This is a genomic window from Photobacterium arenosum, assembly GCF_014841115.1.
GTDB classification, from domain to species: domain Bacteria; phylum Pseudomonadota; class Gammaproteobacteria; order Enterobacterales; family Vibrionaceae; genus Photobacterium; species Photobacterium arenosum.
In genome coordinates, this window is sequence record NZ_JACYTP010000010.1 from 57672 (window position 1) to 173014 (window position 115343).

The following is a 115343-nucleotide window of genomic DNA, read 5'->3' on the forward strand; positions in this document are numbered from 1 at the left end:
TACTGGATGAATATTTCCGGTTTGCGCCAGTGCGCAGTGAAGAAGAAGAAACCCGCATCACCTTACCAGAAGGCTTTAATGCCTCTGAAGTCCGCCTGACAGGCAATGTGGTGGGTAATGCACCTTTCACTGGCACCCTCATTCACCGCGGCTGGAAAGTTACAGAAATTCATTTACCTAAAATGTCAGACGGACACGACCCTCGTATCCTGTCGGCTGCTGAGGTTGAGCTATAATGCAAGCACATCAAGAACATAAATACAGTGTGGGTATTGACCTTGGCACCACCCACTGCGTTCTGTCTTATGTTGATTTACAACAGGACGATGCACCGGTCACTGTGATGCCAATCGCCCAGCTGACCACTCCGGGCAATGTAGAAGACAAGTCGCAATTGCCTTCTTTCATGTATCAGGCACACGAATCTGAGCTGGCACCAGGGGATACTACCCTGCCGTGGGATGCTCAGCCGAATGCGATTGTGGGTGCGATGGCCCGCCATTTAGGCAGTAAAACCCCTATCCGTTTAATCGCCAGTGCCAAAAGCTGGTTGTGCCATGGCGGCATTAACCGTCGTGATGCCTTTCTGCCGCTGAATGCGCCAGAAGAAGTGACTAAAGTTTCTCCACTGGCTGCGACCCGCGCTTATTTGTCTCACCTGGCCAGAGCCTGGGATCACAAACACCCTGATGCATCACTGTTCGATCAGGATGTTACCATTACCGTACCGGCCTCCTTCGACCCCGCGGCTCGCGATTTAACGGCAGAAGCGGCGCGCGAAGTGGGCTTCAAACACCTGACGCTGTTAGAAGAGCCACAGGCAGCGGTATACAGCTGGATCAAGAATAACGATGACACCTGGCGTGATCAGGTCAGCGTGGGCGATGTCGTCCTGGTTGTTGATATCGGTGGTGGTACTACCGACCTCTCACTGGTCGCCGTGACGGAAGAAGACGGTAACCTGACGCTGAATCGTGTTGCTGTCGGTGATCATATTTTGCTGGGTGGCGATAACATGGATCTGGCGCTGGCTTACCGTCTGAAGGCCAAACTGGCGCAGGAAGGCAAGGCGCTGCAACCCTGGCAGATTCAAGCCATTACCCACGCTTGCCGTGATGCTAAAGAAGCCCTGCTGACAGACGATACTCTGCAGGCTGTTCCCATTGTGGTGCCAAGCCGGGGTTCCAAGCTGCTGGGTGGTACACTGCAGACTGAACTGACCCAAGAGGAAGTACAGCAAACACTGGTAGAAGGCTTCTTCCCACAAACAGGCATTGAAGAGCATCCGGTTGAAATGCAGCGCGGTGCTCTGACACAAATGGGACTGCCTTACGCACAAGATGCCGCTATTACCCGTCATATTGCCGGTTTTCTGAGTCGTCAATCCTCCGCCGTGGATGAACTTTTTGACAGCTTTGAGCAAATTCATGACGGCTTTATTCGTCCGACTGCAATTTTGTTCAACGGTGGTGTGCTGAAATCCGATCTGCTTTCTCAACGCCTGACGTCCACCATCAATCAATGGCTGACCCAGGCCGGCAGCCCGGAAGCCAAACGCCTTCAGGGACTGGACTTGGATCTGGCTGTTGCCCACGGGGCTTCCTATTACGGCTCAGTGCGCCAGGGCAAAGGCGTTCGCATTCGCGGTGGTATTGCCAGCAGCTACTATGTGGGCATTGAAAGTGCCATGCCGGCCATTCCGGGTATGGAGCCACCTGTAGAAGCACTTTGCGTAGCGCCTTTTGGTATGGAAGAAGGCAGTCATGCAGACGTATCAGGCAGAGAATTCGGCTTGATCATTGGTCAGCCCGTGACTTTCCGATTCTTCGGTTCAACAGTTCGCCGGGAAGATGCACCGGGTGTCCTGCTTGACTGGTGGCAACCAGAAGAGCTGGAAGAACTGCCAGCGATTCAAGTGACCCTACCGGTATCCGATGGTCGTTCTGCGGGCCAGATCGTTCCGGTTTCACTGGCGGCACGGGTGACAGAATTGGGCACCCTATGCCTGGAAGCCATTCCAACTGATGGCGGTCAGAAATGGCAAGTAGAGTTTGACGTTCGGGAAAGTTAATGCTTTCTCAGATGATATTTCGACGGCGCATTCATTGCGCCGTTATTTTACCCAGCTTACCCAGTTTCAGCCACATGCTGGTTACACGGTAACATCCGAGTAAAAACAGGCACGGAGTCTTACATGTCTTCTCCCCGATATTTAGTGGGTATAGATTTAGGTACAACACATACCGTTGTCGCCTACTGCCCTGTTACTTCTGATCTTCAACATGAAGCTGTAAAGATTTTCGACATCGACCAGCTCATCGCCCCCGGTGAAGTGGCACGCAAACCCCTTTTACCCTCGTTCAGATACCATCCTACAAGCGGTGAAATAGCACCTGATCTGTGTGTTCTGCCCTGGGATAACAACCCCGTTAATGGCGACTTTCCAGAGGCGATCATAGGTGATTATGCCCGCGAATTAGGGGCCAAAGTTGAAGGCCGGCAAGTCACTAGTGCAAAAAGCTGGTTATCTCATACGGGCGTTGATCGCAATCAACCGATTCTGCCATGGGCAGCCAGCAGCGGTGTGCAAAAAGTATCGCCGGTTATTGCCAGTGCGAGTTACCTGAACCATGTCCGTCAGTGCTGGGACTACCACCATCCACAAGATAAACTTGCCCACCAGGATGTTGTTATCACCATACCCGCTTCTTTCGATGAAGGCGCCAGAGCGCTAACGATAGAAGCGGCCAAACTGGCCGGGCTAAGCCATATGGTATTGCTCGAAGAACCACAGGCCGTATGCTACGACTGGTATTCCCGTCACCACAATGAAGCGGAAACCCTGTTGAAAGATATACCGCTTTTAATGGTGTGCGACATTGGCGGCGGTACCACAGACCTCAGCCTGATTAAAGTCAGCTACCATAATGAAAGGCTTAAGCTTGATCGCATCGGCGTAGGTGACCACCTGATGCTGGGTGGGGATAACCTGGATTTGGCACTGGCCCATCAGGCCGAGAATATCCTGCACACCGGCGGCAAACGGCTAAGCGCTGCTGGCCTGTCGAAGCTCATTCAGCAAACACGTCGTGCAAAGGAGCAACTGCTGGCAGAGAATGCGCCCGATCAGGTGAGTGTGACGCTGCTTGGCAGTGGCTCGAAACTGATCGGCGGCAGCCGCTCGGCGGAACTCACTCAGGCGCAAGTCAACCACATAGCGCTCGACGGATTTTTCCCTGTCAGTGCGTTTGATGAACATCCTGGCCAACGTCAAAGTGCCGTTGTGGAATTCGGTTTACCCTACGCTTCAGATCCGGCTATATCCAGACATCTGGCACACTTCATCAGTGAACATAGTGCCGCCTGCCATGAGGCTATGGGCTTAGCCGAAGACAACAGCGACACATCGATTAAGGCTATTCCCCCTGCAATTTTGCTCAATGGCGGCGTATTCAACAGCCCTGTTTTGTCCGAACGTATTCAGGATATTTTTGCCCATTGGAAAGGAGCAAGCGTCACCTGTCTGGACAATCCGCATCCCGACCTTGCTGTCGCATACGGCGCCGTCGCATATGCAAAAGCCAGACACGGCGCACAGCTGAAGATTGGAGGAGGATCTGCGCGCTCATTTTTCCTCGACCTGCATACACAATCCGCTCATTCTGGTATTTGCCTGTTACCGCGAGGCACTGAAGAAGGTGTTGAAGTGGCATTGTCAGACAGAAAATTCGCACTGACATTAGGTGAACCGGTTCGTTTTAATCTGTATGCCTCTTCAGATGATGCGCCGATCTCGGCCGGGGATATCCTTACTCTGGATAAACCCCATATGACCTCGCTGCCCCCTTTTGTTATTACTCTGAACAGCGAGACCGACAGAGAATCACTGGCAGCAAACCAGAAAGACAGAGTTGATGTTACCCTGGCCTGTCAGCTCACTGAAGTAGGCACATTACAATTGGAATGCGTCAGCGCAGATATGCCAGATAAACGATGGCAGGTTGATTTTTCCGTACGAAAAGCAGCCTCTGTCGATAATAACCTTGATGCAAGTGAAGACATGCCCCATCCAACCGCCTTGCAATCAGCCCGAATCGCCATTCAGAAAGCGTATGGCGGCAGCAAAAAACACGCAGATGAAAAACCGGTAAAAACACTCAGAAACGATCTGGAAAAGTACCTCGGTAAGCGTGAAGACTGGGAAATGCCCTCATTAAGAGCCTTAGCCGACACCTTGCTTGACAGCAAAAAACGGCGGCGGCGCTCCGCTGTACATGAGCGAAACTGGCTGAAACTGACAGGTTACACGTTAAGACCCGGTTTTGGTGACCCGGTTGATGACTGGCGCATGAATCAAGTCTGGGTGCTGTATCAGCACAATCTGCAATTTCACCAGTCTGCTCAAAGCTGGAATGACTGGTGGATATTCTGGCGTCGTGTAGCAGGTGGTCTCAATCAGGCGCAGCAAGAAATCATTTACAAAGATATCGCCAAATACATTAATCCGAGCGCAACCCGCAATCCTAAATTAGCAAAAGAGATGCAAGAGCGAGGCTATGAGCAAATAGTGCGTTTAGCAGCTTCTCTTGAGCACATAGCATTTGAAAAGAAACTGCAACTGATCGAATGGTTATTCTCACGATTGCAAAAACCACAATTTGCTCAGGCGCATTGGTGGGCAATTGGCAGGATTGGCAGTCGCTTCCCGCTCTATGGAAGTCGGCATAACCTGTTAACGGCTCAGCATATCAGCTACTGCCTGCCAGAGTTATTAGATTCAGACTGGAAAGATGAACCTGATATTGCCCTTGCCGCCGTAATGATGTGCAGAAAAACAGGCGACAGAACACTGGATATTGATGATGAGTTACGACAAAAGGTAGTAGATAAACTACTGGCAAGCAAAGTGCCAGAGCGCTGGATCGAGATGGTCGCAGAGCATAAAGTGTTGACCCAGGAAGAAAACCAGCGTGTTTACGGCGATTCGCTTCCCACCGGCCTTATACTCCTGGAGTAAATATTCGCTTATTAAGCTTACGTTAGGGTATGACTGCTACTATACCGGGAATCAGAACTGCCGGTCAGTCATACCCAGCAGGCCTATAAAGGAATAACAAGCGAGTAGTTTTGGCTATGACACGTGAACAATTTAAAGTAATCTCAGAGCGAATTTTCAAATCCCAAAATCAACGTACTGCTGTTGAGGCTGTCGTCTTCGAAGGTTTATCAAGCTATGAAGCCGAGAAACGATATGGCGTACCGAAAGGGACTCTCTCACGGAATGTTCGCAAATATAAAAATGAAGTCGACTACATCACAACAGTCACTGAAGCATAATAAAAAAGGAGAGTATGACTCTCCTTTTTTATTATAAGTAGCAATCAGATAGACGTTAGGTTATTCCTCAGTCTGAGAGTCCATCAACTCTTCAGGGTGAACACCGTCTTTTTCCATCAACGCCAGAATCTCAATCATTCTTACCTGACGAGCTTCTTCTTTAAATTCGTTCAATACTGCTATCAAATCATTTATTTTCTGTAGCGGAATTCGCTTAATGACAGCACGCTGTCTGCCCGGTACTTCGTCGGCAAAGTCAATCAGTGCCTGACGATAGTCAGCTCTGGTCTCTTGCAGATGTTTCCCGTTTTCAACATTCTTTAGCATCGCACTTAGTGCTTTTTCCGCATCCGAAAAGTTAGCCATGAATTACCTCTAAACACTATTCTTATAAAGAGCACTTTCTTGCCATCGACTAACAGATTCATGACACTTGTTGTGCTATTTGAAATAGAGCAAAATTAATAAAATTAAACCAAGATCCCAAGATATCTCATAAGACCCGTATTCTGCCGAAAAACTAACGCTATGACTTCTGCTGCGCGTATGTGAGAAGAGTAGTACGCTCACTTAATTATAATAGAGAACTCTAACGAGGGTGTAAGAGTAGCAGCAGTAATTAAATAATACTCTCAGTCTTCGTTATTGTGAACATAATTTTTGTGTCCTTGACAATTCTCTGACCAAAAAATGATTTTAGCGATCTCGGACTGGGATTCTCAACTGCCGCTACAGCACGTTTATTTTAGTGAATTTGCCAGATACCTGTGCGCTGTTGCACCAACACAAATACCCTTTCACCCTCAGAATCAGCCAGCAGCTAATCAATCGATGAAATAATAGCCTGTTTCTCAGCAATTTAGCTTTGCCAAAAGCAGTCAGTATTGGTAATATGCTCGTCAGTTAGCAAGCCTTTTGGCGGACATTAGCGCAGTTTGGTAGCGCACTACTCTGGGGGAGTAGGGGTCGCTGGTTCAAATCCAGTATGTCCGACCAAAAGGCTTTTTTGTTTCATTCTTCTCATCTTCTTTATTTGTTTCCCCTCGAATTTTTTTCAAAACTTTTTTTAGCAACAGTTGCTTCAGTCTATCATTGGCTCGATTCCCCAAGGAGCATGATATGGAACAGGCACCATATTGCAAAGAATGCGGACAACACGAAGAGTTCATTGTCATCGATGAACATCTGTTCGTTTGCATATGTGGCTACCAATTCAGCTGTATCTCAATCAGCGTGAAGAAAAGCACTATGACGTCTCCCTCCCCCTCTCCACCTTTCGATTATCAAGTCCATTAAACAGACGGCACCATCAGTGAAAACGACGGCCCTCAATCAGGTAAAAGCACGATCTCAATCGCAACATCACAGTGTTATAATTTGAAGAATAGCGTTAAATTTAGTTTAAAATTCCGTTAACAACAAATTAATCCTACTTTGGTTTTTCGCTTACAGCACAGACAACAAATACTCAATAAGCAACTGTTTTTAGTATATAAAAAATTAATTTCAACGTAATAAATCTCATGTAACGTCGTATAAATCCATTAAAAACGTGATCTATATCCTGAGCCATTTGCGGGATTTTGTGCTACCTTCTCGCACGAAAATTAAGTCACTATTACACATTCGGGAACATCTCTTCATCTCGCTGCATAAGCCAGTGAGCTGAATCATTCCCTTCATTTAGGACAATGCTTGTTGTCCTGCTTCTTAGTCAATATGACATCACAGGATCATTCTATGGATGCAACGATTAACAATTGGCTCGCCATTCTCAACGAAAAATTAATGCTCATCATTGGCGACATTAACGGACTGCTATGGGGCCACCTTCTTGTATATCTGCTGGTTGCTGTAGGTATCTATTTTACTTTTCGCCTCGGGTTCATTCAGATTCGACAGTTTCGTCATGCCATCGGCGTCTTGAAAAAAGGCAAAGATGTAGAATCTGGTATTAGCTCTTATCAGGTATTTTGCACTTCAATGGCAGCACGTGTGGGTACCGGTAATATGGCTGGTGTCGCAGTCGCACTGACAGTCGGCGGACCCGGTGCCATTTTCTGGATGTGGGTGATGGCCCTGCTGGGAATGGCGACCGCTTTTGTGGAATCCACACTTGCTCAAGTCTATAAAGTAAAAGATGTAGACGGGCAATACCGCGGCGGCCCAGCCTATTACATGGAGCAGGGACTTGGTGCCCGCTGGATGGGCACACTGTTCTCAGTCTGTCTGATTATTGCTTTCGGACTAGTCTTCAATGCCGTTCAGGCAAACACCATTACCGCTGCCCTCAACCATTCTTTTGAGATCGACCGTAAGTATGTAGGGCTGGTTATTGTGGCGTGTTCTGCCTTCTTCATCATGGGCGGATTAAAATCTATCGCGCAAGCTTCTGCTCGTATCGTGCCGGTTATGGCGGTTGGATATCTGGCTATCGCCTGTCTGATTGTCATCATGAACATGTCTGAACTGCCTGCCGCAATCTCGCTGATTGTTAAAAGTGCTTTCGGCTGGCAGGAAGCCGCAGCCGGCGGCGTGGCGTATACTATTGCGCAGGCAATGCAAAGTGGTATCGCTCGTGGCCTGTTCTCAAATGAAGCGGGTATGGGCTCAGCGGCCAATGTTGCGGCCAGCGCAACACCTAACCCTAACCACCCTGCATCGCAAGGCTTTGTACAGATGCTCGGGGTGTTTGCTGACACCATTGTCATTTGTACTGCCTCAGCCGCGATGATCATGCTGTCAGGTGTGATGGATCAGCCTGATGCTGCTTCTGGTATCGGTCTGCTGCAACAAGCACTGACGAACGAGCTGGGAAGCTGGACAACCTACTTTATGGCAGCCGCTATCATTCTGTTCTGCTTTACTTCCATTATTGCTAATTACAGTTACGCAGAAACAAATATCATGTTCCTGAACGGCAATACGAAGAAAGGCTTGTTCACATTCAGAATCATTGTGCTGGCTATGGTGTTGTTTGGCTCAATTGCCTCACTGCCTGTCGTATGGAACATGGCCGATGCTTCTATGGGCATGATGGCGCTGATCAACATTGCTGCACTGGTGCTGTTGTCTAATCTGGCTATCAAGGTGATCAAAGATTACGAAGTACAAGTGAAAAACGGGCAAGTGCCAACATTTGACCGCCGTAAGTTCCCAGAACTTAGCAAGCTAGACGGTGCCTGGCATCCTAAGTCTGATACGGCTAAAGAATCACGCTAAATCAGCAAGATAAAAACAATACAAACAAGCCAGTATCCTTCTGGCTTGTTTTCTTTTAACTGGTACATATTTCCTTGTTTAGACGTTCCTGATTAATAAGAGCGTTGCAAGTCCACATGTCACACTGAAACGTTTTCCTCATAAATTTCTCATAAGCACGTAAACTCCTCAGCCACATCGCCGTTCCTTCTTTATCAAAAAATTCATATCTCATTGATTATTAATGAGTATTGTTTGTATAGCAAACCTCACTCATAACCATCTTATTGCAGTAAACTTATTTTTATACATTTATAAAGTCAGTCGAAACCAAGGGTTTTTCGTTTACAAATCATTATCACGTGCTAATTGCAGTTAAATACCCACCACAAATGCAAAAAAGATCACATTAATTAACATTTTTATCATTTATTTAACTTTCTTGCTTTGAGAAAAAAAGAAACTGTTCTATTTATTAGCTATGACCGGCATGTCATTTGCTCTTATTGATTATTTCGACTCAAGGAAGAAAGCAATGCTATTAAACAAGTTTAACTTGGTTGCACTCTCCGTTGCCGCTGCGACTATGTCCTGCAGTGTGCTCGCCGCACCGGGTACCCCTCAACTTGCATGGATGGAAACAGACTATGCCATCGTTGAAGTTGATCAGGCTGCAACCGCCTACAAAGATCTTGTCACAGTAAAAAATGCAGCAGATGTGCCAGTAGCCTGGCAACGTTATTCCGGCGAAACGGCTGACCACTGGAAAGTAAAGCTCAATGGCAACGTGGCATTTGAGGAAAATATTAACCCGGCATCCAGTGGTGCTGGCTCTACGACCTTGTCCATCACTCAGGGTGGTCAATATGCGTTAACCGTCGAATTATGCAGTGGCTCTGGCGCTGAAGAAGCGTGTAGCAGCAGCCCTGCAACCAACATAGTGGTGGCAGATACAGACGGCAGCCATCTCGATCCACTCCCCATGAATGTCGATCCGAACAACGGCACCTACTCTACCCCTGCTGATACTGTTATTGGTGCCTACTTTGTTGAGTGGGGCGTCTTTGGCCGTAAATTCACCGTCGACAAGATCCCAGCCCAAAGCCTGACACACATCCTTTACGGCTTCATCCCTGTTTGTGGTCCGAATGAATCACTGGGCGAGATTGAGAGCGGCAATAGTTTAGCGGCACTTAGTCGCGCTTGTGCCGGCACAGCTGATTTTGAAGTCGCGATTCACGATCCCTGGGCTGCTGTCCAAATGCCACAACCACAGTCTGGCCATACCTACAGCACCCCTTACAAAGGAAACTACGGCCAGTTGATGGCACTAAAACAACGCTACCCGGATTTAAAGGTCATCCCTTCGATTGGTGGCTGGACGCTGTCTGATCCTTTCTTCTCGTTTACCGATAAATCCAAACGTGATGTCTTTGTTGCCAGTGTGAAGAAGTTTCTGCAAACCTGGAAATTCTTTGATGGTGTCGACATTGACTGGGAGTTCCCAGGCGGAAAAGGTGCGAATACCACTCTGGGTGATCCGGTTAACGATGGCCCGGCATACGTAGCGCTGATGCGTGAACTGCGCACCATGCTGGATGGGCTGGAAGCCGAGACAGGTCGTCAGTTCGAACTGACTTCTGCAATTGGTGTTGGTTACGACAAGATTGATGTCGTTAACTACGCTGAGGCATCTCAGTACATGGACTACATCTTCAACATGAGTTACGACTTCTACGGCGGTTGGAGCAACGTAACAGGTCACCAGACAGCGCTGAACTGTGGCAGCCATCTGACAGCGGATCAATGTAACGGCACAGGTGTTGATGAAAACGGTGAGCCTCGCCAAGGTCCAGCTTACACCACTGCACATGGCGTCGAGCGTCTTCTTGCTCAGGGTGTACCTGCCAACAAACTGGTTGTGGGTGCAGCCATGTACGGTCGCGGCTGGACGGGTGTGACCCAAGCCAGCATGACAGATCCAAGCAACCCGATGACAGGTGTGGGTAATGGTGCTGTCGCCGGTTCCTGGGAAGCAGGTGTGATCGACTATAAAGATGTCGTTACCCGTTATGAAAATAAAGCTGGCGTCGTACTGGGTTATGACGAACAGGCGGAAGCACCATGGGCTTATGATCCGAGTAACGGCGATTTAGTCACCTACGACAGCCCACGCTCTATTATGGCCAAAGGTCAGTATGTGCGTGATCTGGGACTTGCCGGTCTGTTCGCATGGGAAATTGATGCTGACAATGGTGACATCCTGAATGCGATGCAAGAATCCCTGGCTGGCGCACCGGCAGGAAACCGTGCACCTGTTGCACGTGCAGGTTCTGATCAGCAAGTGAATACTGCAGCCACTGTGACTCTGAACGGTTCTTCATCAACAGACAGCGATGGTCAGATTGCCGGCTATCAGTGGGTACAGACCAGTGGACCGGCATTGACACTGAACGGTGCGAATACGGCTTCCGCAACCATTTCAGTGCCAGATGTCACGGTTGATACTCAATATGTCTTTACTCTGACTGTTACGGATAATGAAGGGGCGACAGCCACCGACAGCATCACAGTGACTGCGAAAGCGCCTGGTGCACAAAACACCGCGCCGGTTGCATCACTGACCGGCCCAGTTACAGCCAATGCAGATGATGTGATCACCCTGGATGCGTCACAGTCCACTGATGCCGATGGCGATACCCTGACGTACGACTGGACTGTACCTGCAGGTGTGAATGCCGTTATTAATGGTTCAAGCCTGAGCTTTACGGCCGGTAGCTACACGACTGATACAGCATTGTCTTTCAGTGTCAGTGTTTCTGACGGAACGGCTAGCGATGCGGCCTCTCTGACAGTGACCATTGCAAAAGACGAAAGCGGAACCGGTGGTGAGGGTGATTTCCCAGCCTATGTGGAAGGCACTGCGTACCAGGCCGGTGATCAAGTTTCCAACGGCGGCGTGAACTTTGAATGTAAACCATACCCTTATTCTGGTTGGTGTTCAGGTGCAGCCTGGGCCTATGAACCTGGAGTGGGCGTATACTGGCAGGATGCATGGACTCAGCTTTAATGGTTCATTACCGTGCTTAAAAAAGCATTAATCATTAAACTGCCCATCTGAAAAAGGCCACTCGTTCTCTTGCGAGTGGCCTTTTCATTTGAGTGACACACTGGGTTTCTTAGCTGACTGTAAGCTAGGAAACAGAGATCAAGCATGTCACAGCCTGCAAATAAATGGCCAGACGAAATACCATTTCATCTTTTACGAATGTTAGCGAACCCACACCTTTACTGCGCTGAGGTGAACAATCGGACAAGTGTATAGATCACCATTGCGATCACCGCCACTGAACTGACAGTCCATATCGTGGCCCGGACATCGTGTAACTGAGCCGTTGCATAGGCTATAAAATGTGCCGCTCGAGCCAGAACATACGCCCATATTAACACTTGAGCAAGCAGCAGCGGCGGATCCATTAACACGAATAGCAATCCGGCGATAAGAAACGCGGGTATACTTTCCAAATCATTCAGGTTCATACGCCGCGAGCGATCAACGTACTCATTCAGCGCCAATTGACCAGTTACCGGGGTCGGATTCAGCGGGCTTTTCTTCGCATCTTCCGGGCTACGAAAACCAGCACGCACTTTCATCATTCGGTAAACCGTCATCCACGGCTGCAGCAAGAGCTTCAGCAACATCAGTGACGCCGCAAGCACATAGGTAAAGAAAACTGGATTCTCCAAACTCAAAATGACACTTTCACTTGCCATACGCTTTTTCCTCCTGCCATAGGCAACAGCGTGATGCACAGCTGAATCATTTAGTTCTTTAGAATCGTAGCTGATGCTGCATCATACTGCCGTTCACCCGCACCGCACCTCAGGTATACCCCCATCGGGTGGGGTACCGGGAGGACAGCTTTTCCCACCGCATAGCCCTCTTTTGTCGCTGTGAGCGATTATGGCGACTTTCCATCCGGTCTACTAGAATCTTACGAAATATGCGCTTTAAGTATGCATTAACCGTATCAACGAGAAGGCTTATTTTATAGAGAATCGGCCTGTGTAGTGGCCTCATAAAATAGCCGCGGAGGCCGTTCTAATGTCTAGCAAGTTAAACATTCTTTTGGTTCATGGAGCCTGGGGGGATGCATCTCATTGGCGCCATGTTATCCCTGCTTTACACAACAAAGGGTATAATGTTCGTGCTGTGCAAAACCCACTCACTTCACTTCCTAATGATATCGAACGTACAAGTCATCTGGCTGCTTCGTTAGAAGGGCCAGTGCTGATGGTTGGCCACTCTTATGGAGGGATGGTTATTACTGGTGCGGGAAATGCGACTAATGTTGTCGGCTTAGTTTACATTGCGGCATTTGCGCCTAATGAAGGAGAAAACCCTGGTGGTTTATTTGGGCTGAGGGAGCCACCTCCCGGGGCTGCCATCATTCGCCCTGACGAGCAAGGTTTTTTGTGGTTAGATCCGAATCATTTTCATGAGAATTTCTGTCCAGACGTGGATGAAACAGAAGCGCTCGTTATGGCACTAAGTCAAAAACCAATTGCAGCTCGCTGTTTTGAAGATAAATCTGGCTCTCCTGCCTGGAAAGTTAAACCTAGCTGGTACCAGGTTTCAGCGCAGGATCGAATGATCCCACCAGAAACAGAGAAATGGTTTGCAGAACGGATTCAAGCGAAGAAAACGATCACTTTACAAGCTGGGCATGCCCCTATGGCTTCTCATCCAAATGACATAATCGAATTAATTGATGAAGCGGCACGCCAAGTTAGTTAATGTCATTATCATGCGACACCAGGCATAGTGGTCTTTTTAATTACACCGGTAAAAGTTGGTATGCACAAAAACACTGAATACTGTGATTTCAGTGTTTTTGTTTTTCAGTACCTGATTAAAACTGATCCATTACATGATCTTAAAGGGGCGATGTTGGCCATTTTTCACTTAAGACGGATCTACCCGACACAGTCGATTTTTGCAAATCTCTGGGTAACTGGAAATTCGGTTTAAACACACACTATCGTTTTGGTCACGAATTGCTGCCTGGTCAATATGGAGCAGGTTTATGATGAACGGCCTTTCATCGAAAAAAGCCTGTAAAAAACAGGCTTTTCTGGTCATTTAGCTACAAAATACAGGTCCTTAGCGTAAATATTGCCCTTCGGATTATTGTCCGGAAACCCTTTCAGATGACTTTTTACCAGCCGTGTGTGGTTGTAATGGTAAATTGGCATGACAGGCGAATATTGATCGAGAATATGTTCTGCCTCGCGGTAAATACCATATCGTTTTGGCTCATCCGTAATATCAGCGGCCTGCTTAAGCAACGCATCAAATTCCTTGTTACAGAACCCGGTTTCGTTACTGACATGCCCGCAAGTGAAGCTGCTGAGAACAGAGGAGGGTTCTGCATAATCACCAAATGCATACGAGCGCGCAACGGCATAATCACCCGCCGCTTTTGCCGCCAGGTAAGCATTCCATTCCATGTTTTCCAGCTTTACGCTCACATCCAGAGACTTCCACATAGAGGCAATCGCCAGTGCCAGCTTTTTATGATTTTCACTGGTGTTGTAGGTCAGAGTGACATTCAACGGATGGCTCTTGCTGTAACCCGCCTTCGCCAGCAGCACTTTCGCTTCACCAATGCGCTCGTCATGAGCCTGAGACTTAAATGCCGGGGTGAAATTCTGATAGTTTGGAATGATATCCGGCACGACAGAGAAAGCCTCTGGCTCGCCCTGCCCCGTCACTTTTTGCACCAACACATCGCGGTCTATCGCCATACTCAGCGCACGGCGTACGTCAGCATTATCAAATGGAGGCTGCTGGGTATTAAAGGCATACACATAAGAGCCCAATAAGCGCAGAGATTTAATCTCTTCCGGGCTGTCCTTCAGCAATTTCTGATAATACTCAAGCTGAACACGGTTCGTCATATGCACTTCACCAGCCTGGTAGCGCATCAGCTCTGCGCTTTGTGACGACAACGCCAAATAGGTCACATTGTTAATGACCGTGGATGCATCATCCCTGTAATGCTGGTTACGTGTTACTTCGACCCTTTCGTTCGGCACCCATTCTTTCAGAACATAGGCACCATTTGAGACAAAATGATCGGCACGAGTCCATAAATCACCGTGTTGACTCACCACATGAGCCGGTACAGGAAAGAAGGTTTTGATGCTCATCAGGCTAAGGAAATATGGCGTCGGGCGGCTTAATGTCACCTGAAGCTGATGCAGGTTGAGCGCTTTCACTCCCAGCTCGGATGCCGGTTTTTCACCATTCAGTATTTCCTGGGCATGGGTAATGTTGGCGGTGACCAAATTGAATCCGGTATTGTTGCCTGTCGATTTATCAACCGCCCGACGCCACGCAAACACAAAATCCATGGCGGTCAATGGCTGACCATCAGACCATTTCAGGCCCTTACGCAAATTAAAAGTGTAGGTTTTTCCGTCGTCTGACACAGCCCAGCTTTCAGCCTGCCCAGCTATGATTTCGCCCTGCAGATTTTCAATCAGCAGCCCTTCGAACAAGTCATTCACGATGACATCGCCCGGGCTGCCTGAACCAACAAACCCAGGATCTAATGTACTCGGCTCTGCGCCATTGGCTCGTACCAAGTGCTGCTCTTTGGCTAGAACAATCCCTTCAGGCACATTGGCGGCAATGGAATGTAGTGAAAATACGGAAATGGCCAGCCCGATGCTGGCAGTGATAAATTTCTGATTCAATGCGAAATCCTTTTGTGGCATTACTATCTGGAACGAAATCCATACTAACAAGGAAATCAGTAAACGCTATGAGCAGCGTCAAGAAGACAAACTCAGTAACAATTTATGGAAAGACCCGCAGCGTATGCGGGTCTTGAATTAACGATTTGGGCAAATAAAAGAAAATCCGTTACTTGGGAATGTTGAAGTTTTTATCATTCATGCAGGTGAACGTATAAAAATCTGAGCGCTCATTAAAATGGCTGAATCCTCGTCCATGGCAATATGCACCGTTAATCTCATTCATAACTGTCAGCGTCTGCTGATTATTGACAGAAAAATAGCTGTCGTTTTCACACACTACGCGGATTTTTCCGTCATCACTCTGAGAAAACGCTTTCACTTTTGCACCGCATAAGGAATAGCTGACATCGACGAAATCATTGGCACGCTCATCGATTGATGCACTGCATCCTGCTAAAGCCAGACCAGATAATCCCACTACTAATGTTGTTAAGGCTTTCACAATCACCTCCTTACTTAATATTATATTTTGATTGTAGTGCGACCAGCATAAAAACGCATTAAAATCCTGCCACTAAATAAAAAATAAATCACATAGAATCATAAATTTAGTCAATCCTAATGTAGCGCTATCGCACTGGCGTTGCAGAGGTGAACTCTGCGATTACTCCATCGACAACAAGAAAACAGTCCATCCCTGCAGCTAATGCCGCCCGCCGTCCTAAATCGGTATCTTCAAAAACCACACACTGATGAGGTGCCAGCCCAATACGGTTAGCCGCTTCAAGGAAAGTATCGGGGTGAGGTTTATGGTTTAGGACATCGTCGGCAGTGACTAAGGCATCAAGTAAAGGCAAAATGTCGGTTATGGTCAGCAAGTTTTCTGCATTAACTTTGCGGCATCCGGTACCGACGGCCACTTTCTTTTGGTCTCGATACTGCAATAAAAGATTAACAGTGGCCGGAATGGTCTCTCCCTTTTGTTCCAGCGCTTCAAAAAAGCGCCATTTGGTATCAGCCACTTCCTGGATATCATGATCCGTCTGATATTTTTCATTCATCATTTGCGCGGTTTTGATTGTGGGTGATCCACCCAGACTCATAAGCCACTGCGGATCAAAGGGAATGTTGAACTGCTCGCAGGCATAGCGCCAGGCTGTTATATGGGCTGGCATTGAGTCTATCAGCGTGCCGTCCATGTCGAAAATTAATCCCTGATACCGTGACAAATCCATATCCACCTCCAAATCAGTACGTTTCACCATAGTGACGCAAGTGGTCAGTACAAATCCAGAGTGGATAACTTATATTCCGACACGGCTCAGACTGCTTACTCAATATCCATGACGGCCAGTCCCCATTTTTCGGCTATCCGGTCAAAAAATCCCTGCGTTTTCTTTAATTCTATCCATTGGTTAATAAAATTAATCCAGACTTGATCATCTCTTGGCATCAACATCGCTAAAGGTGTCGCCCGTCGCATCCCCTGAACGTTGGGAATGGTCAACTGTGGAAATCGGCTGATTAGCATTGCAGCCTCTATATTGGACGTCACAATGACATTGGCACGGTTTGCCAGTAACTCCTGATAAGATTTTCCGCTCTCTATGACCTGCTGCCTGGCCCTGGGAAAGAATTCTTTTACCATGGTTTCCTCAACAGCTCCCCGACGGGAAGCCACCGTTACCGATGAAGAGTTAAAATCGGCCCAATAGCGAAAGCGATTCTGGTTCGTTTTCTGCGTCACCGGCACAAACGCAAGGTAATAATAAGGCTGGCTGTAGCCGACTACCTTTGCCCGACTGATATTGAGCGCCGCACTGCCGGTCAAGTCGTATTTTTCCGTAACAATTCCGCTGACCAAGGCTTTCCAGTCCGTGGCCACGTATTCAACAGTCACACCGAGATCCTTGGCCAGCTCAGTCGTTATATCAATGTCGTATCCCTTGTAGAAATTTGTCGCAGGATCCCTCATGGTCATTGGCCCCCAGTCGCCGGTAGTTCCAACCCGGAGCACTCCCCTGTCCATGACTTTCTGTAATCGGCTCGATGCCGCATGAACCTGGCTGACACACACCAGAAACAGTGCTAAAGACAGCAGCAGCAACCTAAAAGATAAGGTGAATCGCATCGGACACCTCCGGAAACAACAGAACACGCTTACTCAGCATTGAAATAAAGATAGCAGTGTCTGTGTGATCATTTTCATCTGAGGACAGAATAATTGTGTGTCAAAATTGAAAGTTTCTGTATTTTTTTGTGATTAACCAACAATGCCAATACGTTGTCTTATTTATGAGAAATTGTACGTAAAAAAACTGCATTGTTTCGCAATGCAGTAAACACAATGAAGGAATTCATACAGAAGTGTTTATATTTTTAGACACACTAATAAACACGCCAATAACAGGTTAATTGTGATTTAAGTTATGCTTCCTCATTCTGAATTCACCCGGTGAGCATCCCATGTGCTTTTTAAAAACACGGGAGAAATAAGACACATCCTTGAAGCCTGAAGAATTAGCGATCTGAGAAATTTTCTCGCGATCAGAGCTTAATAATCCACACGCCAGATCCAGCCGTTTCTTTATGATGTACTGTTTCAGCGTGACGCCCATAATGCTATGGAATAAACGAGAGAAATAGGTCGGTGAGTAATGGCAAGCACTCGCCAGTTCTTCCTCGCGCAGTGGAGAGCTCAGGTTTTCATCAATAATTTTCAGTGCTGGCCGGATTGAAAGCTCACGACTTTCGAAACCAGGCTCAGATTCATTTTCAATATTATGTGTATGCAGTCTGCTAAAACACTCCTCCAGCTCTTGCCTGCTGGCATTGGCAGCCAGCACATCTTCCCCACCGGCTCTTAATACATTAAGTGCCAGACTCCCATCCAGGTTATGGTATACGACAACAACCTTTGCGGCTGGGAAACGATTTTTCACTGCACGCAGCAGCTCAAATCCTTCCGATGTCGAATCAATCACTTCAAGAAAAATCAGCTCTTGCCCCGTCATTGATGACAATAACTCGTAAGGAGAAATCTCAATGACCTTGTGCGAAAGCTTCAAATTTTCTTTCGCTTCAACCTGCTTGTCATGATGACTGCTGCTAACCCAAATCACATATTCACCTTAAACTGCTAGTGTCATATTCCCATGCCCTTATGATCAAGTGCATGGATGGCGGTTGACACTCCTTGTCGATGAATAAAAATGTACTGATAAGAATTCGTATGAATATCAGGGCAAAAATGTATTTACTTATAATAATTAACGATCAATAAACTAAATAAATCCAGCCATCCATATTTGTTTCAAATATAAGCAACAATGAATAAAAACTCTGCTACCTATAAGACTTCAATAAGTTGAACAAGTTCCAATGGCGATTTTGTGTGGTTTATTATTACTTAGGATTATATAGGTGCATTTTTTATCACAAAGAAATCTAACTTTTTGACATTCCATCTTTGTCGCAAAAAAAGTCTCTATGACAAAAATGTCTGACATAAAGGTGTATAAACATGGCCTTTTGACATCTAAAATACTGTTATTTCAGCCGTATGTTCTTCACTTTTATAGTATGAGCGACATCAATTACTTCACGGTACCCGATAACTGTTTATAGAGCTCAAAGCTACTATCTTCCAGCCAGCACTCAACGATCAAGCCATCTTCTAGCCGGAACTGGATCATACCTGTCATTTGTATCGTCTGTTTTTTACCCGGTAAATTGAACCACCCGCCATGATATTGAGCCTGGCAGCGATATCTGACCACTGTCAGTGGCGGCTGGCTAATGACATCTGAGATCGAGAAAGCGACAGACTTAAATTTTTGCCGCCATAACAACAGATATGAAAGGTAGCTTTCATGAGACAGTGGGTGCCGGCGACCGCCCGGCAAGTGAAAAACAAAAGGATCAGAGACATACTCAGCGAGTCTGGAGCTACTCGCATTGGCCCAGATATCCAGGAACCAGGCATCAATCCAATCCTCCCTTGCCATGACAGATCTCACCTCACTACTTCAGACACAAACAACCCCTGATACAAGAAAACAAGCCCATCTTCATTGCAAAGATGCAGCAACATTAACTTAACGCCAATTTATCCCAGGCCCTCATCAAATCCTATACCGGAATGTGAAACAAACAAATAACTTCGCTCAATGTCAAATTTATCAATTGCCTTGTATCTTATGAGTAATCATGAATATCTGATATGCCATTTCTTGCGTTCTACTTGGTATTAACCAGGCTAGTGTTTGTTGTCGTGGTATCGGCCGCATCGGATACAAATGGTTCGGCCTGCTTGAGATAGAAGCGAGCTTGCTCGTTGTTCCCAACCAGATAATAGTTATGCGCGATTGCGCCCAGCAACTCAATCAGGGCTGTTTTATCATGATATTTACTGGCCTGCCGCAACATAGACTGGAAAATCACTATGCTTGTTTCTGGCGTATTCGACGCCATGATTTGGGATAAATCAGGCCTTATCGTTTGTAGGGGCGTTGCGCAGAACGTATTGCTGCTGACTGCAAGCACAGTGCCGGAACCACATATCATAGACACAATAAACGCAAACTGACGGATGAAAGACATCATAACCACTTGGCTCCCTATGCTGAGTCAAAGCCATCATTACCATGTGTTATCAGGCCATACGAAGACTTACGTCCCGGCATGGTAATAAACTCTCATCATTGCGTAATATCTTCACCTCGTTACCAGGCATTTTGTCTGCCTGGTAACATTCTTCAGTCATCAATTGATGTCGAACTTGGGAAGCACTGCCTGATAAAACGATAAGCTGGGAATATAAGTATGGTGACTTAATTTTTTGCCGACAGCGACAAATTCATAACCCAGTTCCTGAGAAGCTCTTTGATTCCACTCACCTTCCGCAAACACTATCCGTCGTTTAAATGTCATTCCCGTATCCTGCTTCGCTCTGAATGCAGCAAGCGCCATAATTTCCGTTCTGCTGGCAGCGTCTGACGACGAGGCAAAGGTCATTCTACTTGCATCTATTCCCGCCGCTTTCAATTTCAGACGGCTTACCGCCGCCCATCCGCCACTGGTGATCGCAACATGCGTATCGTCCCGGACAGCCATTTGCTCAAGAAACTCTCTGGCGCCTTTACTGAGCACAAACTCTTGAGGGACCGCATGCAGCCTGGCAGTAAGATTTTCCAGATACTTTTGCTCCACCTGACGGTGAACAATTGAGCGACTTGAAAGCACAGGATACTGATAAAGGATCTCATCTAACATTGCCGAATCCGTCACCACTCGCTCTTGATAGCGCGATTTATCCAAAGTGATGTGGAGAACGGCTTCGACGGCTTGCTGAAAACACATCATATCCATTTCCCTTGCATTCACCAAAGCACCATCCACATCCACTAACAACAGATTCATCCCTATACCTTCATTAATTTTTATCATCAGTGATAATGCCGTACAGAATGGAGATGTAAACAAAATGTTTCAATAAATGATTTGTTAAAAATGATCATTTTTTGCGTAATCTCAAACTCTTACCGCTCATTCCTATGCATCAAAATCTTTTGTTGTTCAGAAATTGATAACAAAACGCAACTTACCTCAAAAACTTAACACTGTGATTTCTTAGCGAATTTGCCGATTCTTTCCCACAATTACTCAGTTCGCTGAGTAAATCCGGTGAACAGCATGTGAGCATAAATGACTATAAAAGGAAAATGTGATGAAAACCTCAACTGACCGTCGGCGCTTTCTGCGCCTGACTATGGCAGGCATCATAGGCATCACACTGGGTGATCAGATCCTGCAGCGTAAAGCGCTGGCCAGTGAAGAACTGCCACATCTGGCAGAAGATGATGCTCAGGCAACTGCCTTGCAATACACACATAAGTCGCCTCATGAAGAGAATCATTGCGGTAACTGTATGCTGATACAAGGTAATGAAGGTGATGAATGGAGACCCTGCTCAATCTTCCCCGGTAAAGCGGTGAACGTAAATGGCTGGTGCTCTGCCTGGACGGCCAAACCTGCTTAATGGATGACATAGCCCGTAGTCACTGCGGGCTTTTTACCCTCAGAAAAACACGGAAACACTGCTTGCAGGTGATAAAGTTCGATAAGAATGGAGGCGCGTCCCGGAGTCGAACCGAGGTCCACGGATTTGCAATCCGCTGCATAGCCACTCTGCCAACGCGCCTTAATGAAGCTTGTCTCAGAAGACGAAGCGCATTATCCAAATCCTGATGAGAAGTACAAGCCTTTTCTGACTGAAATCACTTAACTGATTACTTTTCCGGCCAACTGTCATTTTCAGCTAGAAGTCAGCTAAAAAACAGCCCAATTCTTCCATTATGATTCACACGCTCAACCTGAGTGGCAAACGTCTGCTCAAGCCGTTCATTCGACATCACCTCTTCAGGTTTTCCCTTTGCAACACAACTTCCCCCTTTCAGCAGGATGACACTGTCTGCAAATTGCAGCGTCCGGTTCAGGTCATGGTTCGCCATAACGACAGCAATACCTTGTCCGGCCATAAAATGCAGCAGTCGGTATAAAGAGACTTCCTGCCCGATATCGAGCGCTGTTGCCGGTTCATCAAGCAATAGCAGACAACCATCCGGGTTCAGTCCCGGCCAGACCTGCAAACAGGCAGCCGCTAATCTGACCCGCTGCCATTCGCCTCCGGACAGTTGCTGAATATGGCGATCCAGTTTGTCATCGATTGAAAGCCACTGACTGACAGCCTGAATAGCCTGGTTAACCTTCTCGACGTTTGCTTCCGGAATCGCGGATACCGCTAACTGCAAAAAATGATAAACACCAACAGCAAAACCCGGTTTATCCTGTTGCGACAAATAACTGCGGTAACGGGCCATGTCGCGAAGATCCATCTCCGACAGGCACTGCCCTGCCAGTGTTACCTTGCCTGCACCTTGAAACAGCCCGGACAGGCATTGAATAGCTGTACTTTTCCCGCTACCGTTAGGGCCAATCAGATGCACCACTTCACCGCGCTTTACCGAGAAACTGACCGGCAGTAATCGCCGGGCTAGCGCTATATTTTCAGCCTGTAATACACAAGCCAGATCTGAACGGACCACCATCAGCTTACTCCACTTGCGAACGCAACAGCATCCAAATAAACACAGGGGCGCCCAATGTCGTGGTCACAACGCCCACAGGCAATTCTGCAGCAGGCAATAGTACCCGCGCCAATACATCCGCAACCGCCAGCAGTAACGCTCCGAAACAGGCAGAAAGCGGTAGCAGGTATCTATTCTCCGCCCCCAACGCCAAACGCAATAAGTGGGGAATCACCAGGCCGATAAAGCCAATCACACCTGCCATAGCGACTGATGTTCCCACTAACAGGGCGATAATCAATATCAATCGCCAACGCAGTGCAGCAACATCCAGCCCCAACTGTCGTGCATGGGTTTCACCCAGCATCAGGATATCCAGTTGCCGGCCACGGGAGCATAGCCAGATTAATGCGGGAAGCAGAATGATCAGCACGCTAAGCTGCGCCCAGGAAACACCGGCAACACTTCCCATCAGCCAGTACATCAGCTGTCTGAGATTCAGATCGTCACTGAAATAAAACGCCCAGGTCACAACCGCCCCGGACAAAATACCCAGTGCAACGCCTATGAGCAGCAAACGCGCGGTTGACACCCTTCGGATACGGGCAAGACCAACGAGCAGTAAAGTAAAGAGCAGTGCGCCCGCCATGGCAACCAACATCGTCAGCCAGGGACTCGGCACCGAGGGAAGAAAAAACAGTAAGAGAACAAGTGCCAGGCTAGCCCCACCCGAAATACCCAGCACACCGGGCTCCGCCAGCGGATTGCCCAATAACACCTGCAACACAGCACCAGAGGCTGCCAGCGCAGCCCCAATTGCCATGGCGGCCACTAACCTTGGCATTCTGAGCTGCCATAACAATTGCTTCTCAAGCTCGCCAAATGGCTGCCAGGGTTTCAGCCAGATTTCGCCCACCGACAATGAAAACAGACCGCAGCTGATGAGCAAAATCGCAACAAGCCAAAAGCTCACTTTCCATTTATGGCGACGCTGTTGAAGGATACGGTCTAAGTGCATGATGTCGTGTGTTTTCGTCAGTGGGAACCAAAGGGGAAACATACAGGGTCTTTGAAAAAATGAAAAGCAAGCCAGATAAATTGGCTTGCTTTCAAAAGTATTTACACTGTAGCTGCTGATTATCTGACTGTTTTCAGTCCGTCTGAGCTTTAGCGCTTAGAACTTAGCAACGACCTGATCAGTCAGATCAACGTCTGATTGCTTGACCAGCAAACAAGCCCGTTGTCCCAACGCCACATTGGGGTTAGGGAAAACGACAGACTCTCCCCCTTTGGCAGCCACGTATTCTTCACCGTTATCGCTCCCCAGCACCGCACCTTCTTCAAAGTAGGTAAAGTTAGCCTGATTTGCCGGAAAGGTGAAAGCGAACTGATCTGTATGCTTAGTAAGAGTACGGGTTACCCGATACACACACACTTGTTTGTCGCCCTGATAGTCTGGCAGTGATTGTTGTGAAACGAGTGCGAGCATCGCCTGATTAAAGGCATCTAGCCGCTCTAAGTCGTTCTCACCCAGCCGTGCTACCTTGCCCAGCTCCATCGTCAGTGCCTGCGCGCCATAGTTCTGAGCACTGTACCAGCTGAATGTTGGTGCCGCGGAACCAGAGAGCATCATTGCCTCGATCTCACCGTGATGCAGAAAATTAAACAGCGCTAAACCACGGGTTTTATGTTCACTAAAAGGGCTGACCGCAAAGGTGTAGTGCTGTGAGTCACGGATGGCACTATGCAGATCCAAATGCCAGCGTTCGGCATTCTTTAAAGGCGAGTTCTGGAAGAATGCATCAACTGAGCACTGAAGTAAGTTGGCGCGACTACAATCAACATTCTTTTCATCATTGATACCGCCAAATAGCCGATTCATATTCTCATCAATAAAGCGGGTATGTGCATTAATGGCTTCTGGGTGACCGATGATCAGCAGTAAACGATGTTCAGGCATTAGATCGCCAAGCAGGATTTTTTTCACTAACTGCTGTAGCAGTTCAATCGGGCCGGTTTCATCACCGTGTACCCCAGATGAAATGACGATGTCTTTACTGGCAGCGGATAATCCAGGCGGAATAACGGTTAAAACACCGCGCGCCGTTAACTGACACAATACACCATTTTCTAACTGCCATTCCCCCGCCTCAAACGGCAAAGATAAATCCAGAGTCGCAGAAAGAAACTCCCCGTTTTGCACTGCCTTTAACAAAGCCATTATACCTCCTCGTCCTTGTAACAGGCATGTTCTTACAGGCGAATTCATGATTACACAAATAACAACCAATAAAGAACACTAAAAGATGAAAGAAAATCAGTGAAATAAACTGCTTTTACTATACATCCTGGCTACATAGTTTCAACACTATATTGATGACTGCAGGCAAGAATGAGACCAAGGCATGCACTTTTTAATGCTGATAAAGAAAAACCCAAGTAAACAATTCGTTTACTTGGGTTTCTTGTCGGCTCAAACCACTTATTTTTCGATTTTGATATTCTCAACGCGTGCTTTAAGCTTCTGACCAGGGCGAAAGGTCACCACTCGCCGTGCCGAGATTGGAATATCTTCACCGGTTTTAGGATTTCGTCCAGGTCGCTCGTTTTTGTCGCGCAGATCAAAATTACCAAAACCGGATAATTTAACCTGTTCACCACACTCAAGTGCCTTTCTGATCTCCTCGAAGAAGACTTCCACCGTATCCTTGGCGTCCCGTTTGCTTAGTCCGACATTCTCAAACAGGTTCTCAGCCAACTCGGCTTTTGTGAGCGCCATAGATAACTCCCTCAAGACTATGTTGAACGAATAGTAAACACATCAGTTATGCTTACTGCGAATACTTCATGTGTAGCCAGGCTGCCCACCCATGCACTAAAGTGCATTAGTGCCTTCACATCAGCGGCTGACCTTAACTAGAGACAAGTTTATGCCAACTAGCTGATTTCCGCCAACTTTTTTAGGTAAACTTACCGTAAAATGATTGATTCTTATATTCCAGACAAGCATTCACACATGCACCTGGTTGTGCTTACGCTTGTCGAGCAGCAACAATAAAAACCAAAATTAAAGTCAGTTGCAGTCAATAAAACCACAAAACTGAATCGCACAGAGAATTTTTACTATTTATCAAAATCTTAGCCCTAACTGAAAAAAAATCAAAAAAAAGCAGCCCTATCGGCTGCTTTTTCATCAATTATCAAATAATAACAGTGAGTTAATCGCGAAGCGCTGCACCAAACTGATCGCCCAGAACCGCAACAATCGACTCTACAGCACCATTAATATCCGTTTCTTCCAACGTTCGGTCAGCAGATTGAAGGTATAAAGCAATCGCCAGACTCTTCTGGCCATCCTCAACACCTTTACCTCGGTAAACATCGAACAGGTTCACATCAGTGAGCAACTCGCCACCATGCGCCTGGCAAACCTGCAACACATCACCAGCAGCAACCTCTTCTGAAACCACTACCGCGATGTCACGACGGTTCGCCGGAAACTTAGACACGGCTTTAGCCTGAGGAATCGCACGACTTGCGATAGCATTCCACTCAACTTCAAACACAACGGTACGTCCGTTCAGGTCGAACTTACGTTCCAGCTCAGGATGAACCGTACCGATAAAGCCAACTTCCTTACCATCTGCGACGATAACCGCTGACTGTCCCGGATGAAGAGCCGGGTGTTTAGCTGGGGTAAATGTCAACGCAGTACCTTTGCCAGTCAGTTCCAGAACCGCTTCCAAATCACCTTTCAGATCGAAGAAATCAACGGTGTTTGTCGCGATATCCCAATGCTCTTCACTGCGTGTACCGGCAATCACACCAGCCAGCATGGTTTCCTGACGAATACCATTTTCAGCAGCTGCATCAGGAACAAAACGCATACCTGATTCGAACAGACGCACACGAGGCTGCTGACGCTTCTGGTTGAAGGCAACTGTGTTCAGCAGACCCGGCCACAGGCTCAGGCGCATTGCCGACATTTCAGCAGAAATCGGATGCGGCAGAATGATCGCGTCCGCATCCGGCACGATCAGCTTCTGCTGTTCTGGCTCAACAAAGCTATAAGTAATCGCTTCATGATAACCACGGTCAACCAGCAGATCGCGAACACGTTTCAGTGGCAGGTTCGCTTCCTGGTGCAGGTTCATGCTCAACGCAGCAACCGGCGACTGTGCAGGAATATTGTTATAACCGTAAATACGGCCAACTTCTTCTACCAGATCTTCTTCAATGGCCAGGTCAAAACGCCAGCTTGGTGCAACTGCACGCCAGCCGGTATCGGTGGGTTCGACCATGCAGCCAAGGCGGCTCAGAATCTCAACGACGTCTTCATCAGAGACGAAGTGACCCAGCAGGTTGTCTAACTTACTGCGGCGCAGTACGATGCTGTTTTGCTGAGGCAGGTGCTGTTCAGATTCAGCTTCTACGATTGGCGCAACGTCACCACCGCAAATATCAACCAGCAAGGCAGTAGCACGTTCCATTGCTTTGGTTTGCAGGCCAGCATCCACGCCACGCTCAAAGCGATGAGACGAATCGGTATGCAAACCGTAGCTCCGAGCACGACCACGAATGGCATCCGGCATGAAAAACGCACACTCCAGAAGCACATCTTTGGTGTTTTCGCTGACACCTGAGTGCTCACCACCGAAGATTCCCGCCATAGCCAGTGCTTTTGACTGATCGGCAATCACCAGTGTGTCACTGTTCAGTTCCGCTTCAGTGCCGTCCAGCAGGGTCAGTTTCTCACCCTGCTCTGCCATACGAACAATAATGCCGCCGTCGATCTGGCTCAGATCGAACGCATGCATTGGCTGCCCCAGTTCCAGCATCACATAGTTGGTAATATCAACGATTGGATCGATAGAGCGAACACCACAACGACGCAGTTTTTCCTGCAGCCACAACGGAGATTCCGCTTTCACGTTCACATTGCGGACGATACGTCCCTGATAGCGCGGACACGCTACCGGCGCTTTCACTTTGATAGAGATTTTATCGTCAATGGCCGGAGCAACAGCCTCAAAGGATGGCGGAGTCACTTCAGCACGATTTAATACGCCAACTTCGCGCGCCAGGCCCGCAATGCTCAGGCAATCAGCACGGTTTGGTGTCAGATCGACATCAATGATGACATCGTTCAGGCTCAGGAATTCGCGGAAATCTGTACCAATCACAGCACTTTCCGGCAGTTCCATAATGCCATCTGAATCCACATCAATGCCTAACTCAGTGAAAGAACACAGCATGCCATGGGAAGGCTGACCACGTAGTTTGGCTTTTTTGATTTTAAAATCGCCAGGCAAAACAGCGCCCACAGTTGCCACAGCAACTTTCAGACCCTGACGACAATTTGGCGCACCGCAGACGATGTCCAGCAGCTCTTCTTCACCCACATCAACTTTGGTCACACGCAGTTTGTCTGCATCCGGGTGCTGAGCGCATTCAACAACCTGACCGACTTTAACACCGCTAAAGCTGCCTGCGACAGGTTCAATACCGTCAACTTCCAGGCCCGCCATGGTGATCTGGTGAGCTAGTTCTTCGCTGTTGTTAGCAGGATTGACCCACTCGCGTAGCCAAGATTCAGAAAATTTCATAATTTGCTAGCCCCTAATGCTTACTTGAACTGTTTCAGGAAACGAAGATCGTTTTCGAAGAATGCACGCAGGTCATTCACGCCGTAACGCAGCATGGTCAGACGCTCGACACCCATACCAAATGCGAAACCTGAATATTTCTCAGGATCGATATTAACGGCACGCAGTACATTAGGGTGAACCATTCCGCAACCCAACACTTCCAGCCATTTCCCGCCTTTACGGCGTACATCCACTTCAGCTGAAGGCTCAGTAAACGGGAAGTATGAAGGACGGAAACGAATCTCCAGATCTTCTTCAAAGAAGTTATGCAAGAATTCGTGCAGGATGCCTTTCAGCTGTGCGAAGTTGACGTTTTCATCAACCAGCATACCTTCAACCTGATGGAACATTGGGGTATGGGTCTGATCGTAATCGTTACGGTACACACGGCCTGGCGCAATAAAACGCAGCGGCGGCTGGCTGGCTTCCATGGTACGAATCTGTACACCAGAAGTGTGCGTACGCAGCATCAGCTCAGGATTAAAGAAGAAAGTATCGTGATCGGTACGAGCCGGGTGATCTTTGGCAATGTTCAAAGCATCAAAGTTATGGAAACCGTCTTCGATCTCTGGGCCGGACTCAACGGTAAAGCCAAGTTCACCAAAGAAGCTTTCGATACGCTCAATAGTACGGGTTACCGGGTGCAGACCACCATTTTCAATACGACGGCCAGGCAAGGTCACGTCGATGGTTTCTGCGGCCAGCTTGGCTTCAAGCTCGGCACGTTGCAGTGCGTCTTTACGAGCGGCAATTGCCTGCTGAACAGCTTGCTTTGCCAGGTTAATCTGCTGCCCGGCTTCGCGACGCTCTTCAGGTGGCAACTTACCCAGGCTTTGCAGTTGAAGGGTCAGTTCACCCTTCTTACCCATATAATGGACACGGACTTCGTCCAGAGCAGCGACTGAGTCAGCCTGCTCAATTGCTGCCGTTGCGTTGGCAATAATCTCTTCTAGATGTTGCATCGTTTCCTCATCCACACACTGGTGGCGTCCTTCAGGGAGATAAATTCGCGTAACGATACATATTAAAGAAAGCTGGTGCTAAATCCAAACTCAATCGCCACTTAGCTGTGTATTTGCTAAAAAAATTGCCGGTGTGATGCAGGTCAGGCTTGAATTGACTGCTTACTGTAAAAGCAAATACAGCTCTGTCCAGAAATCTGTTGTTGAAGTAACACCCTGTCAGATACACGAAATGAAAAGTGGTCATTCTGAATGAAACAAACCTCAACAGATACTTGCCACATGTACACCAAACGCATCCGCCAGAACGATGCGTAGTCACGTTGCAAAAATCTGGACTGGGTATCCAAAACAGCGATAGTTAAGATCTCAGCCAAAGGTAAGGGATCAATATGGCGGTCTTTTACTCTTGTTAACGGCCTCGCCCGCAACAAACACCACAACGTCGAATCATTCACAGATAGCGATTTGTTACACTGTCATGAATCTTGATACAGAGAAACAAAATTTCATAACGGCGACAAAATCAGAACACAACGCAATAACTTTACAAGTACCACCATTTCCTGTAAGCACTGGACATAGCGACAACGATGATGAGATCCTAAAGACAATACCACCATCTAATAAGCAGTGTTAAAGATCTAAGTCCGTATTTAATATTTTTTCCAGTTTATACAATCAAACTTTCCGCACTAAACAAGACAATAAACTTCGTATGAGTAAGAGCATACAAAAATAATTGCAGCCAACTTTTATGAAGACTTTAAAAACAATAAAACTTGCTACAGACAACACGCGTACCTGCAGTCTTTACATCTGTTTTAATCAAAAATTGAAATCATAATGAATCACCTTCTCCATGTTCCCCCTCAGATCCCACAACACAATCTGCTTATCGAACCCAGCCCCCCCTAAAAAACAGTAATCACCAGTCAATTCACACAAGAAAATATGCAACAAATTGAACATTTAATGGGTTTACACCTCATGATAATGAAATTAATAACTTTAACTTTCAAACAATCATGGAACAAACCAAATAATTAATGACTAAATGATAAAGGTAACATTTTCATAACTACTTGAAGTGAGTCGCACATAAAATCAAATGAAAATTAAACGATTGCAAATTGAACAATATCAAATAGCATCAATTATTGTTAAGTCTGACTAACTGAAATTATAACGAAAAGGTGAATGTATGCTGGAAACAATTAGGGCTTTTATTTACTCAAAAAACCTCGACAACTCTGAATTTGACAATGAATATAATCTTTTCATTCAACAGCTGGAGAGTTTACTGCAGTCGGCATTTCAAGATGTTGATGAGAAGAGCATCTTAACCGTACATCAAGTACTTTATGAAATTAATATAGCACATCTTTCTGTAGCTTGGTTTAATAAAGCACATAACATACATCATCCAAAAATTGTTTTAATAAAATATAAAATTGATCAAGCTTGGAACAAAAGTATTCAATACAATTACAAGGATCAAATTCAAGATCTACCGAGTGTTGATGATTTTCCGGATTGGATAAGAACAACAGTCGCCAATCACAAATCAAATGAACTTCACCCGGTATTTACATTTTTACGTGATGAAGCCAATCTGGAGCAATCCAAAGAGTTCTTCTTCCAGGAAACACCGCTTGAAATGCTATTTGGTGACATCATCGCTTATCTCCTGCCTGGTATCTATGGTGGTATCAAAGTCGAGTTCGTGAAGAATTACTGGGACGAAGTTGGACGTGGAATTGATGAAAAAGTCCATCGTAAACTGCGGGCAAGAATGATGAAAGCCCTGAATATTGATGAAAGTTGCTATCTTGAAAATACAGAGCTTTTCATCTGTGAAGAGTTAGAGCTCATTAATATGTACCTAAGTTTGGCACTTGATCGTACAAAGCATACAGAGCTCGTGGGTGCATTGTTAGCCACAGAATTGATGATCCCAGGGCGTTTCCAGTATCTTATCGATGGATTTAGGCGTTTAGGCTTCAATGACTATGATCTCCACTATCACATTGAGCATACTTCAGTGGATGAAGTCCATGCAGATGATTTGCTCGATCATGTTGCCATGCCAATTTTGAAACACGATGCAAAACAAATGCAAGCCCTTGTACTAGGCGGTTTACGCAGATTAGATACCATTCATAAAGTTCTAGATCGTCTATATGAACGAGTTTTAAGTAATGAATCTTCGTATCATTTAGTAAAAGCTGCATAATCGTCATAGAAAATACCAGGTAAGAGCATGAATATCATTAACCTTTCATCAACTAACACGTGAATGAGATTGTCATATTTGTGCTCTTGCTTCAGTTCAAGGAAATTATGATGCCTATCGTAAACATACAGTATATTGATTCAATAACAGATCACCAAAAACGACAAGTTATCGAACAAGTTACAGAAATTATGGTCAAGGTTTTAAATAAAAAACCAGAAAGTACCTATATTGTACTTCAGAAAATTGAAACAGAAAACTGGGGCGTTAATGGACAAACCGTGTCTGACAGACGAAATAACAACTAATGGACAATAAGATATATCTAGAACATGAATATTATAAATTCAACTTTTGACCAAAGTGTCAGTAAAAAGATATCCTTGCGAAACGAGTTGCCATCAGATGTCAAAAGACAAATTTTAGATTTATATAAACCTAACGGCATTCGTAGTGCATTCTTGTATTTACTTATATTTTCTTTAATTGTTACTTACATCTATGTTGCAGTTCATGCTGATTCTGTCTGGATCACTTTATTCGCTATCATCCTTATTGCGTCTCAACAGCATGCACTTTACATATTGAATCATGATGCCAGCCATTTTTCATTATTTAAAGATAAGTCAAAAAACATATATACTGCGACTATTCTTTCGAATTACGTCATGTTTCATCATCCGGAAGCTTGGTCATTTACTCAATGGCGCCGTATTCATATGCTGCATCACAAGCACCTTTTCACTCAGGATGACCCCAATTATGTAGGAAGAGAAATGCGTGGAGATACAGCATCCTCCCCTAGTTTAGTTAAGATTATATTGAAAACACTGGAAGGTGTAAAAGACGGCTTCTTGGATTTATTTTTCAACAAAGTATCTTACATTAATAGTAAAGGGAAAATTTACAAGAATCATCGTAAACACTTTGGTCATTTGTTTTATTCGTTTGAAGATGATCAGGAAATGGAAAACGAAAGAAAACTAAGTCTTATGTTTTATATCCTTTCATTTTCTATAATTACATATCTCTCACTATGGGAAGTGTTTTTGGTTTACTGGATTTTACCAATGTACACTATTTATCCTCTGATCCTGAGATTCCATGACATTACAGAACATTACTGGGAAGAGAAATCTACCCAGGTTGAAATAAACACCAGAAGTCGAAAAGATGGATTATTAACTAAATTATTAATTTCCCCACTTCCACGTGGATACCATTGTGAACATCATATCTTCCCAAGCATTCCAGTAACAAAACTGCCGTTAGTGAATCGATATATGAAAGAACATACTTCGCTTCATACGGAAGAGCAAGGTATCTGGGGACTCATGAAAGAAATTAACACAAGGAAGAAAAATGATATTACCATGTAGCATTAAAACTTTCGACTATCATGCAGAAAATTTTTCAGTACACATGGTAACTTCATCTGAAAAAACTTTCTTCACGAATGCTTTCATCGTTGAAACAGAAAACTCAGTTATTCTTATTGACTCAATGATGACAATCAGCGAAGCTGAATTTGTAAAGCAGTCAATTATAAGCATAGGTAAAGAACTCTCTGCCGTTATCATCACACACCCTCATCCGGACCACTATAATGGGCTAAATACTATCATTGGTGAAGATCATCACATTTCAATTTATGGAACAGAAAAGTCATCCGAAGTTATTATCAATTCATTTGACGACAAAGAGAAGAAATGGCGCCCCTATTTTGGTGACGAGTGGCCAAAAGTGAAAATACCACCTAACCGATTCATTCAAGGAAGTGAAGTATTATATTTCGACAATATAAGATTCTCATTTGAAGAAATTGGTAAAGGTGAATCCAACAGTGACTTATTGATTAAAGTTGGGAATCACGATTCAATTATCTTTGTTGGAGATCTTGTTTTCAACAATATGCACAGTTTTATGAATGATGGACACAGTTCATTATGGATCTCTAAGCTCCAAGAAATTAAAGAAAAAGTACACAAAAGTTGTATTATATTCACTGGCCATGGTGAACCAGACCAAGCTTACTTTTTGATTGAAAAACAAATTAGTTACATAAAATTCTATCAAAATGAAATCCAATCAATTTCGCAAGGGCGAAGTCAGTTAACTGATGATGAAAAATCTATTTTTGTTGAAATCATCTCAAGAAGATATCCGCATTATAAACTCTTAGACTTCATTTCAGCAGGTGCAAACTCAGTAGCAACTGAAATGGCTTTTAGTAAGAGTATTTCAATTTAGAAATTCAATGAGGCTAACATGAACAAAAATAAGTATCATCTTGCACAATTCAGTATTTCACTGGCTCGCTATTCTTTTTCTGATGAAAAAATGCAAGGATTTGTTTCACGGCTCACAGAAATAAATGAACTTGCAGATAAAAGCCAAGGGTTCATCTGGCGATTAAAATCAGATGATGGTAACTCTACATCTTTCCGTGGCTACTCAGACCCGAATATTTACCTTAATTTATCTGTCTGGGATTCTATAGAAAATCTGAGAGAGTTTGTATTTAAAAGTAATCATGTTGAGTTATTTCGTAAAGGTAAGACTTGGTTTCATAATCTAAACGGTCCTATTACTGCGCTGTGGTGGATTAAAGAAGGTGAAATACCAACCATTGAGGATGGCATCAGCCGTCTTGAATCGATAAAAAATTTAGGTCCAACAAGCTGGGCATTTAACTTTAAAACGAATTATTCACCCGAAGCTATAGAGAGCAATAATATCCTTACTAAATGTAAGAAAGAAGTGGATGACCTGCATGACTTTCTTCAGCAATGGTTCCAAGGGGAAATTAGCAACACATCGGAAAACAGAGAATTATTATCGAGTCGTTTTGATCAGTTCGGTGAACTTTTATCACCTGATGGCCTTATTGAGCCGTTTCACTGCCTTGAAAACAGGTTTAATAGCGCACATGGGAAATTTCTTAATGCCAAAATTTGGATTACTGGTTTCACGCCAGTGTTATTGAATAATAAAGACATACTCGTTAAATATACTGAATGGCGTCAAATTGATGGCGAAACCAATGTGAGATTCACGACAGCTTTGCTTTCTGAGAAAAACAAAGCACCCAATGGAATAGTATGGAAGCATATTCATGAAACCTGGTCTGATGTGAATAATCTTAAATCTCCAGCTCCCTACGCAACACCAGAATCTCCATCACTTGAGGAGGCTTAAGAGTATTTTTTATGAAACAAGAAAATCAGCTTCACGGTTCATCTTTGAATTTGGCACCGGAGCAAATTAAGAAAATTTGCGCCGAAATTGTTGATTACCTATCTAATAAAGAAAACCCACGCTACACACAAAAGGTCCGTCCAAAATTAACCGATCGACAGTACAGTGATCTGTCCGCTTTGGAACGCATGCCCTATCATGGAAGCGAAGCTGTCAGCACCTTTGAAAAATATATTCAATTATTAACCACACAGGCTGTATCCACCTCACATCCCGGTTTCTTAGCGTATATCATGGGTGCAGCTAGTGATGTTTCTGTTTTGGCTGATTTCCTTGCTGCTGCAATCAGCGCACCGCAAACAAGTGCTTCTACGTCTCACCTGACAACCATGATTGAAGCTCAAACAATCAAGTGGATGTGCCAATTACTCGGTTATCCCGAGACAGGGAGCGGACTTTTTGTCAGTGGCGGCTCCGTAGCTAATTTAATCGCGCTGCAAGCTGCAATAAAAAAGAAAAGAACTCAAAATATTGTAGATTTAAATCAATATCGCGTCTACGTCAGCAAGTATTCACATAGCAGTATTTCTTCTGCTGTCAGTATTTCAGGGTTATTACCAGATCAATGTATTCAGTATATCGAAACAACTCAGGAACATACTCTCTCCATCAGTGATTTAAAAACAAAAATTAAACATGACCAAGAGTATGGATACATACCACTTATGGTTATTGGTATTGCTGGATGTACTTCACTTGGCGTCATTGACCCATTGCTTGTTTTATCTGATATCTGCATGAAAGAAGATATTTGGTTTCATATTGATGCAGCTTACGGTGGGTTTGCTGTACTATCTCAAGAATATAGTGAGGCACTCAAAGGTATGCAGTTTAGTGATTCACTCACGATTGATCCGCATAAATGGATGTATGCAGCCGCAGATGTTGGATGCATTTTAGTCAAAGACCCAAACATTTTGTTCAACACATTTAATCAATCAGGTGCCTATTATTCATCCGATGATTTGACCTTCTCCAACCATCTCCAGTTTCGTGATTTAGGAATACAGACAACTCGCAGTTTTAGAGCACTCAAAGTTAAATTGAGTTTGGAGATCGCTGGCCGAATTGGTTATCAACAGATGATTGAAAAAGATATCCACCTTGCGAAGTATGCCTATAAACTTGCACTTGATCATCCGAATCTAGAAGCATATAGCTGTCATTTAAGTATTGTAACACTACGATTTAACCCTAACCTTGCGACAGATGAAAACTTTATATCAGAAACTAATCTGAATAAAATCAATCAGGAAATAATCGATGACTTACATCAGCTCGGGGATTTTTTTCCCTCCCACACATGGGTGAATAATAAATATTTAATTCGTCTCTGTATTGTTAACCTCAATACAACTGAAGAAACAATTCATGGTTTGCTAGAAGCAATAGATGAAGTTGGAAAATCGAAAACTTGCAATTATTTAACCCACATGAGTACCCAATAATGACCGTTCAATTCGTTTCATTACTTAATGTTCGTTTTAATGACAAGGAAAAGTTTGAAATACATGTCGGCTGGTTAAGTCGAAAAATTGCATCTGGTTTAGGCTGGGAGCTAGCCATTTGTGGATGGCAATCCCCATCACCATTTCCAAATGACAGCCAAGTCGTGCATGTATGGAAAACAAATTCATCATCTGAACAAGAGGCACGAACATCATTAAACAACTTAATCGCAAGTCTTGACCAGGAAAAAGTCAACTTAGCACTCAGCGTAATGCATGATCCTAAATTCATATTCACTAAAGAAAAAACTTATTAAAATTCAATTGAATAAATAATTAACCAATTAACTTATAGAAACATAGAAAGGTTCATTCATGAAAAGAATTCTTATTATCGTCGGTTCTGTTTATGGCAGTACGATGCAAGTGGCGAATTATATTTCCAGAAAGTTAGACAAGTATGGTTATGTGTCAGAAGTCACTGAAAGTTCTTCTTTGGAAAATGTTAAAAAATCAAATCTATTACTCATTATGACTGCAACAACCGGTCAGGGAGATATTCCTCAAAATATAACTCCTTTTGTTGATGAGATAAAAGAAAGTCAAGAAGATCTAAATGACATCAACTATGCCATCATCTCATTTGGTGACAGTGGCTATGGACCGACATTCTGCAATTCAGGCAGAATTATCCAGAGCATATTGGAAAATCGCAATGGTAATTGTGTCATTCCACCATTTGAAATTGATACTGTTGAGTATTTAGACCCAGAAGAGCCTATCAACATCTGGTGCGAAAACTATATTGATAAATTATAAGCGCCAATTCGCCAGGCTGACTCCGTTCAGTCTGGTATTTACACAATTAAACCCCTCTTACACCCTCGGCTATCATCACAATCGTTCTCTCAACAATGGCTGATACAGCTCCCTCTGTAATTTTAACTCTGTCACTCATGCTAATGAAAAAGTAAAAATTATCATCACTAGATGCAATAAACATTCAGATTTCATAATAATTCACTCTCATATCATGATAAATACCGACTTACTCTGTCATGCTATTGATTCATATTAAATATTTACTCTTAGGAATCGCCATGAAAAAGGACGTACGCTTTCTCTTCCCTTTACCTTTTTTAATCGCAAGTTCATTCGCTTGGTCCAACATCACGTCATATCCGCCACAACAAGCCAGTCCAATTGAAGCAAAGAACACGCCTATGTTCATCTCGTTGGGCTTCGACGACAATATAGAAGCAGATGGTTTACGCTGGATTTCGAAAGCACTGAGCAGTCATACGAATCCTCAGGGTCTCGACTCATTTGCAGGTTCACCATTAATGTCGAGCTTCTTCATGCACTGCCAGCCTGCCCGACAGCAACCTGAGATCATCGATCTATGGCGGAAACTGAACACTGACGGTCATGACATCGCCAACCACACAGAAACCCATCCGGACGATAAGATAAACTACAACCCTTTTGAATCCTGGATGACGGCTGAGCAGTGGCAGCAGGAAGTCGCACTTTGTAATGAGTTTCTGACGCAACCTGTCGAACAAGGCGGTGTCGGTGCCCCGGCGGTTGCCGGATTTCGGGCGCCCTTTTTAACATTCAACGACAACACGCTGGATGCCCTGACCACAAATGCCATCCAGTATGATGTCAGCTTCCCGGCGGGTATTACCACAGAAGAAAATGGCACCAACAACTACTGGCCACATACGCTCGATCAAGGTAGTCCGTCGCAATCAGTTGCACAGCAAGGCGGTTGGAAGCCGGCCGTGAAAAATATGCCAGGGCTCTGGGAAGTTCCGTTGCAAGCGCTGATAGTTCCAACAGATGAAGAGGCCGCAGAGTACGGACTCACCTATTCGCTCAACGACAAAATTGCCAGCCGTGTCCCTTACTATGACCCGTCAGCACGCAAGGCCGACAACTTCGACTGGAACCTCTATACCACGCCGGCCTGGGGCGGTTACGGACTGAACGCTGCCGATGTACTCACCTTGTACAAATACAATCTCGACCTGCATTTATCCGGCAATCGTGCGCCACTGGTATTGGGTTTACACTCTGCTTTTTACGGCAAATTAAATGGTGAAGAACATTTCGGGATGCCTGAAACCAGCGTCGCTGACAGGCAGGCAGTGCTGAAGCAATTCATTGAATACGCGTTGTCGAAACAGCAGGTACGTTTTGTTTCGCATCGTCAGCTTGTCGAGTGGATGCAAAACCCTTTACCAGTTCTGACTTGTGAGCAGGCTATCTGGTCAGCACACACAACATACCGGTCAGGTGATATCGTTCAATTCAATGGGAAGTACTGGAAAGCAAAATGGTGGACCGTTCAAGAGATTCCCGGCAACACAGCAGACGGTCCGTGGCAAGCACAAACTGGCTGTCACGGTTAACTGACTCAAGTGATCCTGAGAAGGCTTGTTTATATTTAAATGAAAAAAGGAGAGCCTAGGCTCTCCTTATTTCATCAAACTGAACTGAAATTACAGTGCAGCTTTCGCTTTTTCAACCAGAACGGTGAAAGTCGCTTTGTCGAAAACAGCGATATCAGCCAGGATCTTACGATCGATTTCGATAGATGCTTTCTTCAGACCATTGATGAAGGTGCTGTAGGTCATGTCGTTTTGACGTGCCGCAGCATTGATACGTGCAATCCACAGTTGACGGAAAGTACGTTTCTTGTTGCGACGGTCACGGTAAGCGTATTGACCGGCTTTAGTAACTGCTTGGAAAGCTACACGATATACACGTGAACGTGCACCGTAGTAACCTTTAGCTTGTTTAAGAACTTTTTTGTGACGTGCACGCGCTTGTACACCACGTTTTACGCGAGGCATAGGAAACTCCTAACTAAATAAATACGATAACTAAAAACGATTAAGCGAACGGAAGCATACGTGCTACTGCTGCTACTTCACATGCAGGAAGCAGAGAGTTTGGACGTAGCTGACGCTTGTTCTTAGTAGTACGCTTAGTCAGAATGTGACGCTTGGTCGCACGCTTGTACTTAAAACCACCAGCAGTTTTCTTGAAACGCTTAGCAGCACCTTTGTTGGATTTCATCTTAGGCATGATGAGACTCCGCATTGTTGATAGTTAATAACATAGTAATCAGGCGAACAAAAAGCGCTGCACTGAGCAGCGCTTTTGCTACTTGAAGGCCTGAATTACTTCTTCTTAGGGGCAAGCATCATGGTCATTTGGCGACCTTCGACACGGCTAGGGAAGCTCTCGACGACAGCGATGTCGACCAGTTCATCCTTAATACGGTTCAGAAGATCGATACCCAGACCTTGGTGGGCCATTTCACGACCGCGGAAACGCAGTGTGACTTTACCCTTGTTGCCCTCTTCTAAAAAGCGAATCAGGTTGCGCAGTTTTACCTGATAGTCGCCTTCATCTGTACCAGGACGGAATTTAACTTCCTTAACCTGGATTTGTTTTTGCTTTTTCTTTTGCTCTTTAGCAGCCTTGCTCTTTTCGAACAGGTACTTGCCATAGTCCATCACTCGACAGACTGGTGGCTCGGCATTAGGGCTGATTTCAACCAGATCGACACCAGCTTCATTCGCTGCACTAATTGCTTCTTCAATAGAAACAACACCGATAGACTCACCATCGATACCAGTTAAACGAACTTCGCGTACGCCACGGATTTCGCCATTGATACGGTGTGCGTTTTGCTTAACTGGTGCTTGAGTTCTTTTTCCGCCTTTAATACCTTATTCCTCCAAAACATTGAGCTTGCGACTGCTAATCTCTTGTTGCATGTACGCAACAAAGTCATCAATCTTAAATTTACCCAAATCGTTACCCTTGCGAGTACGGACCGCAACCTCACCTGCTTCGACTTCTTTGTCACCGCAGACAAGCATATACGGAACTCGCTTTAAAGTATGTTCGCGGATTTTAAAGCCAATTTTCTCATTTCTCAAGTCCGCGTTGACTCGGATTCCACTTTTTTGCAGTTTTTCTACAACTTCGCGAACATATTCTGACTGGCTGTCAGTAATATTCATGACAACTGCTTGTTGTGGCGCCAACCAGGTCGGGAAATAACCCGCGTATTCTTCGATGAGGATACCGATGAAACGTTCGAGGGAGCCAAGAATGGCGCGGTGAATCATAACTGGCGTGTGACGCTCATTATCTTCACCGACATAAGTCGCACCCAGACGCTCAGGCAGAGCAAAGTCTAGCTGAACTGTACCGCACTGCCAAGCACGATCTAAACAATCATGCAAAGTAAATTCAATTTTAGGGCCGTAGAACGCTCCCTCACCTTCCTGAATATCATAAGGAATGTTCATTGATTCCAGTGCGATTTTCAGGTCAGACTCGGCTTTATCCCACATTTCATCGGAACCCACACGCTTCTCAGGGCGTGTCGACAACTTCACCACAATATTGTTGAAGCCGAAGGTTTCATAGGTGTCGTAAACCATCTTAATACAAGAAGTGACTTCTTCCTGCACTTGGTTTTCCGTACAGAAAATGTGCGCATCATCCTGAGTAAAACCACGAACACGCATCAGACCATGCAGTGCGCCTGACGGTTCGTTTCGATGACAACTGCCGAACTCGGCCATACGTAATGGCAAATCACGGTATGATTTCAGACCCTGATTAAAGATCTGAACATGCCCCGGACAGTTCATAGGCTTAATCGCATACTCACGCTTTTCAGATTCAGTCGTGAACATGTTTTCTGCGTACTTGTCCCAGTGACCAGAGCGTTCCCACAGAACGCGGTCCATCATCAGCGGACCTTTCACTTCCTGGTAATCATACTCAGTCAGCTTGTCACGGACGAAAACTTCCAGCTCACGGAACACAGTCCAGCCGTTGTGATGCCAGAACACCATACCCGGCGCTTCTTGCTGCATATGATACAGATCAAGCTGCTTACCCAGTTTACGGTGGTCACGCTTCGCCGCTTCTTCCAGACGCGTCAGGTGCGCTTTCAGTGCTTTCTTATCATGGAAGGCTGTGCCGTAAATACGCTGCAACATCTTGTTATCGCTGTTACCACGCCAGTAAGCGCCAGCCACATTCAGCAGTTTGAAATGCTGGCAGAAGCCCATGTTCGGCACGTGCGGGCCACGGCACATGTCGATGTATTCTTCGTGATGGTACAAACCCGGACGATCATCGCGAGAGACATTCTCATCCAGGATTTCCATTTTGTACGGTTCGCCGCGAGACTCAAAGGTATCACGTGCTTCCTGCCAGCTGACTTTCTTCTTGATAACGTCGTACTTGGTTTTCGCCAGCTCGACCATGCGCTTTTCAATCTTTTCCAGATCGTCAGCCGTCAATGGTTGCTCCAGATCGACGTCATAATAGAAACCGGAATCAATCGTCGGACCGATCGCCATTTTCACATCCGGGTACAATTGCTTGATCGCATGACCCAAAAGGTGAGCACAAGAGTGACGAACGATCTCCAGACCGTCTTCATCTTTTGCGGTGATGATTTCCAGTTTTGCGTCGTTTTCAATCACATCACAGGCATCAACGCGAACACCGTCAACACGACCGGCAATACAGGCTTTCGCCAGGCCAGGGCCGATAGACAGCGCCACATCGAGAGTTGAAACCGGGTTATCAAACTGACGCTGACTGCCGTCAGGAAGAGTAATTACAGGCATTCATTGATCCTTTGTTCAGTGGTGCCACATACCAAGTAGCACATGCAATTTCGTATTTTACCGCCTGCCAAGGTGCAGTACGGTGATGAGATAGTGTCTGTTTCGGTGTGAATTTTGGTACAAATCAAAATTGCTGACCCCAGACAGAAGGCGAATTGTAATGGATTGACTCACAAAACTAAAGTTAGAAAAGCCAGTTACCTGTGAGCCACTTGCAAAATAAGGGAAAAGTTGCTTTCATTTGTATAGGCAATTTATAGTCATTAATGACGCAGAGACAACACCATGGCAAGCGCACCGCGTTATCAGCAAATCAAAGAGTATCTCGACCAGAAAATCCAGAGCCGTGAATGGCCACCCGGATATAAGATCCCCACCGAAATTGAGCTGTCAGAGCAGTTTGAAGTCAGTCGGATGACGGCCAATAAAGCTATCAAAGAACTGGTTAATGAAGGATTTCTGGAACGCACACCCCGTTTAGGCACTTTTGTCTGCAATAAAAAAGCCGAGTCTCCTTTGATGGAAATTCGGAACATTGCAACGGAAGTCACGAGCCGGGGCCATCAGTACTCCAGTAAAGTGATTACACAGCAACAGGTCAAAGCCCGTGATGAAATTGCATTACGCTTAGGCGTACGGCATGACACAACTGTGTATTTCACTCAAATCGTCCATTACGAAAATAAAGTGCCGATTCAACTGGAAGAACGCTGGGTGAATCCTCACTTTGCCCCCGATTATATCCAGCAGGATTTCACGACTCAGACACCCAATGAGTATCTGATGCAGACATGCCCGCTCAGTGATATTGAGCATACTGTCGAAGCCATTCTGCCTCCTTCACATATCAGCGAGTTACTTGAAATGGAGATCGAGTCGCCATGCTTATTGCTCAATCGCCGTACCTGGAGTAACACCAATCTCATCAGTACAGCTTTGCTGTACCACCCCGGCGATAAATACAAACTCAGCTCCAGAACCCGCGTCATTTAACCCTGGTTCGTCTTCAGGCACTTTAAGCCTCGTTGTTTTTTTAGCTATCATATTGATTAGCAAGCCTGATCACTCAGTGGTCAGGCTTTTGTATACTGCATCGTCCACGTCTGGTACTTCCCTCTCCCGCTGCTAAATACGCTACTGTTAATAGAATCCTTCAACATTGATCACATTTTAATTACATCGCATCTTGAGTTTTATCCGAATTCGGACTTTAATTTGTATATACATATTAGGCAACCAGAGAGAAACTGCTCGCTATGGAACGTATTCTGACCAATCTCAAACTCGTCACCATGGAACCGGAACGCGGTTATCAGATCATCGATAACGCCATGGTGATTATCCGTCAGGGTAAGATCAGCTACGCCGGTCCGCAGCAGGCAAACTGGCAGGACACAGTCGACAGCCAGGCAGACATTGTGGATTGCAAGCAGGCTATGGTCACGCCGGGTCTGATCGACTGCCATACTCATCTGGTGTTTGCGGGCAATCGTGCTAACGAATTTGAACAGCGTCTGAACGGTGTGCCTTACGAAGATATCGCCAAGGCCGGTGGCGGCATTTTGTCGACAGTCAGAGCCACACGCGCAGCCACCGAAGATGAATTGTTTGCATTAGCTTCAGAGCGTCTGGCAGGCCTAAAGCGTGACGGTGTCACGACTGTCGAAATAAAATCCGGCTATGGCCTGACTACCGAAGATGAGCTGAAAATGCTGCGGGTTGCCCGCCGTATTGGCGAGCAGGCCGATATCAAAGTTTCTACCACACTGCTGGCCGCACACGCATTGCCTCCTGAATATGCCGGACGCAGCGACGATTACATCACCCTGGTATGTGACGAAATTATCCCTGCAGCTGCAAAAGAGAACCTTGCAGATTCAGTAGACGTTTTCTGCGAAGGCATCGGTTTTTCAACCGCACAAAGTGCACGGGTTTTTGCCGCGGCCAAAGCCCATGGCCTGATGATTAAAGGCCATACAGAGCAGCTTTCAAATTTAGGCGGCAGTGCACTGGCAGCCCGTATGGGTGCAACATCTGTCGACCATATTGAATACCTGGACGAAGCCGGTGTTGAAGCACTGGCCGCCCACAACACAGTCGCTACCCTGTTGCCAGGCGCTTTCTATTTCCTGCGTGAAACCCAGCAGCCACCGATCGCTCAGCTGCGTGAAAAAGGTGTGCCGATGGCAATTTCCACCGACTTTAACCCCGGCACCTCGCCGATTGCCTCGCTGCGTACCATGATGAACATGGCTTGCACCTTCTTCCGCCTGACACCGGAAGAATGCCTGAGAGGTGTTACCGCGCATGCCGCACAGGCGCTGGGCCTGAGTGAGCAATGTGGTCAGATTCGCACAGGTATGGCCGCGGATCTGGCACTGTGGAACCTCGACTCGCCAGCAGAGCTGTCCTATCGCATGGGTGTGCCGGATTTAATCGCCCGGGTTGTGGATGGCAACCTCTTTTATCAATCCAAGAATCAGTAAACAGGAGGCTGTATGCCTATTGATATGAATGTCTGGCAAGGACGCAGTGATCCTGAAGACGGTAACAAAGGCTTGCGCTGGCACCAGAAAGTGCAACCAGCCGACAATGCCAATGAAAGCGGCATCATGCTGCTCGGCTTCGCCTGTGATGAAGGGGTCTCGCGCAACAAAGGCCGCACCGGCGCTTATGATGCTCCGGTCGCGATTCGCCGCGCACTGGCCAATCTGGCCTGGCACCACGAAGAACCCGTTTATGACGGCGGCAACATCAGCTGCGACGACAGCAACCTGGAACTGGCGCAATACCGACTGGCAGAAGATGTAAGCCGCGCCCTGCGTCAGCGCCACAAAGTGATCGTCTTTGGCGGCGGGCATGAAGTGGCCTGGGGATCGTTTCAGGGCATAGGCAATTACCTGGTGCAAAAGCAGCATGTTGCCGGCAATGAGAATGAAGCACAGCAACCGCCGCGTGTCGGCATCATCAACTTTGATGCTCACTTCGACCTGCGTAATCCGCCGGGTGGCAAGCAGTCGGAGAAAGGCAGCTCAGGCACCCCGTTCCATCAGGCTGCCCGTTTCTGCGAAATGCATAACTGGCCATTCAAATATGCCTGCCTGGGACTGGCGCGTACCAGTAACACCCAGGCGCTGTATGAAAAAGCCGACCGTTTAGGGGTGCTTTACAAAGATGACCATGAACTGGTTCATCACAAGATGGAACCGACACTGACAGAGCTGCAGCGATTTATTGATCAGTGTGATTACCTCTATCTGACCATTGATCTGGACGTTTTCCCGGCCTCCGTGGCACCGGGGGTCAGTGCCCCGGCTGCGCGCGGTGTGCCATTAGACATCGTTGAAATGCTGCTGGAACCGATTTTAAAAGCCAGAACGCCGAAAGGAGAATCGAAGATCCTGGTCGCGGATCTGGCTGAGTACAACCCACGTTTTGACATTGATAATCAAACTGCACGGTTAGCTGCACGGCTTGCCTGGACAATCGCCCGCGCTATTCGTTAACCGGAGAGCGGCAAGGAGAGCAAAATGACGCAACAACAGAATCCACGTCTGGACACGACACGCACCATAGAAGCACCGACTGGCACCAAACTGAATGCCAAGTCATGGCTGACAGAAGCACCGCTGCGTATGCTGATGAATAACCTGCACCCTGATGTGGCTGAACACCCTCACTCTCTGGTGGTCTATGGTGGTATTGGCCGTGCAGCCCGGAACTGGGAATGTTATGACAAGATTGTTGAAGTTCTGAAGCGTCTGGAAGATGACGAAACCCTGCTGGTGCAGTCCGGTAAACCTGTCGGAGTGTTCAAAACGCACAGCAACGCGCCTCGCGTACTGATTGCCAACTCCAATATCGTGCCTCACTGGGCGAACTGGGAGCACTTCAACGAGCTGGATAAAAAAGGCCTGATGATGTACGGCCAGATGACCGCGGGCAGCTGGATCTATATCGGCTCGCAAGGCATCGTTCAGGGCACCTACGAAACCTTTGTTGCGATGGCGCGCAAGCATTTCAATGGCGATGCCTCCGGTCGCTGGGTATTGACCGGCGGCCTGGGCGGCATGGGCGGTGCTCAGCCTCTGGCGGCCACCATGGCTGGTTTCTCTATGATCGCCGTTGAGTGTGATGAATCACGTATCGATTACCGTCTGCGTACCGGTTATGTGGACTGTAAAGCCACCACGCTGGACGAAGCACTGGCTATCATTGAAGAGTCCAAACAAACCGGCAAGCCGGTTTCTGTTGGCCTGCTGGGTAACGCGGCTGATGTCTTCCCTGAGCTGGTGAAGCGCGGCATCGTACCAGACTGCACCACTGACCAGACATCAGCCCACGATCCGCTGAATGGCTACCTGCCTCAGGGCTGGAGCATGGAACATGCGGCAGAAATGCGTCTGCAAGACGAAGCCGCGGTGGTCAAAGCAGCAAAAGCATCAATGGCAATTCAGGTACAGGCGATGCTGGATCTGCAAAAAGCAGGTTCTGCAACCGTCGATTACGGCAACAACATTCGCCAGATGGCGCTGGAAGAAGGCGTTGAAAACGCATTCGACTTCCCGGGATTCGTGCCGGCTTATATTCGCCCGCTGTTCTGTGAAGGCGTGGGTCCGTTCCGCTGGGCTGCCCTGTCCGGCGATCCGGAAGACATCTACAAAACCGATCAGAAGGTCAAAGAGCTGATCCCGGATAACCCGCATCTGCACAACTGGCTGGACATGGCACGCGAGCGTATTCAGTTCCAGGGGCTGCCGGCACGTATCTGCTGGGTGGGCCTGAAAGACCGTGCGCGACTGGGTCTTGCATTCAACCAAATGGTGCGTAACGGCGAACTGAAAGCGCCTGTTGTGATTGGCCGTGACCACCTGGATTCAGGCTCTGTCTCCAGCCCTAACCGCGAAACGGAAGGCATGATGGACGGTTCAGACACTGTGTCCGACTGGCCACTGCTCAATGCCCTGCTGAACACGGCATCCGGTGCGACCTGGGTTTCTCTGCACCACGGTGGTGGCGTAGGTATGGGCTTCTCTCAGCATTCAGGCATGGTGATCGTGTGTGACGGTACCGATGAAGCCGAAGAGCGCATCCGCCGCGTACTGCGTAACGACCCGGGCACTGGTGTGATGCGTCACGCTGATGCCGGCTACGACATTGCGATCAACTGTGCCAAAGAACAGGGCCTTGATCTGCCAATGATCACTGACAAATAATTCGAGCCGGAACAATGACTATGTTTCAACTAGAAATCCTACCGGACAAAATGCGTTTGCCGCTGCTGCTTGAAGCAAGCTATAACGATCTGAAGCCAGAATCACTACTGCCAAGTCTCTGATTCAAAGCCATCAAATTCAGCGAAACAACCAAGCCGGGTTCTCTCCCGGCTTTTTTTATCTGATTCTGTTATTAAAAACTGCTTTGATATGAATTTTGCTGCCCTGCACTTTTCAATTGACTGTTTTTGTTATTTAAGTCAGCTAATCGGCAAACATATAGTCTATGCTGTGATGAGGTAAAGCGCGGGGCGACTGACAAAAAATCACTATAATAACGTCAGTCAGGGATAGCGGTGAGCATGGCTCGTTCAGGTTCACAGAACCAGAATCTACTTGCACCCACAAAATTGCCCCAACAGATTTGGCGTCACTGTCTTTATATAATCCAGCCCAGGCGCTGTATTATTGTTTATTATGATTTGTACCCAAACTGGTTTGTGCCCGGAGGATGCTATGTGGCAAGCGATTTCCCATCAGCTATCAGACGTACTTGATCAACCCTTTACCATCCGTGAGCGAAATACACTCCCTGGGGGGGACGTCAACGAATGCTATTGCATCAGCGATGGCGATCAAAGGTACTTCATCAAGCTTAATGAGAAAGAGCAGCTTCCCGTTTTTGAAGCAGAAGCGGAAAATCTGCGCGTCCTGCAGGAAACAAACTCAGTATCAGTGCCTACAAGCCGGCATATGGGCATAAGCCGGGATAAAGCCTTCCTCGTCCTCGATTTCATGCCCATGAAAAGTCTGGACACCGAATCGGCCCACACACTTGGCCAGCAACTGGCGCACCTTCATAAATGGGGCGAACAGCCTGAATACGGCTTCGACATAGACAATTTCATTGGTCTGACTCCTCAGCCCAATCAGTGGCGACGAAAATGGTGTCGCTTTTTCGCAGAACAGCGGATTGCCTGGCAATTGCAAATCTGTGAGGAGAAAGGCATCGATTTTGGCAGTATTGATGTCATCACAGGCAATGTGATTGACATCTTGTCAGCACATCAGCCAAAACCTTCCTTGCTGCATGGCGATTTATGGCATGGAAATACAGCACTCAGTGTCGATGGCCCGGTCATTTATGACCCCGCCTGCTACTGGGGTGACAGGGAATGCGACATTGCTATGACAGAGCTGTTCGGCGGATTTCCCGACAGTTTCTACAATGGCTATCAGTCTGTATTTCCGCTGGATGACGGCTACAAACAACGTCGCGACCTGTACAACCTTTACCACCTGCTGAACCACTGCAATCTCTTTGGTGGCGAATATCTGGATCAGGCTGAACGCTGTATTCGCAGGCTTAATCTGAGTAGCAATTAAAGGATAATCCAGGCTACCGTCTGCAGAGTTGAAGTGATAAAGTTCACATTCTTTATCCTTTCAGCTCAAGACAGGAACAGTATGTTAAAAGCCGCAATCTTTGATATGGATGGCCTTCTGGTCGACTCAGAACCTTTCTGGCAACGTGCTCAGGTCGAGGTATTCTCTTCACTGGGTGTCACGATTTCACAGCAGGAAACGCTGGAAACCATGGGGTTGCGAATCGATCACATTGTTGATCTCTGGTTCGAGCGCCAGCCATGGCAAGGCCCGACTTGCCAGGACGTCAACACCCTTATCACCAAACGTGTGGAAGAACTGGTTCAAGAGCACAAACCTATGCTGCCTGGTGTGCGCGAAGCCATACAGACGTGCCAGGATATGGGCATAACCATTGCTCTGGCCTCGTCTTCTCCTATGAGCCTGATTCATGCCACCCTAGATGCCCTGTCACTGACAGATCATTTCAGTGCCTTGTTCTCTGCCGAGCACCTTCGTTTTGGTAAGCCTCACCCGGAAGTGTACCTGAATGCCGCCGATGAACTGGGTGTTGAACCTCACCACTGTGTGGCCTTTGAAGATTCACTTAACGGCTTGCTGGCTGTCAAAGCTGCCCGCATGAAAAGTATCGTAGTGCCAGAGCAGCAACACCGTTCCGATCTGCGTTGGTCGATCGCAGACAGAAAACTTAACTCGCTGCTCGAAGTAAACAAAGAATTAATAGCCAGCCTTTAATCAGCTTGAAGAATGATTGGTCTGTTTGTCGCAAATCACAAATAGGCTGATCATTCTATTTCACAAAACATTCATCCATTCTGACATCAAAAGCGTCACTATAGACCCATTTTCTGTCAATCAGCTTCACATTACCCTTAGCTTGTCTACTTTGTTCTTATCAACTTTCTAAGCGACAAAGCCCCCTCAGTTAAAACTTCTCAGCAATTCAAAGTTTGCAGTTAATTCACGGCAAAAACTAATCCGTATCGCTAGGATTAACTTAACGGTTAGCAAACCTATACCCATCGTTTTTGGTGCGATTGTCCGGTAAGAAACAACGTCTGATTTCCAACCCGTCAATGGCTTCAAAGGCGAAAGAGTCAAGACTCTCCAGTATGGACACTGGCAGCGGTATGAATGTGCCAATTAGTATCAGGTACATAATGTAAGGAGCAGAAAATGAAGAACTATAGTGAACAGAGTGTGACTTGTCCGCATTGTGGCCACCATATCCGAATTACCCTGGACAGCAGTGCCGGCAGTCAGGAATTTTACGATGATTGCCCCGCGTGTTGCCATGCGATCCACTTGAACATGCAGGTGGATGAATTACACAAAACCATTCACCTGTTTGTAGACGCTGACGACGAGCAGATTTTTTAACGTTCGAATCCACACGCCCCTCTGATGAGAGGGCGTGTGGATTGATGCAAATGATTTCCTTTAGCCTCTCGCTACCATCACCCTTTCCACCGTATCCACCACAGCCTGCGTCTGAGGATCAATCTCTATATTGATCACATCGCCTTTTTGGCGCGCTGACAGGTTTGTCTTGTTACACCGCTGTTCAGACCCGCTTCTTTGGCTTTCTGATTATTGGTGAGATGAAATGAAAAGGAATTTAGCTGTAGTTATTGCGACCGATGACAGCTCACTCTATCAATTACATTACAACTGGTTCAAAATACTGATTACTACGCTGCCACATTGGTACAACAGGAGAGCCAACAATGTTCACGGGTATAATTCAGTCTGTCGCGCTTATTTCATCCATAAGTGACCACAAGGGTATCAGAACGTTTAACATTGAGTTTGAATCTGGTTTCTGCGAAAACCTGGAAATTGGTGCTAGCGTTGCGGTTGATGGTGTTTGCTTAACAGTCACTGAGATCGTAACTTCGACACAAGTTAAGTTTGACGTGATGCTGAAGAGCCTTGAGATAACCACTCTTAGTGAATACAAACAAAACCAAAGAGTTAATGTAGAGCGTGCAGCGAAAGATGGCGCAGAAATCGGTGGACATCCGCTATCAGGACACATTGATTTCAAAACGTCAGTTCTTGACGTGCAACAAATCGATGATAACTATCGAGTACGTATTTCAACACCACAAAACTGGGCCAAATACATCTTCCCTAAAGGCTATATTGCTTTGAATGGAGCCAGTTTGACTGTTTCTGACGTGAATAAAAGCGAGGGCTGGTTCGATGTTTGGCTAATCCCTGAAACTCGCAGAATGACGACATTTGAAGGAAAGCAGAGCGGTTCAAATATCAATGTCGAAATTGAACGTGGTACTCAAGTGGTTGTTGATACTGTGCGCGATGCCATTGACGAAAAAATGGGGGCTTTAATGCCGCTCTTTGAGAAGTTTTTAACCTCAAACAACGCGGATATCGATTCTATCGGCCAAGCAGCACAAAAAGCACTCTCAAAGTCTGAAAACAACTGAAGTTTTGTCTTATGTTGTTGATTTACAATTATCCACTTCCCCTTTAGTGAGAGAATGCAAAACTTCAGTTTAAGCTGACTCAGCATAGGGGAAGTGGACATAGCCAGTCCTGCAGTCCCGCCGCATTGTGATAACCTCAAACAGTGCGGCAACACAAAAAAAGCAGAGAAGTGCTGAATTGTGATACAGATTGAATAAATCATTGTCAGTATCAGTGAAGCCGATATAATCCACTGTGAAGATTATTCCAATAATAGATTACCTGCCCTCTGGAGCATTTCGTGCATCTTTATCGTCTAGAAACTAAGCGACTGTTAAAACTCGCTATTCCTGTTTTGATCGCCTCTGTCGCACAGACGGCAATGAGTTTTATTGATACTGTGATGGCTGGCGGTGTCAGTGCCACCGATATGGCCGCTGTCTCGGTCGCCTCCAGTGTCTGGATGCCTGCCATTCTGTTTGGCATTGGTGTGCTATTTGCTATGGTGCCCATTGTGGCCCAGCTCAACGGTTCTGGCCAGAAAGACAAAATTCCGTTTCAGGTTCAACAAAGCTTTGTATTGTCTTTACTCTTGTCAGTCCCAATCATACTGGTGCTCTATAATGCGGGCATTTTAATTGATTACATGGCCGTCGAACCTGTACTGGCAGAGAAAACCATTGGTTACTTACACGCCGTTCTTTATGCTGTTCCGGCCCTGCTGCTGTTTCAGGCATTGCGCAGCTTTTCTGAAGGCCTGTCGCTGACCGTTCCCGGTATGGTGATTGGTTTCATCGGCTTGTTAGCCAACATTCCGCTTAACTGGATCTTTGTTTACGGTAAATTCGGCGCTCCGGCGCTTGGCGGAATCGGCTGCGGTGTTGCCACTGCCATTGTGTACTGGCTGATGTACTTCTCGATGCTGGTTTATGTACTGATGAACCGAAAACTTAGCCGCGTTGGGCTATTCCACACCTGGTATCGCCCAGAGTTGAAAGCTATTGTGCGTCAGTTCAAGCTTGGTTTTCCGATTGCAGCCGCATTATTTTTTGAAGTTTCAATCTTTGCGGCAATTGCACTGCTGATCGCGCCTCTGGGTTCGATTGTTGTCGCCGCCCACCAGATTGCCATCAACTTCTCTTCGCTGGTCTTCATGTTACCTATGAGTTTAGGTGCTGCAGTCAGCATCCGTGTCGGACACCAATTAGGTGAGCAAAACTTTGATGGTGCGAAAATTTCCAGCCACTGCGGTATCTGGGTTGGCGTGGCTATTTCGGTTGCGACGGCTGTTTTGACGATCATTTTCCGCGAACAGATAGGCTTGTTATATACCGACAACACCGACGTTATTATGCTGGCAACTCAGCTCTTGTTCCTTGCGGCCGTTTACCAGTGCAGTGATGCCGTTCAAGTGGTTGCTGCAGGGGCACTACGTGGTTACAAAGATATGCGTGCCATTTTTATCCGCACCTTTATCGCCTATTGGGTTTTTGGTCTGCCAATCGGGTATGTACTCGGTATGACAAACCTGTTCGCCGCACCAATGGGGCCACACGGCTTCTGGATTGGTACGATTGTTGGCTTAACCGCTGCGGCATTAATGCTGACAGTGCGGCTGCTTTGGCTGCAACGTCAAGACCATGATTTCCAACTGGCAATGTCGGTACAATAACCGGACTCCACCCTTCCTAAGGCAGCAAGCGCTGCCTTTTCTTTATCTGAAAACTCAATCTGTTAGCTTATACTGTTATAAAAATCCCAGAATAACGATCATGCGCCGACGCTTTCTTTTAAATCCGCTTAACATAAACAAGCTGCTGATTCAGCTCGCATTGCTCAGCCTGCTCATTATACTGGCCGGTTGTGACCGTCAGTCCTCAGATAACCAGTTTGCGGACTATGCTGATCGTCTGGCCTCTGTGCTGGATGTGAGTTCCCCGAAAGAGCCGGATACCCGGCTCCCGCCACTACCCGACGTCAGTGATTTGCTGCATCGAACTGAAGATGTCCGAATGGGACTGATTGATGCCTATGAACTCAGAAAATGCGGCTTGTTTCATCTCATCGCAGAGCGCAACTCTGTACTGGGAAAAGTGCAGGACAGAACCCGTCAGCTACGCTACGAACTGCTGTTATTAGACGGTATCGGCCACTGTATCGCGACTTTGCCCGAAGACAATGATCTCAAAGTGCAGTTGATAGAAGTTCAGACCACGAAAAAAGATGACCTGCCTAAATACCTGTGGAACATGCTGCTCACTGGTGAAGAATGGCAAAAACAATTCAAGCCGGCACACTTCGCTTTTTCGCTGAACACAATTCCAGATGCCACCGCTACCCTGCAGGCGATAAGTGGTTTAGCGCACATTGCCAGCCAGATTTCGGCCCAGCATAGCGTATCGGCCCAGTCCGCTGAACGCCTGATCAGCTACGAAGAGAACATCCACAGATCACGTTTTCTTGGTCAACTTTTTTACTCTATGGCCCGTGCCACTGACTGGCTGAACACCACAACCTCCCTGCTGAGCCAAAACGACGCCACAGTCGTGTGCGGCCCTAACCGAAACCAGCAGAAAGCCAACTTTCTGGAGAACGTTTTCTATAAATTTTTCATTACGGATATTCAGCCATACCTTGCCTCGCTTGATGCCCGCTACCAGGATATTCAGCCGGATCTGCAAACCTTGTTTGCTATCCCCAACCGCCCTGCTGCGCTCGCCGATTATCACAGCTTCTATATTGACGGTGACATACACCGCCAATTTCGTGACGCTACTCTCAACCACGTCTCATACTGGCAGACCTTGTTCAAGCGTTGTGGGATAAACGTCGGACAGCCATAGGGTAGCTGGTCTTTGCCGTTCATTTTCATCGCCTTGCCGAAACACCGTTAACTGCCTTACAGATGAATGACCATGAGCTCAAAAAATCAACGCCACTACTATGCTTTACATACAGGCCACAATCAGGGAACGAGATCGAATGAAAAAAATCAAAAACGAACAAAAACTGATTAAGAAAGCCATGGAAATAGGCATCGCCTTTGCCAAAAAGCAGGGTTACGAAGACTTCGACAAAGGCATTTCAGATAAAGAAAAAGTGGAATGTATCTACCGGTTACTGGTTGATGTTAAGCAAATCACCCCGCTTTCTCCCGATCAGGAAGACGGCCCCAATATGAAGCATAAACTGGCTATCTGGATCTCCCGTTTACTGCCGCCGGATCATGAGCTTTTGCAATAATTTTTACTCTGAAAACAACCACTCAGTGCCTGATTCAGCGTCAGGCAGTACAAGTAACAATCAAACAGTCACGAAAAATAAAAAAAGCCAACTCAAACACTTGCGCCAGTGGGTGTGAATCGCTAATATTCACCCCGTTCTCAAGCAGGACGATTTAGTGATACGACCGTAGCTCAGCTGGTTAGAGCACCACCTTGACATGGTGGGGGTCGGTGGTTCGAGTCCACTCGGTCGTACCAAATCCTGCATTAGAATAACTTAAAATTTGCGTCTGTAGCTCAGCTGGTTAGAGTATCGCCTTGACATGGCGGGGGTCGGTGGTTCGAGTCCACTCAGACGCACCAAATTTTTTCAATATGCCAAAGCGTGTTGAAGCAAAAACTGAATAAAGCGTCTGTAGCTCAGCTGGTTAGAGTATCGCCTTGACATGGCGGGGGTCGGTGGTTCGAGTCCACTCAGACGCACCATACAGAGAAGCCCGTTCGAAAGAACGGGCTTTTTGTTTGCCTGCAGATTAGTTTTACGCGTTATTCCAGTTCACTGTAAAAGTGAAATCCCACAGATCATTTGAAGGTAATATGCCGGGATAGGCAGCATAAAACGTATTGTTCAATGCTGATAAGGCAGGGCCGCACTGAGATCCCGCTCCATTGGCTTCTGTAAAATCAATCTGATTGGTACTCCAGGATGTGCCATTAAAAGCACAACCATATAGCTGTGCGGTGTGGGCACCGTGGTAGAGCGCGAATAAAGTATCACTGGTTGCCGCCAGCGACACACCGTCATAGCCTTCTGCCCCGTTTGCATCTTCCAGGTTGGTTTGCGGCCCCCACTCTAGCCCGTCAGAAGAAGAGCACACGTAAATGGCCGAACCATTAATTGCCGTTCCGCCCGCCCCTTCCCAGCCTAAAAACAGTTTCCCGTTGAAAGGCGCTAACGATGGGCCGGCTGTTGTTGTGGTTGCCGCGCCATTCTGGTCGCTGACATTCACCTGTGAATCCCAGTCGGTACCGTTTGCCGATGAACAAACATAAAGGCTATTCGATAAATCCTCTCCCCGGTATGCCAAATAAAGCCGACCGTTAAATGCGGCAAGTGCTGGCTGGGAATCGGTTTCAGCATCATTCTGTGAGGTGATTTTTGTTTGATCACCAAAATTGACGCCATCTGCACTTGAGCAGATATAAATGCTATCGGAACCTGAGCCCTGATAGGCCAGATACAGTCTGCCATTGAATGCCGCCAGCGCAGGGCTATTCTGGGTTTTCGCGCCATTATCGTCGGTAATATCCGTTTGCTGAGACCAGCTAACCCCGTCGGCAGTGGAGCATATATACAGGCTTTTAGAGCTCCCCCAGCCACGATAAGCCATGTATACCCTGCCGTTGAATGCCGCCAGAGCGACTTGACTGCTGGACTCAGCATCATTCTTAAGCGTGATTTCTGTTTGATTCGATGTGTTTACACTAATGGTAGCCATGCGTATTTTTCTCCTGAACTGAGATAATTGTGGCAGAGCGATGCCACTGCCTGTCCTTGTTCCATAACGCTTATTCCATAGCCCTTGATCCATACATTGTCCAAACAGCTTTAACCACTAAGCAGACACCCTGAGCCTGGAAAAACTCTTTCCAGCTTAGACCAGAAAAACACACCAGCAGGACAAGAAATGCAGACATGTGGTTAATGTCATCCTTCATTGATAAATTGCACATTGATTTCAATCTCAGTTGCCATTCCCAACTTGGTTTGCAGAATGCGAATTTCACCCTTTTCGCAGCCTGCCCCAGACACTAACAGACGCCTCCAGCCGCATTATTACTGGTATAACTCTTGCTTCATCCTATACAGGCAGGTGTTGTAAGGCGGTCGCTATGAATGCTGTTATTCAGGTTGTAAAGCACTTAACACCGGGAATGGTGGGCATTACTGCAGTGAACATTCAGCAATTCTCTGCCTTGCGGCAAAGACGCTTTATCGTCTGTCTGGAAGGGACGATGAGTGAATCACTTGAAAGGTGGCCTTACCTGAAAAATGTCATCGATAAACTGATCTTCCTTGATGCAGAATCTGAAACGGCTGCAAACGTTATCCGCACTCTGGTAAAACTGTTTCGTGCATACAACGCAGGTGTTGTGCATACCCATCAAAGCACTGCTTTATATCAAGCAGGTATTGCAGCCAGGCTGGCCGGCGTCAAAACCTTAATACACAGCGAGTACGACAACTGGCTGGAAGAAGAACCTAAACACCCGCGCTTGCTGAAAATGGCTCTGAGTTGTATGCAACCTGTGGTGGTTACCAGCGGCGGCAGAATGAATGACAGGTTACAAACATCTCTTAGCGGCCGGGATATCACCACGATTCCGCACGGTGTTGATACTCAGCGATTCCAGCCTGGCAATCAGGGCCTAGCCCGGCTCAGGCTGGGCTTACCCACAGGGGCGAAAATCATAGGCACAGCAGGCAGACTGATCCCGGAAAAGCGGCATCATTTATTGATACATGCCCTGAGTCATTTACCGGAGAATGTGCATCTGACCCTGGCAGGGGAAGGTGGTCTGGCGCGATCGCTGCATATGCTGGCAATAAAGCTATCGCTGAGCCACCGTGTTCATTTCATGGGCCATGTCGAAAACATGTCGGAATTTTATCAGGCGCTGGATCTGTTCTGTATTACCTCTGAAGAGGAGGACTATTCTGTTTCTCCCCTTGAAGCACAATCCTGTGGAATACCTGCGGCACTGACCGATATGGGAGCCTGCAGCGATGTCCTTTGTCCGTTAAATGGTATCCCGCTCAATACTGACGATGAACGGACGCTTATTTACCAAATCCATACTGCGCTGCTTAAGAAACCAAGCATCAGCCCTCGCCGCTATATTTTGCAACACCACGATGTTCGCACCATGGCCGAGGCTTACGATGCGCTGTGTTATCAGGAAAACCCACCTTATATTGATAACCATCAGCATGCTACCAACCCTGCCCGTCAACCAAAATATCGCTATACTTTGCCGAATAAACCCTGATAAAAGCAGAGGATAACAATGATTCTGATCACAGGAGCCAGCAGTGGACTGGGTGCAGCTCTGGCTGCCTCTTATGCTGCCGATGGCCACACGCTGACACTGACAGGCCGAAACGACGAGCGCTTACATAACATCGCCCGTCAATGTCAGCCTGCCAATATCTGCACCCTTACTGCCGATCTTTCAGATGCCAGCTCGGTGTCATCTCTGTTCGATAAACTGCCATCAGCACCTGAGACCATTATTTTCTGTGCGGGCAGTGGCTATTTCGGCTCGCTGGAGAAACAAGAGCCCGACGCCATAGCGCAGTTGATCAGCAATAACCTGCTGTCTGCAACCTATTTCCTGCGGGAAGCGATTAAACGCTACCGTAATACTCCCCTGACCTGCGCTATTGTTATGTCGACAGCGGCTCTGGTGGCGAAAGCCGGCGAGTCAACCTATTGCGCTGCCAAATGGGGCGTAAAGGGACTGGTGGAATCAGCCCGGCTGGAACTGGCAGGCAAACCAATGAAACTGGTTGGGGTGTACCCTGGCGGCATGGCAACCGAATTCTGGGCCAGCAGTGGTAAAGAGATGGATATCAGCAGTTTCATGACACCTGAAGAAACCGCCGCCATGTTAAAAAAAGCGCTGCAACATGCTGAACACGGTTATATTTCTGATATTACTATCAATCGTTATTGATCCAACCAGCACTCTTTATCCGCACTCTCTTTCGCAGGCTGACCAGACTGGCGGCTTGCGATAGAATCCGGCCGCTTTTTCCGGCATGTAAGTAAACGGTTACACCCGCGTTGTTTAAAAGGCTGAAATATTGAATAAGGTCTCAACCGCCCGCTGCACTGAAGCGACCAGTTCCGAGTTGACATAATCCACCAGCAACAGCCAAACACAGCCGGCGGGAATCGCCTTTGAATCAACGCTGTTTGACAGCTCGACTATAATAAGCTCGTAATCGGCACTATGGATCGGCATTGGTTTTCCGGACGTTATGTTCTAAGAATTAACAATACGACTCATATACCACCCAATTCACGGACGAATCACACACCCTTTTTGTGCGGAGGCCGCGATGTCGTCCACCAAATTCAATGACATCATAGATAAACCTACCTTTTTCGGTTCCCTCTTCCTGCTATTTGCTGTGACCTTGCCTTTAGTCTTCTTTCCCGAAGCGGGAGCAGCCTGGGTGCTGAGCGCCAAAGATTTTGTGACCGATCAGCTTGGCGTGCTCTACCTGATTCTCGGCCTTGGTGCGTTTCTTTTTATGGTGTACATCACCTTCAGTGATATCGGCCAGATCAAACTGGGCACCCCTGAGGAAAACCCGGAATTTTCCACTTTTTCCTGGGCTGCGATGCTGTTTTGCTCTGGTATTGGCGCGTCGATTCTTTACTGGTCAATGATTGAATGGGCTTACTATTATCAGACCCCGCCTTTCGACATTCCCGGCGGTACGCACGAAGCCGCCAAATGGGCAGTCACCTACGGCATTTTCCACTGGGGGCCGCTGGCCTGGTCTATTTATCTGATTCCTGCGCTGCCGATTGCCTATTTCTACTATGTTCGTAACCACAGCGTCCTGAAAATCAGTGAAGCCTTAATGCCGGTACTGGGTGAAGAGCGGGCGCGCGGATGGCTGGGTAAGCTCATCGATGTGTTCTTTATCTTCGGTATGCTGGGAGGCGGGGCAACCACTCTCGGCCTTGCCGCTCCTTTGATTAACCAGGGCGCCCATGAACTTCTCGGTGTGCCCAATAACCTCTATACCCGCATTGGCGTGTTAATTGTCTGTACTGCCATTTTCGGTTACAGCGCTTATGCCGGTCTGAAAAAAGGCATCCAGTTACTCTCTAACATCAACATGTGGCTGGCCGTCGGCATCTTACTGTTCATTTTTATTACCGGGCCTACGCTCTTCATGCTGAATACCGGTCTGGATTCACTGGGCCGAATGATCAACAACCTGTTCGAAATGGCGACCTGGACAGAACCCTTTGCCCAGTTCCGGCAGTTCCCGGATACCCACTTCCCTCAGGACTGGACCATATTCTACTGGGCCTGGTGGCTGGTGTTCGCACCCAGCGTGGGGCTGTTTATCGCCCGTATTTCCAAAGGCCGAACCATCAAAGCCATGGTTGTCGGCTCGATTTTTTTCGGCACCCTGGGCTGTTTCCTGTTTTTCATGATCATGGGTAACTACGGTATTTATCTGCAACTTTCCGGGCAGTTAGATGTTATTTCCATACTGAACAATCAGGGCGCCACTACTGCAATTTTCGCCATGCTGCACACCCTGGCCCTCAGTAAACTGGTGGTCCTCGCCTTTACCATACTGGCGGTGATCTTCACCGCCACCACCTTTGATTCGATTTCCTATATTCTGGCTGCCGTGGTGCAAAAAGAGATAGATGAAGAGCCGGCGCGCTGGAACCGTCTGTTCTGGGCGTTTGCTCTGTCTGTCATGCCTATTACCCTGATGTTCATCGGCGGGCTGGATACCCTGCAAACAGCCAGTGTGATCGGGGGCGTCCCATTGCTTATTGTTGCTTTGCTGTTGTGCATTTCCATTATCCGCGCAGCGCACTTTGATCTTCGCTATCAACCCGATTATGAGGACAAAGAAATCTATATCGAAGAATTGCCGGATGACGACCCATGGACCGAAGAGGGTTCCTGGGATCAGGAAGGACCGGAAGAGCACGGTGTATCACATGATGATAAACCTCATATCGAGGGGGATCCGGACAGCCACCCGTCAAGGCTGTAAAACCTTGTCTCTGGGCCGGAAAGGCCATAGACCCTTGCTGACTTTTCTCCCATGACAGGAGAGCGGATATGAGATTGCTGATTGGCCTGATAGGCGTAGCTGTTGCGTTTTTAGGTTTGGTCATTGCCGCTGAGCCCAGGCTGATTCTGGACTTTATCGACAGACACAAAAAACAGCTCTGGCTGCATTTTGTGGCGGTTGCCGTGCGCCTGCTCATCGGCTATCTGTTAATAGAATATGCAGATAATACCGATATACCCTTTGTGGTTGCCGCCATCGGCTGGATATCCATTATTGCGGCGATTTTTCTGTTAATTCTTGGCAGGGGAAACTTTAAAAAGCTCATCAGCTGGGCCGTTGATCTGAACGACATCCAGGGACGATTGGCAGGTATATTTGCAGCGCTGTTCGGCGCTTTTATGGTGTACATCATTTTGTAAACGTGAACCCGATATTGACTGCGGGAAGCATGTTTTATCACGCTCATGTTTTATCAGGCTACAGCTTTATTACGCTACGGCTTCATCGCGCTAGGGCTTCACTTTGCAGTTCAGCTCTGGCGCACCGTATCCCCAGATGACGGTTGCTTCGCCCTGATGCTCCCACAGGCTTTCATTGCGTCCGACATATTTAGTACCGCTGGCGCTTTCCTGCTGATACATCAACGAGACACTGTCACCGCGTTCGGCAATCAGCGTTGGCGGGTCAGTAGGAAAGTAAGTCGCAATCACTTCACTTCCCGGCTGATCCGTACACAGATAAGTGACGGTGGCTGTTGCCTGAATCAAGCCATACCTGGCCTGCAGCTCAGCAATGCGCAGTTGATATCCAGACTCAACACATAGCTTTTTATCACTGGCTTTCCAGCACTCGTTGCGACCTTTCACCCAGCCTCTTTGCTCTGCTTTCAAGGTGGGGGGATGCTCATTGGTGGCTTTGGCAACCGCCCGTTTGTAGACCTCAGACAGCTGGTTATCTAACGCAGCTAATTCTTCGTCCTGACAAATCATCGCCTCAATGCTGCCATCTGCCACTCCGGTGCAATCAAACGATGGCTGTGCTGCTTTTACCTGGTGATACACCAGCACAGCAGCAGCACCAAGGCTGAAAACTACCCAGCCAACTCTGAATTTTCTGATTTTCATCCGGACTCCTGAACGGATCAGCCTTCTCCCCATCAACTATAGGCAATCAGAGGCTGTCCGTCAGGTATAACGGGAAGAAGCAAGAAAGCCGGGGCATACACAGATCCCGGCTTTGTCTCTACCTTACAGGTAAGGTTGTCCTGCCGGCTTACCCTCTCCGGCAAGACAGGTTCAGTGCTTCTGTGTACGGGTTTGATGCTACTGGTTTTGGTGTTATGGCTTAGAATGTATTGACCTGACAGATTCTGCAACTCTGCACATCAGGTTACTGCGGTGAGCTTTTTGAACGCCGCCTGATCCCAGCGATCGTTCGCCATGATGTCGACCAGCGCATCAACACAATCCCAGAGATCGACGTAACGAACGTACAGCGGTGTGAAGCCGAAGCGAAGAATATCCGGTGCACGGAAATCGCCTATGATGTTACGTGCAATCAAAGCCTGCATGATGGCAAAGCCCTGCTCATGGGTCAGAGAAACCTGACTGCCCCGCACCGCCGGATCTTTTGACGATGCCAGCCCGAAGCCGTACTGACTGCAGCGCTGTTCAATCAGCTCAATAAACAACTGCCCCATGCGAAGGGATTTTTCTCGGATCTGGTGCATGTCAGCCGAGGCCATGATATCTACCCCCACTTCCAGCAGGCTGGCACCGACGACTGACGTTGTGCCACACAAAGTGCGCGCAATACCCGGTGCCGCTTCATAGTCATCCCGCATCGCAAAAGGATTCGCATGACCAAACCAGCCACTGAGCGGTTGCTGCAACTGTGCCTGATGGCGCTTGGCAACAAACAGGAAACCTGGAGCGCCCGGACCACCATTGAGATATTTGTACCCGCAGCCAATGGCAAAGTCGGCGCCCACCTGATTTAACTGCACAGGCACTGCACCTGTGCTGTGGCTGAGATCCCAGATCACCAAGGCGCCTTTTTCATGAGCGCGGGCTGTAATCGCTGCCATATCAAACATGGCACCACTTTTGTAATGCACATGGGTCAGCACCACGACAGCCGTGTCTTCATCGATGGCTTCCAGAATGTTATCGCGATGCTCAGTCACCAGACGCACTTTGCCGTCCAGAAACTGTTCCAGTCCTTGCAAGATATAAAGATCCGTCGGGAAGTTACCCGGTTCAGACAATATATTTTGACGTCCTGCATTCAGTTTTACCGCTGCCGCTGCCATCTTGAACAGGTTGACAGAGGTTGAATCCGCCACAATCACTTCGCCGTCGTCTGCCCCGATCAGACCGGCTATTTTATCTCCCACCCGGTGCGGTATGCGGATCCAATCGTGGGTGTTCCAGCTGCGGATCAACCCCTGGCCCCACTGCTCTTCCACCACTTGCCGGGCTTTTTCTTTTGCCGCCTTCGGCAACACACCCAGGGAATTGCCGTTGAGATAGATATGCCCGGCGGGTAAATCAAACTGATCGCGATACGCTGCCAGGGGATCATCGCGATCCAGTGCTTCAAAATAGGTTCTGTTCAGTGTTTGCATGTTCAATTACTCCTGACTTATCCAATGGCTAGGCAACACTGCGCAACAGTGCCCGAACGGGGGAAGCATCCAGTGAGTCGAGTTTTAACGGCGGGGCGATCAGCTCATACGCTCCGGCAGGCACGTCATCCAATACCAGGCCTTCTAAAATCGCCATGCGATGACGCTTAATAGCTTGATGCGCACTCATGGTTTTCGAGCTCTGGGGATCCAGTGACGGGCTGTCGATGCCAATCAGACAGGCGCCACGCTCTGCAAGTAAGTCGATGGTCTCTGAGGCTACCGCCGTAAAATCAGACTGCCACTCATGGTGCGGAAACTGCAGATAGGTTTTGAAAATCACCCGCTCAACCTGATCCGGCAGCTGATCAATAATGTCCTGCGGTTTTACCCAGCCAACTGCCTGGGTAGCATCAATCACCACACACGGACCAATGTAATATTCCAGGCTGACCGCTTCCATGCTTTTACCCTGTGCATCGTAATGCACAGGCGCATCGGCATGAGTACCTGAGTGGCACGACAGGGAAAACTGACCAACGTTGACCGGGCATTGCTCGCTCATTTCCCAGTGGAAATACGAAGAGAATGCCGTGTCTCCCGGCCAGACCGGTAACCCCTGTCGCAGCGTTTGCGAAATATCCCAGATTTTAGTCATGCTTCGGCCCTTCAATAGAGGTACGCACCGACCACAATTCCGGGAAAAATTGCAGCTCCAGTGCTTTGTTGAGGTATTTCACCCCCGAAGTGCCACCCGTGCCGCGACGATAGCCAATGATGCGCTCAACCGTTTTCATGTGGCTGAAACGCCATTTCTGGAAATTGAATTCCATGTCGACCAGCTTTTCGGCCAGCTCATAGAGATCCCAGTATTCGTTGCTGTTGTTGTAGATTTCCGCCCAGATGCGTTCAATGTCTTCGCTGGCCTGATACGGCTGGGAGAAGTCCCGGTTGAGGTGAGACTCAGGCACATCAAATCCGCGGGCTTTCAGCAACTGCAGCGTGATGTCATAAATGCTTGGCGCATGGAGAACGGACTTCAGGTGATCGTAATATTTCGGGTGTGCGCGGTGCGCCTGAATCATGGCCTCATTTTTATTACCCAGCAGAAATTCCAGTTCGCGGTACTGATAAGACTGAAAACCAGAACTCTGGCCCAGTTCATCGCGGAAGCTGGCATAATCGGCTGGCGTCATGGTTGCCAGCACTTCCCAGGCGTTCAGCATCTGAGACTGAATGCGTGCCATGCGGCTCATCATTTTAAATGCCGGGCGCAGTTTGTCCTTGCGAATATTCTCCACCGCTCCATAGGCTTCATGCAGACAAAGCTTCATCCATAGTTCAGACACCTGATGAATGACCACAAATAGCATTTCGTCGTGCTGCTGGGTAACCGGGTGCTGGCAGGAGAGTAATGGTCCCAGGGCGAGATACTGCCCGTAGCTCATGTCCTGATCCCAATGCACTTTTTCATTGTCCAGGTCCACTTTCAGCGTGGGTGCAGTCTGATTTTTATCCATTTTATTCATCCACTATTTCCTTGCCTGTCAGAGGCTATTGACCATTCATTTATTAGTTTACGAGACGGCTTTTTAACTGTAAATTTCATAAAATATTCAAAAACCATTAACTTTATTCATACATTATGGCCACAAAAATCAGTACAAGACACTTGCAAATGATAATGGCTGTGGCAAAGGCAGGTAGTGTGTCTGAAGCAGCCAGTCAGATTGGGCTGACGCAATCTGCGCTCAGTCATCGCATTCGTGAAGCAGAACGATTGTTAAATACCGAGCTGTTTTACCGCCAGCATAAGAAGCTCATTCCGACCAGCGCAGGGAAACGGCTGCTGTTATCTGCCACTGTGGTACTCAGTGAGCTGGAAAGGGCTGAAAACGACATCGACAAACTGTCGGTGGGGATAGAGCACGTCATTCGGGTAGGTAATGAAGCCTACGGCGGTTACCATTGGCTGCCGCCCTTTATTAAGCTGTTTAATGAGGACTTCCCCAGCTATTCGGTCGAAATCATTCCCGATGTCTCTCTCGACCCGTTTACGGCGTTACGCAACGGTACGATAGACATTTCTATTGTCTCTGGCACGGTGACTCAGACTGGCTTCCGGGTGCTGAAACTGTTTCGGGATGAAATGATCGCTGTGATGCATAAAGACCACCCGAATGCCGGTAAAGCCTGGCTGACACCGCAGGAAATCGCCGCTGACACTTACATTACTTACCACACCACACCCGGTCCCGGACGTGAATACGAACAACTGTTCAGTCCGAATCACCTGTTGCCGCCGAAAGTCATCCGGGCTGGTGTGACCGAAGCGGTCGTGGAATTTGTCAGAGCAGGTATGGGGATTACGATCATGCCAGGCTGGGTGATAAAGCCGTACCTGAAAAGCGGCGAGCTGCGGACAGCCCGAGTGACAGAGCAAGGGCTCTACCTGAACTGGCAAGCCCTGATTCGGAAGGATGAACGCTCAGATTCGCCCATAGTGACTTTTGCTAAAGCACTGAAGCGGACGGATCTGCCGGCGCTGTAACTGTGCTGGTCATTGTCAGTGACATGGGCTGGTATCGCAGGCCGGCAAGCTCTGCCGCCGCCCCCGTTTTCTGAAATCCCTGCGCCTGATAAAAAGAGACTGAATTCAGTGAAGCACGCACGGTGAGCTCAGCATGACGAACCTGTTGAAGTAAAACCTGCAGCAACTGAGTCGCAATGCCTTTTCCCTGCCAATCCGGCAGCACAAATAACATCGCCAGATGTGCCCCTTGTTTGAGTTCTGCCATACCAATAATTTTGCCCTGCTGCTCATACACCAGTATCAGGTTGTCTTCCTGCAGGCGAAGCAAGAGCGCTTCTTTTGAGGCCACTTTAAAGAAAGTATGGATACCGGCCGGCGCGAGTTGCTTTGCCGCACTTGCCAGAAACGCACTTTTCACTAATGCCTCGACCTCTTCAGCATCGTCTGCCGTCATCACTCTGATTGCCATGCGCTTCCCCTTGCTGCCAAAATCCAATCAATGTGTTTACTGTCGCTCTTTCTGCACCGTTCTATCAGCGCCGTTCTTTCAACAAAGGTAAAATCACACGTCTGTACTCCGCCAGCGCAATGTTATCCGCCTCGACGGTAGCAGCGTTCGGTTCATGGAGAGATGTCCAGATCACCGCTTCCGCTTCCTGTGCCGACAGCTCACCCGTCCAGTCTGTCACTACATAATAATGCAGCCGTTGTAACTCTGTGGTGGGATGATACAAGGTACACAGCGGAAAATAGGCAATCGGCGTCACCGTCAGCTCTTCGGCAACCTCACGGATCAGCGCCTGCTCAAGGCTTTCTCCTGCTTCAACATGCCCACCGGGAATGGCCATCAGGCCAGGATCAACCACTTTGCTCAGCTTGCGCTGTTCAAGCAATACCTCTTCACCGCGTATCAGCAAAAATGACACGCAATCATGTACTTCTCTTTGCATTATTCTGCTCTTCCTCTTCTCGCCATGGGATGATCCGGGTGCAATTGCAGCAAATCCCACAAGTTGCCGTACAAGTCTTCAAACACAGCGACTGTGCCGTAGTCCTGCTCCTGAGGCGGACGCACAAACCGGATGCCGTCGGACACCATACGCTCATAATCTCGCCAGAAATCATCTGTGCTCAGAAACAGAAATACCCTGCCTCCGGCCTGATTGCCAATGAAATTACGCTGCTCAGGGGTGGACGCTCGTGCCAGCAACACAGTGACGCCGTTGGAACCCGGTGGCGAAACCACCACCCAGCGCTTATCCTGTTCGGGTTGATAGCTGTCTTCGATTAAGTCAAATTTAAGCTTATTGACGTAAAAGTCGATCGCTTCATCGTAGTCACCGACAACCAGGGCAATATGCACTATGGCCTGTTTCATATGGAGGTATCCTGCTTATACTGCTGAATAATAAAGCCTTCGCTGCTTTGCGGCGGCTCAAAAAAACGGGTAATTGCATCAAACGCTTCATCCGTGGTAAACGGGCTGCCTGCAGGCAAATCCTGACTGCGAATTTTCAGCTGCGCTTTGCATACCTCGTCTGGTTTATCGACATAATGCAGGCAGTGCTCAACACCTGTCGCGGCAATCAGGCCGGTAAACCACTGACGCTGCGACACCGTATTGGCCGGGAAATCCAGCACAACCGACATCCCTTTGGCGAGCAAATCCTGAACATGCGGCTGTATGGTTTTCTTTAACCGCTCTGAATACTGGATGTAATCAGCCAGACTGCGAACCTCTTGCGGGTATAAGGTGCTGAGCCACTCATCTTCTACCAGCAACACGGCCTGATGGGTTTTGGCAATCTGTGCCGCTAATGTGGATTTTCCCGCCGCCATTTTACCGCACATAAAATGCAGTGTAGGAATCGCAGTCATTCGCATCTCCTTGTGGTTAGCCTGCTCTTCAGGCATTCAGACCGCTCCGCTCGGTTCATACCGATATACCTTACCGCCAACCCATAGTTGCCCTTCGGTTGCCTCCAGGTGGATCAGATTAGGGTATTCCGGATAGCCCATGTGAACGAAAGCCGGTTGTTCCAAAGGCAAAGGCAGCGCCGCACAGCACACCGCGCAAGCCGGATCCTCCGGAATGTTATACAAGGGGTTAGATGCTCTGGCATGCCAGCCGTCGCCCGTGGACACATACAACACATAGCCACTGAAATTTTTCCCATGATTCCATGCAGCCAGTGTATCCAGATCAAAACGGACGGCGTTCAGGGCGGAGATGTCTTTCAGTTCGATACACCATTTGGGTTTACCGGCACTGAAAATTCCTGCACTCAGTATTTGACTGGCCTCCAGGCCAAACCAGCCAGGTTCAGGCTGACCGGTAAAATCGGGAGTGACTGCCGTCGACAAGGCCATACTAACGCTGACCACATCTCCGGATTTTCGTACGTCGCTGATACCCGCCCCGGTTTCGACACGAAACGCAGCCTGGGCAATATGGCTTGCCGCACCCAGTAGTGCGTGACCGCAAATCGGCGCTTCTTTTGAGTCCGGGTAAAAGAAACGAAACCGGACATCAGCTTGCTCGCTGGGCGAAATCACAACAGTGACAGGAATACCAGAATCCATCGGATTTTCCGGTACTTCAGAGATCGCCATCAGATTACCGCCCACATCCTTGCGCTTACCAAATACATTATAAATATGCATCTTTCAGTCCAGATAGGGTTCAACAACAGACAAACAACGATTTACCGTGTCTTCTTTCTCTCCGACCGGAGCCACATAGTGGATTGCGTTTTTAGCAGCCTCCACACTCGCTAATTTCGCGATGAGCCAGGTGGCAAGATACTGAGATGCCAGACAGCCTCCTGCTGTTGCGACCGACTCAGAGGCATGAAAAGGCTGCTCAAGCACCACTAATCCGGCGTCCATCGCCCAGGGCTGAGTGGTCAGGTCGGTACAGACAGATGCGTTATCCAAAATGCCTAATGCCGGCAACAGCAGCACACCAGAACACTGAGTAGCAATCAGCTGTTTTTGCGGGCTCAGCGTTAAAGTGCTCATTAGTGATTGGTCGGCAACGATCTGTCGGGTCAGCGACCCGCTGCCGATGATGACTGCATCGGCCTGATTGGCGTAGGCCAGAGGTTGGTGGGCGGAGATGGTTAGTCCGTTCATTGAGGTTACTGTCGGCGTGGGACTGGTGATCTGCACCTGCCAGTTCTCGCTTTTCACCCGATTCAGTATTGAGTAAGCAACCAGCGAATCCAGTTCATTGAATCCTTCGAAAGTCAGTATGGCTATTTTCATTGCAGCATCCTTTGCAAAGCGGAGTGATACGCTAGATTAACGAAAGACAGATTACCCTGATTTAACAGCCAGTTGCCAGCCCGAATTCACCCGGTTCATTGTCCTGGACGCGGCACATTTTCATCGCTGACATTCTGCTCCTGAATAATCTCTTCCGCCCACTCCTCATCTTCCGTCTCAGCTTGCAGGCCGTTCTCCTTTTGTGCGGCAGACGGTTCAAGATACAGCTCAGTAAATAAAGCGAAATGATCCGATCCAATAGACGGCAGACGCTGAATCTGACGCAGTCTGAAATGGTGGCTGTGGAATATATGATCCAAAGGCCAGCGCAGAAACGGATAGTCGGCATGGAAGGTATTAAACATGCCCCGCCCCACGCGCGGGTCCAGTAAGCCGCTGATCTTTCGAAATAACCGTGTGGTCGACGACCAGGCAACATCGTTCAAATCACCGGTCACAATAATCGGCTGTGCGCTGTCAGATACACTGCGTGCCACCAGTATCAACTCGGCATCCCGTTCGGCCGAGGCCGGATTTTCAGTCGGGCTTGGTGGGGCTGGATGCAGAAAATGCATTCTGATTTTTTCGCCATAGGGAAGCACCAGCAACGCATGCATGGAAGGCACATCGTCTTCGATCAAAAACTCAACACTGGTATCCTCTAAAGGAAACCGGGCATAAACATGCATGCCGTAGAGATTATCCAGGGGGCACTTCATGGTATAAGGCAGCTGAGTTTCAAGTGTATCCAACTGAGACTGCCACCAGTCATCCGATTCCAGCGTCACCAGCACATCGGCCTGATACTGATGCACCAATGTGATTAACTTATTCGCCTGACGGTTCGGTGTCAGCACATTGGCTGTGATGATTCGCAGCCGCCTATGGCTGTTTTCACCGTTCGCCGTCTTCACTTCCTGACGCCAGATCCGCGTATAAGGCAAAATCCACCACAACTGCCAGCCCAGACACACAAAGCACACCACAATAACCAGCCAGTGTGCGTGAGCAAAAGCATTAGCAATCAGCAGAAACAAAGCAAATACCGCCAGTTGCAGACGAGGAAAATCCCAGCCGCGCACCAGCCAGTGCGGATGCCGCCATAAGGGAAGCAGCGTGGCAATAACAAGTAACAACGTCAGAAACGTTAGCGCATCAACCATAACATTTGCTCTGAAACCCAACATTCACCATTCGGCCCATGCAGGAAGGTAGTGCTTCCTGCCCTAAGTATTGAGTTTAGAAGGTGTTTTCACACTGGGGATATTTCAGCTAGATCCGCTTCACAATGACTCATCATTCATCCGCTTTTTTACTCACAATCTCTGGCTGGCTAATGGGTTGAGCTTGGCGATCAAAAAAGGGATTCGGGCGTCCTTTTCCGGTCAGTTTCCAGCCCAGGATTTTCAGCATTACGCGAATCATCATTGGCCAGATGCGATTATTCCGCAGTATGTCTTCAGGCAATGGCGGGTTGGCATGTTGCGGGTAGGCATGCGCACGCACCGGACCAAGCCGCTCTTCCGTTCTGTCCTGTGCTGATATCACTTTTTCGATTAAGCCAACAAAAGGAAAACCAGGTTTGAGGGTGTTCGCAATGGGCGTATTGCAACATCCGGCATACCAGCGAAATAAGCCTTCCGGTGTCAACCGTAAACAGCGAATGTGCTCACTGCCATTTGTCCATTGCACGCTGGCCGGACTGAGCTGAAAAATCGCCGTACCACGATGCGCCGTGAGTATCCGTTCAGGCGACAACTGCTCGGCAAATGCCTGACAATCTTTGCAATAGCACACCACGCGGTTGCCGGACGACGGCGCGGGCACATCGGCTTTTCCCTGTATCTGACCGCATTCACAACTCAGCTGAATTGTCGCCATGCTGCTTTCTCCCTGTTCAATGATATTTATTGTGTTGTCGCTGACGGGTTTGTCTGCTGGTTACTATAAAGCCAGCGTAATCAATCATGCACACATCACTCTGTTTTAACGTAATTCGTGTGCATTACACCACATTTCCTCAACTCGACGATTTCAACGTTATCCCGGCCAGACACATTTTGGCTGACCTCAGTTATAGTGTTACAACCTGTCAGTAAAAGAGACACGTCAATGCCGGATAAGCTCAACGATTTCAGTACCAAACTGCTCATCAATCAGGCGTTAATTGATCATCAAATCGCCTGCAGAGAATTGCTGTACGACTTTAATCACTCGCGCCCCAGTGAGCAGCAAAAACGGCAAGACATCCTGAGCAAGATCCTCAAACAATGCCAGGGCACACATATTGAACCGCCCTTTCGCTGCGATATGGGCAGTAATCTCTCTATTGGTAAAGGCGGGTTTATTAATTACGGTCTGATTGTGCTGGATATTGCACCCGTCTCTATTGGCGACCATGTGCTGATTGGCCCAAACGTTCAGCTTTGTGCGGCCGGCCATCCGGTGCTGTTATCGGAACGGGTACAACCCTATGCCTGTGGCGATCCCATCACGATTGGCAATCATGTGTGGATTGGTGCTGGTTCCATTGTGCTCGGAGGGGTTTCGATTGGCGATAACACAGTGATTGGCGCAGGCAGTATCGTGGTGAAAGACATCCCTTCAAATGTGATCGCTGCCGGTAACCCGTGCAAAGTTCTCAGAAACATCGATCATGGTCAGTTACCCACAGAAGAAGAGATTCAGGCGTTATATCAGCAATTAGGGTTAAAAGAGTAAATGTCCATCCTTAAACATCATTGCTGACAACGGATATTGTTTTCTCTATTACAAATCGTCATCAATATCATCGTCTTCTTCAAAGGCAGATCCGATAAACCAGTCATCAACACGGCGAAAGCCTAAACCACTGAGGTCAGCAGCTCTGAGGGCTGCAACGACAGATTCATGAAACAGAAAAGTTGGGTCTTCTCTCAATCGAAAAACCAATCTTTTTTCTAAAGGCACTTGATCCAGCACCTCTTCATCTAACGACAGTTTCAATAGAGTAAACCTGTCACCGACATAGGTTCCAGATATTTCACTGCGTTTCTTATGAATCGCTTGATGATGATTCCAGATATGCATGTAATAGTGTTCTGACCAAATTTTATCACCATTGACGATATTGGTTTGATAAAAATCCACGCCAGGTAAGTTAAACGGTGCCAGAACTTGCCTGAATTTTTCAGAGACCAATTGTTCAGCGGTTTCATGATAGTCACACGGCTGAAACTTAGCGCGATTACCTTCAGATATACCTACCCGACCCGGCCCCAGCACTTTTCGGTGAATAGGAAAAAGAGACATTAATCTCTCTAACCCATCATCTGAACCTTCAACTTGATCTAACATATAACTCGTTGCACGACCACTTTCGTTTAACATGTAGTATTGGCTATCATATTTCATTTTCTTGCCATCACACGATTCGCCTTCTCATTGACCATCTCTCAAAACGTTAATAATCCAGAATATTGAAATTACATATGGCCACCAGAAACACTTTAGGCAGCCATTGTAGTAATAGTCTGTTATTCAAAGGCCGAACCAATTGACCATTCATCTACCCGCTGAAAACTCAAACCTGTGAGATTTACCTCACGAAGTGCTTGCACAACTGTTTCATGGAACAGAAATTTAGGCTTCTCTTCCAATGTGAATACTAATCGTTTTTCTAGGGGGATTTTATCTAGTACATTTTCATCCAATGACAACACCTCTAACGTAAAATCATCATCTACATAAGTGCCATCTATTTTTGACCGTCCATGATGGATTGCTTTGTGATGATTCCAGATATGCATGTAATAGTGTTCTGACCAAATTTTATCACCATTGACGATATTGGTTTGATAAAAATCTACGCCTGGTAAATTAAACGGTGCAAGAACTTGTCTGAATTTTTCAGAAACCAATTGTTCTGCGGTTTCATGATAGTCACAAGGTTGAAATTTGGCGTGATTACCTTCTGTAATTTCAACAACGCCAGGGCCAAGAACATGATTTTTCAAGGACCATAGAGACATTAAATGGTCTAACCCTTCATCAGAATCCTCCGCCATATCTAACATATATGCGCCTGACTCATGATTTTCTCTCAAAATATAGTACTGACTGTCATATTTCATATTATTACCATACATGTAACTTCCAGATGAACCTGACTAGCCCCAGGCCTCTGAATCAAAGTTTATTACATTCAGCCGTATCCATCATTAAAGCCCCAGTGAAGGGGCCGACATTAATCACATTATTTATAGCGATTACAAATCATCATAAAAATCATCGTCGTCATCTTCAAAGGCAGATCCGATCGACCAGCTATCAACACGGCGAAAGCCTAAGCCACTGAGGTCAGCGGCACTGAGGGCTGCAACGACAGACTCATGAAACAGAAAAGTTGGGTCTTCTCTCAATCGAAAAACCAATCTTTTTTCTAAAGGTACTTGAACCAGCACCTCTTCATCTAACGACAGTTTCAATAGAGTAAACCTGTCACCGACATAGGTTCCAGATATTTCACTGCGTTTCTTATGAATCGCTTGATAATGATTCCAGATATGCATGTAATAGTGTTCTGACCAAATTTTATCGCCATTGACGATATTGGTTTGATAAAAGTCCACGCCAGGTAAGTTAAACGGCGCCAGAACTTGCCTGAATCTTTCAGATACCAGCTGCTCTGCGGTTTCATGATAGTCACACGGTTGGAACTTGGCGCGATTACCCTCCGATATGCCTACCCGACCCGCCCCAAGCACTTTTCGGTGAATAGGGAAAAGAGACATTAACCTCTCTAATCCATCATCTGAACCTTCAATTTGGTTTAACATGTAACTAGTCGAATCACCACTCTCTCCCAGAGTATAATATTCACTATCATATTTCATTTTCTTGCCATTATACGATTTGTCTTCAAATCGACTATCTCTCAACCTATTGACAATTCTGAATATTGAAAAAAACATATGGCCACCAGAAGCACTTTAGGCAGCCATTGTAGTAATAGTCTGTTATTCAAAAGCCGAACCAATTGACCATTCATCTACCCTCAGAAAACTCAAACCTGTGAGATTAGCCTCACGAAGTACCTGCACAACTGTTTCATGGAATAAAAATGTTGGGTCTTCTTCTAACCTGAAGACGAGACGTTCTTCAAGTGGAATCTTATCTAAAACATTTTCATCAAGTGATAAAGATTCTAATATAAAATCATCATCAATATAAGTACCATCTATCTTTGATCTTCCTTTATGAATTGCTCTATGATGATGCCAGATATGCATATAATAATGTTCAGTCCACGTTTTACTTCCGCTAACAATATTTGTTTGGTAAAAATCCATACCAGGTAAATTAAACGCCTGTAAAACCTGTCTAAATTTTTCAGAGACTAATTGCTCGGCTGTTTCATGATAATCACATGGCGTAAATTTATTGGAATCACCCTCCAATACTTCTACAACACCAGGCCCTAATACACGCCGCTTGATCGAACGAAGTGACATTAGATGCTCTAATCCTTCGTCTGAATCTTCATCCTGGCCGAGCATATATGCACCTGATTCATGATTTTCTCTCAATATATAGTACTGACTGTCGTATTTCATATTATTTTCGTACATGTCATTTCCAGATGAACTTACCTAGCCACAGTCTCTGAGTAAAAGATCATTACATCTCGCGAATATTTCATTAAAGCCCCACTGAAGGGGCCAACATCAATCACCTGGTTAGTATCAATTACAAATTGTTATAAAAATCGTCTTCCTCTTCTTCTGTAGCAAAAGCAGAGCCTGGCCCCCAGTTCTGAATGTTCAGAAAATTAACACCAGTCAACCCAGCCGCTTTTAACGCAACAACAACTGACTCATGGTAGAGATAGTGGGGTTTTTCATGAAGCCTGAATACCAAGCGCTCGTGTAAAGGAACCAAATCTAAAACTTCTTCGTTCAATGTCATCTTTTTCAAATCAAATCGATCATTCTCATACGTACCATCATAGACAGATCGCTTCGGATGTAAGGCTCGATGATTTTGCCAAATATGAATCAGATAATGCTCTTTCCAGATATTCCCTCGATTTTCTATATAAGCAGGGTAAAAATCGACTCCGGGGAGCTGAAATGAATCCAATATGTTTTTAAATTTTTCAGACACTAGACCTGCTGGCAAGACTTCATGATAATCACAAGGTTTAAAGTTGCCATTATCTCCAAGAGTAATATTTATATACCCCGGGCCAAGAACTTGACGCTTTATTGAACGCATAGCTAACAATCTTGACAAACCTTCATCAGATTTTTTATTTTTAACCAGCATATAGGGTCCAGATTGGCTATCCTCGGTCAACAAATAATACTGTCTGTCATAATTCATATTATTTTCCAATTTCTAACGCTCCTGTAAACTTACCTTTTCCTAGCCCATGGTCTCTATTCTTATGAGGGCAATGTTCAGTTCTCTTAATTTTCTTCATGTCTTTAAATGTTTTTTCAGTGGTTTTTCTTGCACCACTGCATCCATACTTTGAACTTGGGCGATAATCTCTACTATCCCAATCAATTGTCCACGTAAAATCGTGTATATACCTTAGTATTTTTTCACTTTTCTGTTTCATTTCAATAGCAAAGTTTTTATTAGCACTTCTCAGGGAACTTTTCGATTTACAGAATTCACCTTTTTCGATTAAATCTAATACTTCTAGCGCCTCTTTTTTAGCTGCCTTAGGATAAGCTAAGAATGGTTTTTTATTTAAAAGCAACTCACCAAACTCATTCAACTTATCAGCAGCATCATTTTTTTCATGTTCGAGCAATGTATTTAATGCTCGATAATCAGATTCTAAAGCAATACCAAAGTCATGATTCGTTTGATGTCTCTGGACACCCAGTTCACATGCAAGTTCTGGTGTCATTGGTAAAACTACCAAGTTATCAATTGTATTAATATCGAAGTTAAAATCATCAAATGCCTTTTCAAAATCTGCCTCTCCTCTCACAGCATCGACTGGAATAACATGGTGTGCGGCTACTGTTGATGGCCCTGTATACCAAGGATGAGTTGAGGGAAAGCCACCTTTATAATTTTTCGCCATGTTCTTTCTATAATCTTTTGCATAAGTAATGCCTTTACCCTTCTTCAACCGATTCCGGTTCTTACATTTAGGGTCATCGCAGATCGGGCATTCTTTCGGCAGGTTAGTCTCATTATCCTTTTCATGCTGTTTTTTCTCATGGCGGTTTAGCGTGGTCTTTTTGCTGTCGGAGATCTTCATCAGCACATCAATCAAACCTTCCAGTGCTTTACCACCGTTTCGGGCAGTGACGCCACCGGTAATAGCGACAGCAGCAACGGGGGCACCGACACCACCACTGACAGCACCGGCCAACGCAGTACCGCCCGTGACAGCGGCAAAATCGATACCTTTTTGCGTACCCTGCGACACCGCCAGGCGCGTCAGTTCATCCGCTGGCATGGCTTCCAGAAAAAGGCGTGGCAGGCTGGCAAGATATGATCGTGTTTCAGGATCAACCACTAACAGCAAGAGTATTTCCATTGCCTGACTGGCTTCCTGCAGACCCAGTTTCACCCGGTCAACTTGCTGCAGTTTGCGCTGCATCACGTCTATATCACCGTCCACAATTGCTTTCACCAGCAGGTCGATACCAATATCGGCTTCGTCCATCAGTTCGCCGAATTCGCCAAAATCAGGCAGATAGTCGGTGACACCTGAGCTGATCCCCATACCGGTGCTTTTCGCATAAGACCAGCTTTGCTCCAGAAATGACAAGTCATCAAAGGCGTCTTTACGGCTGCGCATTTCTGCCAGTTCTTCTTCAACGCTGGCCTTCAGTTCAGCAAACTGCTCTGCTGCAATTATCGGCGCGGTTGCAGCCTGTTGGCGGGCAGTCTGTACCATGTCGCCAACCAGGCCATTCAGTGCTTCAGGGATCGCTTCCCTGTGCTTTTCGAGTTCCTTTTCTGCCTTTTTCGCTGCTTCTTTATCACCAAACGTCACTTCAGCGCCGACTTGAGGCACGCCGTACAGCATCACACTGCCGTTCGCATCCAGTTTTCCTTCCTGTTTTTCGCCATTGGCGAACATGACAGAGTAAGGTACATAACCTGCTGGCGTTTGCTCCATGTCATCGTATGTCAGTCGAATCGCCAACGGCGCTGGCAATGCGTTCAGCGAGTGCACCACATCGGTAATGCTGCCGCCCTGCGTGGTGCGCTGGTTATTGGTCGGCACCACCATGATGTTTTCGCCCTTGCTCCGAATGGTGGCGATTTTCTGTTTCAGGCCGTTCATTGCCGCTGAAATGTCATCGGGCAGGTTTTTACGAACCGTTTTCACCGATTCCCGATGGGCTTTGATGTTGTCTGAGATATAGGTATAGCCACGGGTATCTGAGTGAAAAAGGATCGCTTCCAGCCGGGCATCTGTTTTTTCCAGAATGCTGCCGCATTCGCGACTGAGCAGAGTCGCCTTGGCGTCCCAGTCCAGGTTGTCCAGCCACTCATTCGGATTGCCGGTTCCCAGATGACGCATGGAAGCCAGCAGGTTGTTGCCGGATTCCTCTTTGTGATAATTGACGAACAGATCAAACAAGACGCCGTCTGCTTCCAGTATCGGCAGCATGGTGCTGATCAGGCCGAGGATGTCTTGCTCCGACACGGGCTGCTGGTCAAAGAAGTTGATCAGACGCGCTGCGATCTCTTCTGCCTGACCCGGTTTGGGGTTCAATGGCAGATGCGCGCGAATTTCCACTTCCAGCATGTGACGAAATTCAAGGCTGTCTGCCAGCGTTTCGCCCAGATAGCCCCAGATGCGCTTTTGCATATCGCCTCTCGGGACCCAGAATGGCACGCACATGTGTGATGCGCGGTCAAAAAACACCTCGTCATCAAGCGTGGCTTTATCCGGGTTGGCAGGGCGAGGATAGTTGATTTTATAAGGTGCTGGCGCTTCACCGTATTCAACGGTGCAGCCTTTGGTGGGCAAGCCGTCAACAATGGCTTCACCTGCGTTATTCAGTGTGCCTTCTGCCAGAACGGCACCGGATTCATCTTTCAGTTTGAAAGGGGCATTGGCGAGCGGTTTACCGGACGTGTAACGACATTGAACACGCAGCGCATGGGTTTTGTCTTCATCGGGCTGAACAGTCACCGACGGGTTTTCACAACCAAAACACATGGTATTGCCTGCGTTCATGGTCATCATGTCGGTTTTACGGGCCACCCCGACACCTTCAATTTTCACTGTAGAAGATGCTGTGGTGAATTTGGCTTCCGCTTCGGTCGTACCGGAAACAATGCCTTTTTTATCGCCGCCTGCATCGCCGGTGCTGCACGAAAACTGGCTGCTTTTCAGGGCAATGCTATTGCCACCATCGGCGGTGACGGTTGTGCTTCCATCGGCCAGGTCGGCCGACTTGGCATTGTTTCCGTAAGGGATAGGAACAACGGGTGGCCCGACCGTTGTCATACATACATCAGGGACGGCAGCATTCGCTTCACCGCCAGACCCTTTATGAACAATACTCAGACCATCAGCACTGATCGTGACTCCCATGACGCTTTCCTCATGAACTGAACAAGAATACGGCGATATTCTATCAGATGCTTAGCAACTCATCCTATTGATAGAAAAGAAGAAACAGCCTGTCAAAATCACTTTTTTAGCTGTCATTACGACACTTGTTCATATCTGTGAAGCGGATCAATGTCGTCAAATTTTTGAACATCACGGGGTGTCTTGCATTCAAAATGTGCGGTGTCTGAGTCCATCAAAGTGAAGACGATGGTTGATTTCAGCGTACTGAAGCACAGATCCAAATCCCATGGTCACACAGTCTCTTTGGGCTTAAGATCTCAGCTTTCCGTCACAGGTGTCCAGCTTTTATACGCCTTCAGTGCACGATAATCAGCCAGAATGCCGTAAATGCAAGGCACCACGAACAACACCAATAGGCTTGCGGCCAGTAAACCGAACGTAATGCTGATCACTAACGGGATCATGACCTGCGCCTGCAGGCTGGTTTCGAATAACAAAGGCAGCATGCCAGCAATGGTGGTCACGGTTGTCAGTAACATGGCCCGGAGACGCGCTTCACTGGCTTTTCGGGCTGCATCCTGCAAGGACATCCCCTCCAGAACATTGGCTTTCACATAAGTCACCAGCAAAATAGCATTATTCACCACAATGCCAGCCAATGAGACAAATCCCACCATGCTGGGCATGGTCAGCGGATACCCCATCAACATATGGCCTGCAATCACACCGATCAGTGACAACGGAATCGCCAGCATCACAATCAGGGGTTCAGCATAAGTCCGGAACTGAATACTCAGCAGCACAAAAATACCGATCAATCCGATCAGAAACCCATTGCGGACCGAGGTCTGGGTGATGCGGCTGTTTTTTATCTCGCCCTCCACCTGAAGGGTGATGCCGGGAAAGCGGGTTTGCAATTCAGGCAGAAAACGCGCAAGTGTATCCGTCACCACCGCTTGGGCATTGGCTTTCTGGCTGTGAACTGCGCCAAATACAGTGACGGTCTGCTGACTGTCGATGCGATGAATCCGCGAGTAATCCCGCTCAAAATAGATATCAGCCACACTCAGCAAGGGGATACGGTCTCCGGTCCGTGGATGAAGCAAAGGAAAATATTCCAGAGATTCAAGATTCAGCTGACTCTCGGCGGCAAGCTGTACTGTGATTTCCAGATCATCAATTCCCCGGTAAATCTCATCGACGGTCACACCATGAAATGCCTGCCGGAGCTGCGCTGCGGCCTGAGCAGATGTGAGGCCCGACGCCAAAGCTTCCGGTTTGAGTGTAAACCTGAGCTCGGGCTTACCCGGCCGTAAATCATCGAACACGTTATAGACGCCCGCATACCCTTTCAGCCATTGCTGGAGTTCGTAGGACGCCTCTGACAACTGCGCAAGATCCCTGCCCTGCAAGCGTAATTCAATGGCTCTGCCTGCAGGACCGAGAGACGGCTCGGTGAAAATCACCTGAGCAACCTGAGGCAGCGCTGGTAACGCGTCTGACCACGCCTGAGTCAGGGTATCCATTTCTGTCACCCGCTGCTCAGCCGTGAGCAAGTCCACACTGATCGTTGCCAGATGCGCGCCGGTCTCAAAGGCATCCGCATTGTGGCTGTAAGTGACGGTGATCGCTTTCACCAGCGATTCAGATGCTTGCGACGCCAGTGAATCCGTGGCTTGGTTCAGCGCACTCAGTACGCGATCAACCGACTGCGCTGTGACATGGAACGGAGTCCCGGACGGAAGGATCAGCCTTGCTTCCAGCACATCCCCATCCATGTCGGGCAGGGCCTGAAACTTCAGATGACCGCTCACCAGCATCCCAATCGAAAGCATCAGTAATGCGAGACTGCCCCCAAGGACGGCATAGCGGTAATGCATGGCACTTTCAACCGCCTGCCCCGTGCGCTGCTGCAATTGCAGAAATGCCTGATTGATTCGGGTCCTGAATCGGTTGTCCGGCGATGGCTTGTCATGCATCAGGGTATGATGCAAATGGCTGGGCAATATTAAAAACGCCTCAATCAGACTGACCGAGATCACCACGAGTAATACCGCAGGAATCACGCGAAGGACCTGTCCAATCTCTCCTTCAATGAATAATAAGGCCCCAAAAATCAGCACCGTGGTTGCAAAGGAAGACAGCACTCCGCTGGCCACACGAGCGACCCCGTCTGTCACTGCTGCCAGCGGCTTTTTTCCCAGTCTGGACTGCTCGGCAATGCTTTCTGAAATAACAATGGCATCGTCCATTAAAATGCCCAATGCCAGTAACAGCGCCACAATACTCATCATATTGAGCGTGATGCCAAGGGATGACAGGACAAAGAAACTCGCCAGAAAACTCACGGGTAATCCGGCAACCACCCAGAAGGTATAACGCAGGCGAAAAAACAGCAGCAGACTCAGAAACACCAGAATCAATCCCTGCCAGGCGTTTTCTATGAGCATGTTTAAACGATCCACCACGATCGAGGTATTGTTCTGAATCAGGGTAAGCTGAACACTCTCGGGGAGATGGTCATGCTCAGCCGACACAAAGGACTCAACTGCTGCAAGTACAGACAAGCTGTCATCCGTGATATTTTTCCGGACATTCAGCAAGGCCGCTGGCTGACCGTTTAATCGGGCCTGATTTTCCGGTTCACTGAATCGCTCTTCAATCGTCGCCAGATCGCTCAATTGGATCTGGCTGCCCGTGTGCCCGCTTAAAATGGTCAGATTGGCCAGTTCAGCCGCAGTGACGCGTTGATCATCCAGACTCAGATCATACGATCTGGACACTGTCTCTAAGGATCCCAGAGGCAGGTTCAAATTCTGGGAAGCAATCCGCTGACTGACCTCTTCCAGTGTTAATCCGTAAAAACGGAGTTGCTCCGGGCTGACTGACACCCGAAGTTGCCGCGTTGAAAAGCCTTCAATCCGGACGATCGGTATCTCTGGTTGCCGCAACATTTTGGTTTTCAACTGCTCTGCCAGTGTTTTTAATTCCGTCTGGGACAGACCGGACGCCGTCACAGCAATCGTCACCACGGGGCTGGTTCTCCCCATCTCTTCAACGACTGGGGTTTCCGCTTCATCCGGAAAGCTGTCAATACTGTCAACGGCTGAGCGGATGTCTTCCTGAAATACCGAAAAGTCCCGGCCTTCCACCATGGTCAGTGTCATCTGCGCGAGGTTATTCCTGGCCTCACACAAGACTTCAAGCAGATTGGGGATCGCTTCCGTCGCATCTTCCAGGGGGCGACATATCCCGTTTTCAACATCTCTCGGACTTGCTCCAGGATAGGGCACCAGCACACGCACCGTATCTGAAGCAAGCCTGGGGAAGGTCTCCCGCTGTAAGGATGGCAGTGTCAATAACCCTGCCAGAATCAGCAGGATCATCAGTAAATGAGCTGCCGTCGGGTGGCTGGCAAAATATCGGATCATCACTGGCCCACTCCTGCCGACTGCGCCAGCATAGTCGGTGTGGCTTCCAGGCGATCCGGCGTCAGCGATAACGGCAATCCATCCAGTGCGGGCTGTACATCACTGGTGATCACTCGGGTGCCGTCCGGAATATGACCCGGTGTAAACAACGCCCAATCCTGCATCGTCAGGCTGGCCGTCGCAGGCACACGGCTCAAACGCCCCTGCTTGTCGGCAGTCAGAAGAGCGCCAGCATGCAGCGCATGGCGCGGCAGAACCACCGCCTCAACCGGGGAACCCACCAGCGTCGCAATGACTGGCATCCCTGCCAGCAAAGGCGGCTTTTTGCCCGGCGACAAAAACCGGTATGGCTGATCGACCGTCAGGGTAATACTCAGTGTGTGCGATTGCGGATCCAGCGACTCCCCCAGATTCACAATCTGCCCGCGCCAGACCGATTCCGAAAAACCCGGCACCTGTATCGTGGATTCAAGCCCCAGTTGACTCAGCAAGGGGCCGAATTGTCCCGCATCCGTCAGATCAACCCCAGTTCCGTGATCTTCAAACAGTAGCTTCAAAAAGGGTTTGAGTTTCGCGATAGGGAACTGCGCTTTCACTTCCATCTGATCGATACCGCTGGCTTCAAATAAGCGTTGTCCCGCAGGCACATACTGGAAGCGATCCGTATGAACGGCGGTAAGCCGACCGGTAAAAGGCATCACAATCCGGGTCCGGTCTAAATCTCGCTGGGCCTGTGTAACTTTCGTTTCAGCCAGTGCATGTTTTGCTTCCAGCACATGGCGTCTTGCTGGCAGCGTGGCGATTTCATTTTCCAGTATCGCTTGCTGCTGGCGGAGCTGAATCAGTTTTTGCCGTTCACTATCGACCTGAGAATCGGATTGTGCGCCCCGCTCGCTCAACGTCCTTTTCCGCTTCAGTTCACGCTGTGCCACTGCGATGTTCTCCTGAATCAGCGCGTCACGCTGTGTCAGGTTCTCTGCAGTGGTATCGATTTCCCGTAAATTCGCTGCTGCAATCGCCCGCTCCGCTTTCGCCTGAGTGAGTGCCAGATGATAGTCCGCAGGATCCAGCTCAACCAGCACCTCCCCCTGATTCACAAGACTGCCTTGTTTCAAATAAGGCGAGACCCGGACCACCTTTGCAGACACCTCAGCCAGTGCCACCACTTTTTGGGTCGGTTCAATGAAACCATGCCCCACCAGTTCGGGACGAATCACCCTTGGCGCCGTTTCGATAAAAGTTACAGCAATGGGCGTCATTTCAGTTGACTGGTGGTTGACTGGTGGACGTGTTTTAAACAGCACAACCAACATCAGCAATCCCACCACAGCGAGCATGGGCAACGCGAGTTTGGATTTTAAAATGACTTTCAGACAATTGCATTTCATGTGGAGCCCCTTACCTGGGCGGACTGCCCAAACCTTGTGTGAGTAATAACGTCAGATGCTGTTTCCAGGCACTGGAGCGAAGCACCTGGCGATCAACGCCCAGTACATCCTGAATCAATGGCTCGGCAATCATTGGAAAAGCCATCAGACTGATCAGCGATGCGGTGGCAAATTTCGGATTAATATCTTCACGGAGAATGCCTTTCTGCTGCAAAGTCGTGAACAGATTCAGCAAGGATTCCCCCATCCGGGCAGGAAAGGTTTTCACGAAATGCGCTCTCAGTTTTGCCTCGCGAGTCAGCACTTCGTCTTTGATCAAATGAACCAGCCATGGTTCTTCAGACATCATGTCTGCGATCCGGTCAACCAATACCGGTAAAACGGATTCTGGCTGGGTTTCAAGTAAAAACACGACTTCCTGTATCCGCTGCTGGCGCTGACGCCCGCTCCGGTCCAGAAGCGCGATAAACAGCCCTTCTTTGTTCCCAAAGTAGTAACTGATCATGGCGGATTGTGTGCCGGCTTCCGCTGCCAGCTCACGAATGGTGATGGATTGATAAGATTTTTGATCCAGTAATCTTTCGGCAGCATCAAGGAGTGCCGACATCATCTGTGCCTGTTTTTCAGGATCTTGTGGTCTGCCTCGGGACATCATTTCTCATTTCATTAATCAAGTGATTAACAAAATAATAGATGCATTCAGTGAATGATTCAATCCTGTCATTCAGATCGCAGATCAAAACTTTAGAAAATGTCAGTCGCCGCGCAGGTGATAGATCATGGTGGTTGAGCCAGAAAAGCCAACAAGCCATTTCAGATAAGGAAAACGATCGGTTCTGACCGGGAGGAAACCTTTTTCGTCATACAGTTTTCTGGCTCTTGGGTTACTGTCGATAACGTCGAGCCGCACTTTCTGATACTGATTTTCACTGGCATACGCAATAATGTGCGATAGCAGTTTCGAACCGAGCCCCAGGCCACGACAAGCAGGATCCACCACGATGCCGTCCATGATCAGCTCTTTGGGATCAGGCTTGCGTTCAAACAAACTCAGGACAACCGCTGCCCAGGTTCCGCGCCAGAAGCCCAGTACTCTCCATAACCGTCTTAAGGTTATCCCGCCCGTCAGTGATCCCTGCGCGGTCTGATACCCTGCAATACCCACGATTTTTCCATTCGAGATCACCACAAAAGAAAAATTCGGATGAAACGATTCAGCCAGCAAATGAATCCGCTGCGCTTTGCTGGGAATCGCGGCTTTAAACTTATGTCCAAACGCATTTTCATACAGTGAGGCAACAGCTAAAGCATGGGACGCATGCCAGCCTTGCTGAATGTGAGAGTCATTCATTGTCCATACCTTTCACTTTTCTTTATTATTGACAACAAACCATATTCTTAAAACTGACCGCTTTAAAACGGATTCAAAATCACAATTTAGACATTATCAAAAAACAAACTGCTTTATTTATGGTTTTCACAATAACACTGAGCGTCTATGGTTAATTTGCTAGTGAATCAGCAGTCTTTACTTCTAACAGAAAAGGGTAGAAAAATGGTAAAAACAACAGACGTGGCGTTTTATCGTGAAAAAAACTTCGGCGGATCACCAGACTACTACCAACTGGGCGATGATATCACTTTTCACTTTGGTGATGACTATAACGACAAATACTTATCGTTGAAAGTGATTAACCCCGTAAAAGTTCATTGTTATCAACACACTGATGGTTCAGGCATCTTTAAAAGCTATACCCATGGGGACTACGCCAGTATTGAAGAAATGCATGGTCTTTCTAAGTTTCAGATTGTTAATATTGACACACACTTTGCCGTCAGTATGCGTTTGATTGATGAAACCGGTGGTGAGCCTCGCCAATTTTTAATGACATTCAACGCGCACAATATTGGTGATGCGGAGTTTTGGTCTGGTGAGGAAACATATACATCTTTACCGGTAACAGAGAGTAGCGAGTTAATTACCTGTGCTATTTACATTAGAAATATAGCTACAGGTGAATATATAGCCAATGGCTCCATGTATTTCCATTACAACACTACTCACGGCATTATAGATGTGGTTACACCAGGAGAAACCTTCCCTCCCAATTTAAAAATAACACGCGTTGACAGTACAAAATTCGACTTTACCTTAGTTGCACAATAATAAATAACCTGCAAAGCCTCGCCATCGTATAATGCGCTGAGGCTTTCATTGCGATACTCAGATAATTCTTCAACAAATACCTTCAATGATTTTATTCTCATTTAAAGATAAATAGTCAATATCCGCCAGATAACCCGCATGATGACCCTCTGCAATGTGCTGTGCGAACTGCTCGTCGCCAGTGTCAGCCTGTGCCAGCATGAAAGTCACTAAGCTTTGCAAGCGTGTGATCATCTCAGTCACCAATTTCTGTCTGTCTGAATTGGAGACGCAGTAACTGTCACAGAATAATCTGGCGCGGGCTATTTGTGTGTTGAGTGTACCCATCTTATCAATGGGATCGGTTTTGAAAGGCGACCAGCAATAGACAGAATACGCAATATCCCATAATCGGGGGGCCGGATGGGCAGTATCGAAATCAAACACGCCCACGACTTCATTTCCGCTCAGGGCCACGTTGTAAGGGGTGAAATCACCATGACAGATGACTTCGGCCGGCTCTCTGGCTGGCAACATCCAAACCGTCTCCGCCAGATTCACATTATTCAGGAAACCCTGCGAGACATCATGCAATTGCCGCAGCAATCTGGCTGCGCTGATCAATGCCTCTTCTGAGGCTATCGCCCCTTCAAGCGGATAATTGTACGTATCGCCTTCGACAAAACTCAGCACCTCAGATCCCGTATCCATCCCAATCACTTCAGGACAGGCATGAAACCCCTGTTGGTGCAGATAACGTAACAAGCGGTGAACCGTCGCAGACCACTCCTGTATTGGCCTGACAACCGTTTCACCCTGGCGGTAAATCCCTGTACTTCTGCCTCCGGAAAGCGTTTCCATGGTCATCCTTCTTATTGATTTGTCAGATCAGTCAGCACCTGCAAAGCCAGGTCCGCTTTGTCCGCCGGTACAAAGACATGATCGTGATAAAACGCGGCAATCACATTGGCACTGATGCCATGCTTTGCCAACGCGGTTGACACCGCTGCCGTCAGCCCCACGGCTTCGAGGCTGGAATGTACCGTCAGTGTGATACAGCGAAAGGTCGATTCATACTTCATGGCTGCCTTTTCAGCCGCCTGCGCCGTGACCACCAACGTTAAGCCTTCCTGCTCCTGAAATGTGGCCAGGGGGGCATACTGCAGATACTCGGTAATATCCCCGTTGACCGTACAAAATACATAATCTTCTTCCCGCGTTACCGGCGACATGGTTTGCAGAAGCCGTTTTAAATCCATAATTCCTGACATATTCCCTCCCTGCCCTGTCATCATGCTCTGTGATCAATAGTTAAGTAAGCTGTTTGTACATCACGTAGCAATCGACCAAGCCTTTATTTTTGTGCCGGTAGGCGTCCGGTAAGGTGCCGATTATCTCAAAACCCAGCTTCTGCCAGAGTTTCACGGCAACGTCATTGGTCGATACCACTGAGTTAAACTGCATCGCACTGAACCCTTGCTCAAGCGCCACTTGTTGTGAATGCTCGCACATGGCACGTGCTACGCCTTTGCCCCGCGCTGCCGGCGTTACCATATAGCCGCAATTACAAACATGGTTTCCCGGCCCCATTGCATTGGCTTTGAGATAATAAGAGCCCAGCACTGTGCCGTCTTGCACGCATACAAATGTCTTCAGCGGCAACTCGCCCCACAAGGTAAAAGCTTGTTCTCGGCTCATCTCCGGCTCAAAGGCGTAGGTTTCCTGCGCCTGAATAATGCATCTGAACGCTGGCCAGAACTGTTCGAAATCGGCGGCATCCATTTCACGTATCAGCATGTCTGTGTTCCCTTTCCTGTTATTGACTGAATTTACGATGAAAACCTCTGGCTGTCATGCAATGGTATAACGTAAACAGACACGCAAAAACAATAGATGGTAAAGACAATCGCGTCGATGGCCGTTTACGGAAAAGCGCGGCTTTGCCTCTGTGATGCAGGGTGAAATATTTAAATGATTTGAGGAATCAGGCTGATGTGTTTGACGTTAGAGAAGGTAAAGATGAAGCAATCTGAAGCGAAAAAAATCGGGGCTGTGAAGCCCCGCACTCAAGGAACCATTGTTCAGTTTCTTATTATAATTCCGTTGGCTTACGGCATGATGCCGCAAGGCCTTATACCTTAAGAGTATCCAATCGAACTCAATATGGCGAGTTATCACCCTGATATTGCGAAAAAATCACGTCATGATCACGGTAACTCTTCAAAATTTATCCCAACCCAAGCACAGCGCGCGCTCTGGAACGGCGTACTCGATCCAAATCCAGCTCCAGTTTAATCAATTATGTTGTACTGCCAGCCTGATGTAGTGTATCTCCATCCCGGCGACACCAAACAACGGACCTTACCCGGCTAACCGGCACTGATATCTGCTTACAGGGCTGGAAAGAATACATCTTCCTATATCGGCTGACAATTTCTCCTTGTGGATTTATTGCCTGAACAGTATTGAACACCTGCCTGCCGATGCATCGGGCCGGATACGTGCCAAATACCCAGATCGCGTGCTCTCATCGCCAGGACATCCGACAGAAACTGGTTTTATTATTGCCATTATCTTCCAGGATGAGATCGAACGGCAATAAAGCGGTATCTAAAGCAGCCGACGTTACTATATCTGCAACAGAAAGTGGAATAGTGACAATAATGATAGGTGGGAATGCCAGAAGCGCATAAACATTACAGTCTGCATTGTCTACAGCATAATCAAGGCCACCGTAAGGCTGCCCGACCTGGTAACCCGAGCCAACTCTCGACGCGATACTTGAACAACCGGTTAATATACAAACGTATAACAATAGACTGACCCATTTCATGAACGCATATGCCTTTGATTTCATTCAAGATGAGCTTTCTATATCATGTTTTTCAATCAAAGCGTTCTGCCATAGAAACTTATGGAGTGCATCTCGCAAGAAAAACGGCCCCGCAGGGCCGTTGTCATTCATATATGGAGAGCAAGTATTATTAACATTTGTTCGTTGCCATTGGGTTTTATGCCTGCTGCCGGGCAGCACGAATTTTTGCCTGCATCAGTCGCCCCCCTAAAATACAGCATGTCAAACCGAGAAAAATCAGTCCTGCGCCTGCCATTTCTGTTTCAGTCATGCGCTCGTTCAGTACCAGTGTGGATGTGAACATCCCGACGACGGGAATAAGCAAAGCAAAAGGCGTCACTGTGGCTGCGGGATAGCTTTTCAGTAAATGCCCCCACAATGCGAAGGCCAGCAACGTTGAAATATAGCTCACGTAAAGCAGTGCCAGCCATGTGTCCGAAGTGGCAGCGAGCAGGACATCCAGTGGCTGTGCCGTTTCTGTGAAGTACGAGATTAGCAGCAAAGGCAGCGGAGGAACCAGACTGACCCATACCATAAAGTGAAGCAAATTAACCCCTTGCATCCGCTTCATAATGGTGTTGGCAATTGCCCAGCAAAAAGCGGCCGCCAGAATCATCACCAGGCCCATGGCAGTAATGTTGCCGTCGGCTTCGAGAAAAAACAGCCCGAAACCTGCCACGGCAACCAGGATGCCGAGGGCCTGATACCGACTGACCATTTCTTTATACAGTAAGACACTCAAACCAATAGTGAAAAACACCTGAGCTTGCAATATCAGGGATGATAAGCCGGCAGAAGCATCCGCTTTCATGGCGATAAACAGTAAGCCAAATTTCAGCACACCCAGAAATACGCCGACACCCAGCACGTTCCATACGGACGTTTTCGGGAAGGGGATGAAAAACACAGCCGGGACAGCCACCACAGCAAATCGTAATGCAGAAAATAATATCGGCGGCAGTGTTTCCAGCCCTATCTTAATGACAGAAAAGTTGACACCCCAAATAACGACAACCAGCAGCGCAAGAACCATGTCCCTTGATTTCATTTCCCCGTTCCTTCTTCGAGCTTCGCGTTCATGCTTTATACACGACAAACTCACCTTTGCCGACGGGCAGCAGACAGGTCGTTAACCCTTCCTGGCGGCACAGATAGTCGGTGAAGGCTTCGAGTTCATGACGATGTGAAATTGCATTGTCACACACTAATACCCCACCCGTTGAGAGTTTACTTAGGAGCAAGTCAATATAATCCATGTAAGCTGAACGATCGGCGTCGAGAAAAATAAAATCAAAGCTCAGATCTGTGCTTTGTATGAATTCGCGGGCATCTTCCTGAACCTGTTCGATACGATCCTGTAATCCGGCCCGTACGAAGTTTTCAGTCGCCATTGTGATTTTATCTGTCTGTTTTTCAACAGTTACCACTTTGCCTGCTGCGGGCAGTGACGAAGCCAGCCACAGGGTTGAGTAACCATTGGACGTGCCAATTTCCAGTACATTTTCAGCACGTGTCGCCTTCACCATGACAGAGAGGAACTCACCTGTGTCCCGGGTAATATTCAGCAGTTTTTTCGATCGGTCTGATTCAGTTGCGTCATTTTGTTCACCTAACGCCTCTAATTCAGCCAGTAATAATGCTAACGACATCCATTGCTCCCCGTTCATCATTTCGTGCGGATCAAACATCCGCCTAACAATCATATGAACATGAAAACATATCAATGGCATCACATTTCATCAACTATAACCGCGTATAGCAGACATAAAAAAAAGGCTGCCAAAGGCAGCCAAGCATCACAACTTATAGGGTTTGGTAACCCATTCTTATACCGTTCAACATCTTTCTGTTACTGGCAGATTGATGTATCAGTATAAAGAGACGACTGTATGATGCTGAGTATTAAACATTATTTTGTCAGAGAGCACGGCGCTATCCGATTTTCTTTGTACCCGCACATCACAGGATAAGTTCCCGCCTGCTTGATATCCGGGGAATCCTCCAGCACATGATCTTTGTAATGACGCCAGGTGTATTCCGCCATCAGCACACAGTAGCGGGGATCGGTATCTTTTTCGCACTGCTGCCTTGCCCGTAACAGTGCCGACATCTCTATTTCGCACTGATAAATCTGGGCCTCATCCTTGTAAAGCTCTCTGCACAATGACAGAGGCTCCTCGGCGGCGTTTGCTTGCACGGCATTTGGCGAAATATCCCGCCAATGTACCTGAGATGAAGAACAGGCCGTGAGCAAACAGAAAAACGGTATGATCAGCAACCACTGAAATCGCATTGTCAGCTCTTCCTTTTGCATTGGACGCTATAAAATGGCGACCGTTCAGGAAAGATTCATAAACGCAAAATAGTGTGTGTAACCTAAACGCCCAGTCTTAAGACTGCTCACAACATCGCTTTCCCGTTTTAATGCGTGCTCAATCCCCTTACTTCCTCTTCTCGGTACGCCTTTTTCAATGCCAGCCAGCTCGTCTTCGGACCAAGGATCAATGACAGCACAGCCACTCCCCCAATCATCAATATACCGCCCACAATCGGCCCGAGAACAAAACTGTAAAACACCAGATACGGCAAATACACCCCATAGCGCAACACCTGAAGTACTACTCTTTTCATTAAAAGTAAATTATTCATGATTCGACTTCTCCATCTTTCCATTTCATAAAATTGAGCGCGCTCATTTATATTAAATTGAGCGCGCTCAATTTTCAACATTCAAGATGAAGTCCGCTTACCAATTACGGTATGATGGCTGCTCATCCGCAACGGGCTATCAGCAAAGCAGCAAGAAATGATGAAAAGAGAACAAACAAAACGACGAATTCAGGAAGCCGCCTGGCAATTATTTCGCGAGAACGGTTATCAAGACACAACGACACGACATATTGCTGAACACGCTGAGGTAGCGGCCGGAACGGTATTTAGCCACTTTCCGACAAAACTGGATTTACTGAAAGCCGGTTTTAGTCAGCAAATTGATCATGTCTTAACGGAAGCAAATTCTGATTGCCCCGAGAGCTGCCCCAAAGAGAAACTCATGCACTTTGCCGGTTACCTTTACGCGTTTTATTGTCTGGAAGCGGATTTCAGCAAAGAGTTATTTCGGGTGTTGATTTGGCAACAGGAAGAGTTTGAAAAGCAGCTGGAAGCCTTCCGCCAGCACTTGTTTTCACATGAAGCGAGTTACGATCAACACCGAGCTGCCGTAATGATGGATTGCTACTTTATGACACTGATCACCGGATTGAATGCTGATAAGCCGGATGCGACATTAATGCTGAACCAATTAGAAAAGAAATTAGATGTATTGCAGTAAATACGCCTTCATCTGAGCACCTGCCGACGCGCGTGGGACACCGCAATCAAACGTTTAACCAGCACAGGTTTTTTACTGTCCTCTGCCATTTCCAGATCACGTAATAACCGGGTAATTTCTGCATCAAGGTAACGGGCATTTTTGGTTCGGAGCAAGGAACGAATCACCTTCTCAGCGTTATCAGGCAAAGGCTGCTCAATAGCCCACAGGTAGCTGTAAGCAGCAGAGCTGACATGATTGGCCTGACTGAGCTTGGCATGGTTAAGGCTAGGGTTATTTACCCTGGATATCGTTTTGTGTGGCGTGCGACTGCCCGCGCTTTGCGCTGCATCCGCGGCCCGGCCAACACGTTCGTAATACCTTTCCGTCACCGGGGATGGTGCAGCGGGGAGTGGCCCGTTCTGATACAGGGCTGGCCCAATGGTTTTGGCCTGCTCAATGGCAGCTTCCCGAACGAAGGTACTGGCATTACGTTTGCCTTTCTTTTCCGAATCGGTGTAATACACAGCCGAAAACGCTTTCGCCCGCGTTAAAGCGACATAAGCCAACCGCCGCTCTTCTTCCTTATCGGTTTTCATGTCTGTAGCTGCCGGATTGCGATAGGGAAAGGCATCTTTATCCCAGAACGGCAGGAATACACGCTGATATTCGCACCCTTTTGCCCGGAATATAGTGGTGACTTGCACGCTGGCCGAACGCGGCTTCTGGTCTGCCTGTCCCTGACCGGTATCGCGGGATTGCGCCGTGTAGAACTCAAAATACTGTAAGGCTTTTTCGCAGCGTTGATCCATCGACTCCAGCACGGTCGATACCGCATCCAGCCTGTCTATCGCTTCTTCTATCTCACTGGCTGTGGCTTCGGTTTTCCATATCCAGCTGTCCAGACCGCTTTCCCGCCGATACTGCTCAAACACATCAAATGCTTTCTGCCCGCCCTTGCGCTGTAACCGGGTAAAAAGCTCAAGCCGTTCAATCAGGTTATCCAGTTTCAGATTGGGGTTCACCTGGGCATGTCGCTCAGCAAAACCAACCCAGTGGCTATCCGGTATTTTCACCAGCTGATCACATAAAGGCCTGAGCGCTTTATTGGGTACGTAACAATGGGGAAATGACAGCAGGCTGAACAGCAGTACGGATCTGTCCTGATCATTTAACTGGGCAAATCGCCCAATGGCCAGGGTCATGACCTCCATCAGTAAACGCACTTCACGGCTGTTTGCCAGCACTGAAGGTACGGGCATGTGGTACGGAATCTGTTTGCTGAGAAACGCCAATTCAAACAGCAGGGTCTGAGACCAGCGCCTTACCAGAATGGCGATATCGTCCGGCTGACCACCCTGTTCAATATACGCCTGTACCGCACTCACAATTTCCCCCACCTGTCGGGGAGAGCCTATCAGGTTAACCTGAGTATCAGGGATATTGTCTGCAGGCACGGTCAGGAATTCTGAAAAGCGAGCCTGGTTATGCGCAATCAGATGGCTGGCGGCCAGCGCCAGACTATGGCCGAAACGAAAAGTCTGTGACAGCGAATAGACCTGCGCGGGGGCAAAGTCACGTTCAAAATTCAGCATGAACTGCGGCGCACTGCCCCGCCAGGTGTAAATGCACTGATCCACATCGCCCACGGCAATTAGCTGACAGTCAGGCCCAAGCAACTGCTTCAATAAACGGTATTGCGCATTGTTGATATCCTGAAATTCATCAACCACCAGTAATCGACACTGTTGCTGACAGTGCGCACGCAGTGAGGCATTTTGTTCAAACAGTGACACGACAGTCACCAGCCAGTCATCAAAAAACAGTAACTTCTGCGCCTGCCGCAAGTGTTCAAAGGCTGTGTAGGCATCCAGAATAAAGCGATAGTCATTGTTGATGCCCGCCATGGCAAACACTTCATGAGGCGGCAACATATGCGCTTTCACCAGACCGACAAAACTGAGCAACAGTTCAAGGGTTTTCGGCTCTTTCAAATGCTGCTGTTTACTGTAAGTCGTCTCTTTCCCCGCCATTTGTCGCAGCACTTGTTTAGCCAGACTTTTGTCGTTTTCGCCAGGGTTGAAATCAACACGGTATCCGCTTTCAGTCAGGTAACCCGACTGATTCAACACCCGCAGACAGAAGCTGTGGAAGGTATGAACAGGTACAGACTGGGTGATGCCTGATTGGTTGAGTTTCTGCTGAAAATCGCGGCGTATATCGCTGTTAAACATCAATACCAGCATCTCGCTGGCCGGTCGCATGTCGAGCTGAGCCTGAATCAGGCCGACAAGGGTCGTCGTTTTACCCGTCCCCGCACCGGCAATACATAAGGCATTTCCCTCGCGATGCTGAATAAAACCCTGCTGCTCGGATGTAAAATGCATCATGTACCGTTTTTACCTGTTGGTCTGAAAGGACAGTGATTTTGCCACAGTTCCGCCCGTCGCACTAACACCTGTCAGCCTTTTGCGATTACCGCTGAAAATTCAGGCGAAATGGCGGTACTGTTGCATTTAGCGCCACTCAGAGAAACATCAAGGCAAACGTTTGCTTTTTTGCTGAAAGGCGAAAACACTTCTGCTATCATCTGCCTCGCCAACAGGATATGCGCTGATTGGGCGACACCCCAAACAGCGATTCTCATCGAATTGACTCTTGAAATAGGAACTTCACCATGAGCCTTGCTGATCAAGTTCTTGCTGTAAATGATGATCTCCCAATCCGTACCGACCAGCCGGTTCACAGCGGTAAAGTCCGCTCCGTATACTGGCTGACTGAGGCTGACAGCCGCCGGCTGATTAAAGAGAAAGGCTACAATGTTCGCCCGGATGCGCCTTTGGCAATCATGGTTATCAGCGATCGTATTTCTGCGTTCGACTGCATCTGGCATGGTGAAGGTGGCCTGAAAGGTGTACCGGGTAAAGGCGCGGCACTGAATGCGATCTCCAATCACTGGTTCCGCCTGTTCCGCGAGAAAGGCCTGGCAGACAGCCATATTCTGGATATCCCTCACCCATTTGTCTGGATAGTTCAGAAAGCCCGCCCCATCAAAGTAGAAGCCATCTGCCGCCAGTACATCACTGGATCCATGTGGCGTGCCTATGCAAATGGCGACCGCGAATTTTGCGGCATCCAGGTTCCTGATGGCCTGACCAAAGATCAGAAACTGCCAGAGGTTCTGATTACCCCTTCCACCAAAGGAATTCTGCACGACATTCCGGGCGTGCCTGCTGTCGATGACGTGAATGTGACGCGCAACGACTTGCTCAACAATTATCAGGCGTTCAATTTCAGCCAGCCTGAAGATGTTGATCACTACGAAGTGCTGCTGAAAGAAGGGTTTGGCGTTATCAGCGACGCGCTGGCGCAACTTGACCAGATGTTTGTCGATACGAAATTTGAGTTCGGTTATGTCACCGATGCACAAGGTCAGGAAAAGATGATCTACATGGATGAAGTCGGCACACCGGATTCATCCCGCATCTGGGATGGCCCGTCATACCGCGAAGGCAAAATTGTCGAAAACTCTAAAGAAGATTTTCGTCAGTTACTGCTGAACCACTTCCCTGACCCGGACATTCTCCTGAACAAAGAACGCATGGATGAGCGTGAAGCACTGGCCCGTGACAATGCACTGCCTGAAGATGTACTGATGCAGGTTTCCCGCATTTACACCGGCATTGCAGAGAAAGTCACAGGTAAGAAAATTGAGCTCAGCGGTAATCCGAAAGAAGAAATCATTACTGTGCTACGCAATGAGTATGGTTTGATCGACTAATATTCCCTTAATGGAATATCAGGGCAGCGTATTGCTGCCCTTTTTCATTGAGTTCTGGTTTAATATTCGGAACAGGAATGTATTATTCCTCACAAAATCATTCCTAATATTTATCACTCATCACAATTACATATTTTTGCTGTTAAGACTTTTTAAGCCTGCACCGACAATGGAGGAACAATAATAGCAATTACAGTAGTTGAGGGACTCCATGAAGTTTAGCCACAAAATCGTTGCCACTTCGTCGGCAATACTGTTCGCCGCTTTAGTTCTGCTTTCCGGCATCCAGTACGTTCACACCAGGGATGATGTGCATAAGCTGGTAAACAACAGCATTGATGAAATCGTTTCCGGCGTGAATCAAACCTTAGTCACAGAGATAGCCAGCCGGACGAAATTAGCCAATATCACCGCTGGGATCGTCGAGCAAAATTTATCTCCTGATAGCATTCGCCAGATTATCAGCCAGCCTGTGCTCAAAAACACCTTTGAGCTAACCGGCATCGGGTTCGAAAAAGACGGCTCTTTCATCATCAGCGATCCGTCCTGGAAGCCTGCACCAGGCTGGGATCCCCGTGCTCGCCCCTGGTATACCCAGGCAAAAGAAGCCGGGCATATGATTATTACATCGCCATACCGGGATTCGGTCACAAACGAAATTCTGGTCTCTTTCGCAGCGCCGGTTAAAGACAACGGCCAGTTTACAGGTGCGATCTTCTTTGACGTCAGCATGAGTAAAATTGCTAATCTGATTAACCAGGCTTCTTTGTTCAATGCCGGTTATCTCTTTTTAGTCTCAGATAATGATGTCATCATCGCGCACCCTGACAAAGACGTTAACGGTAAGCTGCTGTCGAAAGCTTATCCCGGTATACAAATCTCAGAGCAGCCGTTAGATACGGTGCTCGATAATGAATCCGTCAATATCAGCTTCCATAAAGTACAAGGACAGACACTGTATATTGGTGCGGTCCTGAAAAATGATGTGGCGTTTGCCGCTGTTGATCAAATTAAAAACAACGCCATTATTTATTCTCTGCTGTTCATCATTGTCGGCTTCATCGCCGTCTTTTTAATGGTCAAACGCCTGATGCGTCCTTTGGATGTCATCAATCAGGCCATGAAAAACATTGCCACCGGACAAGCCGATCTGACCCAGCGTCTGAGCACCAATACCGAGCCAGAATTTGCGTCTCTGGCGCAAAGTTTTAATCAATTCACTGAACGTATGCAGCAACAGATCATACGCTCGCAAGCGCTGAGCAACGACATTATGCAAGGCACTGAGCTGACGGCTCAGGGAGCGAATCGTTCATCCGAGGCCATGAACAGCCAGCTGCAACAGCTTGAACTGCTGGCAACAGCCATGAATGAAATGGCTTCAACGTCGGCTAACGTGGCAGACAATGCGCACAGTGCTGCCTCTGCAGCTTCAGCGGCAGAGCTGGCTGCACAGGAAGGCGGTAATATCGTTTCCCGGACATCTGTGTCGATTCATGATTTGTCTGATCAAATTGATCAGGCAGTCGATGTCGTCAAAGAACTGGAGTCTGCCACAGGCAACATTGAGCGCATTCTTCAGGTGATCAATGACATTGCCGACCAGACGAACCTGCTGGCACTGAATGCTGCCATTGAAGCTGCAAGAGCTGGCGATTCCGGCCGGGGTTTTGCGGTCGTCGCCGATGAAGTGCGCACACTGGCGCAACGTACTCAGCAATCGACGACAGAAATACGTCAGATGATTGAGCAACTTCAGGCAGGTGCCAGCTCAGCCACCAGCACCATGGCGCTGAGTAAAAACACGGCCAGCGAAACCGTCGCTACCGCACAGGAAGCCGACGAAGCACTATCTCGTATCCGTGAAGCCATTCAGCAGATCAACGATATGAACATACAGATAGCTTCAGCAGCAGAGGAACAGAGCCTGGTTGCTGAGGATATCAATGGCAATACCATCAATATAAAGGACTTGTCGGTTCAGGTTGCTGAAACCGCCAATGAAACCAGTGTGGCAATGGAAACCCAGATAAAGAACGTACGCGAACAAAATGAACTGATGAAGCAGTTTACTGTGTAATCCCTTCATTGCCGCCAGGCTCATTGTCTGGCGGCTTTCTTTTCATTAACCAGGTTTTCTGAGACAAAACCTATGAAGCTCGCTGATAAACATGATCCGCGTACAGCTCACCGCCAATTTCATACGCTTCGGGAATTTTCTTCTGTAACCTGAAACCACACTTTTCCAGCACTCGTTCTGAAGCGACATTACCTTCTGTTACCACAGCTCTGAACAAGTTAAGTCCTAATTTTTCTTCCGCCCAGTGAATCACTGCATGCAGGGATTCTGTGCCATAGCCTTTGCCGTAAAATTCAGGCATCAGCAGATAACCCATTTCCGCAATACCTTGATCAACAAAAAAACCAGTGATGCCGACTTTGCCACCTGACGATTTTTCTTTGATAACCAGGGTTAACCATGCTCCGCTTTCAGGTGTCCACGCCTGAAGACGCGCATGAAATTTTTTCTCTAATTCGTCGTCAGATGGCGCATCAAAACACTTTTCGATTACGGCCGGTATCGTATGAAGCGCCTTAAAAAGCGGCCAGTCCGTTTCAGCGATGGGCTCCATCAGTAATGTCTGGGTCTCTAATTGCATCTTAACTGGTCTCCTTATATCACTCTGAGTTCCCTTCGCTATGCAACATAACACAATAATGAACATAACCAACTGAAACGTAATTATATTCAGCCATGTAAAACATACAAAACAAAGGCCAGCAAATGCTGGCCCTGGATAGTTAGTGAATGTCTGTCAATTCACATTATAAGGTTGATTTCGCTGTACCTGTCGCGGATGAATCTTCACCCAGGTCTGGCGCTTTCTGGCCCTTACGCTTCATACGCTCTTCCCAGTAATCAGCACCTTTGATGCCGAGTTTCACTGGATCAAATACGTACTCTTTCACGCCGGCTTTCTTCTGCATTTCATAGTCTTTCAACGCTTTCAGCGCTGGTTTCGCCATGAAGAAGATGATCAGAATACCGATGATGTTCAACCACGCCATCAGGCCAACACCAACATCACCCAGCGCCCATGCCAGATCGGCTGTCTTCACTGCACCGTAGAATACAGATGCCAGCAAGAACAGCTTAAGTACAAACATCAGGCCAGGTACATGAATGGTACGGTGGATGTACGCAACATTGGTTTCTGCAATGTAGTAGTACGCCAGAATTGTTGTGAATGAGAAGAAGAACAGTGCGATTGCCACGAAGGGTTTACCCAGGCCAGGCATTGCTGTTTCAATCGCCATCTGAGTAAATACCGGGCTGTTAGCAGCAATTTCAGCTGGCAGGTTTTGAATCAGGAATGCACCTTCAGCGCCACCGTGTACGTTGTAGGCACCTGTGATGATAATCATGAATGCCGTTGCACTACACACCAACAGCGTATCAATGTAGATAGAAAACGCTTGCACCATACCTTGCTGAGCAGGGTGATCAACCTGAGCCGCTGCTGCTGCATGCGGACCAGTGCCCTGACCGGCTTCGTTGGAGTAAACGCCACGCTTCACGCCCCAGCCGATAGCTGCACCGACACCCGCCATTGGCGAGAAGGCATCACCCACTATGGTGGCAAACACACTCGGCACCATGTCAATGTTCAGCAGGATAACAACGAAGGCAATAACGATATAACCCAGCGCCATGAAAGGAACAACGATTTGAGTAAAGTGAGCAATACGCTTAACACCACCAAAGATGATGAAAGCCAGTACCACACATACAATCGCGCCAGTGATGATCTTCGCAGAACTGAATGTACCTAAAGTGGTTTCGATCACATCACCAGAACCAAACGCTGCTTCAACCGCGTTACCGATACTGTTTGACTGCACACCAGGTAACAGAAGACCACAAGCGACAATTGTCGAAATCGCAAAGATCCATGCATACCACTTCTGACCCATTGCTTTTTCAATGTAATACGCAGGGCCACCACGGAACTGACCTTCGTCTTCCACTTTGTAGATCTGAGCAAGTGTTGATTCATAATAAGCTGTAGAAGCACCCAGGAAGGCTACAACCCACATCCAGAATACGGCACCCGGACCACCAAAACCGATGGCGGCAGCAACACCTGCAATGTTACCCGTACCGACACGACCTGACAGTGAAACCGCCAGTGCCTGGAACGAGGAAATCCCCTTTGCCGAACTCTGACCAGCGAAAAGCAGGCGAAGCATTTCGCTGAAATGGCGAACCTGCATAAAACGTGTTGTGATGGAATAAAATAAACCGGCACCCAGGCAAAGATAAATCAATGCCGGACTCCATATTATCCCGTTGATAAAATCGACCAATGACTGCATATGAGTCTCCCTGTTATAGTCTGTTTGGTTACAACTCGAGCAGTATAATACGCAAATTGTAACCTTATTGTTAAGAATTTTATTTCATCAGCATTGATTTGCTTGATGCAGGCATCAAATAGCAACAAATCCACAACATCCAGTCATTGAAACTGTGATTGACGGTAAATGCGGCACACCCCACCAATCATTACCAGTTAGGCCTGTGATAATTTGTATAAGTATTAGCCAGGTGATTCACAAAAGATGTCAATAATGTGCAGCATGTCAGCATAAAGAGGTCGTGACAGATACGAATCAGGCATCAACAGACACAAAATACTGTATTGCAAGCATATGCCATCAAAGCATTTATGTGAAATATGACGCATGAACTGCCTCCCAAAAAAGCAGTTCAGCTTATAAGACGAACAGTGAGCGGGGTTCAGTTAACCGCAGACAAATTCACTAAGTGGCGGGTATATTCGGCTTCAGGGTGGCTGAACAGCTGACGGGTTGGCCCCTGCTCTACCACACAGCCATCTTTCAATACCAGTGTATAGTGGCACAATGACTTCACGACATTCAGATCATGGCTGATAAACAGGTAACTCAGGCCGTATTTCAACTGCAATTCTTTCAGTAAATTCAGTACCTGATGCTGCACTGTGCGATCCAATGAGGATGTAGGTTCATCCAACAGAATAAACTCCGGTTTCAATACCAGCGCCCTTGCTATGGCTATTCGCTGACGTTGCCCACCTGAAAATTCATTGGGATAACGAAAGCGGGTGGATGGATCCAGCTCCACATCTTTCATTGCCTGACAAATCGCCGCGTCTTCCTCTTCATCGGATAAAGTCTGATGGACTTTCAGGCCTTCGCCAATAATCTGAGCTACAGACATTCTTGGATTCAGTGCAGAAAACGGGTCCTGAAATACGACTTGCAGACGACTGCGAAAAGGTAACATGCCTTTACGGTTAAGCTGACTGATCTCCTGGCCATCAAAACGAATACTCCCTTCGCTATTGAGCAATCGGAGTATCGCCATCCCGGTCGTCGACTTCCCTGAGCCACTTTCTCCGACCAGCCCGACACTCTGTCCCTGCTTCAGCTGGAAACTCACATCGGTCACGGCTTTAATATGGCTGATAACACGTTTCATAATCCCCCCTTTGATGGGGAACCAGACTCGTAATTTGTCTATTTCAAACAGCGCAGAAGGATCCCCGTTTACCGGAACAGGCTCGCCGGTGGGATCAGAGTTAATGAGTTTCTGGGTATAAGGATGGGAAGGCGACGTAAAAAGGATATCTCTCTCGTTGGTTTCCACTAACTGCCCGAGTTGCATGACCGCTACCCGATCGGCAATTTTTCGCACAATACTCAAATCATGCGTAATAAAAAGCATAGCCATGCCCAGCTCCTGCTGCAGATTTTTCAGCAAATCAAGAATCTGGGCCTGAACAGAAACATCGAGGGCGGTTGTTGGCTCATCCGCAATCAGGAGATCGGGCTCATTGATCAGCGCCATGGCAATCATTACACGCTGGCGCTCACCGCCTGATAACTCATGAGGATAGGCATACATGCGTTGCTCGGGGTTACGGATACCCACTTTTTTTAACCAGCTCAGCGCACGTTTCTCTGCCGGTCTCTGACGCACTCCCTTGTGTATAGACAGCGTTTCACACAGCTGGCGGCCAATTTTATGCAGCGGGTTCAGCGACATCATAGGTTCTTGGAATATCATACCGATTTTGTTTCCGCGTAACCCACGCATCTGGCGTTCACTGCACCGCAGCATATCCACGCCATCGTAATAAATATGACCGTCCAGATAACGTGCCGAAGCTTTAGGCAACAAACGCAGAATGGCATTCGCCGTCACTGACTTGCCTGAACCACTTTCCCCCACCAGCGCCAGCGTTTCTCCCCGCTTGATTGTCAGGCAGACTTTCTCCGTTACCGGGCGGACAGGCTTACCGTTCGCAAAGCCCACAGAGAGATTTTCAATAGTCAGTAAAGCATCACTCATTGCAGTATCCCGGTCATTACGATTGATGGTGTGGATCGAAAGCATCACGCACCGCCTCGCCGATAAAAACCAGCAGGCTCAGCATGATAGAAAGCACAACAAACGCAGACAACCCCAGCCAGGGTGCCTGCAGGTTGGTTTTACCCTGAGCAAGCAATTCACCGAGTGACGGTGAACCCACAGGCAGGCCGAATCCCAAAAAGTCCAGTGATGTCAGTGTGGTCACTGATCCACTGAGGATAAAGGGCATCATTGTCAGTGAGGCCACCATTGCATTTGGCAGCATATGGCGGAGCATAATTCGCCTGTCATTCACGCCCAACGCCTGCGCTGCACGCACATAATCCAGGTTCCGGCAGCGGAGAAATTCCGCCCGCACAACTCCCACCAGCCCCATCCAGCTAAACAGCACCATAATGCCCAGCAACCACCAGAAGTTAGGTTCAACGAAACTGGACAGGATTATCAGCAAAAACAAAGTCGGCATGCCTGACCAGACTTCAATGAAACGTTGGCCAAACAGATCCAGCCAGCCACCATAGTAACCCTGCCCGGCTCCGACCATGACACCGACAATGGTTGAGATCACCGTCAACGCAAAACCAAATAGTACGGATATCCGAAAACCGTAAATGATGCGAGCAAGCACATCGCGGCCTTTATCATCTGTCCCCAGCCAGTTCATATTGTCCGGTGCAGAAGGAGCAGGACCCGATAAGTTGTAGTTAATCGTGTCATAGCTGAAATGGATCAGTGGCCAGATCATATAGCCGTCTTCGTTGATCAGATCCTGCACATACGGATCGGTATAGTCGGCTTCTGTGGCGAACTCACCGCCAAATTGCGTTTCGGCATACTGCTCGGTTATCGGAAAATACCAGTCACCTTTGAAGCTGACGAACAAAGGTTTATCGTTGGCTATCACTTCTGCAAACAGGCTGACAATAAAAAGAACGGCGAACAACCACATTGACCAGTAGCCGCGTCTGTGCGCTTTAAACCGAGCCCAGCGCTCTTTTGTCAGTGGATTGAAGGTAAACATGGTTGTGAATGTCTTTCTCATTATATTACCTGGCCTCAAAATCAATACGTGGATCGACCAGGGTATAAGTCAGGTCAGAGATGATATTCAGAATAAGTCCCAGCAATGTCATGATGTAAAGCGAACTGAATACCACAGGGTAATCACGCTGAATCGTAGATTCAAAACCCAGCAAACCAATTCCCTCCAGCGAAAACATCACTTCAATGAGCATTGAACCGGTAAAGAAAATACTGATAAAAGCGCTGGGAAAGCCGGCAATAATAATCAGCATCGCATTACGAAATACATGTTTATATAAGATGCTCTGATCATCGAGGCCTTTCGCACGGGCGGTGACAACGTACTGCTTGTTGATCTCATCCAGAAACGAGTTTTTGGTCAGCATAGTCAGCGTCGCGAAACCACCAATGACCATGGCAAAGATGGGCAGTGCAAGGTGCCAGAAGTAATCACCGACTTGCTGATACCAGGTCATCTGATCAAAATCAGTCGAGAACAATCCACGTAACGGAAACCAGCTGAAATAATTACCGCTGGCAAAGAAAATAATCAACACAATGGCGAACAGGAAACCGGGAATCGCATATCCGGCTATTACTAACGCGCTGCTCCAGATATCAAAACGACTACCATGATTCACCGCTTTCGCAATCCCCAGAGGAATAGAGACGAAATAAATGATCAAGGTGCTCCACAGTCCAAGCGAAATCGACACCGGCAGCCGTTCAATAATCAGATCAATCACATTGCCGCCACGAAAAAGGCTTTCGCCAAAATTGAAAGTGACATAGTTTTTTAGCATGTCGACATAGCGTTCCCAGATCGGTTTATCAAAACCAAACTGCTTACGTATTTCTGCCACCACTTCCGGGTCCAGCCCGCGGGAGCCACGGTAGCCGCTTCCACCATTGCCGTTTTGCTGCGAACCTTCCGACTGCTGCACTTCCTGCCCGCCGCCGGTAAAGCGCTCCATAATGCCGGAAGTATGCCCTTCAAGCTGCGCCACTGCCTGTTCAACAGGCCCGCCCGGTGCAATCTGAATCACGAAAAAGTTAATCGTAATAATCGCCCAGAGCGTTGGGATCACCAGCAAAAGGCGCCGGATAATATATGCCGTCATACTGCTTTACCTGTTTCCACTTTTCGATTAACGGCGTTTTTCCGGCAACTTGGCCGCCTTGGCCGTATCCACCCACCAAGTATCAACACCCAGTGTATACTTAGGTCGGACCGCGGGACGATCAAATTTATCCCAGGTCGCCACACGGAATTTGCTTAAATGCCACTGAGGAATGACAAAAAAGTTCCACTGCAGCACCCTGTCCAGCGCCGGGCCTAATGCCGCCAGCGCGGCAGGATCTTGCTGGTGCGCTGCAATTTGCTCTGTCAACGTATCGATAGCCGGGTCCTGAACCCCGGCAGTATTGTAGGTGGAATCCAGGTAGTTACTGTTCCATGCAATCAGCAGGTTCTGTGTTGGGTAAGCATTGGCACTGTAACCGGAAGATACCATGTCAAAATCCCGGTCACGCAGGCGCTTGATGTACTGCGTAGTATCAACCGTACGGATTTTCATATCGACACCCAGTTGCTTCAGGTTTTTCTGCAGCGGAATAGCAATTCGCTCAGAGGTCGGACTGTAGATCAGCAACTCAAAGGCCAGGGGCTCCCCGGTCTTCACATTGGTCATGACCTGATTCTTCAGTTCCCACCCAGCAGCCTTTAACAATGCAAACGCTTTACGCGATTGTGCACGAACACGGCCTGAACCGTCAGTGACCGGTGGTTGGTAAGATTCAGTAAAGACACGCGCGGGGATCTTGTCTTTTAACGGTTCCAGATATTTCAACTCAGCAGGCGTCGGCAGGCCTTTTGCTTCATAAGGGGTATTCTGGAAAAAACTGCGGCTACGTGAATACTGGTTATAGAAAAGCGTTTTATTCATCCACTCAAAATCCATGGCGTAATTCAGGGCTTCTCTGACCCGGACATCACTGAAAACAGGGCGCTGAGTGTTAAAGACAAATGCCTGCATAGCCTGAGGGATTTGGTGCGGGATTTCTTCCTTCTTTATATAACCGTTATCAAAATTATTTCCCTCATAGAGGGTGGCCCAGAACTTGGCGACATTCTCCTGACGGAAGTCGTACTCACCGGCTTTGAACGCTTCCAGGGTCACAGTATCGTCACGGTAATAGTCGTACCGGATAGTATCGAAATTATGCCGCCCGACATTAACCGGAAGATTGGCCGCCCAGTAATCTTTCACTCGAGAGTAAGTCACACTCTGACCCGACTGATAACTGGTTACCTTATACGCACTGCTGCCAACCGGGGGCGCATTGAGTGGCTCACTGAGTTTCTTGTCTTGCCAGTAATGTTCCGGTAAGACGTTCATGCCTTCAACCAGGGAAAATAGTTTTTCCCTATTCGCAACAGACATTTCAATTCGTGCTGTCAGCGGTGAAACCGCCTTCACTGACTTCACCTCTTTATAAAACACACGAAATTGAGGCACCCCCTCTGCCATGAACTTATCAAAAGTAAAGGCGACATCTTTTGCTGTAATAGGTTGGCCGTCATGAAAACGTGCTTTAGGGTTGATATCAATTTCCATCCAGGAAAAATCGTCGGCATAACGCACTTTTTCTGCGATCAACGGATAATAGCTGTCAATTTCGTCACTCGCTGGTGCAAAAAGTGTGTCATACATTTCGTCCGCGCCGGCGACCGAAACCCCTCTTGATGCATAGCGGTTAAAACTGTCGTATGTTCCTACTTCCGCATAGGTGATGGCTCCGCCTTTCGGCGCATCCGGATTAACGTAGTCAAAGTGTTTGAATTCAGGTACGTACTTTGCCGTACCAAACCCCACTAAACTGGTGGTTTCTATCACCTCTTGCGCCAGCGCACCGGTACTTCCGAGCAATAATCCTGCCATTATTGACAGGCTTACAGTCAATCCATTCTTCATATCCCCTCCAAGGCAACTTCACCTAACAACTCAGTCGACGCCAGAAAATCGTTCTTTTTCATTATTGTAAGAGTTATCAATGACGAACACTGACATGTAACACAAATATATACCATAAGAAAATACGCCGCCTGAATCGCTGGGCATATCATCAAGAAATTTGTTGAACCGCCCGGCGGGATGCAACACCTTGTCACAATCAGTTAACAGACATTTTCTGTATTTTTATTGAGCAATCATCCAGTTCCTGCCTGAATCAATGGGTTAAAAGCCAACGAATACTCATTAAATTACTCAGATCTATGTTCTGATAGTTGTAAGTAGTGCTATACTCCCCACCCTGACATGTGACAACAATTGTTCATATAGAGAAAAACAATGGCAGATCTATCTAAATACAGAAACATTGGTATTTTCGCGCACGTAGATGCGGGTAAAACCACTACCACTGAGCGTATCCTGAAGCTGACCGGTAAAATCCACCGTACGGGTGAAGTACACGACGGTGCTTCTACCATGGACTTCATGGATCAGGAAGCAGAGCGTGGTATCACCATCCAGTCAGCTGCGACTACCTGTTTCTGGAAAGACCACCGTTTTAACGTTATCGATACTCCGGGACACGTTGACTTCACCGTTGAAGTTTACCGTTCTCTGAAAGTACTTGACGGTGGTGTAGGTGTATTCTGTGGTTCAGGTGGTGTTGAGCCTCAGTCTGAAACTAACTGGCGTTACGCGAACGAATCAGAAGTATCTCGTCTGATCTTCGTTAACAAACTGGACCGTATGGGCGCAGACTTCTTCAGCGTTGTTGAGCAAGTGAAGAAAGTTCTGGGCGCTAACCCTCTGGTTATGACCCTGCCTATCGGCCGCGAAGACGATTTCGTTGGTGTTGTTGACGTTCTGACTCGCCAGGCATACGTGTGGGACGATTCAGGTCAGCCAGAAAACTACGAAGTTCAAGATATCCCAGCGGATATGGTTGATGACGTAGAAGCTTACCGCGAAGAGCTGATCGAGACTGCCGTTGAGCAAGACGACGACCTGATGGAAGCTTACATGGAAGGTGAAGAGCCTTCTATCGAAGACCTGAAACGTTGTATCCGTAAAGGTACCCGTGAGCTGGCCTTCTTCCCAACTTACTGTGGTTCTGCGTTCAAGAACAAAGGTATGCAGCTTCTGCTTGACGCCGTTGTTGACTACCTGCCAAACCCAACAGAAGTTGAGCCTCAGGATCTGACTGATCCAGAAACTGGTGAAGCAACTGGTAAAGTTGCTACCGTTTCTGTTGACGAACCATTCCGTGCGCTTGCGTTTAAGATCATGGATGACCGTTTCGGCGCCCTGACCTTCGTTCGTGTTTACTCTGGTAAGCTGAAGAAGGGTGACACCATTCTGAACTCTGCGACAGGTAAAACTGAGCGTGTTGGCCGTATGGTGGAAATGCACGCTAACGACCGTAACGAGCTGGATGCTGCGCAAGCAGGTGACATCATCGCTATCGTTGGTATGAAGAACGTTCAGACTGGTCACACTCTGTGTGATCCTAAGCACGAATGTACTCTGGAACCAATGATCTTCCCAGATCCAGTAATCTCTATCGCTGTTGCTCCTAAGGACAAAACAGCTTCTGAGAAACTGGGTATCGCACTGGGTAAGATGATCGCAGAAGATCCATCATTCCAGGTTGAAACTGATGAAGATTCTGGCGAAACCATCCTGAAAGGTATGGGTGAGCTGCACCTGGACATCAAAGTTGACATCCTGAAGCGTACTCACGGTGTTGAACTGACTGTAGGTGCTCCACAGGTTGCTTACCGTGAAACTATCACCAAAGCAATCGAAGACAGCTACACGCACAAGAAGCAGTCTGGTGGTTCTGGTCAGTTCGGTAAGATCGATTACCGTATCAAACCAGGCGAAGCAAACTCTGGCTTCAAGTTCGTTTCTACCGTTGTTGGTGGTAACGTACCTAAAGAATTCTGGCCTGCAATCGAAAAAGGCTTCGCTGGTATGATGAGTACTGGTGTTCTGGCTGGCTTCCCAGTGCTGGACGTTGAAGTTGAGCTGTTCGACGGTGGTTTCCACGCAGTTGACTCCTCTGCTGTAGCGTTTGAAATTGCTGCACGTGGCGCATTCCGTCAGTCTATGCCTAAAGCTGGTGCTCAGCTGCTTGAGCCTATCATGCACGTTGACGTGTTCACTCCGGAAGATCACGTTGGTGATGTTATCGGTGACCTGAACCGTCGTCGCGGCATGATCAAAGATCAGGTTGCTGCTGCAACTGGTGTTCGTATTAAAGCTGACGTACCTCTGTCTGAGATGTTCGGCTACATCGGTCACCTGCGCACCATGACTTCTGGCCGTGGTCAGTTCTCAATGGAATTCTCTCACTACTCTGCATGCCCAGCGAACGTTGCTGAAGCAGTAATCGCAGAAGTGAAAGAGCGTAACGCTAAGAAATAATTTATTTTCTTAACGTAACGACAAGTAACCCCAGCTCAGGCTGGGGTTATTTTTTAGTGCTGTAACAACAAATACGCCATCCCCATCCCCATCCCCTGCCTGTGATTTACTCACTGCATTCACGCAAAAAACGCATTAAACCGTATTCCTGTAACCACACCAGCTGTTCCGGTTGTTTCACCAGGAAACGTCCGCTGTAGTTAATGCCATTGGCAAAAAGCCCCTGAACATTATTGACGGTACGAGGCAGTATCAGCAGCCAACGCTCAGTCAGAAGGATATTATGTGGCTTACACGCATTGCCCGTCTCATTATAGAGCGACAAAGCTTTCAACCCCTTCAGATAGGCGTCGTACAGCTCGTCAGTGGTCATAGCTTCAACCAGATACAACCAATGGACAAATGGCAGCTTTCCACCCGAGATAACTTTTTCCAGTGGAATATCACTTCGTACCAACTGCATGTGACGGTGCGACTGGCTCGCTCCGGCTAACGGCCCACTGTTATAAAAACCGAGCACATCTGAGTGTGTAAATCCCCCCAGCCATGCATGCCAGTCTTCCCAGCTTAGAGGTGACTCCTGAGGCACAAAATCTTTTGAGCAAATCAGTAAGTGTGGCGAGATAACAGGAAACTTATTGAGAAGGCACACATGATGCTCCCCTGCTTCACACACATACATTGACTTTTCGTAGGGCAGAAAGGGATTAGAGGTATGTTTAGCCGTCAGATTCAGTAACTTCTTGCCCGCATTTTCTGTCACCAGATGGCCAAGATAACGTACACCCTGTTCTTCAATCTGCTCCGCTTCTGTGGCGATTGGCATAAGACTACCTTCTGCCAGTGCCTTTGCAGCTACCTGATCCGCAAGTTTCCAGTTCATATCCATATCCCATCTTTTTTAACCAAGATACTCTAACTTGGCATGCGTGTCATAGGAGAAAAGCGTGTATAAAAAAGTTTACGTTTTGGCGGATTTTGTCTTTTTAAGAAAACAGGCCCAAGCCTAGCACCAGAAAAGGAAAGTCGGTAAGATTCGCTCAACTTTTTGAGGATACGTCACTAGCTGCTTACTCTGTGTCAACAGATCACTACTCCTGCAGATAGGTTATTTCAGCGTTCGGTCAAACCTGAAACTACACCTGACGATATCGGTCTTGTTCGGTCAAACAAATCGTTAGCATCCTCAAAGCAATGTCGCTAATACGATATTGAGCTCCACAAAAAAAGGCGCTTCCAATAGGAAGCGCCTTTTTGCATCTTGTCGTAACTCACTGATTAAATCAGTTCAGCCATTAATAAAAAACAACCAAACAGAAAGCTCAGCGCCAACGCCATCACTCCGCCGCCCGCCTGATACACAGCTTCATTACCCTCTTTTACTGTCGCCTTATCGCCATCCTTTCTGACTTTGACTGTCATTGCCATCGGGACAAAAATAGCCAGGAACACCAGAATGATGCCAGCATAGCTCAACACTGACAGGAATTGATTCGCCGCCAGAATCGCACCCAGCATAGGCAAAATAAAGGTCAGTACATACGTGACTGCCCGATTCTGGCGAAAGGCATCCGCATTCTGATCAAACAGAGCCATTGCCACACCCAGAAAAGAGGTCAACAGCGCCAGACCGGTAAAGACAGACAGGATCAGCTGCATACTGCCGTGATTCACACTCAGTGCAGCAATCAGCTCAGAAACATTCGCAAAGCCCACCAGTTGCTCAGGTGACAGATTACCAACAGCCGCATAAAGCCAGAACAGGTAGCAAAATAATGGGATGACAGAGCCTGCAATCACCATATTTCTCAGCTGTTTTTGAGTGGCTTCAGGGTTATAAGTCACCAGTGACGGGATAACCACCATAAAACCGAAGCTGGTAAACAGCACAGAGCTGGTTTTGATAAGCGCAACTTTGTTATCGCTGCCAACCGATGCCAGGTTGTCAGGATTGATGCCTGGTACCAGAGTCACCAGAGTCATAGCCAGCATAATCACCATTGCCGCAAACAGCAGCCGGTTCAGCCGGTCAATCACGCCGGTTCCTGCTGCAACTACAACACCCGCCACCACGGTAAACGCAATTTGTGCCTGCGTGGCACTTAATACCACTCCAAGGCTGTCTGTCAGCTTTTTAAGCAGATCGCCAGCACCGATAATATAGGCCATCAGCAAACACACAAGCAGCGCGTACAGCAAGCCATTTGTGACCAGCTGGCCACCTTTACCCAATGTTTTACGGGCAATGGAATTCATGCCCAGGCCACCACCAGACTTGATACTGGCTTCAAGCAACAGCAGCGCCGCGTAGGTTGTACCTACCCAGATAAGTAGCATTAACAGGGTGCCCCACAGCAGGCCAAACTGGGCCAACACCATAGGAATAGCAAGCATACCTGCACCCAGTGCTGTACCTGCAATAATCAGGGAACTGCCTAACAATTTCATATTCACGGAATTTTCCTTCAAGTCCTAACTGCAGCTTATGTAAAAAGCGCACTCAAGCATGTTCTTTATAACCATCTGATTTAATTATATTTAAAGCATTCTGACACTAATCAGTTGTGTTCTGTATGGGCTAACAATGGCCAAAACATCTAAATCGACGAAAGAATTGAAGGCGATAGGCAGAAAACGGGCGTGAAAAAGGCAGCAAAGTCAAAGCACAGCGGCTGAGCAAAGCACTTAAAAGGGAAATGCTGAGAATAGCGCCCCTACCCGGCAATAATGCCTGGCCTGGAAGCAAGTAGTGTAATGTCATTTATCGTACTCCTAACACGATAGAACTTCGGTCATTTCTGATAAAAACCAGCCAAATTAGCTGATATTTCATCTCTTGCCAGGTCAAGGCAAGGCGTTCGGTCAGGAAGCAAAATAATGAGGTACCGCACAAACTACAACCTGCATTGTTGAAATATTTGATTTTGATCTTGGAAAAAATGGAATACAGGTCAAATTACCTGCCTGGGCGAGTATAAGAAGCAGATCAATCTGAGTAAATTTCACCCAGATTGATGAGAAATTCACAGCAAGCAGATTCAGTCCGCACAATAATGCTTATGAAGCATCGCGATGATATCGATAACAGCAGCATTATCGAGCCGATAGTAGATAGTTTGCGCTTCCCGCCTCGTTTTCACAAAACCGGCCCGGCGCAGCCAGGCCAAATGCTGTGACAGAGAAGACTGAGGGATAGGAAATCGTTCATTCAGCTGAGAAACAGACAATTCTTCTTCCTGAAGTACACACAGTATCATCAGCCTGTGCTGGTTGCCCATGGCCTTGAGCAGTTCAACAGCCTGCTCTACATTTGCCTCCATGTTGGAATAATCTCGCATTCTACCCTCATAATTTTCAAGACTTTTTAAGCAGACGGTCGATAGTGCCAGAAAACTGCATCCCCGCCAACATCGCGATAACAAAGCCGAAAATTTTAGCATTGCCTCCCAGCAGATTACTCACAGCAGGCCCAGGGCAAATACCCACCAAACCCCATCCCAGGCCAAATAAAATAGCGCCTATGATCAAAGGTTTATCGATAGTTTTGTTGACAGGAATATAAAACTTTTCAGCTATCAGAGGTTTTGAGCGGGGTTTCACCAAAAAGTGATATCCCAGGCCAAAAACGACCAATGCCGCTCCCATAACCAAAATTAAACTGGGATCCCACTGTCCTGCTACATCCAGGAAATTTAACACTTTTTCCGGATTGACCATTTGAGAGATCGTTAACCCGGCACCAAACAACAAACCGGCGACAAGGGCGATAATCATCTGCATACCATTACGCTCCTGACAGATGGCGAACAACAAATACCACAACAACAGCAACCACCATGAAGGCTACTGTTGCGACGATAGAACGGTGAGACAGACGCCCAATGCCGCAAATACCGTGCCCGCTGGTACAGCCAGACCCTAATCTTGTTCCTGCGCCCACCAGCAGCCCACCAGCAATGATAAGAGGCCAGCCAGCATCAATACGCTCTGGCAAATATGTACCAAAAGGGGCAGCCAGTAAGGGGCCGATAATCAGTCCCGCTATAAACATCCAACGCCATTTAGCGTTTGGCTCACTGACATCCAACGCGCCGCTGACAATACCTGAAATACCCGCTATGCGGCCATTCAACAGCAGCAGTATCAGGGCGCTAACGCCCAACACTGCCCCACCAGCCAGCGCCGTCCAGGGTGTGAATTCTGTCATTTCATTACTCTCAAAAATGCAGTTAATAGTTTCAGTTTGGCGAATGCTGCCGAACCAGATCTTTTATACTAATATCAATAAATCCAATATTACGCATATACGATTTAAATGCAACTGTGTGAGCCTGATTTTCTGCGCAGCCATGCCACCGCATTACCGAACAAACCCAGTATGGGTATCCGGGCTACTGGTTGTTGTCGCTCAGGTTTGAAAGCAGTTCAAAAAGTCATAATCAATCGCTTGATATTCAATCTATTCCATTTATGTTTATGTCTCCTTGCTGGCGAGTTCGATTGACAAGACCGAAGTCATTCTGCAGCCCTTTTTATCTGCCGTCGTGCATCCGTCTTATTTACGCAGATGATTAACGCTCTTTAATACTGTGGTCTGCCAGCTCATCTTTCTTTTTCTATAAGCCATAAACATGAAGAATCAGCACGAACCAGAATCCAACCGGCGTCCCCTTGCTGTCAGGGAGAAGGCTTTAACCAAGCACATTGCGGTCTGGTTAAGCCAGAAAAACATCACACCGAACCAGATCTCTCTGATGAGCATAGTATTTGCCATCATAGGCCTGGCCACACTGCTGTGGTACAAGGCCTCTGCGTTCACTACCCTGTTGCTTGTCGCTGCAGCCTGTATTCAGTTGCGGCTGCTGTGCAACCTGTTCGACGGTATGGTGGCTGTAGAAGGCGGCAAGAAAACCCCGGCAGGTGAATTATTCAATGACGTGCCCGACCGGATTGCTGACTCGCTGTTGATTCTGGCCGCAGGCTTTGCAACACAGTCTGATATCGGTATGACACTGGCATGGTTGTGCGCCCTCGTCGCCGTGCTGACGGCTTACGTTCGCGTATTAGGGGTCAGCATGGGCTGTCCGGCCGACTTCCGCGGGCCTATGGCCAAACAGCACAGAATGGCGCTGCTGACAGTCAGCTTCCTTGTCTTGTTCGTCAGCCAGGTGTTCGCATTGCTGCCAGAGGTATTGGCCTACACGCTGGACGCCGCGCTAACGATCATGCTGATTGGATCTGTGATGACCACCTGGCGCCGTCTGGCAGGTATTTATCGCTTTAAAGCGGCACAGCAGGCTGGTAAGGAAAGCGCAGACAATGAATAGTATTCCTTCCCATTCACTGCATCTGATGCTTGCCATCATTGCGGTACTGGTAACAGGTACGCTGGTGTATTTGTGGAAATCGCGCGCCCACCCAGACAGGGATTACCTTGAACTGAAGCTGCGTATCCGCTCCTGGTGGTGGATGATTGGGATTGTTTTCGTCGTCCTCTACCTGCCATTGACTTATACGCTGTTTTTTGTCGGTTTTCTGAGTTTTATGGCGCTGAAAGAGTTTTTGTCTATTGTGCCAACCCGAATGACAGATCGCCGTGTGATCTTCTGGGCCTATCTGTCGATTCCCTTTCAGTATTACTGGCTGTCAATTGGCTGGTACGGCATGTTCATCATTTTCATCCCTGTGTATGTCTTCCTGTACCTGCCGATGATGATGGTACTGATTGGCGATACCAAAGGCTTCATCCGCTCGGCCGGTATTATCCACTGGGCCATGATGCTAACCGTATTTTGTATCAGCCATATGGCCTATCTGCTGGTCTTGCCAAGCCTGAACCCGGATGCCGGATCGTTGGGAATGCTGCTGTTTCTTCTGGTGTTCACCCAGTTTAACGATGTGTGTCAGTACGTATGGGGCAAGTCTTTCGGCAAACACAAGATAGTGCCAAAAGTCAGCCCGAACAAAACCTGGGAAGGTTTTATCGGCGGCAGCGCAACCGTGATTCTGGTGTCGTATTTTGTCGCGCCCTATCTCACACCCCTCACCTCGCTGCAGGGTTTGGTAGCCGGTATGATCATTGCGTTCAGCGGGTTTATCGGAGATTTAGTGATTTCTTCAGTAAAACGAGACTTGCAGATTAAAGACACCAGCCAGTTTATTCCGGGCCACGGCGGCATCCTGGATCGCATCGACAGCCTGATGTTCACTGCGCCGCTGTTTTTCCACTACATTTACTATCTCTACTATTGAGGATTCCATGGCTCACGTGCTCAAGGTGTTATTCATCCTCTTCATTGTTAAGCCGCTGGTATTTATTGGTCTTGGGCTGAACATCATCCAGCGGCAAAACCTGCCTGTAAATGGTCCGGTTGTGGTGGCAGCCAACCATAACAGCCATTTAGATACGCTGGTGTTGCTGGCGCTGTTTCCCATTTCCATCGTCCATAAAGTTCGTCCGGTCGCCGCGGCGGATTACTTTCTGGCCAATAAAGTCGTTGCCTGGCTGTCGCTGAACATCATTGGCATTATTCCGCTGAGGCGCTCGCCCTCACCCAGCCAGCGCGAAGCGGTATTACAGGAATGCCATCAGGCATTGGCACAAGGGGATATACTGATCATCTTCCCGGAAGGCAGCCGGGGCGAACCTGAAACCATGAGCGGTATTAAGAAAGGCATTTACCATTTAGTGAAAGATCATGATGGGTGCCCGGTTATCCCGGTTGTCATGCGCGGGCTGGGCCGTTCTTTACCCAGAGGCACCGCTATGTTTGTGCCATTTAACTGTGATGTGGTAATTGGTGAGCCGGTTAGTCATTTTGACGATGCCAACGATTTCGTCGATACCATGCAGGCCCGGTATCATGAGTTGGCCAAGCATTGTATTACGCAAACCAGTAACGAAAATTAATACCGGCTCAAAAGCAACAAGCCTGTCTCAGACAGGCTTGTTATCAGAGGTGAATCATCACAACGGCATTACGCCGATTGCGGGCGCGCTCTTTGACGCTGAGCAGGTCGCTTGTTGCCACCTGCTGCGTTACCCGCCTCAGAGCGTCCAGCACCATTCTTAGGGCTGCGCGACTGAGTATCACGTGTATTTTGCGCACCATTGCCTGCTTTGCCCGCACCGGTTTTATTTGCACCACCCGAGTGGCCATTTGTCCGACGCTTTGGCTTTTGCGCTGCATTACCGCTTGCATTGTGTCTCTCACCCTCAGCATGACCTGAGCGAGATTTATTCGGCTTCTTAGGTTTCTTCGGTTTGATTGGACGCGAATCCAGCTTAGAGTCCGGTAACGTATTGCTCGGCTTGTAACCGTCCAATTCCATACGCGGCAACAGTTGCTGAATTAAACGCTCAATGCCAAACAACTCGTCTGCTTCCTGAGCACACACCAGCGAAATCGCTTTACCTGTTTCGCCCGCGCGGCCTGTACGCCCAATACGGTGAACATAATCTTCCGCCACATTAGGCAGCTCAAAGTTCACCACTTGTGGTAACTGAGGAATGTCGATACCGCGTGCAGCAATGTCTGTCGCCACTAATACGCGAATTTTGCCCGATTTAAAATCAGCCAGCGCTTTGGTTCGTGCGCCCTGACTCTTGTTACCGTGAATGGCCGCAGAAGCCAGCTTCTCTTCAGACAAAAATGCTGCCAGGCGGTTTGCACCGTGTTTAGTACGGGTAAACACCAAAACTTGCTGCCAGTCGCCATCCTTGATCAATTTGACCAGCATAGGCGCTTTCTTCTTCACATCGGCCGGATAGATACACTGCTCTACCGTTCTGGCAGTCGAGTTCGCAGTATTGACAGAAATTTCAACAGGGTTGTTTACCAGGCCTTTCGCCAGGCTGCGAA

107 protein-coding genes, 5 tRNA genes and 1 pseudogene (2 of these 113 cut by a window edge) are annotated in these 115343 nt (G+C 47.7%); 46 read left to right on the forward strand and 67 right to left on the reverse strand.

The genetic code is table 11. The features are described 5' to 3' along the window. The 4 genes from IFO68_RS15150 to IFO68_RS15165 all read left to right on the forward strand — a co-directional run. Positions 1-236 carry the end of a DUF2760 domain-containing protein gene (locus IFO68_RS15150; RefSeq protein ID WP_027252142.1) on the forward strand. Its footprint begins 379 nt before the window's first position, so the window shows 236 of its 615 coding nt (coding positions 380-615); its start codon lies beyond the left edge, outside the window; the stop codon is at positions 234-236. Beyond that, positions 236-2071 (forward strand): Hsp70 family protein, encoded by a 1836-nt coding sequence (locus tag IFO68_RS15155; protein WP_192016692.1) that lies wholly within the window; start codon positions 236-238, stop codon positions 2069-2071. The genes IFO68_RS15150 and IFO68_RS15155 overlap by 1 nt, the downstream gene beginning before the upstream one ends. 123 nt (positions 2072-2194) lie before the next feature. Next, complete coding sequence (locus IFO68_RS15160; protein WP_192016693.1) at positions 2195-5017, forward strand: Hsp70 family protein; 2823 nt, start codon at positions 2195-2197, stop codon at positions 5015-5017. 116 nt (positions 5018-5133) lie between these two features. Further along, positions 5134-5337 (forward strand): helix-turn-helix domain-containing protein, encoded by a 204-nt coding sequence (locus IFO68_RS15165; protein ID WP_027252139.1) that lies wholly within the window; start codon positions 5134-5136, stop codon positions 5335-5337. Positions 5338-5397: 60 nt separating this feature from the next. On the opposite strand, the gene IFO68_RS15170 is transcribed toward IFO68_RS15165, so the two are convergent. Next, a complete protein-coding gene (locus IFO68_RS15170) occupies positions 5398-5703 on the reverse strand; it encodes a hypothetical protein (RefSeq protein ID WP_192016694.1) in 306 nt (101 codons plus the stop codon). 553 nt (positions 5704-6256) lie between these two features. On the opposite strand from IFO68_RS15170, the gene IFO68_RS15175 reads away from it, so the two are divergent. From IFO68_RS15175 to IFO68_RS15185, 3 genes are all read left to right on the forward strand, one after another. After that, positions 6257-6333 (forward strand) — tRNA-Pro (locus IFO68_RS15175). A gap of 744 nt (positions 6334-7077) precedes the next feature. Continuing rightward, positions 7078-8559 (forward strand): alanine/glycine:cation symporter family protein, encoded by a 1482-nt coding sequence (locus IFO68_RS15180; RefSeq protein WP_192016695.1) that lies wholly within the window; start codon positions 7078-7080, stop codon positions 8557-8559. Between the two features lie 514 nt (positions 8560-9073). Further along, positions 9074-11608: a glycosyl hydrolase family 18 protein gene (locus tag IFO68_RS15185; protein WP_192016696.1), complete on the forward strand. Its 2535-nt coding sequence runs from the start codon at positions 9074-9076 to the stop codon at positions 11606-11608. Positions 11609-11826: 218 nt separating this feature from the next. On the opposite strand, the gene IFO68_RS15190 is transcribed toward IFO68_RS15185, so the two are convergent. Continuing rightward, entirely contained in the window at positions 11827-12312 is a 486-nt protein-coding gene (locus IFO68_RS15190) for an MAPEG family protein (protein WP_192016697.1), read from the reverse strand. Positions 12313-12643: 331 nt separating this feature from the next. On the opposite strand from IFO68_RS15190, the gene IFO68_RS15195 reads away from it, so the two are divergent. Then, positions 12644-13336, forward strand: coding sequence for an alpha/beta hydrolase (locus tag IFO68_RS15195; protein ID WP_192016698.1), 693 nt, complete (start codon positions 12644-12646; stop codon positions 13334-13336). Positions 13337-13677: 341 nt separating this feature from the next. On the opposite strand, the gene IFO68_RS15200 is transcribed toward IFO68_RS15195, so the two are convergent. The 8 genes from IFO68_RS15200 to IFO68_RS15235 all read right to left on the reverse strand — a co-directional run bounded on the left by IFO68_RS15200 (position 13678) and on the right by IFO68_RS15235 (position 20724). Next, complete coding sequence (locus IFO68_RS15200) at positions 13678-15300, reverse strand: peptide ABC transporter substrate-binding protein (protein WP_225445262.1); 1623 nt, start codon at positions 15298-15300, stop codon at positions 13678-13680. Positions 15301-15469: 169 nt separating this feature from the next. Next, positions 15470-15805, reverse strand: coding sequence for a hypothetical protein (locus IFO68_RS15205; protein ID WP_046221276.1), 336 nt, complete (start codon positions 15803-15805; stop codon positions 15470-15472). A 127-nt stretch (positions 15806-15932) separates the two neighbouring features. Beyond that, positions 15933-16544: an HAD family hydrolase gene (locus tag IFO68_RS15210; protein WP_192016799.1), complete on the reverse strand. Its 612-nt coding sequence runs from the start codon at positions 16542-16544 to the stop codon at positions 15933-15935. An 89-nt stretch (positions 16545-16633) separates the two neighbouring features. Beyond that, on the reverse strand, positions 16634-17434 hold the full coding sequence (locus tag IFO68_RS15215) for a transporter substrate-binding domain-containing protein (RefSeq protein ID WP_192016700.1): 801 nt from the start codon (positions 17432-17434) through the stop codon (positions 16634-16636). 280 nt (positions 17435-17714) lie between these two features. Beyond that, entirely contained in the window at positions 17715-18425 is a 711-nt protein-coding gene (locus tag IFO68_RS15220; protein WP_192016701.1) for a helix-turn-helix transcriptional regulator, read from the reverse strand. Between the two features lie 474 nt (positions 18426-18899). Continuing rightward, entirely contained in the window at positions 18900-19310 is a 411-nt protein-coding gene (locus tag IFO68_RS15225; protein ID WP_192016702.1) for an ester cyclase, read from the reverse strand. 232 nt (positions 19311-19542) lie between these two features. Next, positions 19543-19908 (reverse strand): hypothetical protein, encoded by a 366-nt coding sequence (locus tag IFO68_RS15230; RefSeq protein WP_192016703.1) that lies wholly within the window; start codon positions 19906-19908, stop codon positions 19543-19545. 159 nt (positions 19909-20067) lie between these two features. Further along, positions 20068-20724, reverse strand: coding sequence for an HAD family hydrolase (locus tag IFO68_RS15235; protein WP_192016704.1), 657 nt, complete (start codon positions 20722-20724; stop codon positions 20068-20070). 307 nt (positions 20725-21031) lie between these two features. On the opposite strand from IFO68_RS15235, the gene IFO68_RS15240 reads away from it, so the two are divergent. Further along, positions 21032-21343, forward strand: coding sequence for a high-potential iron-sulfur protein (locus IFO68_RS15240; protein ID WP_027252121.1), 312 nt, complete (start codon positions 21032-21034; stop codon positions 21341-21343). 88 nt (positions 21344-21431) lie between these two features. Here the strand turns inward: IFO68_RS15240 and IFO68_RS15245 are convergent. The 7 genes from IFO68_RS15245 to pheS form a co-directional block, all read right to left on the reverse strand. Next, positions 21432-21505: transfer RNA gene (locus tag IFO68_RS15245), tRNA-Cys, on the reverse strand. 124 nt (positions 21506-21629) lie between these two features. Next, positions 21630-22412 carry a vitamin B12 ABC transporter ATP-binding protein BtuD gene (gene btuD, locus IFO68_RS15250; protein ID WP_192016705.1) on the reverse strand — a complete coding sequence of 261 codons (783 nt, stop codon included), beginning with the start codon at positions 22410-22412 and terminating at the stop codon, positions 21630-21632. Positions 22413-22416: 4 nt separating this feature from the next. Beyond that, positions 22417-23409, reverse strand: a complete 993-nt coding sequence (gene btuC / locus IFO68_RS15255; RefSeq protein WP_192016800.1) for a vitamin B12 ABC transporter permease BtuC — start codon at positions 23407-23409, stop codon at positions 22417-22419. A 156-nt stretch (positions 23410-23565) separates the two neighbouring features. After that, positions 23566-24612 (reverse strand): succinylglutamate desuccinylase, encoded by a 1047-nt coding sequence (locus tag IFO68_RS15260; protein ID WP_192016706.1) that lies wholly within the window; start codon positions 24610-24612, stop codon positions 23566-23568. Between the two features lie 261 nt (positions 24613-24873). Further along, entirely contained in the window at positions 24874-25170 is a 297-nt protein-coding gene (gene ihfA / locus IFO68_RS15265) for an integration host factor subunit alpha (RefSeq protein ID WP_027252117.1), read from the reverse strand. A gap of 439 nt (positions 25171-25609) precedes the next feature. Further along, entirely contained in the window at positions 25610-27997 is a 2388-nt protein-coding gene (pheT, locus tag IFO68_RS15270) for a phenylalanine--tRNA ligase subunit beta (protein WP_192016707.1), read from the reverse strand. A gap of 20 nt (positions 27998-28017) precedes the next feature. Beyond that, entirely contained in the window at positions 28018-29001 is a 984-nt protein-coding gene (pheS, locus tag IFO68_RS15275) for a phenylalanine--tRNA ligase subunit alpha (RefSeq protein WP_120510918.1), read from the reverse strand. 1204 nt (positions 29002-30205) lie between these two features. Here pheS and IFO68_RS15280 point away from each other — a divergent pair. The 9 genes from IFO68_RS15280 (at position 30206) to IFO68_RS15320 (ending at position 38360) form a co-directional block, all read left to right on the forward strand. After that, positions 30206-31237, forward strand: a complete 1032-nt coding sequence (locus tag IFO68_RS15280) for an iron-containing redox enzyme family protein (protein WP_192016708.1) — start codon at positions 30206-30208, stop codon at positions 31235-31237. Positions 31238-31344: 107 nt separating this feature from the next. After that, a complete protein-coding gene (locus IFO68_RS15285) occupies positions 31345-31545 on the forward strand; it encodes a tautomerase family protein (protein ID WP_218385963.1) in 201 nt (66 codons plus the stop codon). Between the two features lie 24 nt (positions 31546-31569). Continuing rightward, entirely contained in the window at positions 31570-32616 is a 1047-nt protein-coding gene (locus tag IFO68_RS15290; RefSeq protein WP_192016709.1) for a fatty acid desaturase, read from the forward strand. Continuing rightward, positions 32600-33487 carry an MBL fold metallo-hydrolase gene (locus IFO68_RS15295; RefSeq protein WP_192016710.1) on the forward strand — a complete coding sequence of 296 codons (888 nt, stop codon included), beginning with the start codon at positions 32600-32602 and terminating at the stop codon, positions 33485-33487. The genes IFO68_RS15290 and IFO68_RS15295 overlap by 17 nt, the downstream gene beginning before the upstream one ends. Before the next feature lie 18 nt (positions 33488-33505). Beyond that, on the forward strand, positions 33506-34435 hold the full coding sequence (locus tag IFO68_RS15300) for a DUF3291 domain-containing protein (RefSeq protein ID WP_192016711.1): 930 nt from the start codon (positions 33506-33508) through the stop codon (positions 34433-34435). An 11-nt stretch (positions 34436-34446) separates the two neighbouring features. Next, entirely contained in the window at positions 34447-35943 is a 1497-nt protein-coding gene (locus IFO68_RS15305) for a pyridoxal phosphate-dependent decarboxylase family protein (protein WP_192016712.1), read from the forward strand. Next, positions 35943-36260: a hypothetical protein gene (locus IFO68_RS15310; protein ID WP_192016713.1), complete on the forward strand. Its 318-nt coding sequence runs from the start codon at positions 35943-35945 to the stop codon at positions 36258-36260. The genes IFO68_RS15305 and IFO68_RS15310 overlap by 1 nt, the downstream gene beginning before the upstream one ends. A 58-nt stretch (positions 36261-36318) precedes the next feature. After that, positions 36319-36762, forward strand: coding sequence for a flavodoxin domain-containing protein (locus tag IFO68_RS15315; RefSeq protein WP_192016714.1), 444 nt, complete (start codon positions 36319-36321; stop codon positions 36760-36762). Between the two features lie 281 nt (positions 36763-37043). Further along, positions 37044-38360: a carbohydrate-binding protein gene (locus tag IFO68_RS15320; protein ID WP_192016715.1), complete on the forward strand. Its 1317-nt coding sequence runs from the start codon at positions 37044-37046 to the stop codon at positions 38358-38360. A gap of 90 nt (positions 38361-38450) precedes the next feature. Here IFO68_RS15320 and rplT read toward each other — a convergent pair whose 3' ends face one another. From rplT to thrS, 4 genes are all read right to left on the reverse strand, one after another. Continuing rightward, positions 38451-38804 (reverse strand): 50S ribosomal protein L20, encoded by a 354-nt coding sequence (gene rplT, locus IFO68_RS15325; protein ID WP_027252114.1) that lies wholly within the window; start codon positions 38802-38804, stop codon positions 38451-38453. A 40-nt stretch (positions 38805-38844) separates the two neighbouring features. Continuing rightward, the gene (gene rpmI, locus IFO68_RS15330; RefSeq protein WP_027252113.1) at positions 38845-39039 is read right to left on the reverse strand and encodes a 50S ribosomal protein L35; all 195 of its coding nucleotides are present in this window, start codon (positions 39037-39039) and stop codon (positions 38845-38847) included. 95 nt (positions 39040-39134) lie between these two features. After that, positions 39135-39686 (reverse strand): translation initiation factor IF-3, encoded by a 552-nt coding sequence (infC, locus tag IFO68_RS15335; RefSeq protein ID WP_192016802.1) that lies wholly within the window; start codon positions 39684-39686, stop codon positions 39135-39137. 3 nt (positions 39687-39689) lie between these two features. Then, entirely contained in the window at positions 39690-41618 is a 1929-nt protein-coding gene (gene thrS / locus IFO68_RS15340; protein ID WP_192016716.1) for a threonine--tRNA ligase, read from the reverse strand. A gap of 285 nt (positions 41619-41903) precedes the next feature. Between thrS and hutC the strand changes: the two genes are divergently transcribed. The 7 genes from hutC (at position 41904) to IFO68_RS15375 (ending at position 49600) form a co-directional block, all read left to right on the forward strand. Next, positions 41904-42611 (forward strand): histidine utilization repressor, encoded by a 708-nt coding sequence (gene hutC, locus IFO68_RS15345; RefSeq protein ID WP_192016717.1) that lies wholly within the window; start codon positions 41904-41906, stop codon positions 42609-42611. A gap of 263 nt (positions 42612-42874) precedes the next feature. Beyond that, on the forward strand, positions 42875-44104 hold the full coding sequence (gene hutI / locus IFO68_RS15350; RefSeq protein ID WP_192016718.1) for an imidazolonepropionase: 1230 nt from the start codon (positions 42875-42877) through the stop codon (positions 44102-44104). A gap of 12 nt (positions 44105-44116) precedes the next feature. Further along, complete coding sequence (hutG, locus tag IFO68_RS15355) at positions 44117-45124, forward strand: formimidoylglutamase (protein WP_192016719.1); 1008 nt, start codon at positions 44117-44119, stop codon at positions 45122-45124. A 24-nt stretch (positions 45125-45148) separates the two neighbouring features. Further along, positions 45149-46834, forward strand: coding sequence for a urocanate hydratase (hutU, locus tag IFO68_RS15360; RefSeq protein ID WP_192016720.1), 1686 nt, complete (start codon positions 45149-45151; stop codon positions 46832-46834). 516 nt (positions 46835-47350) lie between these two features. Continuing rightward, entirely contained in the window at positions 47351-48220 is an 870-nt protein-coding gene (locus IFO68_RS15365) for a fructosamine kinase family protein (RefSeq protein WP_192016721.1), read from the forward strand. Between the two features lie 81 nt (positions 48221-48301). Then, positions 48302-48955: a hexitol phosphatase HxpB gene (hxpB, locus tag IFO68_RS15370; protein WP_192016722.1), complete on the forward strand. Its 654-nt coding sequence runs from the start codon at positions 48302-48304 to the stop codon at positions 48953-48955. A 441-nt stretch (positions 48956-49396) separates the two neighbouring features. Beyond that, the gene (locus tag IFO68_RS15375; RefSeq protein WP_027252104.1) at positions 49397-49600 is read left to right on the forward strand and encodes a CPXCG motif-containing cysteine-rich protein; all 204 of its coding nucleotides are present in this window, start codon (positions 49397-49399) and stop codon (positions 49598-49600) included. 60 nt (positions 49601-49660) lie between these two features. Here the strand turns inward: IFO68_RS15375 and IFO68_RS21890 are convergent. Further along, positions 49661-49771, reverse strand: a pseudogene (locus tag IFO68_RS21890) (riboflavin synthase); the annotation flags it as partial. A gap of 176 nt (positions 49772-49947) precedes the next feature. Between IFO68_RS21890 and IFO68_RS15380 the strand changes: the two are divergent. The 7 genes from IFO68_RS15380 (at position 49948) to IFO68_RS15410 (ending at position 54360) form a co-directional block, all read left to right on the forward strand. Continuing rightward, positions 49948-50670, forward strand: coding sequence for a riboflavin synthase subunit alpha (locus tag IFO68_RS15380; RefSeq protein ID WP_192016723.1), 723 nt, complete (start codon positions 49948-49950; stop codon positions 50668-50670). A gap of 281 nt (positions 50671-50951) precedes the next feature. Then, entirely contained in the window at positions 50952-52322 is a 1371-nt protein-coding gene (locus tag IFO68_RS15385) for an MATE family efflux transporter (RefSeq protein WP_192016724.1), read from the forward strand. A gap of 100 nt (positions 52323-52422) precedes the next feature. After that, on the forward strand, positions 52423-53493 hold the full coding sequence (locus IFO68_RS15390; protein ID WP_225445264.1) for a DUF3080 domain-containing protein: 1071 nt from the start codon (positions 52423-52425) through the stop codon (positions 53491-53493). Positions 53494-53632: 139 nt separating this feature from the next. Then, positions 53633-53893, forward strand: coding sequence for a DUF5062 family protein (locus IFO68_RS15395; protein WP_027252100.1), 261 nt, complete (start codon positions 53633-53635; stop codon positions 53891-53893). 162 nt (positions 53894-54055) lie between these two features. Then, a tRNA-Val gene (locus IFO68_RS15400) sits at positions 54056-54132 on the forward strand. A gap of 28 nt (positions 54133-54160) precedes the next feature. Beyond that, positions 54161-54237 (forward strand) — tRNA-Val (locus tag IFO68_RS15405). Positions 54238-54283: 46 nt separating this feature from the next. Then, positions 54284-54360, forward strand: a tRNA-Val gene (locus tag IFO68_RS15410). Positions 54361-54413: 53 nt separating this feature from the next. On the opposite strand, the gene IFO68_RS15415 is transcribed toward IFO68_RS15410, so the two are convergent. Continuing rightward, positions 54414-55373 carry a glycoside hydrolase family protein gene (locus tag IFO68_RS15415; protein ID WP_192016725.1) on the reverse strand — a complete coding sequence of 320 codons (960 nt, stop codon included), beginning with the start codon at positions 55371-55373 and terminating at the stop codon, positions 54414-54416. 394 nt (positions 55374-55767) lie between these two features. Between IFO68_RS15415 and IFO68_RS15420 the strand changes: the two genes are divergently transcribed. Together IFO68_RS15420 and IFO68_RS15425 are read left to right on the forward strand one after the other, a co-directional pair. Next, a complete protein-coding gene (locus IFO68_RS15420; protein WP_192016726.1) occupies positions 55768-56925 on the forward strand; it encodes a glycosyltransferase in 1158 nt (385 codons plus the stop codon). 18 nt (positions 56926-56943) lie between these two features. Then, complete coding sequence (locus IFO68_RS15425; protein WP_192016727.1) at positions 56944-57612, forward strand: SDR family NAD(P)-dependent oxidoreductase; 669 nt, start codon at positions 56944-56946, stop codon at positions 57610-57612. Positions 57613-57726: 114 nt separating this feature from the next. On the opposite strand, the gene IFO68_RS15430 is transcribed toward IFO68_RS15425, so the two are convergent. Then, entirely contained in the window at positions 57727-57903 is a 177-nt protein-coding gene (locus IFO68_RS15430; RefSeq protein WP_192016728.1) for a hypothetical protein, read from the reverse strand. Positions 57904-58000: 97 nt separating this feature from the next. On the opposite strand from IFO68_RS15430, the gene IFO68_RS15435 reads away from it, so the two are divergent. Both IFO68_RS15435 and IFO68_RS15440 read left to right on the forward strand, forming a co-directional pair. Then, positions 58001-59698, forward strand: a complete 1698-nt coding sequence (locus IFO68_RS15435; RefSeq protein WP_192016729.1) for a BCCT family transporter — start codon at positions 58001-58003, stop codon at positions 59696-59698. A gap of 68 nt (positions 59699-59766) precedes the next feature. Then, the gene (locus IFO68_RS15440; RefSeq protein WP_192016730.1) at positions 59767-60138 is read left to right on the forward strand and encodes a hypothetical protein; all 372 of its coding nucleotides are present in this window, start codon (positions 59767-59769) and stop codon (positions 60136-60138) included. 90 nt (positions 60139-60228) lie between these two features. On the opposite strand, the gene IFO68_RS15445 is transcribed toward IFO68_RS15440, so the two are convergent. The 4 genes from IFO68_RS15445 to kynA all read right to left on the reverse strand — a co-directional run bounded on the left by IFO68_RS15445 (position 60229) and on the right by kynA (position 63874). After that, on the reverse strand, positions 60229-60843 hold the full coding sequence (locus IFO68_RS15445; protein WP_192016731.1) for an MliC family protein: 615 nt from the start codon (positions 60841-60843) through the stop codon (positions 60229-60231). A 260-nt stretch (positions 60844-61103) separates the two neighbouring features. After that, positions 61104-62345, reverse strand: a complete 1242-nt coding sequence (kynU, locus tag IFO68_RS15450; RefSeq protein WP_192016732.1) for a kynureninase — start codon at positions 62343-62345, stop codon at positions 61104-61106. Between the two features lie 28 nt (positions 62346-62373). Further along, on the reverse strand, positions 62374-63003 hold the full coding sequence (kynB, locus tag IFO68_RS15455) for an arylformamidase (RefSeq protein WP_192016733.1): 630 nt from the start codon (positions 63001-63003) through the stop codon (positions 62374-62376). Then, a complete protein-coding gene (gene kynA / locus IFO68_RS15460; RefSeq protein WP_192016734.1) occupies positions 62996-63874 on the reverse strand; it encodes a tryptophan 2,3-dioxygenase in 879 nt (292 codons plus the stop codon). The genes kynB and kynA overlap by 8 nt, the downstream gene beginning before the upstream one ends. Before the next feature lie 149 nt (positions 63875-64023). On the opposite strand from kynA, the gene IFO68_RS15465 reads away from it, so the two are divergent. Further along, on the forward strand, positions 64024-64896 hold the full coding sequence (locus tag IFO68_RS15465) for a LysR family transcriptional regulator (RefSeq protein WP_192016735.1): 873 nt from the start codon (positions 64024-64026) through the stop codon (positions 64894-64896). Here IFO68_RS15465 and IFO68_RS15470 read toward each other — a convergent pair. The 8 genes from IFO68_RS15470 to IFO68_RS15505 all read right to left on the reverse strand — a co-directional run bounded on the left by IFO68_RS15470 (position 64859) and on the right by IFO68_RS15505 (position 70026). Further along, positions 64859-65347: a GNAT family N-acetyltransferase gene (locus IFO68_RS15470; protein WP_218387317.1), complete on the reverse strand. Its 489-nt coding sequence runs from the start codon at positions 65345-65347 to the stop codon at positions 64859-64861. The genes IFO68_RS15465 and IFO68_RS15470 overlap by 38 nt on opposite strands. Before the next feature lie 64 nt (positions 65348-65411). Next, positions 65412-65828 (reverse strand): NUDIX hydrolase, encoded by a 417-nt coding sequence (locus tag IFO68_RS15475; RefSeq protein ID WP_192016736.1) that lies wholly within the window; start codon positions 65826-65828, stop codon positions 65412-65414. After that, a complete protein-coding gene (locus IFO68_RS15480) occupies positions 65828-66256 on the reverse strand; it encodes a VOC family protein (protein ID WP_192016737.1) in 429 nt (142 codons plus the stop codon). The genes IFO68_RS15475 and IFO68_RS15480 overlap by 1 nt, the downstream gene beginning before the upstream one ends. Next, entirely contained in the window at positions 66253-66756 is a 504-nt protein-coding gene (locus IFO68_RS15485) for a P-loop nucleotide/nucleoside kinase family protein (protein WP_192016738.1), read from the reverse strand. Before IFO68_RS15485 ends, IFO68_RS15480 begins: the two co-directional genes overlap by 4 nt. A gap of 36 nt (positions 66757-66792) precedes the next feature. Further along, positions 66793-67542: a PhzF family phenazine biosynthesis protein gene (locus IFO68_RS15490; RefSeq protein ID WP_192016739.1), complete on the reverse strand. Its 750-nt coding sequence runs from the start codon at positions 67540-67542 to the stop codon at positions 66793-66795. A gap of 3 nt (positions 67543-67545) precedes the next feature. Then, positions 67546-68145, reverse strand: coding sequence for a DJ-1/PfpI family protein (locus IFO68_RS15495; RefSeq protein ID WP_192016740.1), 600 nt, complete (start codon positions 68143-68145; stop codon positions 67546-67548). A gap of 95 nt (positions 68146-68240) precedes the next feature. Continuing rightward, complete coding sequence (locus tag IFO68_RS15500) at positions 68241-69308, reverse strand: endonuclease/exonuclease/phosphatase family protein (RefSeq protein ID WP_192016741.1); 1068 nt, start codon at positions 69306-69308, stop codon at positions 68241-68243. 133 nt (positions 69309-69441) lie between these two features. Further along, the gene (locus tag IFO68_RS15505; protein ID WP_192016742.1) at positions 69442-70026 is read right to left on the reverse strand and encodes a DUF6151 family protein; all 585 of its coding nucleotides are present in this window, start codon (positions 70024-70026) and stop codon (positions 69442-69444) included. Between the two features lie 231 nt (positions 70027-70257). On the opposite strand from IFO68_RS15505, the gene IFO68_RS15510 reads away from it, so the two are divergent. After that, entirely contained in the window at positions 70258-70866 is a 609-nt protein-coding gene (locus tag IFO68_RS15510) for a sugar O-acetyltransferase (RefSeq protein ID WP_192016743.1), read from the forward strand. A gap of 48 nt (positions 70867-70914) precedes the next feature. Here the strand turns inward: IFO68_RS15510 and IFO68_RS15515 are convergent, their stop codons facing one another. The 10 genes from IFO68_RS15515 to IFO68_RS15560 form a co-directional block, all read right to left on the reverse strand. Then, positions 70915-71538 (reverse strand): hypothetical protein, encoded by a 624-nt coding sequence (locus tag IFO68_RS15515; RefSeq protein ID WP_192016744.1) that lies wholly within the window; start codon positions 71536-71538, stop codon positions 70915-70917. A gap of 122 nt (positions 71539-71660) precedes the next feature. Next, a complete protein-coding gene (locus IFO68_RS15520) occupies positions 71661-72272 on the reverse strand; it encodes a hypothetical protein (RefSeq protein ID WP_225445265.1) in 612 nt (203 codons plus the stop codon). Positions 72273-72392: 120 nt separating this feature from the next. Continuing rightward, the gene (locus tag IFO68_RS15525; RefSeq protein WP_192016745.1) at positions 72393-73019 is read right to left on the reverse strand and encodes an imm11 family protein; all 627 of its coding nucleotides are present in this window, start codon (positions 73017-73019) and stop codon (positions 72393-72395) included. A 123-nt stretch (positions 73020-73142) separates the two neighbouring features. Then, positions 73143-73754 carry a hypothetical protein gene (locus IFO68_RS15530; RefSeq protein ID WP_225445266.1) on the reverse strand — a complete coding sequence of 204 codons (612 nt, stop codon included), beginning with the start codon at positions 73752-73754 and terminating at the stop codon, positions 73143-73145. 118 nt (positions 73755-73872) lie between these two features. Further along, complete coding sequence (locus IFO68_RS15535; RefSeq protein WP_225445267.1) at positions 73873-74520, reverse strand: hypothetical protein; 648 nt, start codon at positions 74518-74520, stop codon at positions 73873-73875. Beyond that, positions 74510-77707 carry a PAAR-like domain-containing protein gene (locus IFO68_RS15540; RefSeq protein WP_192016746.1) on the reverse strand — a complete coding sequence of 1066 codons (3198 nt, stop codon included), beginning with the start codon at positions 77705-77707 and terminating at the stop codon, positions 74510-74512. Before IFO68_RS15540 ends, IFO68_RS15535 begins: the two co-directional genes overlap by 11 nt. 299 nt (positions 77708-78006) lie before the next feature. Next, the gene (locus IFO68_RS15545) at positions 78007-81120 is read right to left on the reverse strand and encodes an efflux RND transporter permease subunit (protein ID WP_192016808.1); all 3114 of its coding nucleotides are present in this window, start codon (positions 81118-81120) and stop codon (positions 78007-78009) included. Next, on the reverse strand, positions 81120-82508 hold the full coding sequence (locus IFO68_RS15550) for an efflux RND transporter periplasmic adaptor subunit (RefSeq protein WP_192016747.1): 1389 nt from the start codon (positions 82506-82508) through the stop codon (positions 81120-81122). Before IFO68_RS15550 ends, IFO68_RS15545 begins: the two co-directional genes overlap by 1 nt. Positions 82509-82518: 10 nt before the next feature. Next, positions 82519-83163 carry a TetR/AcrR family transcriptional regulator gene (locus tag IFO68_RS15555; RefSeq protein WP_192016748.1) on the reverse strand — a complete coding sequence of 215 codons (645 nt, stop codon included), beginning with the start codon at positions 83161-83163 and terminating at the stop codon, positions 82519-82521. 99 nt (positions 83164-83262) lie between these two features. Continuing rightward, positions 83263-83859 carry a GNAT family N-acetyltransferase gene (locus IFO68_RS15560; protein ID WP_192016749.1) on the reverse strand — a complete coding sequence of 199 codons (597 nt, stop codon included), beginning with the start codon at positions 83857-83859 and terminating at the stop codon, positions 83263-83265. A gap of 147 nt (positions 83860-84006) precedes the next feature. Here IFO68_RS15560 and IFO68_RS15565 point away from each other — a divergent pair, with 147 nt between their 5' ends. Beyond that, on the forward strand, positions 84007-84675 hold the full coding sequence (locus tag IFO68_RS15565) for a beta/gamma crystallin domain-containing protein (protein WP_192016750.1): 669 nt from the start codon (positions 84007-84009) through the stop codon (positions 84673-84675). 69 nt (positions 84676-84744) lie between these two features. On the opposite strand, the gene IFO68_RS15570 is transcribed toward IFO68_RS15565, so the two are convergent. From IFO68_RS15570 to IFO68_RS15605, 8 genes are all read right to left on the reverse strand, one after another. Beyond that, entirely contained in the window at positions 84745-85515 is a 771-nt protein-coding gene (locus IFO68_RS15570) for an aminoglycoside phosphotransferase family protein (RefSeq protein ID WP_192016751.1), read from the reverse strand. Positions 85516-85526: 11 nt separating this feature from the next. After that, entirely contained in the window at positions 85527-85925 is a 399-nt protein-coding gene (locus IFO68_RS15575; protein ID WP_192016752.1) for an ACT domain-containing protein, read from the reverse strand. A gap of 40 nt (positions 85926-85965) precedes the next feature. After that, positions 85966-86448 (reverse strand): GNAT family N-acetyltransferase, encoded by a 483-nt coding sequence (locus tag IFO68_RS15580; protein ID WP_218387377.1) that lies wholly within the window; start codon positions 86446-86448, stop codon positions 85966-85968. A 733-nt stretch (positions 86449-87181) separates the two neighbouring features. Next, entirely contained in the window at positions 87182-87511 is a 330-nt protein-coding gene (locus IFO68_RS15585; protein ID WP_192016754.1) for a YceK/YidQ family lipoprotein, read from the reverse strand. 154 nt (positions 87512-87665) lie between these two features. Then, positions 87666-88556 (reverse strand): EamA family transporter, encoded by an 891-nt coding sequence (locus IFO68_RS15590; protein WP_192016755.1) that lies wholly within the window; start codon positions 88554-88556, stop codon positions 87666-87668. Between the two features lie 28 nt (positions 88557-88584). Then, on the reverse strand, positions 88585-89157 hold the full coding sequence (locus IFO68_RS15595) for an O-methyltransferase (RefSeq protein WP_192016756.1): 573 nt from the start codon (positions 89155-89157) through the stop codon (positions 88585-88587). A 260-nt stretch (positions 89158-89417) separates the two neighbouring features. Beyond that, the gene (locus IFO68_RS15600) at positions 89418-89801 is read right to left on the reverse strand and encodes a hypothetical protein (RefSeq protein ID WP_192016757.1); all 384 of its coding nucleotides are present in this window, start codon (positions 89799-89801) and stop codon (positions 89418-89420) included. Positions 89802-89929: 128 nt separating this feature from the next. Beyond that, a complete protein-coding gene (locus IFO68_RS15605) occupies positions 89930-90157 on the reverse strand; it encodes a hypothetical protein (protein WP_192016758.1) in 228 nt (75 codons plus the stop codon). Between the two features lie 157 nt (positions 90158-90314). On the opposite strand from IFO68_RS15605, the gene IFO68_RS15610 reads away from it, so the two are divergent. Beyond that, positions 90315-90839 (forward strand): TetR/AcrR family transcriptional regulator, encoded by a 525-nt coding sequence (locus IFO68_RS15610; RefSeq protein WP_192016759.1) that lies wholly within the window; start codon positions 90315-90317, stop codon positions 90837-90839. 8 nt (positions 90840-90847) lie between these two features. On the opposite strand, the gene IFO68_RS15615 is transcribed toward IFO68_RS15610, so the two are convergent. Continuing rightward, a complete protein-coding gene (locus IFO68_RS15615) occupies positions 90848-93208 on the reverse strand; it encodes an ATP-dependent helicase (RefSeq protein WP_192016760.1) in 2361 nt (786 codons plus the stop codon). Positions 93209-93495: 287 nt separating this feature from the next. Here IFO68_RS15615 and IFO68_RS15620 point away from each other — a divergent pair, with 287 nt between their 5' ends. Together IFO68_RS15620 and IFO68_RS15625 are read left to right on the forward strand one after the other, a co-directional pair. Further along, positions 93496-94599 (forward strand): phosphoribosylaminoimidazolesuccinocarboxamide synthase, encoded by a 1104-nt coding sequence (locus IFO68_RS15620; protein ID WP_192016761.1) that lies wholly within the window; start codon positions 93496-93498, stop codon positions 94597-94599. A 211-nt stretch (positions 94600-94810) separates the two neighbouring features. Beyond that, positions 94811-96679 carry a methyl-accepting chemotaxis protein gene (locus IFO68_RS15625; protein ID WP_192016762.1) on the forward strand — a complete coding sequence of 623 codons (1869 nt, stop codon included), beginning with the start codon at positions 94811-94813 and terminating at the stop codon, positions 96677-96679. A gap of 70 nt (positions 96680-96749) precedes the next feature. On the opposite strand, the gene IFO68_RS15630 is transcribed toward IFO68_RS15625, so the two are convergent. The 6 genes from IFO68_RS15630 to IFO68_RS15655 all read right to left on the reverse strand — a co-directional run bounded on the left by IFO68_RS15630 (position 96750) and on the right by IFO68_RS15655 (position 105015). Beyond that, the gene (locus IFO68_RS15630) at positions 96750-97259 is read right to left on the reverse strand and encodes a GNAT family N-acetyltransferase (protein ID WP_192016763.1); all 510 of its coding nucleotides are present in this window, start codon (positions 97257-97259) and stop codon (positions 96750-96752) included. Positions 97260-97425: 166 nt separating this feature from the next. Next, positions 97426-98976 (reverse strand): alanine/glycine:cation symporter family protein, encoded by a 1551-nt coding sequence (locus IFO68_RS15635; RefSeq protein ID WP_192016764.1) that lies wholly within the window; start codon positions 98974-98976, stop codon positions 97426-97428. A 424-nt stretch (positions 98977-99400) separates the two neighbouring features. Beyond that, positions 99401-100996 carry an ABC transporter ATP-binding protein gene (locus tag IFO68_RS15640; protein ID WP_192016765.1) on the reverse strand — a complete coding sequence of 532 codons (1596 nt, stop codon included), beginning with the start codon at positions 100994-100996 and terminating at the stop codon, positions 99401-99403. 16 nt (positions 100997-101012) lie between these two features. Then, complete coding sequence (locus IFO68_RS15645; protein ID WP_225445268.1) at positions 101013-102059, reverse strand: ABC transporter permease; 1047 nt, start codon at positions 102057-102059, stop codon at positions 101013-101015. 4 nt (positions 102060-102063) lie between these two features. Further along, the gene (locus IFO68_RS15650) at positions 102064-103161 is read right to left on the reverse strand and encodes a microcin C ABC transporter permease YejB (protein WP_192016766.1); all 1098 of its coding nucleotides are present in this window, start codon (positions 103159-103161) and stop codon (positions 102064-102066) included. A gap of 27 nt (positions 103162-103188) precedes the next feature. Continuing rightward, a complete protein-coding gene (locus IFO68_RS15655) occupies positions 103189-105015 on the reverse strand; it encodes an extracellular solute-binding protein (RefSeq protein ID WP_192016767.1) in 1827 nt (608 codons plus the stop codon). Between the two features lie 378 nt (positions 105016-105393). Here IFO68_RS15655 and fusA point away from each other — a divergent pair, with 378 nt between their 5' ends. Beyond that, positions 105394-107481 carry an elongation factor G gene (fusA, locus tag IFO68_RS15660; protein ID WP_192016768.1) on the forward strand — a complete coding sequence of 696 codons (2088 nt, stop codon included), beginning with the start codon at positions 105394-105396 and terminating at the stop codon, positions 107479-107481. Positions 107482-107587: 106 nt separating this feature from the next. Here fusA and IFO68_RS15665 read toward each other — a convergent pair whose 3' ends face one another. From IFO68_RS15665 to IFO68_RS15685, 5 genes are all read right to left on the reverse strand, one after another. Next, on the reverse strand, positions 107588-108364 hold the full coding sequence (locus IFO68_RS15665) for a DUF4922 domain-containing protein (RefSeq protein ID WP_192016769.1): 777 nt from the start codon (positions 108362-108364) through the stop codon (positions 107588-107590). 395 nt (positions 108365-108759) lie between these two features. Next, the gene (locus tag IFO68_RS15670; protein ID WP_192016770.1) at positions 108760-109935 is read right to left on the reverse strand and encodes an aromatic amino acid transport family protein; all 1176 of its coding nucleotides are present in this window, start codon (positions 109933-109935) and stop codon (positions 108760-108762) included. Positions 109936-110519: 584 nt separating this feature from the next. Continuing rightward, a complete protein-coding gene (locus tag IFO68_RS15675) occupies positions 110520-110819 on the reverse strand; it encodes an ArsR/SmtB family transcription factor (RefSeq protein ID WP_027253214.1) in 300 nt (99 codons plus the stop codon). A 16-nt stretch (positions 110820-110835) separates the two neighbouring features. Continuing rightward, positions 110836-111261, reverse strand: coding sequence for a YeeE/YedE family protein (locus IFO68_RS15680; RefSeq protein WP_192016771.1), 426 nt, complete (start codon positions 111259-111261; stop codon positions 110836-110838). Between the two features lie 4 nt (positions 111262-111265). Further along, the gene (locus tag IFO68_RS15685) at positions 111266-111688 is read right to left on the reverse strand and encodes a YeeE/YedE family protein (RefSeq protein ID WP_192016772.1); all 423 of its coding nucleotides are present in this window, start codon (positions 111686-111688) and stop codon (positions 111266-111268) included. Positions 111689-112112: 424 nt separating this feature from the next. Here IFO68_RS15685 and IFO68_RS15690 point away from each other — a divergent pair, with 424 nt between their 5' ends. The 3 genes from IFO68_RS15690 to IFO68_RS15700 are packed head-to-tail and all read left to right on the forward strand — an operon-like array spanning position 112113 to position 114391. Beyond that, a complete protein-coding gene (locus IFO68_RS15690) occupies positions 112113-112808 on the forward strand; it encodes a CDP-alcohol phosphatidyltransferase family protein (protein ID WP_192016773.1) in 696 nt (231 codons plus the stop codon). Then, on the forward strand, positions 112801-113733 hold the full coding sequence (locus tag IFO68_RS15695; RefSeq protein WP_192016774.1) for a phosphatidate cytidylyltransferase: 933 nt from the start codon (positions 112801-112803) through the stop codon (positions 113731-113733). The genes IFO68_RS15690 and IFO68_RS15695 overlap by 8 nt, the downstream gene beginning before the upstream one ends. A gap of 7 nt (positions 113734-113740) precedes the next feature. Next, the gene (locus IFO68_RS15700) at positions 113741-114391 is read left to right on the forward strand and encodes a lysophospholipid acyltransferase family protein (protein ID WP_192016775.1); all 651 of its coding nucleotides are present in this window, start codon (positions 113741-113743) and stop codon (positions 114389-114391) included. A 68-nt stretch (positions 114392-114459) separates the two neighbouring features. Here IFO68_RS15700 and IFO68_RS15705 read toward each other — a convergent pair whose 3' ends face one another. Beyond that, a protein-coding gene (locus tag IFO68_RS15705; protein ID WP_192016776.1) for a DEAD/DEAH box helicase crosses the window boundary here: on the reverse strand, positions 114460-115343 show its 3' portion. It continues 574 nt past the right edge of the window; 884 of the gene's 1458 nt are visible here — the last part of the coding sequence; the start codon falls outside the window, past its right edge — the gene reads right to left on this strand; its stop codon occupies positions 114460-114462.

Excerpts from the sequence above, each read along its gene's own strand:
- IFO68_RS15155 (WP_192016692.1), top strand. The coding sequence starts at position 236 with ATGCAAGCACATCAAGAACATAAATACAGTGTGGGTATTGACCTTGGC.
- IFO68_RS15160 (WP_192016693.1), top strand. The coding sequence starts at position 2,195 with ATGTCTTCTCCCCGATATTTAGTGGGTATAGATTTAGGTACAACACAT.
- IFO68_RS15165 (WP_027252139.1), top strand. The coding sequence starts at position 5,134 with ATGACACGTGAACAATTTAAAGTAATCTCAGAGCGAATTTTCAAATCC.
- IFO68_RS15170 (WP_192016694.1), bottom strand. The coding sequence starts at position 5,703 with ATGGCTAACTTTTCGGATGCGGAAAAAGCACTAAGTGCGATGCTAAAG.
- IFO68_RS15180 (WP_192016695.1), top strand. The coding sequence starts at position 7,078 with ATGGATGCAACGATTAACAATTGGCTCGCCATTCTCAACGAAAAATTA.
- IFO68_RS15185 (WP_192016696.1), top strand. The coding sequence starts at position 9,074 with ATGCTATTAAACAAGTTTAACTTGGTTGCACTCTCCGTTGCCGCTGCG.
- IFO68_RS15190 (WP_192016697.1), bottom strand. The coding sequence starts at position 12,312 with ATGGCAAGTGAAAGTGTCATTTTGAGTTTGGAGAATCCAGTTTTCTTT.
- IFO68_RS15195 (WP_192016698.1), top strand. The coding sequence starts at position 12,644 with ATGTCTAGCAAGTTAAACATTCTTTTGGTTCATGGAGCCTGGGGGGAT.
- IFO68_RS15215 (WP_192016700.1), bottom strand. The coding sequence starts at position 17,434 with ATGCGATTCACCTTATCTTTTAGGTTGCTGCTGCTGTCTTTAGCACTG.
- IFO68_RS15225 (WP_192016702.1), bottom strand. The coding sequence starts at position 19,310 with ATGGCAAGGGAGGATTGGATTGATGCCTGGTTCCTGGATATCTGGGCC.
- IFO68_RS15230 (WP_192016703.1), bottom strand. The coding sequence starts at position 19,908 with ATGATGTCTTTCATCCGTCAGTTTGCGTTTATTGTGTCTATGATATGT.
- IFO68_RS15235 (WP_192016704.1), bottom strand. The coding sequence starts at position 20,724 with ATGAATCTGTTGTTAGTGGATGTGGATGGTGCTTTGGTGAATGCAAGG.
- IFO68_RS15240 (WP_027252121.1), top strand. The coding sequence starts at position 21,032 with ATGAAAACCTCAACTGACCGTCGGCGCTTTCTGCGCCTGACTATGGCA.
- btuD (WP_192016705.1), bottom strand. The coding sequence starts at position 22,412 with ATGGTGGTCCGTTCAGATCTGGCTTGTGTATTACAGGCTGAAAATATA.
- btuC (WP_192016800.1), bottom strand. The coding sequence starts at position 23,409 with ATGCACTTAGACCGTATCCTTCAACAGCGTCGCCATAAATGGAAAGTG.
- IFO68_RS15260 (WP_192016706.1), bottom strand. The coding sequence starts at position 24,612 with ATGGCTTTGTTAAAGGCAGTGCAAAACGGGGAGTTTCTTTCTGCGACT.
- ihfA (WP_027252117.1), bottom strand. The coding sequence starts at position 25,170 with ATGGCGCTCACAAAAGCCGAGTTGGCTGAGAACCTGTTTGAGAATGTC.
- pheT (WP_192016707.1), bottom strand. The coding sequence starts at position 27,997 with ATGAAATTTTCTGAATCTTGGCTACGCGAGTGGGTCAATCCTGCTAAC.
- pheS (WP_120510918.1), bottom strand. The coding sequence starts at position 29,001 with ATGCAACATCTAGAAGAGATTATTGCCAACGCAACGGCAGCAATTGAG.
- IFO68_RS15280 (WP_192016708.1), top strand. The coding sequence starts at position 30,206 with ATGCTGGAAACAATTAGGGCTTTTATTTACTCAAAAAACCTCGACAAC.
- IFO68_RS15285 (WP_218385963.1), top strand. The coding sequence starts at position 31,345 with ATGATGCCTATCGTAAACATACAGTATATTGATTCAATAACAGATCAC.
- IFO68_RS15290 (WP_192016709.1), top strand. The coding sequence starts at position 31,570 with ATGAATATTATAAATTCAACTTTTGACCAAAGTGTCAGTAAAAAGATA.
- IFO68_RS15295 (WP_192016710.1), top strand. The coding sequence starts at position 32,600 with ATGATATTACCATGTAGCATTAAAACTTTCGACTATCATGCAGAAAAT.
- IFO68_RS15300 (WP_192016711.1), top strand. The coding sequence starts at position 33,506 with ATGAACAAAAATAAGTATCATCTTGCACAATTCAGTATTTCACTGGCT.
- IFO68_RS15305 (WP_192016712.1), top strand. The coding sequence starts at position 34,447 with ATGAAACAAGAAAATCAGCTTCACGGTTCATCTTTGAATTTGGCACCG.
- IFO68_RS15310 (WP_192016713.1), top strand. The coding sequence starts at position 35,943 with ATGACCGTTCAATTCGTTTCATTACTTAATGTTCGTTTTAATGACAAG.
- IFO68_RS15315 (WP_192016714.1), top strand. The coding sequence starts at position 36,319 with ATGAAAAGAATTCTTATTATCGTCGGTTCTGTTTATGGCAGTACGATG.
- IFO68_RS15320 (WP_192016715.1), top strand. The coding sequence starts at position 37,044 with ATGAAAAAGGACGTACGCTTTCTCTTCCCTTTACCTTTTTTAATCGCA.
- rplT (WP_027252114.1), bottom strand. The coding sequence starts at position 38,804 with ATGCCTCGCGTAAAACGTGGTGTACAAGCGCGTGCACGTCACAAAAAA.
- rpmI (WP_027252113.1), bottom strand. The coding sequence starts at position 39,039 with ATGCCTAAGATGAAATCCAACAAAGGTGCTGCTAAGCGTTTCAAGAAA.
- thrS (WP_192016716.1), bottom strand. The coding sequence starts at position 41,618 with ATGCCTGTAATTACTCTTCCTGACGGCAGTCAGCGTCAGTTTGATAAC.
- hutC (WP_192016717.1), top strand. The coding sequence starts at position 41,904 with ATGGCAAGCGCACCGCGTTATCAGCAAATCAAAGAGTATCTCGACCAG.
- hutI (WP_192016718.1), top strand. The coding sequence starts at position 42,875 with ATGGAACGTATTCTGACCAATCTCAAACTCGTCACCATGGAACCGGAA.
- hutG (WP_192016719.1), top strand. The coding sequence starts at position 44,117 with ATGCCTATTGATATGAATGTCTGGCAAGGACGCAGTGATCCTGAAGAC.
- hutU (WP_192016720.1), top strand. The coding sequence starts at position 45,149 with ATGACGCAACAACAGAATCCACGTCTGGACACGACACGCACCATAGAA.
- IFO68_RS15365 (WP_192016721.1), top strand. The coding sequence starts at position 47,351 with ATGTGGCAAGCGATTTCCCATCAGCTATCAGACGTACTTGATCAACCC.
- hxpB (WP_192016722.1), top strand. The coding sequence starts at position 48,302 with ATGTTAAAAGCCGCAATCTTTGATATGGATGGCCTTCTGGTCGACTCA.
- IFO68_RS15375 (WP_027252104.1), top strand. The coding sequence starts at position 49,397 with ATGAAGAACTATAGTGAACAGAGTGTGACTTGTCCGCATTGTGGCCAC.
- IFO68_RS15380 (WP_192016723.1), top strand. The coding sequence starts at position 49,948 with ATGTTCACGGGTATAATTCAGTCTGTCGCGCTTATTTCATCCATAAGT.
- IFO68_RS15390 (WP_225445264.1), top strand. The coding sequence starts at position 52,423 with ATGCGCCGACGCTTTCTTTTAAATCCGCTTAACATAAACAAGCTGCTG.
- IFO68_RS15395 (WP_027252100.1), top strand. The coding sequence starts at position 53,633 with ATGAAAAAAATCAAAAACGAACAAAAACTGATTAAGAAAGCCATGGAA.
- IFO68_RS15415 (WP_192016725.1), bottom strand. The coding sequence starts at position 55,373 with ATGGCTACCATTAGTGTAAACACATCGAATCAAACAGAAATCACGCTT.
- IFO68_RS15420 (WP_192016726.1), top strand. The coding sequence starts at position 55,768 with ATGAATGCTGTTATTCAGGTTGTAAAGCACTTAACACCGGGAATGGTG.
- IFO68_RS15425 (WP_192016727.1), top strand. The coding sequence starts at position 56,944 with ATGATTCTGATCACAGGAGCCAGCAGTGGACTGGGTGCAGCTCTGGCT.
- IFO68_RS15430 (WP_192016728.1), bottom strand. The coding sequence starts at position 57,903 with ATGCCGATCCATAGTGCCGATTACGAGCTTATTATAGTCGAGCTGTCA.
- IFO68_RS15435 (WP_192016729.1), top strand. The coding sequence starts at position 58,001 with ATGTCGTCCACCAAATTCAATGACATCATAGATAAACCTACCTTTTTC.
- IFO68_RS15440 (WP_192016730.1), top strand. The coding sequence starts at position 59,767 with ATGAGATTGCTGATTGGCCTGATAGGCGTAGCTGTTGCGTTTTTAGGT.
- IFO68_RS15445 (WP_192016731.1), bottom strand. The coding sequence starts at position 60,843 with ATGAAAATCAGAAAATTCAGAGTTGGCTGGGTAGTTTTCAGCCTTGGT.
- kynU (WP_192016732.1), bottom strand. The coding sequence starts at position 62,345 with ATGCAAACACTGAACAGAACCTATTTTGAAGCACTGGATCGCGATGAT.
- kynB (WP_192016733.1), bottom strand. The coding sequence starts at position 63,003 with ATGACTAAAATCTGGGATATTTCGCAAACGCTGCGACAGGGGTTACCG.
- kynA (WP_192016734.1), bottom strand. The coding sequence starts at position 63,874 with ATGAATAAAATGGATAAAAATCAGACTGCACCCACGCTGAAAGTGGAC.
- IFO68_RS15465 (WP_192016735.1), top strand. The coding sequence starts at position 64,024 with ATGATAATGGCTGTGGCAAAGGCAGGTAGTGTGTCTGAAGCAGCCAGT.
- IFO68_RS15470 (WP_218387317.1), bottom strand. The coding sequence starts at position 65,347 with ATGGCAATCAGAGTGATGACGGCAGACGATGCTGAAGAGGTCGAGGCA.
- IFO68_RS15475 (WP_192016736.1), bottom strand. The coding sequence starts at position 65,828 with ATGCAAAGAGAAGTACATGATTGCGTGTCATTTTTGCTGATACGCGGT.
- IFO68_RS15480 (WP_192016737.1), bottom strand. The coding sequence starts at position 66,256 with ATGAAACAGGCCATAGTGCATATTGCCCTGGTTGTCGGTGACTACGAT.
- IFO68_RS15485 (WP_192016738.1), bottom strand. The coding sequence starts at position 66,756 with ATGACTGCGATTCCTACACTGCATTTTATGTGCGGTAAAATGGCGGCG.
- IFO68_RS15490 (WP_192016739.1), bottom strand. The coding sequence starts at position 67,542 with ATGCATATTTATAATGTATTTGGTAAGCGCAAGGATGTGGGCGGTAAT.
- IFO68_RS15495 (WP_192016740.1), bottom strand. The coding sequence starts at position 68,145 with ATGAAAATAGCCATACTGACTTTCGAAGGATTCAATGAACTGGATTCG.
- IFO68_RS15500 (WP_192016741.1), bottom strand. The coding sequence starts at position 69,308 with ATGGTTGATGCGCTAACGTTTCTGACGTTGTTACTTGTTATTGCCACG.
- IFO68_RS15505 (WP_192016742.1), bottom strand. The coding sequence starts at position 70,026 with ATGGCGACAATTCAGCTGAGTTGTGAATGCGGTCAGATACAGGGAAAA.
- IFO68_RS15510 (WP_192016743.1), top strand. The coding sequence starts at position 70,258 with ATGCCGGATAAGCTCAACGATTTCAGTACCAAACTGCTCATCAATCAG.
- IFO68_RS15515 (WP_192016744.1), bottom strand. The coding sequence starts at position 71,538 with ATGAAATATGATAGCCAATACTACATGTTAAACGAAAGTGGTCGTGCA.
- IFO68_RS15520 (WP_225445265.1), bottom strand. The coding sequence starts at position 72,272 with ATGTATGGTAATAATATGAAATATGACAGTCAGTACTATATTTTGAGA.
- IFO68_RS15525 (WP_192016745.1), bottom strand. The coding sequence starts at position 73,019 with ATGAAATATGATAGTGAATATTATACTCTGGGAGAGAGTGGTGATTCG.
- IFO68_RS15530 (WP_225445266.1), bottom strand. The coding sequence starts at position 73,754 with ATGTACGAAAATAATATGAAATACGACAGTCAGTACTATATATTGAGA.
- IFO68_RS15540 (WP_192016746.1), bottom strand. The coding sequence starts at position 77,707 with ATGGGAGTCACGATCAGTGCTGATGGTCTGAGTATTGTTCATAAAGGG.
- IFO68_RS15545 (WP_192016808.1), bottom strand. The coding sequence starts at position 81,120 with ATGATCCGATATTTTGCCAGCCACCCGACGGCAGCTCATTTACTGATG.
- IFO68_RS15550 (WP_192016747.1), bottom strand. The coding sequence starts at position 82,508 with ATGAAATGCAATTGTCTGAAAGTCATTTTAAAATCCAAACTCGCGTTG.
- IFO68_RS15555 (WP_192016748.1), bottom strand. The coding sequence starts at position 83,163 with ATGATGTCCCGAGGCAGACCACAAGATCCTGAAAAACAGGCACAGATG.
- IFO68_RS15560 (WP_192016749.1), bottom strand. The coding sequence starts at position 83,859 with ATGAATGACTCTCACATTCAGCAAGGCTGGCATGCGTCCCATGCTTTA.
- IFO68_RS15565 (WP_192016750.1), top strand. The coding sequence starts at position 84,007 with ATGGTTAATTTGCTAGTGAATCAGCAGTCTTTACTTCTAACAGAAAAG.
- IFO68_RS15570 (WP_192016751.1), bottom strand. The coding sequence starts at position 85,515 with ATGGAAACGCTTTCCGGAGGCAGAAGTACAGGGATTTACCGCCAGGGT.
- IFO68_RS15575 (WP_192016752.1), bottom strand. The coding sequence starts at position 85,925 with ATGTCAGGAATTATGGATTTAAAACGGCTTCTGCAAACCATGTCGCCG.
- IFO68_RS15585 (WP_192016754.1), bottom strand. The coding sequence starts at position 87,511 with ATGAAATCAAAGGCATATGCGTTCATGAAATGGGTCAGTCTATTGTTA.
- IFO68_RS15590 (WP_192016755.1), bottom strand. The coding sequence starts at position 88,556 with ATGAAATCAAGGGACATGGTTCTTGCGCTGCTGGTTGTCGTTATTTGG.
- IFO68_RS15595 (WP_192016756.1), bottom strand. The coding sequence starts at position 89,157 with ATGTCGTTAGCATTATTACTGGCTGAATTAGAGGCGTTAGGTGAACAA.
- IFO68_RS15600 (WP_192016757.1), bottom strand. The coding sequence starts at position 89,801 with ATGCGATTTCAGTGGTTGCTGATCATACCGTTTTTCTGTTTGCTCACG.
- IFO68_RS15605 (WP_192016758.1), bottom strand. The coding sequence starts at position 90,157 with ATGAATAATTTACTTTTAATGAAAAGAGTAGTACTTCAGGTGTTGCGC.
- IFO68_RS15610 (WP_192016759.1), top strand. The coding sequence starts at position 90,315 with ATGATGAAAAGAGAACAAACAAAACGACGAATTCAGGAAGCCGCCTGG.
- IFO68_RS15615 (WP_192016760.1), bottom strand. The coding sequence starts at position 93,208 with ATGATGCATTTTACATCCGAGCAGCAGGGTTTTATTCAGCATCGCGAG.
- IFO68_RS15620 (WP_192016761.1), top strand. The coding sequence starts at position 93,496 with ATGAGCCTTGCTGATCAAGTTCTTGCTGTAAATGATGATCTCCCAATC.
- IFO68_RS15625 (WP_192016762.1), top strand. The coding sequence starts at position 94,811 with ATGAAGTTTAGCCACAAAATCGTTGCCACTTCGTCGGCAATACTGTTC.
- IFO68_RS15630 (WP_192016763.1), bottom strand. The coding sequence starts at position 97,259 with ATGCAATTAGAGACCCAGACATTACTGATGGAGCCCATCGCTGAAACG.
- IFO68_RS15635 (WP_192016764.1), bottom strand. The coding sequence starts at position 98,976 with ATGCAGTCATTGGTCGATTTTATCAACGGGATAATATGGAGTCCGGCA.
- IFO68_RS15640 (WP_192016765.1), bottom strand. The coding sequence starts at position 100,996 with ATGAGTGATGCTTTACTGACTATTGAAAATCTCTCTGTGGGCTTTGCG.
- IFO68_RS15645 (WP_225445268.1), bottom strand. The coding sequence starts at position 102,059 with ATGAGAAAGACATTCACAACCATGTTTACCTTCAATCCACTGACAAAA.
- IFO68_RS15650 (WP_192016766.1), bottom strand. The coding sequence starts at position 103,161 with ATGACGGCATATATTATCCGGCGCCTTTTGCTGGTGATCCCAACGCTC.
- IFO68_RS15655 (WP_192016767.1), bottom strand. The coding sequence starts at position 105,015 with ATGAAGAATGGATTGACTGTAAGCCTGTCAATAATGGCAGGATTATTG.
- fusA (WP_192016768.1), top strand. The coding sequence starts at position 105,394 with ATGGCAGATCTATCTAAATACAGAAACATTGGTATTTTCGCGCACGTA.
- IFO68_RS15665 (WP_192016769.1), bottom strand. The coding sequence starts at position 108,364 with ATGAACTGGAAACTTGCGGATCAGGTAGCTGCAAAGGCACTGGCAGAA.
- IFO68_RS15675 (WP_027253214.1), bottom strand. The coding sequence starts at position 110,819 with ATGCGAGATTATTCCAACATGGAGGCAAATGTAGAGCAGGCTGTTGAA.
- IFO68_RS15680 (WP_192016771.1), bottom strand. The coding sequence starts at position 111,261 with ATGCAGATGATTATCGCCCTTGTCGCCGGTTTGTTGTTTGGTGCCGGG.
- IFO68_RS15685 (WP_192016772.1), bottom strand. The coding sequence starts at position 111,688 with ATGACAGAATTCACACCCTGGACGGCGCTGGCTGGTGGGGCAGTGTTG.
- IFO68_RS15690 (WP_192016773.1), top strand. The coding sequence starts at position 112,113 with ATGAAGAATCAGCACGAACCAGAATCCAACCGGCGTCCCCTTGCTGTC.
- IFO68_RS15695 (WP_192016774.1), top strand. The coding sequence starts at position 112,801 with ATGAATAGTATTCCTTCCCATTCACTGCATCTGATGCTTGCCATCATT.
- IFO68_RS15700 (WP_192016775.1), top strand. The coding sequence starts at position 113,741 with ATGGCTCACGTGCTCAAGGTGTTATTCATCCTCTTCATTGTTAAGCCG.